Annotated in this window: 120 protein-coding genes, 1 tRNA gene and 3 other annotated features (2 of these 124 only partly in view); of the genes, 14 read left to right on the plus strand and 107 right to left on the minus strand. The window is 29.4% G+C overall.

The genetic code is table 11. The annotated features are described in order from the left end of the window. From dxs to dapF, 39 genes are all read right to left on the minus strand, one after another. Positions 1 to 1,112: the 5' portion of a 1-deoxy-D-xylulose-5-phosphate synthase gene (gene dxs, locus P8F83_RS09195; protein WP_326514368.1), read on the minus strand. 748 nt of this gene lie to the left of the window's left edge; the window shows 1,112 of its 1,860 coding nt (coding positions 1-1,112); its start codon is at positions 1,110 to 1,112; the stop codon falls past the left edge of the window. Positions 1,113 to 1,128: 16 nt separating this feature from the next. After that, complete coding sequence (locus tag P8F83_RS09200) at positions 1,129 to 1,998, minus strand: polyprenyl synthetase family protein (protein WP_326514369.1); 870 nt, start codon at positions 1,996 to 1,998, stop codon at positions 1,129 to 1,131. Between the two features lie 3 nt (positions 1,999 to 2,001). Beyond that, positions 2,002 to 2,214, minus strand: a complete 213-nt coding sequence (gene xseB / locus P8F83_RS09205; protein WP_073019719.1) for an exodeoxyribonuclease VII small subunit — start codon at positions 2,212 to 2,214, stop codon at positions 2,002 to 2,004. Positions 2,215 to 2,227: 13 nt separating this feature from the next. Then, positions 2,228 to 3,424 carry an exodeoxyribonuclease VII large subunit gene (gene xseA, locus P8F83_RS09210; protein ID WP_326514370.1) on the minus strand — a complete coding sequence of 399 codons (1,197 nt, stop codon included), beginning with the start codon at positions 3,422 to 3,424 and terminating at the stop codon, positions 2,228 to 2,230. After that, positions 3,425 to 4,261, minus strand: a complete 837-nt coding sequence (locus P8F83_RS09215; RefSeq protein WP_073019723.1) for a tetrahydrofolate dehydrogenase/cyclohydrolase catalytic domain-containing protein — start codon at positions 4,259 to 4,261, stop codon at positions 3,425 to 3,427. It abuts the gene before it with no gap. 18 nt (positions 4,262 to 4,279) lie between these two features. After that, the gene (gene nusB, locus P8F83_RS09220) at positions 4,280 to 4,687 is read right to left on the minus strand and encodes a transcription antitermination factor NusB (RefSeq protein ID WP_326514371.1); all 408 of its coding nucleotides are present in this window, start codon (positions 4,685 to 4,687) and stop codon (positions 4,280 to 4,282) included. A gap of 114 nt (positions 4,688 to 4,801) precedes the next feature. Continuing rightward, positions 4,802 to 5,179 (minus strand): Asp23/Gls24 family envelope stress response protein, encoded by a 378-nt coding sequence (locus tag P8F83_RS09225; RefSeq protein WP_021801451.1) that lies wholly within the window; start codon positions 5,177 to 5,179, stop codon positions 4,802 to 4,804. A 76-nt stretch (positions 5,180 to 5,255) separates the two neighbouring features. Continuing rightward, entirely contained in the window at positions 5,256 to 5,762 is a 507-nt protein-coding gene (locus P8F83_RS09230) for a SpoIIIAH-like family protein (RefSeq protein WP_315113017.1), read from the minus strand. A gap of 156 nt (positions 5,763 to 5,918) precedes the next feature. Then, the gene (gene spoIIIAG / locus P8F83_RS09235) at positions 5,919 to 6,497 is read right to left on the minus strand and encodes a stage III sporulation protein AG (protein ID WP_326514372.1); all 579 of its coding nucleotides are present in this window, start codon (positions 6,495 to 6,497) and stop codon (positions 5,919 to 5,921) included. An 11-nt stretch (positions 6,498 to 6,508) separates the two neighbouring features. Beyond that, on the minus strand, positions 6,509 to 7,075 hold the full coding sequence (gene spoIIIAF / locus P8F83_RS09240; RefSeq protein ID WP_326514373.1) for a stage III sporulation protein AF: 567 nt from the start codon (positions 7,073 to 7,075) through the stop codon (positions 6,509 to 6,511). 2 nt (positions 7,076 to 7,077) lie between these two features. Next, positions 7,078 to 8,241 (minus strand): stage III sporulation protein AE, encoded by a 1,164-nt coding sequence (spoIIIAE, locus tag P8F83_RS09245; RefSeq protein ID WP_420022610.1) that lies wholly within the window; start codon positions 8,239 to 8,241, stop codon positions 7,078 to 7,080. 9 nt (positions 8,242 to 8,250) lie between these two features. After that, positions 8,251 to 8,634: a stage III sporulation protein AD gene (gene spoIIIAD, locus P8F83_RS09250; protein ID WP_326514374.1), complete on the minus strand. Its 384-nt coding sequence runs from the start codon at positions 8,632 to 8,634 to the stop codon at positions 8,251 to 8,253. 9 nt (positions 8,635 to 8,643) lie between these two features. Then, positions 8,644 to 8,841, minus strand: a complete 198-nt coding sequence (gene spoIIIAC / locus P8F83_RS09255; RefSeq protein WP_021801445.1) for a stage III sporulation protein AC — start codon at positions 8,839 to 8,841, stop codon at positions 8,644 to 8,646. Between the two features lie 9 nt (positions 8,842 to 8,850). Beyond that, positions 8,851 to 9,369, minus strand: a complete 519-nt coding sequence (gene spoIIIAB / locus P8F83_RS09260; protein ID WP_326514375.1) for a stage III sporulation protein SpoIIIAB — start codon at positions 9,367 to 9,369, stop codon at positions 8,851 to 8,853. After that, on the minus strand, positions 9,366 to 10,271 hold the full coding sequence (gene spoIIIAA / locus P8F83_RS09265; protein WP_326514376.1) for a stage III sporulation protein AA: 906 nt from the start codon (positions 10,269 to 10,271) through the stop codon (positions 9,366 to 9,368). Before spoIIIAA ends, spoIIIAB begins: the two co-directional genes overlap by 4 nt. A gap of 137 nt (positions 10,272 to 10,408) precedes the next feature. Continuing rightward, the gene (locus P8F83_RS09270; protein ID WP_326514377.1) at positions 10,409 to 10,765 is read right to left on the minus strand and encodes a CD1247 N-terminal domain-containing protein; all 357 of its coding nucleotides are present in this window, start codon (positions 10,763 to 10,765) and stop codon (positions 10,409 to 10,411) included. Between the two features lie 56 nt (positions 10,766 to 10,821). After that, a complete protein-coding gene (gene efp, locus P8F83_RS09275) occupies positions 10,822 to 11,379 on the minus strand; it encodes an elongation factor P (protein WP_021801442.1) in 558 nt (185 codons plus the stop codon). Between the two features lie 157 nt (positions 11,380 to 11,536). Beyond that, a complete protein-coding gene (locus P8F83_RS09280; protein WP_326514378.1) occupies positions 11,537 to 11,926 on the minus strand; it encodes a hypothetical protein in 390 nt (129 codons plus the stop codon). Then, a complete protein-coding gene (locus P8F83_RS09285) occupies positions 11,919 to 12,326 on the minus strand; it encodes a hypothetical protein (protein ID WP_326514379.1) in 408 nt (135 codons plus the stop codon). The genes P8F83_RS09280 and P8F83_RS09285 overlap by 8 nt, the downstream gene beginning before the upstream one ends. Then, a complete protein-coding gene (locus tag P8F83_RS09290; protein WP_326514380.1) occupies positions 12,313 to 12,984 on the minus strand; it encodes a hypothetical protein in 672 nt (223 codons plus the stop codon). Before P8F83_RS09290 ends, P8F83_RS09285 begins: the two co-directional genes overlap by 14 nt. Positions 12,985 to 12,989: 5 nt before the next feature. Then, entirely contained in the window at positions 12,990 to 13,418 is a 429-nt protein-coding gene (locus tag P8F83_RS09295; RefSeq protein WP_034855897.1) for a hypothetical protein, read from the minus strand. Next, on the minus strand, positions 13,396 to 13,833 hold the full coding sequence (locus tag P8F83_RS09300; RefSeq protein WP_326514381.1) for a type II secretion system protein: 438 nt from the start codon (positions 13,831 to 13,833) through the stop codon (positions 13,396 to 13,398). Before P8F83_RS09300 ends, P8F83_RS09295 begins: the two co-directional genes overlap by 23 nt. Beyond that, positions 13,830 to 14,276, minus strand: coding sequence for a hypothetical protein (locus P8F83_RS09305; protein ID WP_326514382.1), 447 nt, complete (start codon positions 14,274 to 14,276; stop codon positions 13,830 to 13,832). The genes P8F83_RS09300 and P8F83_RS09305 overlap by 4 nt, the downstream gene beginning before the upstream one ends. Beyond that, positions 14,266 to 14,691: a type II secretion system protein gene (locus P8F83_RS09310; protein ID WP_326514383.1), complete on the minus strand. Its 426-nt coding sequence runs from the start codon at positions 14,689 to 14,691 to the stop codon at positions 14,266 to 14,268. The genes P8F83_RS09305 and P8F83_RS09310 overlap by 11 nt, the downstream gene beginning before the upstream one ends. Further along, positions 14,688 to 14,888: a type II secretion system F family protein gene (locus tag P8F83_RS23575; RefSeq protein WP_420022619.1), complete on the minus strand. Its 201-nt coding sequence runs from the start codon at positions 14,886 to 14,888 to the stop codon at positions 14,688 to 14,690. The genes P8F83_RS09310 and P8F83_RS23575 overlap by 4 nt, the downstream gene beginning before the upstream one ends. Before the next feature lie 127 nt (positions 14,889 to 15,015). Beyond that, the gene (locus tag P8F83_RS09315) at positions 15,016 to 15,210 is read right to left on the minus strand and encodes a hypothetical protein (RefSeq protein ID WP_326514384.1); all 195 of its coding nucleotides are present in this window, start codon (positions 15,208 to 15,210) and stop codon (positions 15,016 to 15,018) included. An 18-nt stretch (positions 15,211 to 15,228) separates the two neighbouring features. Next, the gene (locus P8F83_RS09320; protein WP_326514385.1) at positions 15,229 to 16,308 is read right to left on the minus strand and encodes a serine/threonine-protein kinase; all 1,080 of its coding nucleotides are present in this window, start codon (positions 16,306 to 16,308) and stop codon (positions 15,229 to 15,231) included. 9 nt (positions 16,309 to 16,317) lie between these two features. Then, the gene (locus P8F83_RS09325; RefSeq protein WP_326514386.1) at positions 16,318 to 16,791 is read right to left on the minus strand and encodes a hypothetical protein; all 474 of its coding nucleotides are present in this window, start codon (positions 16,789 to 16,791) and stop codon (positions 16,318 to 16,320) included. Positions 16,792 to 16,949: 158 nt separating this feature from the next. Continuing rightward, on the minus strand, positions 16,950 to 17,801 hold the full coding sequence (locus tag P8F83_RS09330; RefSeq protein ID WP_326514387.1) for a P63C domain-containing protein: 852 nt from the start codon (positions 17,799 to 17,801) through the stop codon (positions 16,950 to 16,952). A 53-nt stretch (positions 17,802 to 17,854) separates the two neighbouring features. Next, positions 17,855 to 18,907 (minus strand): ComEC/Rec2 family competence protein, encoded by a 1,053-nt coding sequence (locus tag P8F83_RS09335; protein WP_326514388.1) that lies wholly within the window; start codon positions 18,905 to 18,907, stop codon positions 17,855 to 17,857. Beyond that, entirely contained in the window at positions 18,900 to 19,073 is a 174-nt protein-coding gene (locus tag P8F83_RS09340) for a hypothetical protein (protein ID WP_326514389.1), read from the minus strand. The genes P8F83_RS09335 and P8F83_RS09340 overlap by 8 nt, the downstream gene beginning before the upstream one ends. Further along, the gene (locus P8F83_RS09345) at positions 19,060 to 19,944 is read right to left on the minus strand and encodes a hypothetical protein (RefSeq protein ID WP_326514390.1); all 885 of its coding nucleotides are present in this window, start codon (positions 19,942 to 19,944) and stop codon (positions 19,060 to 19,062) included. Before P8F83_RS09345 ends, P8F83_RS09340 begins: the two co-directional genes overlap by 14 nt. A gap of 70 nt (positions 19,945 to 20,014) precedes the next feature. After that, positions 20,015 to 20,389, minus strand: coding sequence for a DUF6262 family protein (locus tag P8F83_RS09350; protein WP_326514391.1), 375 nt, complete (start codon positions 20,387 to 20,389; stop codon positions 20,015 to 20,017). Between the two features lie 2 nt (positions 20,390 to 20,391). Continuing rightward, positions 20,392 to 22,368: a tyrosine-type recombinase/integrase gene (locus P8F83_RS09355; protein ID WP_326514392.1), complete on the minus strand. Its 1,977-nt coding sequence runs from the start codon at positions 22,366 to 22,368 to the stop codon at positions 20,392 to 20,394. Further along, positions 22,358 to 23,494, minus strand: a complete 1,137-nt coding sequence (locus P8F83_RS09360) for a tyrosine-type recombinase/integrase (protein WP_326514393.1) — start codon at positions 23,492 to 23,494, stop codon at positions 22,358 to 22,360. The genes P8F83_RS09355 and P8F83_RS09360 overlap by 11 nt, the downstream gene beginning before the upstream one ends. Before the next feature lie 159 nt (positions 23,495 to 23,653). Beyond that, a complete protein-coding gene (locus P8F83_RS09365) occupies positions 23,654 to 24,502 on the minus strand; it encodes a type II secretion system F family protein (protein WP_326514394.1) in 849 nt (282 codons plus the stop codon). Next, complete coding sequence (locus P8F83_RS09370; protein ID WP_326514395.1) at positions 24,492 to 25,898, minus strand: GspE/PulE family protein; 1,407 nt, start codon at positions 25,896 to 25,898, stop codon at positions 24,492 to 24,494. Before P8F83_RS09370 ends, P8F83_RS09365 begins: the two co-directional genes overlap by 11 nt. A gap of 73 nt (positions 25,899 to 25,971) precedes the next feature. After that, entirely contained in the window at positions 25,972 to 27,012 is a 1,041-nt protein-coding gene (locus P8F83_RS09375; RefSeq protein ID WP_326514396.1) for a hypothetical protein, read from the minus strand. Positions 27,013 to 27,021: 9 nt separating this feature from the next. Next, positions 27,022 to 27,840 carry a diaminopimelate epimerase gene (gene dapF / locus P8F83_RS09380; protein ID WP_326514397.1) on the minus strand — a complete coding sequence of 273 codons (819 nt, stop codon included), beginning with the start codon at positions 27,838 to 27,840 and terminating at the stop codon, positions 27,022 to 27,024. Between the two features lie 75 nt (positions 27,841 to 27,915). Here dapF and P8F83_RS09385 point away from each other — a divergent pair, with 75 nt between their 5' ends. Next, on the plus strand, positions 27,916 to 29,625 hold the full coding sequence (locus P8F83_RS09385; RefSeq protein WP_326514398.1) for an Rqc2 family fibronectin-binding protein: 1,710 nt from the start codon (positions 27,916 to 27,918) through the stop codon (positions 29,623 to 29,625). A 6-nt stretch (positions 29,626 to 29,631) separates the two neighbouring features. On the opposite strand, the gene P8F83_RS09390 is transcribed toward P8F83_RS09385, so the two are convergent. The 23 genes from P8F83_RS09390 to ychF form a co-directional block, all read right to left on the minus strand. Beyond that, complete coding sequence (locus P8F83_RS09390) at positions 29,632 to 29,982, minus strand: hypothetical protein (protein ID WP_326514399.1); 351 nt, start codon at positions 29,980 to 29,982, stop codon at positions 29,632 to 29,634. 537 nt (positions 29,983 to 30,519) lie between these two features. Then, positions 30,520 to 31,635 (minus strand): THUMP domain-containing class I SAM-dependent RNA methyltransferase, encoded by a 1,116-nt coding sequence (locus P8F83_RS09395; protein ID WP_326514400.1) that lies wholly within the window; start codon positions 31,633 to 31,635, stop codon positions 30,520 to 30,522. A 14-nt stretch (positions 31,636 to 31,649) separates the two neighbouring features. Beyond that, positions 31,650 to 32,186, minus strand: a complete 537-nt coding sequence (pyrR, locus tag P8F83_RS09400; protein ID WP_181600722.1) for a bifunctional pyr operon transcriptional regulator/uracil phosphoribosyltransferase PyrR — start codon at positions 32,184 to 32,186, stop codon at positions 31,650 to 31,652. A 12-nt stretch (positions 32,187 to 32,198) separates the two neighbouring features. Further along, positions 32,199 to 33,107: an RluA family pseudouridine synthase gene (locus tag P8F83_RS09405; protein ID WP_238906529.1), complete on the minus strand. Its 909-nt coding sequence runs from the start codon at positions 33,105 to 33,107 to the stop codon at positions 32,199 to 32,201. A gap of 33 nt (positions 33,108 to 33,140) precedes the next feature. Further along, a complete protein-coding gene (locus P8F83_RS09410) occupies positions 33,141 to 33,737 on the minus strand; it encodes a TraR/DksA C4-type zinc finger protein (RefSeq protein WP_326514401.1) in 597 nt (198 codons plus the stop codon). A gap of 132 nt (positions 33,738 to 33,869) precedes the next feature. Continuing rightward, a complete protein-coding gene (locus P8F83_RS09415; protein ID WP_073019779.1) occupies positions 33,870 to 34,460 on the minus strand; it encodes a DivIVA domain-containing protein in 591 nt (196 codons plus the stop codon). 16 nt (positions 34,461 to 34,476) lie between these two features. Beyond that, the gene (locus P8F83_RS09420) at positions 34,477 to 35,241 is read right to left on the minus strand and encodes a YlmH family RNA-binding protein (RefSeq protein WP_326514402.1); all 765 of its coding nucleotides are present in this window, start codon (positions 35,239 to 35,241) and stop codon (positions 34,477 to 34,479) included. 2 nt (positions 35,242 to 35,243) lie between these two features. Beyond that, positions 35,244 to 35,501, minus strand: coding sequence for a YggT family protein (locus tag P8F83_RS09425; RefSeq protein ID WP_315108135.1), 258 nt, complete (start codon positions 35,499 to 35,501; stop codon positions 35,244 to 35,246). Positions 35,502 to 35,523: 22 nt separating this feature from the next. Beyond that, a complete protein-coding gene (locus P8F83_RS09430; RefSeq protein ID WP_286907668.1) occupies positions 35,524 to 35,979 on the minus strand; it encodes a cell division protein SepF in 456 nt (151 codons plus the stop codon). Between the two features lie 18 nt (positions 35,980 to 35,997). Then, entirely contained in the window at positions 35,998 to 36,648 is a 651-nt protein-coding gene (locus P8F83_RS09435) for a YggS family pyridoxal phosphate-dependent enzyme (protein WP_326514403.1), read from the minus strand. 192 nt (positions 36,649 to 36,840) lie between these two features. Continuing rightward, the gene (locus tag P8F83_RS09440; protein ID WP_326514404.1) at positions 36,841 to 37,572 is read right to left on the minus strand and encodes a DUF881 domain-containing protein; all 732 of its coding nucleotides are present in this window, start codon (positions 37,570 to 37,572) and stop codon (positions 36,841 to 36,843) included. Positions 37,573 to 37,585: 13 nt separating this feature from the next. Beyond that, entirely contained in the window at positions 37,586 to 37,924 is a 339-nt protein-coding gene (locus tag P8F83_RS09445; protein ID WP_021801423.1) for a small basic family protein, read from the minus strand. Positions 37,925 to 37,937: 13 nt separating this feature from the next. After that, entirely contained in the window at positions 37,938 to 38,660 is a 723-nt protein-coding gene (locus tag P8F83_RS09450) for a DUF881 domain-containing protein (protein ID WP_326514405.1), read from the minus strand. Positions 38,661 to 38,670: 10 nt separating this feature from the next. Further along, positions 38,671 to 39,417: a cell division protein FtsQ/DivIB gene (locus P8F83_RS09455; RefSeq protein ID WP_326514406.1), complete on the minus strand. Its 747-nt coding sequence runs from the start codon at positions 39,415 to 39,417 to the stop codon at positions 38,671 to 38,673. A gap of 115 nt (positions 39,418 to 39,532) precedes the next feature. Next, a complete protein-coding gene (gene spoVE / locus P8F83_RS09460) occupies positions 39,533 to 40,657 on the minus strand; it encodes a stage V sporulation protein E (protein WP_326514407.1) in 1,125 nt (374 codons plus the stop codon). Positions 40,658 to 40,677: 20 nt separating this feature from the next. Beyond that, entirely contained in the window at positions 40,678 to 41,649 is a 972-nt protein-coding gene (gene mraY / locus P8F83_RS09465; RefSeq protein WP_326514408.1) for a phospho-N-acetylmuramoyl-pentapeptide-transferase, read from the minus strand. Between the two features lie 35 nt (positions 41,650 to 41,684). Continuing rightward, the gene (locus P8F83_RS09470) at positions 41,685 to 43,037 is read right to left on the minus strand and encodes a UDP-N-acetylmuramoyl-tripeptide--D-alanyl-D-alanine ligase (protein WP_326514409.1); all 1,353 of its coding nucleotides are present in this window, start codon (positions 43,035 to 43,037) and stop codon (positions 41,685 to 41,687) included. 10 nt (positions 43,038 to 43,047) lie between these two features. After that, on the minus strand, positions 43,048 to 44,505 hold the full coding sequence (locus tag P8F83_RS09475) for a UDP-N-acetylmuramoyl-L-alanyl-D-glutamate--2,6-diaminopimelate ligase (RefSeq protein WP_326514410.1): 1,458 nt from the start codon (positions 44,503 to 44,505) through the stop codon (positions 43,048 to 43,050). Between the two features lie 86 nt (positions 44,506 to 44,591). Then, on the minus strand, positions 44,592 to 46,745 hold the full coding sequence (locus P8F83_RS09480; protein ID WP_326514834.1) for a stage V sporulation protein D: 2,154 nt from the start codon (positions 46,743 to 46,745) through the stop codon (positions 44,592 to 44,594). A gap of 86 nt (positions 46,746 to 46,831) precedes the next feature. Further along, on the minus strand, positions 46,832 to 47,335 hold the full coding sequence (locus tag P8F83_RS09485) for a cell division protein FtsL (RefSeq protein WP_326514411.1): 504 nt from the start codon (positions 47,333 to 47,335) through the stop codon (positions 46,832 to 46,834). 18 nt (positions 47,336 to 47,353) lie between these two features. Continuing rightward, positions 47,354 to 48,286: a 16S rRNA (cytosine(1402)-N(4))-methyltransferase RsmH gene (rsmH, locus tag P8F83_RS09490; protein WP_326514412.1), complete on the minus strand. Its 933-nt coding sequence runs from the start codon at positions 48,284 to 48,286 to the stop codon at positions 47,354 to 47,356. A gap of 12 nt (positions 48,287 to 48,298) precedes the next feature. Then, positions 48,299 to 48,727, minus strand: coding sequence for a division/cell wall cluster transcriptional repressor MraZ (mraZ, locus tag P8F83_RS09495; RefSeq protein WP_021801413.1), 429 nt, complete (start codon positions 48,725 to 48,727; stop codon positions 48,299 to 48,301). A 277-nt stretch (positions 48,728 to 49,004) separates the two neighbouring features. After that, entirely contained in the window at positions 49,005 to 50,102 is a 1,098-nt protein-coding gene (gene ychF / locus P8F83_RS09500; RefSeq protein WP_326514413.1) for a redox-regulated ATPase YchF, read from the minus strand. 144 nt (positions 50,103 to 50,246) lie between these two features. Between ychF and pdaA the strand changes: the two genes are divergently transcribed. After that, positions 50,247 to 51,017, plus strand: coding sequence for a delta-lactam-biosynthetic de-N-acetylase (gene pdaA / locus P8F83_RS09505; RefSeq protein WP_326514414.1), 771 nt, complete (start codon positions 50,247 to 50,249; stop codon positions 51,015 to 51,017). 69 nt (positions 51,018 to 51,086) lie between these two features. Here pdaA and P8F83_RS09510 read toward each other — a convergent pair whose 3' ends face one another. From P8F83_RS09510 to P8F83_RS09550, 9 genes are all read right to left on the minus strand, one after another. Further along, positions 51,087 to 51,728 (minus strand): cyclodeaminase/cyclohydrolase family protein, encoded by a 642-nt coding sequence (locus P8F83_RS09510; RefSeq protein WP_326514415.1) that lies wholly within the window; start codon positions 51,726 to 51,728, stop codon positions 51,087 to 51,089. A 19-nt stretch (positions 51,729 to 51,747) separates the two neighbouring features. Further along, positions 51,748 to 52,995 (minus strand): O-antigen ligase family protein, encoded by a 1,248-nt coding sequence (locus P8F83_RS09515; protein WP_326514416.1) that lies wholly within the window; start codon positions 52,993 to 52,995, stop codon positions 51,748 to 51,750. Beyond that, complete coding sequence (locus P8F83_RS09520; protein WP_326514417.1) at positions 52,992 to 54,131, minus strand: glycosyltransferase; 1,140 nt, start codon at positions 54,129 to 54,131, stop codon at positions 52,992 to 52,994. The genes P8F83_RS09515 and P8F83_RS09520 overlap by 4 nt, the downstream gene beginning before the upstream one ends. A gap of 7 nt (positions 54,132 to 54,138) precedes the next feature. Then, positions 54,139 to 55,413 (minus strand): glycosyltransferase family protein, encoded by a 1,275-nt coding sequence (locus P8F83_RS09525; RefSeq protein ID WP_326514418.1) that lies wholly within the window; start codon positions 55,411 to 55,413, stop codon positions 54,139 to 54,141. Continuing rightward, a complete protein-coding gene (gene murJ, locus P8F83_RS09530) occupies positions 55,413 to 56,942 on the minus strand; it encodes a murein biosynthesis integral membrane protein MurJ (RefSeq protein ID WP_326514419.1) in 1,530 nt (509 codons plus the stop codon). Before murJ ends, P8F83_RS09525 begins: the two co-directional genes overlap by 1 nt. Then, positions 56,935 to 57,663, minus strand: a complete 729-nt coding sequence (locus P8F83_RS09535; protein ID WP_326514420.1) for a WecB/TagA/CpsF family glycosyltransferase — start codon at positions 57,661 to 57,663, stop codon at positions 56,935 to 56,937. Before P8F83_RS09535 ends, murJ begins: the two co-directional genes overlap by 8 nt. An 80-nt stretch (positions 57,664 to 57,743) precedes the next feature. Continuing rightward, positions 57,744 to 58,835, minus strand: a complete 1,092-nt coding sequence (locus P8F83_RS09540) for a tetratricopeptide repeat protein (protein ID WP_326514421.1) — start codon at positions 58,833 to 58,835, stop codon at positions 57,744 to 57,746. Positions 58,836 to 58,900: 65 nt separating this feature from the next. Beyond that, positions 58,901 to 60,631, minus strand: coding sequence for a phospho-sugar mutase (locus P8F83_RS09545; RefSeq protein ID WP_326514422.1), 1,731 nt, complete (start codon positions 60,629 to 60,631; stop codon positions 58,901 to 58,903). Between the two features lie 389 nt (positions 60,632 to 61,020). Beyond that, positions 61,021 to 61,629 (minus strand): 50S ribosomal protein L25, encoded by a 609-nt coding sequence (locus P8F83_RS09550; protein WP_326514423.1) that lies wholly within the window; start codon positions 61,627 to 61,629, stop codon positions 61,021 to 61,023. Between the two features lie 139 nt (positions 61,630 to 61,768). Between P8F83_RS09550 and P8F83_RS09555 the strand changes: the two genes are divergently transcribed. Beyond that, positions 61,769 to 63,241, plus strand: a complete 1,473-nt coding sequence (locus P8F83_RS09555; protein ID WP_326514424.1) for an aminotransferase class I/II-fold pyridoxal phosphate-dependent enzyme — start codon at positions 61,769 to 61,771, stop codon at positions 63,239 to 63,241. Between the two features lie 48 nt (positions 63,242 to 63,289). Here P8F83_RS09555 and P8F83_RS09560 read toward each other — a convergent pair whose 3' ends face one another. The 13 genes from P8F83_RS09560 to ytxC all read right to left on the minus strand — a co-directional run bounded on the left by P8F83_RS09560 (position 63,290) and on the right by ytxC (position 78,342). Next, a complete protein-coding gene (locus P8F83_RS09560; RefSeq protein ID WP_326514425.1) occupies positions 63,290 to 63,727 on the minus strand; it encodes a 2-thiouracil desulfurase family protein in 438 nt (145 codons plus the stop codon). Positions 63,728 to 63,885: 158 nt separating this feature from the next. Further along, positions 63,886 to 66,243: an endonuclease MutS2 gene (locus P8F83_RS09565; protein ID WP_326514426.1), complete on the minus strand. Its 2,358-nt coding sequence runs from the start codon at positions 66,241 to 66,243 to the stop codon at positions 63,886 to 63,888. An 11-nt stretch (positions 66,244 to 66,254) separates the two neighbouring features. Then, on the minus strand, positions 66,255 to 68,582 hold the full coding sequence (locus tag P8F83_RS09570) for a U32 family peptidase (RefSeq protein ID WP_326514427.1): 2,328 nt from the start codon (positions 68,580 to 68,582) through the stop codon (positions 66,255 to 66,257). Between the two features lie 140 nt (positions 68,583 to 68,722). Continuing rightward, positions 68,723 to 69,301 carry a cell division protein ZapA gene (locus P8F83_RS09575; RefSeq protein WP_073019831.1) on the minus strand — a complete coding sequence of 193 codons (579 nt, stop codon included), beginning with the start codon at positions 69,299 to 69,301 and terminating at the stop codon, positions 68,723 to 68,725. Between the two features lie 171 nt (positions 69,302 to 69,472). Further along, positions 69,473 to 71,851, minus strand: coding sequence for a phenylalanine--tRNA ligase subunit beta (gene pheT / locus P8F83_RS09580; protein ID WP_326514428.1), 2,379 nt, complete (start codon positions 71,849 to 71,851; stop codon positions 69,473 to 69,475). Positions 71,852 to 71,871: 20 nt separating this feature from the next. Continuing rightward, the gene (gene pheS, locus P8F83_RS09585) at positions 71,872 to 72,891 is read right to left on the minus strand and encodes a phenylalanine--tRNA ligase subunit alpha (RefSeq protein WP_073019833.1); all 1,020 of its coding nucleotides are present in this window, start codon (positions 72,889 to 72,891) and stop codon (positions 71,872 to 71,874) included. Positions 72,892 to 72,946: 55 nt separating this feature from the next. Beyond that, positions 72,947 to 73,153 (minus strand) — a binding site (T-box leader). A gap of 53 nt (positions 73,154 to 73,206) precedes the next feature. Then, complete coding sequence (locus tag P8F83_RS09590) at positions 73,207 to 74,007, minus strand: TrmH family RNA methyltransferase (RefSeq protein WP_326514429.1); 801 nt, start codon at positions 74,005 to 74,007, stop codon at positions 73,207 to 73,209. Positions 74,008 to 74,021: 14 nt separating this feature from the next. Next, positions 74,022 to 74,690 (minus strand): potassium channel family protein, encoded by a 669-nt coding sequence (locus P8F83_RS09595; protein ID WP_326514430.1) that lies wholly within the window; start codon positions 74,688 to 74,690, stop codon positions 74,022 to 74,024. 12 nt (positions 74,691 to 74,702) lie between these two features. Next, complete coding sequence (locus P8F83_RS09600; RefSeq protein WP_326514431.1) at positions 74,703 to 76,049, minus strand: TrkH family potassium uptake protein; 1,347 nt, start codon at positions 76,047 to 76,049, stop codon at positions 74,703 to 74,705. A gap of 95 nt (positions 76,050 to 76,144) precedes the next feature. Next, entirely contained in the window at positions 76,145 to 76,504 is a 360-nt protein-coding gene (gene rplT / locus P8F83_RS09605) for a 50S ribosomal protein L20 (protein WP_021801393.1), read from the minus strand. A gap of 27 nt (positions 76,505 to 76,531) precedes the next feature. After that, positions 76,532 to 76,729 carry a 50S ribosomal protein L35 gene (rpmI, locus tag P8F83_RS09610; RefSeq protein ID WP_073019840.1) on the minus strand — a complete coding sequence of 66 codons (198 nt, stop codon included), beginning with the start codon at positions 76,727 to 76,729 and terminating at the stop codon, positions 76,532 to 76,534. 20 nt (positions 76,730 to 76,749) lie between these two features. Continuing rightward, positions 76,750 to 77,271 (minus strand): translation initiation factor IF-3, encoded by a 522-nt coding sequence (gene infC / locus P8F83_RS09615; RefSeq protein ID WP_238906580.1) that lies wholly within the window; start codon positions 77,269 to 77,271, stop codon positions 76,750 to 76,752. 19 nt (positions 77,272 to 77,290) lie between these two features. Further along, positions 77,291 to 77,408, minus strand: a sequence feature (ribosomal protein L20 leader region). A gap of 46 nt (positions 77,409 to 77,454) precedes the next feature. Beyond that, on the minus strand, positions 77,455 to 78,342 hold the full coding sequence (ytxC, locus tag P8F83_RS09620; RefSeq protein WP_326514432.1) for a putative sporulation protein YtxC: 888 nt from the start codon (positions 78,340 to 78,342) through the stop codon (positions 77,455 to 77,457). A gap of 145 nt (positions 78,343 to 78,487) precedes the next feature. On the opposite strand from ytxC, the gene P8F83_RS09625 reads away from it, so the two are divergent. Next, positions 78,488 to 79,195, plus strand: coding sequence for a DUF6873 family GME fold protein (locus tag P8F83_RS09625; RefSeq protein ID WP_326514433.1), 708 nt, complete (start codon positions 78,488 to 78,490; stop codon positions 79,193 to 79,195). A 105-nt stretch (positions 79,196 to 79,300) separates the two neighbouring features. Here P8F83_RS09625 and P8F83_RS09630 read toward each other — a convergent pair whose 3' ends face one another. Beyond that, a complete protein-coding gene (locus tag P8F83_RS09630; RefSeq protein WP_326514434.1) occupies positions 79,301 to 79,582 on the minus strand; it encodes a hypothetical protein in 282 nt (93 codons plus the stop codon). 127 nt (positions 79,583 to 79,709) lie between these two features. Here P8F83_RS09630 and P8F83_RS09635 point away from each other — a divergent pair. Next, positions 79,710 to 79,783 (plus strand) — tRNA-Cys (locus tag P8F83_RS09635). 105 nt (positions 79,784 to 79,888) lie between these two features. Here the strand turns inward: P8F83_RS09635 and hslO are convergent. From hslO to P8F83_RS09650, 3 genes are all read right to left on the minus strand, one after another. After that, positions 79,889 to 80,767, minus strand: coding sequence for an Hsp33 family molecular chaperone HslO (gene hslO / locus P8F83_RS09640; RefSeq protein WP_326514435.1), 879 nt, complete (start codon positions 80,765 to 80,767; stop codon positions 79,889 to 79,891). A 10-nt stretch (positions 80,768 to 80,777) separates the two neighbouring features. Then, positions 80,778 to 81,515: a class I SAM-dependent DNA methyltransferase gene (locus P8F83_RS09645; protein WP_326514436.1), complete on the minus strand. Its 738-nt coding sequence runs from the start codon at positions 81,513 to 81,515 to the stop codon at positions 80,778 to 80,780. Positions 81,516 to 81,579: 64 nt separating this feature from the next. Further along, positions 81,580 to 81,831, minus strand: coding sequence for an alpha/beta-type small acid-soluble spore protein (locus P8F83_RS09650; protein ID WP_073019855.1), 252 nt, complete (start codon positions 81,829 to 81,831; stop codon positions 81,580 to 81,582). Positions 81,832 to 82,004: 173 nt separating this feature from the next. On the opposite strand from P8F83_RS09650, the gene P8F83_RS09655 reads away from it, so the two are divergent. Genes P8F83_RS09655 through dapB form a run of 3 tightly spaced genes read left to right on the plus strand, consistent with a single transcriptional unit; the run spans position 82,005 to position 84,668 of the window. Next, entirely contained in the window at positions 82,005 to 82,997 is a 993-nt protein-coding gene (locus tag P8F83_RS09655; protein ID WP_326514437.1) for an aspartate-semialdehyde dehydrogenase, read from the plus strand. 17 nt (positions 82,998 to 83,014) lie between these two features. Beyond that, entirely contained in the window at positions 83,015 to 83,896 is an 882-nt protein-coding gene (gene dapA, locus P8F83_RS09660; protein ID WP_326514438.1) for a 4-hydroxy-tetrahydrodipicolinate synthase, read from the plus strand. A 10-nt stretch (positions 83,897 to 83,906) separates the two neighbouring features. Then, a complete protein-coding gene (dapB, locus tag P8F83_RS09665) occupies positions 83,907 to 84,668 on the plus strand; it encodes a 4-hydroxy-tetrahydrodipicolinate reductase (protein ID WP_326514439.1) in 762 nt (253 codons plus the stop codon). 99 nt (positions 84,669 to 84,767) lie between these two features. Here dapB and P8F83_RS09670 read toward each other — a convergent pair whose 3' ends face one another. From P8F83_RS09670 to P8F83_RS09700, 7 genes are all read right to left on the minus strand, one after another. Further along, the gene (locus tag P8F83_RS09670) at positions 84,768 to 86,420 is read right to left on the minus strand and encodes a peptide ABC transporter substrate-binding protein (RefSeq protein WP_238906589.1); all 1,653 of its coding nucleotides are present in this window, start codon (positions 86,418 to 86,420) and stop codon (positions 84,768 to 84,770) included. Between the two features lie 56 nt (positions 86,421 to 86,476). After that, complete coding sequence (locus P8F83_RS09675; protein ID WP_238906590.1) at positions 86,477 to 87,451, minus strand: ABC transporter ATP-binding protein; 975 nt, start codon at positions 87,449 to 87,451, stop codon at positions 86,477 to 86,479. Positions 87,452 to 87,454: 3 nt separating this feature from the next. Beyond that, positions 87,455 to 88,462, minus strand: a complete 1,008-nt coding sequence (locus P8F83_RS09680; protein ID WP_238906591.1) for an ABC transporter ATP-binding protein — start codon at positions 88,460 to 88,462, stop codon at positions 87,455 to 87,457. 12 nt (positions 88,463 to 88,474) lie between these two features. Continuing rightward, positions 88,475 to 89,422 carry an ABC transporter permease gene (locus P8F83_RS09685; RefSeq protein ID WP_073019868.1) on the minus strand — a complete coding sequence of 316 codons (948 nt, stop codon included), beginning with the start codon at positions 89,420 to 89,422 and terminating at the stop codon, positions 88,475 to 88,477. Beyond that, positions 89,423 to 90,352, minus strand: a complete 930-nt coding sequence (locus P8F83_RS09690) for an ABC transporter permease (protein ID WP_073019869.1) — start codon at positions 90,350 to 90,352, stop codon at positions 89,423 to 89,425. It abuts the gene before it with no gap. Between the two features lie 521 nt (positions 90,353 to 90,873). Then, positions 90,874 to 92,013 (minus strand): pyridoxal phosphate-dependent aminotransferase, encoded by a 1,140-nt coding sequence (locus P8F83_RS09695; RefSeq protein ID WP_326514440.1) that lies wholly within the window; start codon positions 92,011 to 92,013, stop codon positions 90,874 to 90,876. Further along, entirely contained in the window at positions 92,013 to 92,549 is a 537-nt protein-coding gene (locus P8F83_RS09700) for a cob(I)yrinic acid a,c-diamide adenosyltransferase (protein WP_326514441.1), read from the minus strand. The genes P8F83_RS09695 and P8F83_RS09700 overlap by 1 nt, the downstream gene beginning before the upstream one ends. A gap of 138 nt (positions 92,550 to 92,687) precedes the next feature. Between P8F83_RS09700 and dapD the strand changes: the two genes are divergently transcribed. Further along, complete coding sequence (dapD, locus tag P8F83_RS09705; RefSeq protein WP_326514442.1) at positions 92,688 to 93,398, plus strand: 2,3,4,5-tetrahydropyridine-2,6-dicarboxylate N-acetyltransferase; 711 nt, start codon at positions 92,688 to 92,690, stop codon at positions 93,396 to 93,398. A 37-nt stretch (positions 93,399 to 93,435) separates the two neighbouring features. On the opposite strand, the gene P8F83_RS09710 is transcribed toward dapD, so the two are convergent. Further along, positions 93,436 to 94,107 carry a single-stranded DNA-binding protein gene (locus P8F83_RS09710; protein ID WP_315108207.1) on the minus strand — a complete coding sequence of 224 codons (672 nt, stop codon included), beginning with the start codon at positions 94,105 to 94,107 and terminating at the stop codon, positions 93,436 to 93,438. 120 nt (positions 94,108 to 94,227) lie between these two features. Further along, the gene (gene pdaB / locus P8F83_RS09715; RefSeq protein WP_420022620.1) at positions 94,228 to 94,935 is read right to left on the minus strand and encodes a polysaccharide deacetylase family sporulation protein PdaB; all 708 of its coding nucleotides are present in this window, start codon (positions 94,933 to 94,935) and stop codon (positions 94,228 to 94,230) included. Positions 94,936 to 95,111: 176 nt separating this feature from the next. Between pdaB and P8F83_RS09720 the strand changes: the two genes are divergently transcribed. Further along, the gene (locus P8F83_RS09720) at positions 95,112 to 95,636 is read left to right on the plus strand and encodes a DUF4364 family protein (RefSeq protein WP_315108208.1); all 525 of its coding nucleotides are present in this window, start codon (positions 95,112 to 95,114) and stop codon (positions 95,634 to 95,636) included. Here P8F83_RS09720 and P8F83_RS09725 read toward each other — a convergent pair. The 3 genes from P8F83_RS09725 to P8F83_RS09735 form a co-directional block, all read right to left on the minus strand. Then, a complete protein-coding gene (locus P8F83_RS09725) occupies positions 95,625 to 96,512 on the minus strand; it encodes a YncE family protein (protein ID WP_315108210.1) in 888 nt (295 codons plus the stop codon). The two genes, P8F83_RS09720 and P8F83_RS09725, sit on opposite strands and share 12 nt — an antisense overlap. 95 nt (positions 96,513 to 96,607) lie before the next feature. Continuing rightward, a complete protein-coding gene (locus P8F83_RS09730; protein ID WP_326514444.1) occupies positions 96,608 to 96,850 on the minus strand; it encodes a hypothetical protein in 243 nt (80 codons plus the stop codon). Between the two features lie 9 nt (positions 96,851 to 96,859). After that, positions 96,860 to 98,704, minus strand: a complete 1,845-nt coding sequence (locus P8F83_RS09735) for an LTA synthase family protein (protein ID WP_326514445.1) — start codon at positions 98,702 to 98,704, stop codon at positions 96,860 to 96,862. Positions 98,705 to 98,875: 171 nt separating this feature from the next. Between P8F83_RS09735 and P8F83_RS09740 the strand changes: the two genes are divergently transcribed. Then, positions 98,876 to 99,985, plus strand: a complete 1,110-nt coding sequence (locus P8F83_RS09740; RefSeq protein ID WP_326514446.1) for an AI-2E family transporter — start codon at positions 98,876 to 98,878, stop codon at positions 99,983 to 99,985. A 2-nt stretch (positions 99,986 to 99,987) separates the two neighbouring features. Here P8F83_RS09740 and P8F83_RS09745 read toward each other — a convergent pair whose 3' ends face one another. The 4 genes from P8F83_RS09745 to P8F83_RS09760 all read right to left on the minus strand — a co-directional run bounded on the left by P8F83_RS09745 (position 99,988) and on the right by P8F83_RS09760 (position 109,581). Then, entirely contained in the window at positions 99,988 to 101,292 is a 1,305-nt protein-coding gene (locus P8F83_RS09745) for a bifunctional folylpolyglutamate synthase/dihydrofolate synthase (protein ID WP_326514447.1), read from the minus strand. Positions 101,293 to 101,307: 15 nt separating this feature from the next. After that, positions 101,308 to 102,102 (minus strand): Cof-type HAD-IIB family hydrolase, encoded by a 795-nt coding sequence (locus P8F83_RS09750; protein ID WP_326514448.1) that lies wholly within the window; start codon positions 102,100 to 102,102, stop codon positions 101,308 to 101,310. Positions 102,103 to 102,226: 124 nt separating this feature from the next. After that, on the minus strand, positions 102,227 to 104,869 hold the full coding sequence (locus tag P8F83_RS09755) for a valine--tRNA ligase (RefSeq protein ID WP_326514449.1): 2,643 nt from the start codon (positions 104,867 to 104,869) through the stop codon (positions 102,227 to 102,229). Positions 104,870 to 105,030: 161 nt separating this feature from the next. Further along, positions 105,031 to 105,254: a binding site (T-box leader), on the minus strand. 67 nt (positions 105,255 to 105,321) lie between these two features. Continuing rightward, positions 105,322 to 109,581: an acyl-CoA dehydratase activase-related protein gene (locus P8F83_RS09760; RefSeq protein WP_326514450.1), complete on the minus strand. Its 4,260-nt coding sequence runs from the start codon at positions 109,579 to 109,581 to the stop codon at positions 105,322 to 105,324. 168 nt (positions 109,582 to 109,749) lie between these two features. On the opposite strand from P8F83_RS09760, the gene P8F83_RS09765 reads away from it, so the two are divergent. Continuing rightward, positions 109,750 to 110,097, plus strand: coding sequence for a tetratricopeptide repeat protein (locus P8F83_RS09765; RefSeq protein WP_326514451.1), 348 nt, complete (start codon positions 109,750 to 109,752; stop codon positions 110,095 to 110,097). Between the two features lie 26 nt (positions 110,098 to 110,123). On the opposite strand, the gene P8F83_RS09770 is transcribed toward P8F83_RS09765, so the two are convergent. Genes P8F83_RS09770 through P8F83_RS09780 form a run of 3 tightly spaced genes read right to left on the minus strand, consistent with a single transcriptional unit; the run spans position 110,124 to position 113,193 of the window. After that, complete coding sequence (locus tag P8F83_RS09770; protein WP_326514452.1) at positions 110,124 to 111,287, minus strand: transglutaminase-like domain-containing protein; 1,164 nt, start codon at positions 111,285 to 111,287, stop codon at positions 110,124 to 110,126. A 12-nt stretch (positions 111,288 to 111,299) separates the two neighbouring features. Then, the gene (recX, locus tag P8F83_RS09775; protein WP_326514453.1) at positions 111,300 to 111,938 is read right to left on the minus strand and encodes a recombination regulator RecX; all 639 of its coding nucleotides are present in this window, start codon (positions 111,936 to 111,938) and stop codon (positions 111,300 to 111,302) included. A gap of 16 nt (positions 111,939 to 111,954) precedes the next feature. Beyond that, the gene (locus P8F83_RS09780) at positions 111,955 to 113,193 is read right to left on the minus strand and encodes a M16 family metallopeptidase (RefSeq protein WP_326514454.1); all 1,239 of its coding nucleotides are present in this window, start codon (positions 113,191 to 113,193) and stop codon (positions 111,955 to 111,957) included. Positions 113,194 to 113,347: 154 nt separating this feature from the next. Between P8F83_RS09780 and P8F83_RS09785 the strand changes: the two genes are divergently transcribed. Both P8F83_RS09785 and P8F83_RS09790 read left to right on the plus strand, forming a co-directional pair. Then, positions 113,348 to 114,022, plus strand: a complete 675-nt coding sequence (locus P8F83_RS09785; protein ID WP_326514455.1) for a response regulator transcription factor — start codon at positions 113,348 to 113,350, stop codon at positions 114,020 to 114,022. After that, positions 114,015 to 115,343, plus strand: the 5' portion of a protein-coding gene (locus P8F83_RS09790) for a sensor histidine kinase (protein ID WP_326514456.1). It continues 153 nt past the right edge of the window; only the first 1,329 of its 1,482 coding nucleotides appear in the window; it begins with the start codon at positions 114,015 to 114,017; its stop codon lies off the right edge, out of view. The genes P8F83_RS09785 and P8F83_RS09790 overlap by 8 nt, the downstream gene beginning before the upstream one ends.

Here is a 115,343-nt window from a genome sequence, read left to right on the forward strand (position 1 = left end):
AATGTAACTGCATGTTGTTCAGCTATTCCAACATCAAAAAATCTTTTTGGAAATAATCTAGAGTATTCTTTTAATCCTGTACCATCAGGCATTGCTGCTGTTATTGCTACAATATCTTCTCTCTCTTCTGAAAGCCTTACCATAGCATTTGAAAACGCTTTAGAATATGTAATTTCCTTTGAACCCTTTATTTCCCCATTTATTGAATTAAAAGGAGAAACACCATGATATTTATTTGGATTTCTTTCGGCAAATTCATATCCTTTACCTTTTTTAGTTATTGTATGTATAATTACTGGAGTATTTAATTCTTTAGCCTTAGATATAACAGAATTTAATTCTTTCAAATCATGTCCATCTATAGGGCCTAGATACTTCCATCCCATATCTTCAAAAAGCATTGATGGTACAACCAATTGTTTTACACTATCTTTGATTTTACTTAAAGATACAGCTATATTTTTACCAATCTCAAAACTTTTAAGAGTATCATTTATCTCATTTTTTAATTTGTTATAACTTGGCTCCAAACGCAGCTTACTTAAATACGATGATAAGCCACCTACATTTTTATCTATACTCATGCCATTATCATTAATAATTACAATTATATCTGTTTTGTTATCTCCAGCATCATTTAATGCTTCTAATGCCATTCCACCAGTAAGAGCACCATCTCCAATTACTGCTACAACTTTATTCTTTTTACCTAAAACATCCCTAGCTCTTGCCATTCCTAACGCTGCTGAAATTGAAGTAGAAGAATGTCCTGTATCAAAAGAATCATATATACTTTCTCCTCTTTTAGGAAAACCACTAAGTCCATCAAAAGTTCTTAACTTATCAAATTTTTCTTTTCTACCAGTTAAAATTTTATGTACGTAAGATTGATGTCCTACATCCCAAATAAGCTTATCTTCTTCAAAATCAAAATTTTTAAATAAACTTAATGTAAGCTCAACTACACCTAGATTTGAGGCTAAATGTCCTCCTGTTTTTGACACCTTATCTATCAAAAATTCTCTTATTTCACTAGATAATACTTCTAACTGAGATTCATTTAATACTTTTACATCCTTAGGTTCATTTATTTCATCTAAAAATTTACCCATATTATCATCCTTCAAATTAATTTTCTCTATTTAAAAGTTCTAATGTTAGAGCTTTTAATGATTTTACATCTTTATTTAATGAATTTAGTATTTCCAAACATTCATCTGTAAGCTCTATACACTTCTTATTACAATATTCCAATCCATACATAGTAATAAAATTAGTTTTATTATTGTTTTCATCGCTTTTTACATTTTTCCCAAGTTTATTAGTGTTTCCTACTACATCAAGTATATCATCTTTGATTTGAAAGGCTAACCCTAAATTTTCTCCAAACCTTTTTAATTTGGATAATTCTTCATTTGAAGCTCCTCCGTATATGGCACCAGATAGGATTGAAGCTTTAATTAATTCCCCAGTTTTTTTACTGTGCATATATAATAATTCTTCTTCTTGTATTACTTTACCTTCGTTTATTATATCAACTATTTGGCCGCCTACCATTCCTTCAGCGCCTGATGCATTAGTTATTTCTTTAGTAGCTAATAATGCTTTTTCTCCGTTTTTTATAGAAAAGTCTATTAATATATTAAATGCTTCATTTAATAAAGAATCTCCTGCTAATATAGCTATTGCCTCACCAAAAACTTTGTGATTTGTAGGTTTACCTCTTCTTAAATCATCATTGTCCATGGCTGGAAGATCATCGTGTATTAACGAATAGGTATGTATCATCTCAAGAGCTAAGCTTAGAGGTAGAACTTTTTTGTAATCTTCCTCATATAAAGAATATGTTAAAAAACATAACGTAGGTCTAACTCTTTTTCCACCTATTCTTAAGCTATAATCTTGAGCTTCATATATTATTTTATTAAATCCCTCTTTACCTTTAAAATAATTATCTAATTCATGATTAAAATAATCTTTAATACTATCTATAACCATTTACTACTCCTTTATTTCTAATTCTCCTTCTTCACTTATAACCTTTATCTTTCCTTCTAATGTATCAAGGGTTTTATATAACTTATTTACAAGCTTGGTTCCCTCTTCATACATCTTCATGGAATCATCTATATTCAATTCATTGCTTTCTAACTTATCTACTATGTCTTTTAATTTTTCAAGCATATTTTCATATGTCTCATTTTTTTTAACCATAAACTCACCCTAACTAATCTAATGTATTTATTTTTCTTTTTTCAATACCATCTTTTAATATTATTTCATACACTCCATCTTTTAAATCTTCCTTAGATTTTATAGTGTTTCCTTGTGAATCTTTTATTACACTAAACCCTTTATCTAATATACTTATAGGATTATTTGCTTGGAGTAATTTATTGTACCTAAAAATAATTTCTTTTTCCATATCAATTTTTGTTTTTAGTGTTTTATTTAATCTCCACTTAAGCCCATCTATTGTATTATAAGAATTTATAATAATGTTCTGCGGAGAATTTATATGCAAAAATCTTTTGATGTTAGTAAGATTATTTTTTTCTTCGTCCAACTTTTTATTAATGCTTTTATTGAGCATACTTTTTATGTTAAATAACTCTTCTCTCAAGCTTTCCTTTGTAACTATAGCTATTTCAGTTGCTGAAGATGGAGTAGCAGCTCTAATGTCTGCTACAAAATCACATATTGTAAAGTCAACTTCATGTCCTACAGCTGATATTATAGGTATTTTTGACTTATAAATCTCCCTCGCTAAGGACTCATCGTTAAATGCCCAAAGTTCTTCAAGAGAACCGCCACCTCTTCCGATAATAATAGCATCTACATTTTTTGTTTTATTAAAATATTGTATTCCTGAAATTAAGGTCTTATAGGCTTCTGCTCCTTGAACTAAAGCTGGATAAATTATTATGTCTACATTATCATTTCTTCTCTTTGTAACATTTATTATATCTTTTATAGCTGCGCCTGTTGGAGAGGTAATTACACCTAATGTCCTTATAAATTTAGGAATTGCTTTTTTATGATCTTCTGAAAATAATCCTTCTTCATTTAATTTCTTTTTAAGGTTTTCAAATTGAATATGTAAGCTTCCAAGCCCACTTTCAGATATTTCCTTAATATAAAGCTGGTAGCTTCCATCTTTAACATAGTTTGATAATCTACACTTTACTATTATCTTTATTCCATCTGCCAGTTTAAAATCTACGCTCATAGCATCACTTTTAAACATAACACAGTTTATTTTTGAATTTTCGTCCTTTAAAGAAAAATATATATGTCCTGAACTATGATATTTTAAGTTTGAAATCTCCCCTTCTACAGAAAGATTGCTTAAAATAAAGTCATTATCAAATATTCTTTTTATGTAGCTATTAACCTCTGTTACTTTTAGAACCTTCATTTTCATTTATTTCAATGCCTCGCATGCATTTTTTATAAGAAGAGTAGTGGTAAGTGCGCCTACTCCTCCAGGAACTGGTGTTATATAATCACACACCTCAAATACATCTTCGAAGTCTACGTCACCGGTTATTTTACCATTTAATGAAGATGTTCCTACATCTATTATTATAGCACCTTTTTTTACATATTCTTTATTTATAAACTTAGGTTTTCCTATAGCTACAACTAATATATCTGCTTCTTTTGTTATACTCTTTATGTCCTTTGTTTTTGAGTGGCACATAGTTACTGTCATATTTTCATTTATAAGAAGTTGAAAGGCTGGCTTGCCAACTATATTACTTCTTCCAATAACTACAGCTTTTTTACCACTTAATTCTATATCTAAACTTTTTAATAAAGTTATTACACTATTAGGTGTACATGGTATAAAGGATTTTTCACCTTTATAGAACCTCCCCATAGACTCATCAGTCAAACAATCAACATCTTTATCTACACTTATACAAGAGGTTATGTATTTTTCATTTAAATGTTTTGGTAGTGGAAGTTGTATAATTATACCTTGAATATTTTCATCTGTATTTAGTTTATTTATCTTATTAACGATTTCTTCTTCAGTAATATTTTCCTCTAACAAAATCTTATTAAAATTAATTCCAAGTGAATTTGCAACTTTTTCTTGAGCATTTTGATAATAGATGGAACCACCATCATTCCCAACTAGAATAGATGCTATCCCAGGAGCTATTAGTCCTTTAGATTTTCTTTCTGATATAAACTCTATAATTTCATTTTTAACTTCTTGCGCGATCTTTTTTCCATCAATTATTTGCCCCATGTTACTTCCCCCTGAAAATTAGTTTTCTTCTTTATATATGTTGTCTAATATCCCATTTATAAATGCTACTGACTTTTCATCTGAATACTCTTTTGCAACATCTAGAGCTTCATTTATAGCAACTTTTTTAGGAACATCATCTATATATAACATTTCACTTATCGCAAGTCTTAATATTGAAAGATTTACTTTTGATATTCTAGATAACTTCCATCCTTTTAAAAACTCTTCAATCTTAGAATCTATGCTAGTTTTGTTTTCATTCACTGCATTTAATATTTTAATTATGTACTCTTTATCTAATACTGTTTTATCCTCTTCATAGTTCTCTAAAAAGTTTTCCAGTACAAGGCTAGGTTCATCCTTAGATATCTCCATACTGTAACATAACTCCATAGCCACTCTTCTTGATTTTTTTCTATTCATAAGTACCTCCACTATCTTCTATTCTTATTATTGTCTTGTTTATTTATATTAAACATATTATATTATTTTAACACAATGAAATACCCTCTGAAAGTCAGAGGGTAAAAATTTTAATTATTTTTCTTTAGAAACCTTTTCTTCCTTAGGAATTACTATGTTGTTGACATTTATATTGACACTAGAAACCTTAAGTCCAGTCATAACTTCAACAGTTTTTTTAACGTTTTCTTGTACTTGATTAACCACATCTGGAATTCTCACTCCATATGCTACAAGTATAGATATATCAATAACTGCATCATTACCATCAACATTTACTTTAACGCTTTTACCAGCACTTTTTTTCCCTATTGGAAATATAGTTGAGGTAACGCCCGAATTAAATTCATATACCCCACTTATTTCAGAAGCTGCTATACCAGCAATTACACTTACTACTTCATCAGATATTTTGATTATTCCAAGACTTTCATCTCTAACAAGTTCATCCATTTAAAATAACCTCCTGTTTGCTCTAAAGCACTTTATCATAGGCTAATTATATCAAAATATCTTTTTAAATTCAATGTTATTGCTTACTTTCTATTTTTACATCCTTTATCTTTGAAACATTCATTACTGTTTGTAGTATTTCGTTAGCTTGCTTTTGATTCAATTCTTCTTTACTTTTTACAACTACTGTAGCTTTTTTACCATCACCTTGAATTAAACAAAGAGCGTCTTCAAAGCCTTTTCCTTTTATCTCTAGTTCAATTTTCGATGCATAATTTTGACTCATAACTAATGTACTGTATTGTTTTGATGCATCTTCTTTTGCAGCAGCAGTAGAATTAGAATCATTCATTATTTTCTTTAGCGATTCCATAGTAGATGCGTCTACCTGATTTTGTTGATTTCTTTGATCATAGAAATAATCTGCATTAGCATCACTATTCTCATCATCTGTTAACTTTATTGTTGGATTTAAATCTCCAGGTGATTCTGGTAAAGAACCATTAACTCTTGCAGCCAAAACCCCCACACAAACTATTAATGCAAGTAGAGTAAAAATAATCCCAAATTGTTTTCTTGTCATTGTTAATTCCTCCCATCTATTTCTATTGAATTATATGCACAGCGATTTTAAGATATACGTTTCTTTTACTTAATTTTTTAGATATACGTTCATTTCACTGCTATTTTAATATATATGTTTATCTCACATAATTTTTTAGATATGCATTTCTTTACCTTATTTCATGGGGTATACATTTATCTTATCTGAGGATACATCATATAACCCAGAACATGCTTTAGTAATATCATATTTAATCTTCGATACCTCAGCACCTTCAGCTACTACTACTATACCTGTAACTTTTGGCTTTAATGTTTTTAATATTAATGGATCATCCCCACTAGCCATTACTACTTTACTAGCATTATTATTTTGGTTAGTTACCCTCTTTCCTGAATTACCATCCGTTTCTTCTGTTACACTAGCTTGTTCATTTGTATCTATTGCAGGAACCTTAGACTCACTACTCTCAAAGTACATCATTACTTGCACTTCCCCAACTCCCTTTATGCTCCTTAGTATTTTTCTTAATTCCTCTTTTTGTGCTTCTTCATAATTAGATATTTCATTTGTTTTAGCTACTGTTTCTGTTTCTTGCGTTATGTTTTTTGCTACAGTTTTTTGTCCATCTTTATTAAAAAAGCTTAGTACTACAAAGGCAAAAACAGCAATCAAAAGTATAGCTATAATATTCATTAACTTTGGATCTTTTAATGATTTAAGGATGTTATTTTTCAAATCATTTTTATCCATATTACCCCTCCTTATTTAGCTGAATATATGTTTATTTTACTTTTATCAATTTTTAGCTCACCACTTAAATATTCTTTAATTTCCTTACTATTTTTAACATTACTTTCTTCTTTTTTACTAGAAGAACCTATTTCTATTTTCTTTATAGGAGCAATTCCTCCATCGTAAACATATATATTTAAAAGTTTTATATTTATGTCAAATTTATTTAAATCTACTTCCCCTTGAACTTCACTTTCAAAATTCATATTTTCAAATTTGGTTTTCAATGATGAATTTATGTTGTTTTGAAGATTTTCTAATATTTTCTTTTTCGTTGTTACATTAGCTTCAACAGTTTTTGACTCATTACTTGTTTCTTCTAATTGTTTTTCATACTTACTAAAAGTATCAACGAAAGTATTGTCTGATTTGCTAACTAAGTTTATTAATGGTGTTATGATAACAACTATAAGCATTAACCCAAGGACAAATTTAACATACTTTTTAAAGGAGTTATTAACTATTAACATTTCTACTGCTGTCATAAAAACTAAAGTTACAGCTATTTTTATAACCCAATCTTTTACTAATTCCATAGCTATCCTCCTAAAATAAACTTACCTGTAGATGCCATCACCGATACCATAATAAAAAACATAAGTGAAATAGATAATATGCATGAAATAATCATAACTACATAATCTCCAGCAGCTGCTATACAATTGGTTATTCTACTATCACAAACTGGCTCTACTAATGCAGATGATAACTTGTACATAAATGAAATCAGAACTAATTTTAAAATTGGTATTAATATGGTAAGAAATACTATAAGTAGCCCTAAAGATGATATAGAATTTTTTAATAAAACTGCATAACCTGCTACTGATGCAATAGCATCTGAAAATGCCTTACCAACAATGGGTATAAAATTATCTACCGCAAATTTAGCTGTCTTTAATGTCACCGCATCTATAGCATTGGATGTTATTCCTCTTATTGTAAGTAACCCTATTAAAGTTGTTACTAATATTCCCTGAACCCACAAAGTAACTTGCTTAAACAATTTACATATATTGTTTATCTTATGCTCATTTGAAATATTATTAACAAAATTAAGTACAAAACTCATTAGAATCATAGGAATTATAAAATCTACATATATCCTAGGAACTATTGTCACAGCTCCCATAAGTATTGGATCCATAGTTGCTGCTTGAGTTATTCCTCCTACAGACCCAATCAAAAACACCAGAACTGGCAGTAATGCCATCATAAAATCTGTTAACCCATTAATTGTATTTTTAGCTAAATCTATTGATACTAAAAAACTTTTAGACAATAGTATTATTAAAATGGCATAACAAGCATAAAAAGCTATATCACTATGTGAACCTCCAAATGCGTCCTGCAGATTTTTTAAAAGTGAACAGATTATAGCCATAACAACTACTGAAATTAATAGCTTTAATACCGTCTTACTTTCTTTTAAAATTACTGAAAAAGTTATCTTAACTAAATCTGAAGTTGATACTCCTCCATCTCCTTTCGATATATAATTTTTAATATAATCACTTATATTTAATTCATTTACTAACTCATTATCATCTTTCATTTTTGTTATATAATCATACAATTGTTGAACATTATTACTCTGTTCTAAAGAATCAGAGCTATTTGTTACTTCGCTTGCAAAAGTGAACTGTGTTAATGATATACTTAATATAAAAAAGATTAGTAAAAATCTTATCATTTTTTTCATATAATACCTCTACATTATTTTTAATATTGCATCTAGTACCCCCATTAATATAGGCATAGCTATGACCAATATTAGTATTTTAGCTGCCAATTCTATTCTACTTGCTATTCCTTGAGCTCCTGCCTCTTTACATATTTCTGTAGCAAATGTAGCTATATATGTTATCCCAACTATTTTTAGTACTAAAGTAATATAAAAACTATCTATATCCGCTTTTGATGACATGTCCTTTAAAAATGTAATTACTTCACCTATTGGCCTTAATAAAAACAAAAGAAGTAATACTCCACTTACAAGGGATATTTGGGTTGCTACACTAGGCTTTTCTTCTTTAAAATACATAAAAAGAAACAAAGAAACTAAAGAAAAAGCTATAATTTTAATTATGTCCATAATTCCTCCCTAAAACATAAACATGGTTTTAATGGAATCAAATAACTTAGATATTAGATTAATTATCATCAGCAATATGATTACAACTCCCGCTATATTTGTTAATGTTGAAATATCTTCTTTACCTGATGATTTTAGTACCTTTTCTATTATTATTATTAAAATACCTGCTGCCGCTATTTTAAATAGCATGTTAATGTCTAACATAATACCCTCCTAAATTAAAAATATTATAACTACAGCACCTAAACATGCCCCTAGATATCTGTACATTTTACAATTTTTCTCTTTTAATTCTCTAGCTTCCTCTATATGATTTTTTAAATTGCTTAAAGTTAAGCTAAATATCTGTTCCTGCCCATATGTCCCAGACTCCCCTAATGACTTTGAGAAATCAATTATTAAATCTAGATCTTCATTTTTTAAATAGAGCTTATCTTTATACTTGTTTATACTGTCTTTAAATGCTCCATATACATCATCAGTAAAATTATTAGTTAATAGCTCAGATATATGCTTAAAAAATTCTTTCCATATCCCCTCAACCTTTTCTGTTAGAAATTCAAATACTTCTGGCAGAGGAGTATAGACGTATAATATTTGATTTTGCATTAACACTAATGATTTTTCCAAAGTTCTTAAATGTGTATATCTCTTTATGAAGCTTTCACCTAAGCTGAATCCTAAATATGTTGAGCATATAAATATTCCTAGAAAAAGAATTCCTTTAATCACGCTCTTCCCTCCCCCAATTCTTTTATCTGTTCAATGGTTCCAGGTCCCTTATTATTACTAAGTACTACAACTCTTTTTATAACCCTATTTATCAAGAGATCTTTGAATATCTCTCTGTTATATAAATCCTTTATTCCATATCCATGTATAGATGTTATAATATTAACTCCTGAACTAAATGCCTTTATAAGTGCATCTACATCCTTACTTGTACCTATTTCATCACAGATTATGACTTCTGGGGACATACTCCTTATTGCCATAAACATTCCTTCACTTTTTATACAATTGTCAAATACATCTGTTCTAATTCCTAAATCCATTTGCGGTATACCCTTAAAACATGCCCCAATTTCACTTCGTTCATCTATAACAGATATTTTTTTACCTTTAAATCCTCTAGAACTTATTCCATTTGATAAAGTCCTAGTTATGTCTCTTAAAAGGGTAGTCTTCCCACACTTAGGTGGAGAAATTATTATAGTATTAATAACATTATTTTTACTTGTTATATATGGAATAACTGAATCTGCTGCTCCCAATATTTCTTTAGTAACTCTGATATTTAAAGATGAAATATTTCTTATGGTTTTTACTTTTTCTTTTTCTATAACCCATTCACCTGTTAATCCAATTCTATGTCCACCCTTTATAGTTATAAAACCTTGCCTTATGTCTTCTTCAAAAGCATACATAGAATATTTAGATACTCTCTGTGTGATTGTTTTTAAATCTTCGTATCTACAGATATAATCAATAACTTTTTCTCCTACATTGGTTTCAAGTATTAGAGGTAATCCAACCTTAATTCTAAGTTCCTGCAAAATATTCATATCAATTTGCCTTATTTTATTTAATATAGTCTCTGGTAATATCTCTATTATTGAATTATATCTATCCATAACATCACCTCCACTTACAATAAATTCTATTTATGTTTTTCCAAAAATATAACTACATAAATAAAATATGTAAAATAAAATTGCATAAAAAAAAGAATGCCACTCCTATTTAAATATAGTCATGTGACATTCTTTTTTTATTCTATGCTTTCTCCACAAAATGGACAAGGAATTATTTCGTTATTCACTAAAGCACTTTTTTCTATAAATATTGGCTTATTACAATTACTACAAGTTACTTCTTCAAAACCTTCATCAAAACCTTCTAGATCCTCTAAACTTACTTCTTCAAATAAATCATCTTGAATTTCAGATAAATCACTATTTAAAAACTCTACGTTCTCTTGTAAAGTTTCTATATTTACTTCAATTTCTTCTAATCTATTATTAAACCCTTTTAATATATTAGAAAATGAATCTAAGATTTTTTTATCAGTTTCAGGAATAGCCTTAAGTAGTAATTCTAAATTTTCAAGTTCATCTCTAAAATTCATAATTACACTTCCTCACTTATAATAAAAGGGCTAAGTCTTATGACTTAGCGCTAATATTATACTCTTTCCATGTAGTCCCCAGTTCTAGTGTCAACTCTTATAACATCACCTTCATTAACAAACATAGGTACATTTACTACAGCTCCAGTTTCTACAGTTGCTGGTTTTAATGCATTTGTACTTGTATTACCTTTTACTCCTGGCTCAGTTTGAGTTACTAATAATTCAACAAAGTTAGGTGCTTCAACAGAGAAAGCCTCTCCCTTATAGAATTTAATAATTGCAAACATATTTTCTTTCAAGTACTTTATTGCTTCTTCAACTTTTTCAAAGTTAAGTGGAATTTGCTCAAAAGTTTCTTGATCCATGAAGTAATATAATTCTCCATCAGAGTACAAATATTGCATTTCTTTTCTTTCTATAACAGCTTCTTGGAATTTTTCAGTTGGGTTAAATGTTCTGTCTACAACTCCGCCTGCAATTACATTTCTCAATTTTGTTCTAACAAATGCAGCTCCTTTACCTGGTTTAACATGTAAAAAGTCTAAAACAGTAAACACTTGTCCATCAAATTCAAAAGTAGCGCCTTTTCTTAAATCACTAGCTGATATCATTAAGTTTCCCTCCAAAATGTATTAATTCATTATATATTATAACCCCTTATAAATAAATCATACTAATTAAATTACCTAGATAAGGGTTATTTATTATATTTAAACAACAATGATATTTTATCAAAACTCTTGTTTGAATGCAATTCTTTTAAGCAATTTATTCATTTTTATGAAGATTTCTGTATTCTACATAAGAATTAAATACTATTACTCCATTCCACTTCCAATTCTCTTGATATTTTTCTATTGATATATTCTCCACTCCATTAATAAATTTGTTTGAGTTTATCTCTTTTATTAATTCTTCAAGCTCTTTCTTTTCTCCTGTTAATGTGGTGGATACTTTAATAATATCTTCTTTAAACTCTTCTTTTTCTATAATTAGATTATCTATTTTATCTAAAGACTCTTTGACATTCTCATAACTTATAGGAATATTGACTTTATTAGGTATATCTTTAGGGGGCGCTTTATAATTAATAGCCATTATATTTCCTATAGAAAAGATTATTAAAAAAGTAAGTTTAACCAGAACTTTTTTATTCATTTAACACACCCTTTATTTCATCAAAATCTTCCCCGTGATTTACAGATTCAATTTTTATCTTCTTATTTTTATATAATTCCTGAAACATCTTATCATTAATATCTAGTTTTGAAGTTTTTATAATAAAATTGTAATTATTAATCTTAATTTCGCTATTTAGTTCACTAGCTTTATCCATCAATATTTTTATTTTATCAAGTGGTATTAATTCACCTTTTACATTAGTAGTTATGTTTTCTTCTTTATTAAAAACTTGAGTTTTAATATTAGAAACTGCTACGGGAATGAGTAATAAATTTATAAGCAGTAATAATTTTATAATTTTCTTAACCCTAAATTCACTTTTTACTTTCTCCTTATCCTCATAATCTAAAGGTATGAAATTTTTAAACTTCCTCACTTCTAACTTCCACCTCTTCCATAGCTAAAACTTTATCTAAATAACCTTTTTCAAGATTACCGAATTTAAATTCTATTTTATCTTCTTTTTCTTTTAACATTTTTGTCTTTGATAACTTTATATAATTATTAAGCTCTCTAAACTCATTTAGATTAATATTTTTACTATAAACCAACTCATCTTCATCTATAGCTAATAAAAACAATCTCCCAAAATCCGAGTGTATAATTATTTTTTTATTATTCTTTTCCTTAGGTGCATAGGGTTTAAATAATATATTTTTCTTTGGTGAATATTTCTTTAAAAGCATAAACTCATATGGTTTTATAGCAATTATCCGTCCACTCTCCATTAACTTATCTAAAACCATAGGTTTATCAATGGAGTATAATATTAAGTCATTGGATTTTTTGTTTTTAATATAATGAAACAATTTATCTTTTGGGTTATAAAAATTTTCATCTATTACCTTTTCAATAGTTTCATTTTTATTTAACATTACTTTAATTACTTCCATTCTTGTATTAATTAAAATAACCTTGAGTTTACCCTTTAATTCCTTTTTGTATTTGTCAAACTCAGTCAAATTAAACTTCCTTTTTTGATTAGAAAAAGTAATGTAATTGTCATCTATAATGATTTCTTTTGAACCTATCATAGTCCTTACACTCCTTCATAATATTTACTTAAGCTTATTATTATCTTTTCATCTTCAAATCGATAATTTAGCCTATTTTTTATTGTTCCTTCTTTTATTTTTCTCTCTATGTATATACAATCTTGGCTATTATCATAATAAATTCTACTTGTACCTAATGTTTCTACTATCCTATTGTTTATAAGATAGTTCTTTAATTCTTCAGTATTGGTTATATTGGTTTTATCTATCTTTTTTATATAATTATTAACTAAAGTTAATTCACTCTCTTCAAAAACCTCTGTAGAATTATATTTATATGGATAGATGTAGCTTTTAGCAGAATTAATTGTCATTATTTTATATATTAAGGTTATAATTATCGATATTGCCACTAAATACACGGGAACTATTAATAAAACATTACCTTTTTTAGATTTTAAAAACTTCTTCATAGATATTTTCCTCAATACTAATTTTTATATAGACTAATTTTTGTTTTTTAACAACTTCAAAATCACTTATCCCTATTATTATCTTATTTACAGTTAGTAGCCTATTGCCCTCATAATAACATACCGCTAAATCTGATCCATTATATAAAGTTATTTTTGATGTTTTATTTCCATTTTCATTTATTGCTATGGTTTTGTTATTTTCAACATCTATATTTTTAAGCTGTCCTTTGTTTAATCTACTTGAAATAGATATTATTCCATTAGTGACCATGTCTTCTTCTATTGATCTTTTAATATAATCTTTTCGAAATTTTACTAGGTTAAAGATTACTCCTATCATCAATGTAATTAATACAGTTCCTATGGAAATATACACAATAACCTCAATTAATGTAAAACCTTTTTTCTTCATAGCTCCAAGTTCTCCGATATATAAACTAACTCTTTTAATCCTAAGTCATTAGAGTTTTCCCCTTTTAATGTAATTTCTAAAGAAATTACATCTGAATCATTATGTGCATCCACTTGTACAAACTTTTTCTCATTTATTAAATTATTATCCAAAAGATCTTTAATATTATTTTCCTTCATTTTATCTAAAATCAAGTTTTCTTCATTTATATAAAAAATACTACTTTCCCCTATTTTGTCTTTCATTTCATTGTATTTAGAGTTATATCTAAGTTCTCCTACTACGCTCTTAAAAATCACTGTATTTTTTCTTACATCATTTCTAAGTTTATACATCTTATTAGCTTTAATCATGGCTTCAAAGGATATTACTATAACTATTGCTATTATTGCTATTACTACAGGTATTTCAATTAATACATTTCCTTTCTTTTTACTTAACATTTAATGTTTCACTTCCTACTGTGATGGATATTCCCGCTACATTTTCACCTTCATACTTTAGATATATTGTAGTTGAAATATCTATTTCACCTTTACTATTTATTTTAAAAGTTTTCTTTGAATTACTTGTGTAATATTCATAACCTTTAGGCAACTCGTAAGTTCTACTAAAGCCGCTAGCATAAATATAGATTTTTTTCTTATCTATAACTCCATTTAGGTAAGTTTCATTATATTTACTATAAAGCTTACCATAACAAAGTATATCCTCAGTTAAATATACTACAGTCTGTGCTTCTTGCTCTTTAGATATTTTCATCATAGGTTTAATTATAGTCATAGTAGTTGCTGCAAAAACACTCAAAATAGCCAAAGCACATATTATCTCAATTAATGTAAAACCTTTTTTTCTCATATTTTTATCCCTTGATATAAAGGCATAAGAAATGTCAGCACTATTCCTACAATAAGAAAACTAATTATCACTATAAAGGTTGGTTGTATTGCTCCTGATATTTTTTTAGTTTTTTGCACTAAATTTTCCTCTGATTTTATCATTGCTCTATTTATGTTCTCACTAAGTTTTCCTATCTCTTCCCCAATACAATGTATATAGTGTCTAACTCACATAAACTCATTATTTATGCCATTATCAACATAGACTACATATAATTATTGTAGTATTTTAACCCATAATAAAAAGACGTTAAATCATAACGTCTTTTTATTATACTTATTACTATCTTACAAACTTACATTCATCAATAACCTTAATTCTTTGGTATCCATTTCCTAATTCTTCAACAGTAGAGTTGTTTCTTATATCTACAACTTTAGCCTGTATCATTCTTTCGTGGTATGACATATTACGAAATGGATTCGCTAAGTCTTGTCTTGACAAACTTTTCTTTGAAGAAGCAATCTTCTTTTTCAAGTCATCCACCGTCCTTTACTATTTAAGTTCTTTTATAAAATCTTCTATCTTTTTGAATACTCTATCGTTTTCTATACTAGTAATATTCCATTTTGTAACTCTATTTGTAACATTATCGCTAAGTCTTATCTTTTTTCCAATAACCTTACTACTATTATTACCTAAATCAACTACTTCTATAACATTCTTGTGTGTCTTGGCACTGTTAACTATAGACCATTCCATCGAATGTTTGTTTGTATCTTCATTATAATACCAATCTAAATTTTTATCAATAGTTGATATTTCATTAATCATATCTAGTATAGTATCATATCTCTCATCCACATTTACAGACATGGCTTTATTTATTATTCTTTTTAACTTTAAAGGAATATGCGGTAAATAGTGTTTTCTATTAGGAAACTTTCCTTTTTCAATAGATTCTTGAAGTTTTCCTTTAGTTAGCCAATAATTGAATTGTTCTTCATATTCCATATTCCCATTGCACATTCTGTACATAGTTATCCCAGCTTGATATATATCTGCTTTACTTGTGTAATCTGAATATTTGAAACCTTCTGGCGGTTGATGCGGAGTATATATTTTATTAGGTCTTATAAACCCATATAAATCAGTATATTTAGCAAGTCCAAAATCTGTTACAACGGCTTTATTATTATTATCGATTAATATGTTTGTGGGTTTAATATCAAAATGTATTAATGATTTAGTATGAATATAATGTATACCTAATAAAAATTCAAGTGAATATTTTATTATTTCTCTTACTGATAAATATCTTTTGTTTATCAGACTATTTAGTGAACCATTTTTACAAAGGGGCATAGAAAAATATATCGAATCTTCATCTTCACTTGCATATTGAATTTCCATAACATGAGGATGTTTACATTCATACATTATTCTTGATTCAGTATAAAAATTACTTTCATCTATACTTTCATAGTCTTCTACAATTGATTTCTTCTCAATTTTTTTAACCACTAAATTTGCCTTTAATTGTGGGTCAAAAGCTTCAAAAACCTTTGAATTCAAACCTTCACTACCAATTTCTTTTCCCAAATCAAAATTTAAAGTTGTTCTACAAAGTCCCATAATATCACCCTAGATAGACATACATGCAACCGCAAATATGATGCTTTCCCTTTCTTCTTTACTATACTTGCTCCATTCATATATTTCACAAAAATTTTCTCCATTAATGTAATTAGTTATTTGTAGTACATCTTCATCTAAAATTGAAGCCACTGTTGATTTTATACCAGTAAAGTATTTTTCAATACAACTATTAGATATTAATTCCTGTATAACACCCTCAATGTGAATCCTCTCAACGTCTGGTTTTACTAAATTTTCTATTGTTCTAATTCCGGCCTTTTTTATATTATACTCAAGTATTATTGAATATAAGCAGTTTCTTATAAAACTCAATCTATCAGGTATGTCTAGAGATTTAGGAACAACTATTTTAGAGGTTGTAACTATATCAAAAGTATCCTCATCATCGTTATCATTAATAATTGTATAATACACATAACTTGGAGTTGTTCTAATTCCTATAACAAAATTATTTTCCATGCAAAAATCCCCCTGTCTTACAAATACTTGTCCTATTGTACCACATATTGTAATATAATAAAAGTATTTGTAAAAATTAAAGAATTAGTGTATGTATCTAATATATACAAACAGAAAGAGAGTAGTTTCCTACTCCCAAATATGCACCTTTATTTATTTTATATATCTATTTCCGTATTAAATTTACTACTGGCCAAAAGTTTTAGTTCTTTCATATCCTCGCACAACTTGGCCATACCAATGATTTGCCAAATATGCTGCGTTAATTCCTTAAGTCCATATTCATCATTTAGCCATTGAAAGTATTTTTTATGACTATTATATTTAGGGGGTTTATTTTCTCTTAAGTATTTAGCTATATCTTCATCTAATAAATTGTAAATAAGTTGATTAACATATTTACCCCAATACTTAGGTCTTTTCTTTAAACTTCCTTTCCAGTTGGTAAGTCGTCCAAACTCATACCACAACTCATCTGGAAATGTTTTTTCCCATTCTTTTGCCTTGTCATCGCCAACCAAGAAATATTTCATTTTCAGCTGTAATTCCTTTGAATTTCTTTCAGCCTGATATCCTGTAGCTTCATCTATTAATGCAATAATACCTATTTTAGCAGTGGCCAAAACGAATTTATTTGCATTCTTAACCATTTCCTGTTGAGCTTCTGATAATTTTTCATTGTTTAAGTTTGCTGTAATAAAAGCACTACATACATCCATAAAATCTTCTGAACTATATCCCTTTTCCATTTTCCCATCAAACTCAAATTCCAAAACTCCTTGAGGAGTTCTATCATGGTTCTTATCAGTTAACGGTTTTAATCTATCAGGTAGATATTTAACTATATTTGATGATGCTAGATAATTACCAAACTTCCCATGTTCTTTATCTCTTAAGGCTTTTGTTAAGTTAGACAATCTAAATACCCTTTGTCCATTATCAAGCACATAACAAGGTAAGTCATTGAATATTTCTAACACTCCTGATTTTATGACTTTTGGTGTTTTCATTAGTTTATTTATCCTTTCATTTTATCTTAAAGAATTATTAGATTTACTAAATCTTATATGCTCCTTGATACTCTAGTTGCATTACCAGCTATGTATGGAGTATATTCACTATTTATAACATCAATTTTTATTTTTAAAATACCATATTCATTTTCATCAAGAGATTTTATATGTACATTTTTATATTTTTCATAATTATTGTTATTATTTGATAATACCTTCGAATCTATAATTGTACTGGTTGTTGAAAACACTTCTTTGGTAATGTCAATATAACTCAATAATAATTCACTTTCTGGAAGCTTGTTTGAATACATTGTGGTGCAGGCAATATCTGCTTGTCCCATACCATTTAATTTTTCAATAAGTATTGAAGATGTTGATGAGGTATGATGAGGTATTTTTACAAAATTTAAGTACTTAGGAAAATTTTTAAATGATTTTATACTCATATTAGGCACATCTCCACCTAAAAAAATATTAACTCCATTAATTGATATAAGTAATGATGTAGAAAATTTATTCCAATCTATATTATCTTCACTCTGCATAAGAGAAATATTATCATACGGTCCAAAAAAATCTATAGTCATTTGTTGAATATCTTCACTTTTGCCAATATTAAGAATTTGCAATTGACTTTCTCCACTTAAAGTTTGTAATCTTCCTCTATTTTGCACATGTTTTCCGTAATTCATCTCTTTTATACATTCAATAACTTTTTGTGTTTCAGAAGATAAATTCTTGTTCATATAAAATACATTAGGCATAGCAATTAACGTTTCTTCATTACAATAATTTTTTATAATGTCATCCATTCCTTTAGTATGGTCATCGTGGGGATGTGTCCAACATAATAAATCCAATTTTTTATTTTTTTCATTTTTTTCAGCTAAAATACTTTTAAGTATTTCAGTTGTTATATTAACATCTTTCTTACAATAACTATCAATTACCCCTACATAATATAATCTATCGTTCGGTTTTAAACTATCTACAGTTATTATTATGCTTTCTCCTTGTTCCATATATCCAATTATATATATTGTTAAATATAGATTCTCAATATTTTCGTCAGGGTAATTTATCGTTTTATCATCACTCATTTATTTTAATATTTTCAACTCTTTTTAGAGATTTTTTCTTATTATCTATCTTATGTGTAACAAAATTTGTTTCTAAATCAACCGAACTAAAATTATATTTTGATTTACGTTCTTTTACTATATTGTTAGTATCAATATTGGTTTTCTCAAAACTATATTTCTTCATTCTTATTCAATCCTCCAATTATTTTTTTTGATTCTCCCTCAATCATATCTCTTAAAAATGATGAACTAGTGTTTAATTTAAATATTTCAAAAAGTCCCGAATTTATATTCTTTATTTTTGATTCAATATCATCAAAGTATTCTTTATTTTCTTGTTCAAAAACTTCTAAAATAATAGTTCCTTGAATATCTAGAGTAATTTCATAGCATTGTTTTTCTTTAACAGAGCCATCTTTTTTTAAAAACTTTGTTTTTCCTTTTTGTATCTTTCTAGTAACAACATAAAGTATTTCATTCCATCTAAAAAGTTCTGAGGATTTACTAAATAATAAATTTACATTTTTATTTTTATCGATTCTATTTATTTCAAGTGGAGAATTATTGAACACTCTAGTTTCAAAACACTCTAATATATTATTTGTATTATTTACAATAACTCCATTATTCTTTTTCAATGTTACTTTTTCAAATATAACAAAGTTATTTAATTTTCGAATTGTTTTTATTAATTCTGAAAATATTTCTATATTGCTTGTTAACTTATGAGCAGCTTCATAGTCTAAATAAATATATGTGAAACTTCTTGTAACAACAATTCTAGAAGTATTCTTGTTTTTAACAAATCTAACAACTGGTTCATTAAGCGACTCATTATATGCTTCTAATTCCCCCATAACCACAACATCTTTTGGTGAAAGAACATCTTTTTCAGCTACAAACCCTTTTTGCGTTAATAATGTGTTAAAATCTTCTATGAATGCATCAAAGGACAAGAGTCCTTTATATGTTATTTTTAATACTACATAATTTAATATATTAGATTTAATCTTATAATCTTCAAAATGTGCCTTATTATTGTTTTCTAATTTCAAATTATTCACTCCAATCTTCTTTAACAATATTATAAATGTTTTTTCAATAGTTATCTATAAAAAGACTATTTTAAATTTTCTCGTACAATTTTCCTCTAAGAACTTCCAATTGTTCTTTCAATTTTTTATTTTCATTTTCAAGTTCTTTTATCTTTTTATCTTTGGCCATAATAATAATATCTTTGGCCTTGGAAGTTTTATCATATTTAGCTCTTTGGTTCATATCTCTACTAACTTGCTTCTGTCTAAAAGCTTCAATTCTATTTTTTATTTCACTATTATTATATAAAAAAGTTTTAGACACTCCACTAGTTTGAGAAACGCTATTAAAGTTTATTTTATCTCCATTAAGGGAGAGTTCCCTAATGGCTTTATCTACTTTCTCTAATGTTAATTTTGTTTTTTCTTCTGCATATTTCTTTAATCCTTTAGTGTTTCCAGCCATTATTAAAATCCCTCCCTTGATTCACCATTCTTATGTACTAGTTTATGTTCTTTTACCTTATTTAATGTTTCTTCTAGTATATTTAGATATTGTCTATTTTTCTCAGCCCATAATTCTCGGCCACATCTTTCACTAATATCAATCTGTTTTCTAACACTCTCTATTTCTTCTTCATATTCAGGTATATTTTCAATTGTTGTACAGAAACTTGCACAAGTTAAGCAATGATTCATTTGTTGCTTACAAGGTAGCTTAGACGGTTTAAAACATACTCCAAAAGGTACTTTAACGGCATCTAAATTCTTTTTAACATATTCATATCTAACAAGATTCTCACCACTCTCTGAACCTAAATCTATTGCTTCAAATTCATTAGTTTCAATATTTACCTTAAACAACTCTAAATCTTCTGTTGCCTTCCATTTTTCATAAAGAGTATTTTCACTAACATTTGCATAATGAGCAGTCATTTGAAGGCTCTGATGTCCTAAAATTTGCTGAATTATACTTATGTTCATACCTTGTTCTACGTATTCTTTAGCTCTTGTATGTCTTAATGCATGTGGTTTAAAATGATATAATTCACCAGTAACATCTCTAATATCTTTTGCTTTAATAAGCTTATCAACAGTATAAACAAATCCAGATTTATGAATTGGATTTCCTTTATTCCTTCCGCTATAGCAATTAAACAAATATTTATTCTGATTATTATCCTCATTACTCTGTTCTTTAGCTTCCTTCATACATTGTTGAACCATTTCAGCAACTTGGTCTCTTATCGGTATCTTAAGCTCTGCTATGCCCGTCTTGGTTATCTCACCACAAAGATAATAGTTGTATTTTTGTTCTTTGCTGTTCCATATCTGTTCTATACAATTATCATATCTAAGATTCAATATATCGGTTCCACGCCATCCAGTTTCACGAAGTAAAATATAAACTGGTATCCATTGCGGGTTATCCAATTCCATAATGTTGCTATCCAACTGTTTTAATATTGGTTCTGGAATAAACTTGACTCCTTTAAACGCATTTTGCCTATAATTTCTTTTAGGGATATCGTCTTTAAATATTAGTAATCCCACTTCTTTTTTAGGTGCTTTATCATATTGAGCAATTCGGATATACTCTAAAAATGTTCTTATATTTGTTATATAAAGAGTAGTACCATGTCTATTTCTACCTTTTCTATCATTCATTAATTGAACAAGATATTTCTCTATGTCATTTCTACTTAAATTTTCAATGAAACCATCTTTATACTTTCTTGAGTAAAATGACTCAAAGAAATATCTTAAATGTATTAATATATCCGAACATGTTCCAAAAGACTTTTTCGTTATAATTGTTCTAAAATATCTTTTTACAGTCTCTCTATAATATTCTGATATTCCCATAAAATTTAATCTAGTAGTCTTTGCATTTTGTGTTGCCCTTATTGTTACTCCCTTAATATTTTTGGCATACCATATGTCTTTTTCTGTTTCTTCTCTATCATCATAAAAAGCTATGATAAACTTTATAACTAATAATAGACTAAAAACATTTAAACTTTTATCTTGTTTCTTTTGTACTTTAATCCCAACTTGTATTAAATAGAATTTCCATTTCTTATAAACTTCATCGTAAGAAACATTATTAAAACTATTTACATTAAAGTAATATTGATTGAGAAAATCACTAAAATGTTTAAATACAGCCCCTAAACAAGTTATAGTTCTATTACTCATCTTTTTATTTTTAAAATTATATAAAATATAATATTTCAATTCATTCTTTAAGAAAATATTATGGAAATTTATAAAATTAATATGTCTTGTATTATGAACAGTCTCCCCCATGAATTTTTCTTCTGTTACATCCCATATGTCATTATTTAACCAATAACTATCATCTTGTTTTAAATAATTAACTATTTCCTCATATTTATTTAACTGGCCATTCATTAACTTATATATATTATTACTAATCTTCATTGTCATTCTCCTTAGCTGTAATATTTAAATCTAAATTTGTCTTAGTCTTATTAAATTCTATCGCTATGTCCTCATCACTTGGATGTATATATGTATTTAAAGTAGTATATATATTTTTATGGCCAGCTCTTATTCTTAATAATTCAGGTTTCCATCCTGCCATCCTAAGAACAGTTAAAGAACTATGTCTAAACATATGAGGGGTTACGTATATTCCAGACTTTCTTTCAAGCATTCTAAATAAATTATCAACATCAGTATAATTCATTGCCTTATTTCTGTTTTGGCCACTAATTTTAATAAAAATATGGTTAGTTTCTACTTCATCATTATGATATTCAGCTATATACTTCATAAATAAGTCGGCCAAATTTTGAGATATATCTATTCTTCTAGGACTTGATACTGTTTTTATCTCTGCATTATTTTCAAGTTGGCCTCGGTCTTTAAGGTCTATAATCATATCACTTATATCAAAATCTTCAATCCATAATGACAAGGCTTCACCTATGCGGATACCAGTTTCATACAGCAGTAATAATAAAAACTTGTCCCTTAAATTATTGCAATTAATAATAAGCATCTGCACTTCTTTTTTAGTTAATGTTTTTGGCCGACTCTTAGGCACCTTTAATTTTAGGATATTACTTGTGGCCAGACTTTTTTCATAAGCTATTCCATATAAAAAACCTTTAAAATTTCCATTTGGAATGGATACTATCTTTTTTAATCTTTCAGAAATCTTATTACTATATTCTTCATGTCTTAAAAGATAATCATAAAATGATAACACCGTGTTTACAATTGCATTAATTGTTTTAGGACTTCTTGCCATATCTACATGATGAGTTGGTATCACCTTTAAGCTTTTATAGGGATTTTGAAGCCAATTCACAAACAATGATAGGTCATCTATATTAATCTTTTTAAAATCTATCTTACGTTCTTCTAAATACTCAAAATACAATTTCAAATGTTGACAATACATTCTTAAAGTGTTTCTTGAGTATTTAGTGTTATCTTTAAATCTTATGAATTTTAGTACTGGTTCTATGGGTAGTCCATAGCTATCAGCAACATAATATCTCTCTTTATTCTCATCGGTTCTTACTTTTACTACTTCCATTATATACTTCTACTTTCTATATTTACTATTATTTGATTCATTATTATATAGATTACTATAACTACTATAATTAATCAAACTATATATTTAGTAAACATAGTTATTTAAATACATATAAAAATAACATAGACTACTATAAGCACTATGTTATTCATCACACTATATTATGCTAATTACTGCTAAAGTATATTCTGAAAATATTTTTTCTTGTTTTAGTGTAAACTTTAAAGACTTTCCTTTAAGTAACCCATCATTTATTTCTTTTATATGATTTTTAATTAATGGATTTTTAATTTCTTTTGAAAACTTACTAAAAGCCCTTTGTAGATTTATTCCACTCTCAAAAATCATATTGAGCATCATAAGCATAATATACTCTTTATATTGAAAAACAATCTTCAATTTTAGTATGTTTCTAATTGCTAATTCCTTAAAAAAATAAACCACCACAACATAGGGTATAACTATCCCATATATAGCTGTATATAGATAGAAAATAAGAGTATTTTTATCTGCAAATTCTCTAAGATTAAATAGTTTTCCAAGAAGCCATGATGGAACGATTTCCATTGATGCATACATTTCACTGAAACTAGGGACTAACATTATAAATAAAAACACAACCATAATTACAAGCAATAAAAATAATATAATAGGATATGCTAATGAACTTATTATTTGCTTCTTAAATGAATAAAGCTTCTTATAATAATTTGATAATTGTATTAAAACTTTACTTAAGCTTCCTGTTTCCTCTGCTATTGCTACTAATTCATTGCATAACTTTGGCATTGAATCCTCACTCTTAAAGGCTTCTGATATGCTGTGTCCACTTTTTATATTCTCTTTCATCCTATTTATTATTAATTTATTTCTATTACCCTCTATTCCATCTTCAAGTATGTCCATGGCTGTTAATATATTTATGCCACTATCTATCATTTCTGAAATATTAATTAAAATATAACTTAAATTTTCATAGTTTATTTCTTTTCTATTAATCTTCATAAATATCACCATCTACAAATTCTCTAAAGCCGTCAAAATCAATTACTCCTTGTTCCAAATACTCTAGACATTTATTCAAATGTCCTGAATCACTTGAAAAATCATAACTTCCTGATAAATATTTTCTTATCTTTTCTCTGTTTTCACTATTCATTAAAAGTAAATCATAAACCAAAACTCTGCCTGAATACCCTGTATTATTGCAATATTTACATCCATTTTTCTTAAAGTATCTACTATTTTTAAGTTTATATTTTTTTATTAAATCTTCTTCTACATAAAATTCTTCTTTGCATTTATCGCACAATCTTTTTATTAGTCTTTGGGATATTACTCCAATTATAGAATCTACTATTAAATACTCTTCAACTTTCATCTCTTTTAATCTTTTAAATACTTCGTAAGAACTTTTAGTATGAATTGTTGAATACACTTTATGACCTGTAATAGCCGCTCTAACAGCAATTTTAGCTGTTTCTTCATCACGTATCTCTCCAACCATAATAATGTCTGGGTCTTGTCTTAAAATGCTCCTTAAGCCAGAATGAAAGGTAATATCGCCACTATCATTTCTACTTACATTAACTTGATTTATTCCATTAATAAGAACCTCTACAGGATCCTCTATTGTCATAATGTTTAAATCCTTACTATTTTCCTTTTTCAAAATAGAATAAAGCGTCGTAGATTTTCCAGACCCAGTGGGCCCATTTATTAAAATCATGCCGCTATTCATAGAAATTAATTTATTTATATATTCTAAGTCCCCTTTATCGAAACTCAAAGATTCAAGATTTTTATCATCTTCATTGTTGTACATTATTCTTATAACTATCTTTTCCCCATAATAAGTAGGCAAGGATGATATCCTTAAATCTAAAAAATTTTCGTTATAATTATATACCATCTTTCCATCTTGAGCCTTCAGCTTGTCAGCTATGTCCATATTACCTTTAACTTTAATTCTTGAAACTACTGCCTCATATTCTTCACGAGTAATCTTATAACAAAGTATAAGAGACCCATTTAATCGAAACCTAATATTAACCTCTTTCTCAAATGGTTCAAAATGTATATCTGAAGCGTTTTTATCAATAGCATCACTTATTATATTTTCTTCTATGTATTTGTTTCTGTCATGAATTTTAACACCAAAGCCATCATATATGAGCTTGGTTATATTTTCTTTATCAATTTTTACTGGAACAATGGCTTCAGAAAGATTTTGCTCTAAATACCTTATATATTCTTTTTTTATTTCCTCCATACCAACATAAATCTTCCCCTTGAATCTCCCTAGGGGTAAAATCTTATACTTCTGACATATTTCAAAGGGTACTTTATTAAGAAGGGTTATGTCTATTAAATTAAGCGAAATAGATTCAATATTTTTCATAAGATTCACCTCTTAACTATAATACTTGACTATTTTTCACAAAATAAACATAAAAAAAGAAACAAACTTAAATTTAGTTTGTTTCTATAAAGAAATACTTCCCTACTTTTTTAGAAATGATTTTTGTACCCTTATCTACTGTACTATAAACATAAACATCTTCATCTTCTTTAATATTTTCATATCCTATAAACAATATATTCCCATCTTTATCTTTAATCATCCCTCTATCAGGATCTATTTGCCTAGGAAAATCATATATTACTCTTTTTAGTTTACCATCTATAATACTATATATAGAGACACCACTACTTTCTTCTTCCCCTAATATATATATACTTCCTGCTTCTTCAGCTACGGAACTAATATACTTAAATTTATCTGTAATTTTGACTAAGCTTTTATCTTTGAGTGAAAATCTATTTACTTCTTTTTTTCCATTTAAAGAATTGAGCATAAAGTAAATATATTCATCAGTCAATTGAATATATTCTATTATTCCTTTCTTAAGCTCATACAATAAAGTTTCTTCATCTGAGGATATATTATAAGAATATATCCCATTTTTATTTTCCTTATCATTAATTCCATAATAAATAATAGTATTATTATCTTTCCAAAAGTAGTTTTCACCTGATATTAAAGTGTTTATTTCCAAGGGAATATCTTTTTCATTAGAGCTATCAAATATAGAAAACTCAACTTCCTCAGCTTCATTATATTTCTTATACAAAACCTTATTCCCTTTTGGAGACTGTTTAGCACTAGATAAATCGGTGAAATCTTTTAATATATATTCTTTATTATTTATCCCTAAAACCAACTTTTTTTCTTCAGAAATCTCTGAAGCTTTTAAATATGAGTTAGTTTCTTTTCTATAGGATAAAACATATCCGTCTTCATTTTTTGAAAGAACTTCATTTTTATAAATATCGCTAATTAAAGATATCTTTCCATTCCTATCATAAATTACACTTACTTTATTAATTCCTTCATAGTTTTTAAAGGTTATTTCATTCTCAGGTTTATTGTTTTCAACTTGTGTATTTTTACATGAAACAAAAAGAAGGCATGAGGTTATTATAAAAACACATATCAACCTAGCATTCTTCATTTTGTTAGTTTATATATATACCTCTCCATTACAAATAACTTCCGCATTTCCAATCATATATACCCCTTCCGTTTCAATTAATACTTCTAAAACCCCACCTGGAACATGTACCTTAACCTGTTTATTTGTATATCCTTTATCAAAAGCCGCAACGGCCGCAGCACAATTTCCAGTACCACAAGCTAAAGTTGCCCCTGCTCCTCTTTCCCAAGTTCTCACTTTTATATTATCCCTATCAAGTACCTCACAAAAATTAACATTTGTTCCTTCAGGAAAAATTTCATGTTTTTCAATTCCTCTACCTTCCGTTATATCTGTTTCTTCTTCTTCAAATATAACAGTATGTGGAACCCCTAATAACATAGATGTAATATTATATTCTTTATTATTTGCATGTAGTTCAAAATCTTTTAATTTTTCATTTATTTTTACTGGTATTTTATTTGGTTCATAACTAGCTTTACCCATAAAAACCTTTATTTCAGAGATTTCATTTCCAATAAGCTTTATATCCACATCCTTAAATCCATCTCCAGTCATTATTTTCATGTTGCTCTTTTTAACAATTCCTAAATCATATATGTACTTTATGAAGCATCTTAAGCCATTACCACACATAGCTGCATATGAGCCATCAGAATTAATTATAATCATTTCTGAATCAGCTTCCTTGTTATTCCTAACTAAAAGTATTCCATCTGCTCCAATACCAAAATGTCTATGACATACCTTCTTAGCTAGCTCACTTTCTTTCCCTAAAAACGTCTCATTTCTATCATCAATTACAATAAAATCATTTCCATTTCCATGCATCTTATAAAACTTCATTTCTTTACCTCCACCTTGATACAATTATTTTAAACGTGTATACTAAATTTATATGTTTTTTGAAAGGAGACTACAATGGCATTAGATGGTGTTTTTCTACACAATTATATAAATTACTTAAGACCAATTTTATTGAATGCAAAAATAGATAAAATAAATCAACCTGAAAAAGATGAGATAATTTTTACCTTAAGAACTGGAGGAAAAAATAGAAAACTATTAATTTCTTCCTCAAGTAATTATCCTCGTATTCATTTTACTAAAGAATCTAAGGTAAATCCACTAAAAGCCCCAATGTTTTGTATGGTTTTAAGAAAATATTTAACAAATGGTAAAATAAGAGAAATTACTCAATATGAAAATGATCGTATTTTAACCATGCTTATTGAGTCTACAGATGAGCTGGGATTTGATTCAGTTTATAAACTAATAATAGAAATAATGGGTAGACATAGTAATATAACTTTAGTAAGAGATAGAGATAATAAGATTATGGAATCTATTAAACACATAACCTCAGAAATCAATTCCTATAGAGTGCTTTTTCCTGGAATAAGCTACGTTTATCCACCTGAAAGCAATAAACTTAATCCTCTATCATTTACTTATGATGAATTTAATAGTTTCCTAGCCACAAAAGATATAAAGTTTAACTCTAGCTTTTTTAGTAAGACTTTTACTGGTGTTGGTAAAGTTTTAAGTGAAGAACTTTATTCTAATAGTTTAAATAAGAATATGGAGGACGTTTATAATTACTCTCAAAAGTTTTTTAGTGATATTTTAAATCACACTTCCTATACTCTATATAATGAAAATGGTGAATTAAAAGACTTTTATTGCTTAAATTTAAATATTTATAAGGATTTAGATAAGGAAATTTATGAAGATCCATCAGAACTTCTTGAAAATTTCTACAAACAAAAAGATAAACAAGATAGATTAAAAGGTAAAGCTAGCGATATACAAAAGATAATAAATACTAATATAGATAGATGTAATAAGAAGTCTAAAATACTTAATGCTACTATAGAAGATTGCTCTACTAAACAAGATTTTAAAATTAAAGCAGATATTTTAAGTTCCTATATTTATAATATAAAAAAAGGTGATAAAAAAGTCAGCCTATTAAATTTTTATAGTGAATCTGACGATGAATATATAGATATTGAACTTGATGAAAATAAAACTCCATCAGAAAATATTCAATACTATTATAAAAAATATAATAAGTTAAAAAAATCAGAGCAATCTGCTTTTGAACAATTGGAGAAAAATGAAGAAGAGTTTAATTACTTAACCTCTGTTTTGTCTAACTTAAACAATTCAGAAAGCTATGACGATATTGAAGAAATAAAAAATGAATTAATAGAAACAGGTTATATTCGTTTTAAGAAAAGTTCAAAAAAGGATAAAAATAAGGTTTCTAAACCTTTGCATTTTATCTCTAGTGACGGATTCCATATTTATGTTGGAAAAAACAATATTCAAAACGACTATTTAACCTTAAAATTTGCAAATAAAGAAGATATATGGTTTCACACAAAAAATATTCCTGGCTCACATGTAATTATTAAAGGTAGTAACCCTTCTGAAGTTACAATTAAGGAAGCCGCTAATTTAGCTGCATTTTATAGTAAAGGAAAGTTATCTTCTAATATTCCGGTTGACTATACACCTGTTAGGTACATAAAAAAACCTAACGGCTCAAAGCCTGGAATGGTTATATATTCTCAAAATAAAACCATTTATATAAGTCCTTCTGAGCCTAGAATTAATAAAATTTAAGTATTTTTAACTACATCCCTGTAAAAGTGGTTTTTTAAGATATTCAAGAAAAGAAGAATTCAAGAATTCTTCTTTTCTTGCTTTCTTGCTTTCTTGCTTTCTTGCTTTCTTGCTTTCTTGCTTTCTTGCTTTCTTGCTTTCTTGCTTTCTTGCTTTCTTGCTTTCTTGCTTTCTTGCTTTCTTGCTTTCTTGCTTTCTTGCTTTCTTGCTTTCTTGCTTTCTTGCTTTCTTGCTTTCTTGCTTTCTTGCTTTCTTGCTTTCTTGCTTTCTTGCTTTCTTGCTTTCTTGCTTTCTTGCTTTCTTGCTTTCTTGGGGCAGTCTATTTTTTCTGTGACTTATTGTCAATTTTTTTATCAAAAAGTTTACTTTCTTCTTAAAGTTTAAAAGGATTAGACTGGCGCTGAGAATCACGCCTACCGAATAGAAGTGCACTACTTCTCTGTAGAGACTTCTTTTTAAGTCTCGTTAGATTCCTTCTAAGTACGACACAACAACATAATGACATTTTGACATTTTGACATTTTGACATTTTGACATTTTGACATTTTGACATTTTGACATAGGGTAGTCTACTTTTCTTCCTACTCATTATTCATCTTTTATAAAAAAATATTTTTAAACTTCTAAAAGGATTAGATTGAAGCTGAGGAGAGCTTCTACCGATTAGCGGTGCAAGTCTCATTAGATTCATTTTTACCAATATGGATTAGACTGACGCTAAGTTAGGAAAAAGAAGGAATTGAATGGAGCTGAGAAGCGCTCCTACAGAATATAAGTGCGCATCTACCGAATAGAGGTACACTACTTCTCTGTAGTGACTTCTCCTAAGTCTCATTAGATTGCTTTTATGGAAATAGAAAAGTCATTACAAAATAACTTGTAATGACTTCTTAATTAGTTCCTATGATATTGATATAAATAACACTTTATTCTTCCATTGTAAAGTTTTCTATTTTTATTGGCTTTATCTCCAAATTCTCTTTGGAAGTCCTCATATGATGTAAGTACTTCAACCTCTAATGATGGTATCTTTTTCTTTAGCTCTCCTAGCTTTTTGTAGAGAACCTTTATCTCCTCTAATTCACCAATTCTTTCCCCATAAGGAGGATTAGTTATTATAAATGAATAGTCCCGATTTAAAGAAAATTCTTTAAAGTCTTGTCTATGGAAATCTATATTTTCTAAAACTCCAGCTAGTTTTGCATTTTCTCTTGCAGTAGCAAGAAGTCTTCCGTCTATATCATATCCTAATAACTTAATATCTTTATTCTTTATAGATTTTTTAGCTCCATCTCTTACTTGAGTCCAAAGTTCTTTTGGTATATTAGGCCAAGTTTCACTTACAAACTCTCTCTTTATTCCTGGTGCTATATCTCTTGCAATCATTGCTGCTTCTATTAATATTGTACCTGACCCGCAGAAAGGGTCAATCAAGGTTTCCATGCCACTCCATCTAGACAGTAAAACCATAGATGCCGCTAAAGTTTCTTTTAAAGGTGCTTCTCCAGCTCTTTCTCTATAACCTCTCTTATGTAATCCAACTCCAGATGTATCAATAGTTAATGTAGCTACATCCTTAAGGAGAGATATTTCTATTTTATAAACTGGTCCATCTTCACTAAAAACTTCTCTGTTGTATTTTTGCTCCATAGCTTTAATAACAGCTCTTTTAACAATTGATTGACAATCAGGAACAGAAAATAAAGTGGATTTTACAGACTTACCTATAACATGCATCTTACCGTCTTCAGGTATAAAGTCTCCCCACTCAATATTTTTTGTTCCTTGAAATAACTCTTCAAAAGTAGTTGCAGTAAATTCACCCATTTTAATCAAAACTCTTTCAGCAGTTCTCAAATGAATGTTAGCTATTGCAATATCTAATTCATCTCCTTGAAAATGAACTTTCCCATTTTCTAGTTTTAAGTCTTCATATCCTAAAGTTTTTAGCTCTTTAGCTGTTACAGATTCCAGTCCAAAGGCAGTAGTAGCTATTAAATCATAAAACATTATTTAATTCCTTCCTATTTTTCAAATATTTTAACTGACTCTTCATCGTCTATTTCATTTATTCTAACGGCAACTATTTCTGATTTAGAGGTAGGTATGTTTTTTCCTACATAGTCAGCTCTTATGGGTAATTCCTTGTGTCCTCTATCTATTAATACAGCTAATTGTATTGAACTTGGTCTTTCATAATCCATAATAGCGTCTATTGCTGCTCTAGCAGTTCTACAGGTAAATAAAACATCATCTACTATTATTACAGTTTTACCCTTAATTCTAATACCTATGTCATTACTAGCAACTGAAGGCATTTCACTATTCTCAATTAAATCATCTCTATATAAAGTTATATCTACCATTCCAACAGGAACAGTGACTCCTTCTATCTTTTTTATTTGCTCCGAAATTCTTTGTGCTAGAGGATACCCCCTTCTTTTAATTCCTACTAAAACTACATCCTCTACACCTTTATTTTTCTCTATAATCTCGTGAGAAATTCTAACCAAACTTCTTCTAATAGCATTTTCATCTAGTAGTTCAGCTTTTAGCTTCATATCCATCTCTCCCTAACCTCTTAACTTTTCTATTATATTTTTAAAATAGCTTGGCAACTCAGTAGAAAACTCTAGGAATTCTTTTGTGGTTGGATGAACAAATCCTAAAGTTTTAGCATGTAGCATCTGCCCCATTAATTTAAACTTCGATTTTTTATAACCATAAACGGGATCCCCTACTAACGGATGTCCTATGTGGGCCATATGAACTCTAATTTGGTGGGTTCTCCCAGTTTCTAAATTACATTTAACAAGAGTAGTATAATCATAATTTTCTAAAACTTCATAATGAGTTATAGCCTCTCTACCTTCTTTAACTATAGCCATTTTTATTCTATCTTTTGGGTCTCTTCCTAACTTTTCATTTATAGTTCCAATATCATTTTTTACTCTTCCTTCAACTAAAGCATAATATTCTCTTTTCATAGAATGATCTTTTAGTTGAGCAGCTAAAAAATTATGGCTATTATCATTTTTTGCAACTACCAATATCCCTGAGGTATCTTTATCTATCCTATGAACTATCCCTGGTCTAATGACTCCATTAATACCTGATAAATCTTTACAATGATAAAGTAATGCATTTACTAATGTTCCTGTATAATTACCTGGTGCTGGATGCACTACCATCCCTTGAGGTTTATTTACTACAATAACATCATGATCTTCGTAAACTATATCTAATTTTATATCCTCTGCTTTAACCTCAAGCTCAAGAGGTTCAGGTAAGTTTACTTCTATAATATCATTAAGCTTTAATTTGTAATTACTTTTTATTAACTTATCATTCACTTTTATATTATCATTATCTATTAATCCTTGAATAAAACTTCTAGACTTATTTTCGATAACTTCTGATAGATATTTGTCTATTCTTTTATTAACTTCTTCAGAAGTTATCTTAAATATTAACTCTTCCATTAAAATACTACTCCTCATACTAAAACAATAATCTTAGTCAGGTAGTCCTGCCTTATATTGTTCATTACTTATCTTTTCTATAGGTTCAACATACATCATATCATCATCACTGGAATATTCCAAGTCTTCTATCCTATTAAATTTCTCCACAGCTTGATAACTATCCTTTTCATCAAAACCTGTGTAATCTTTACTTAAATGCTCATAATAAAATGGTGTTCCAATAACCTGTTCTTCTACAGGCCTTTTTTCTTGATTCCCTATAGAGCTTATTAACTTCTGACAATCTATACAATATTCTGCATAAGGTATAAACTCTAATCTTTCTTCTGAAATTTCTTCACCACAGGATTTACAGGTTCCATAACTTCCTTTCTCTAAAGATTTTAAGGAGTTTTCAACCTGTTCTAACAAAACCTCTTCTTTTCTTTTTAGAGCCATACCTCTTTCCATATCATACACATCGCCTGCTGCATCTGCTGGATGGTTATCATAATGTGATATTTCTGAAGCCATTTCTATATTAATACTTCCAAAGTCATTTTTCTCTAGATTATCTATTATTAATTTAATTTTATCTTTTTCCTTTAATAATTTTTCTTTATATATATTGAACTTATTTTTATCCATCTAATCAACACCTCTCCGATAGTTTATAATATACTATTACTATTGTTTTCAAAATTAGATGTTTTTATAACATTCAATATTACTATTAAAATTAAAAGAAGCAAAATCTATTAGATTTTGCCTTTTTATCACTTATTTATTAGCAAAGAAACTTTTTATTTGATCTAAATCATTACTTATTTCTTCTTCGTCTTCATCATTAAGATTTAAATCTACTGCTACTTCTTTTTCTTCAATATCTTCTAATGGATTTGTTATATTATAATTTTTAATAAAATCCTTTTCCAAATCATCAAAAGTTTCTAATTGAGTATTCATGAAGTTCCTAAATTTCGCTCTAAACTTAATGAACTCTTGTTTTATTCTATCAAACTCATCGTTTATTTGAACTACATCTGCATGAGCTTTATCTAATATCTTTTGAGCAGTATCATTAGCATTTTTAACTAACATATCAGCTTCTTTTTTTGCTGAACTTCTAGCTTGCTCAGCTGCATTTTGAGCTAATAGTAAAGTATTTTGAATAGTATTTTCTATTTTTCCATAATGTTCAATTTTCTCTGAAAGTGCAGATACTTTTTCTTTTAATAAGGCATTGTCTTTGTAAAGTTCCTCATAATTATCTACAATTTCATCTAAAAACTCATCAACTTCTTCTGGATTATATCCTCTTAATCCTTTTTTAAACTCCTTATTGCTAATATCCATTGGAGTAATTTTCATCTGTATCACCTCTACATTATGTATATTTTTTTACTTTTATTTTCAACTTATCACTTTTCGTTTTCCCAGTAATTTCTGAAATAATAAATTTACCTTTTCCTCTAATAGTAATAGTACTATTTAACTTTACTTCATAACTCTTATCTATATTATTAGAATAGTTAACTAAAATCTTTCCCGAATTAATTAGTTTTACTGCTTCACTTCTTGAAACATTAGCTAAAGATGCTACAACAGAATCTATTCTTAATGAAGCTATATTTATATTGCTTTCTGTAAACTTAACACTAGGTAGCTCTTCGTTACTCTCAACTATTTTTACATCACAGGGATTTTTCCCAATAAATTCTAAGTTATCAATCAAAAAATCAGTCAATTCTTCTGAAATAGCTACAAAACATTTATCATTGTCTAGAATTAAGTCTCCTAATTTGTCACGTTTTATTCCTAATGATAATATTCCACCTAAATAATCCTTATGTTCCAAGGATCTAAATCTTGATTTGTTGGTTATCTCTAATATTTTCATAGGGAAAGGAGCCTCATATATATTATTAAAAGCAATCATTTTTCTTTCGCAGTCCTCAAAACCCCCGTTTAGTTCTACACTAATATCTTTAGATATTCTTTCAGTAAAATACATCCATATATTAGGAGTCAAAAAACTTTGTGAGAACATAGGAATATTATATTCCTTGGAAAGACTGTATTTCTCTAATAATCCTATAGCTAATATGAGTTCTTCCCCTTCAAATATTCTAGTTAGTTCCTTTTTATCCATTATTAAAATATTAATCTTAATAATTTTTCTATTATATTAAGTGCTATTAAAGCTAAAAAAGGTGACAAATCAACAGGAATATTTAAATTTAATTTACTTTGCAATTTTTCAAAGGGCTCTAGTATTGGTTTTGTAAAATTTTTAACTATATAATGATATTTTACAGGTGAACCCATAGATTCCATTAAAGAAAGTATCACATCTGCAAATACTGCAAATTGAATAACTTTTATAAATAGTGAGAGTGTAGTATATATCATATATTATTTGCCCTCCTGAGCTTTACTTACTCCAGTTAAACATCCCTTTTGAAGAAAGTTCGCTTTTTAATTCATTTGTTACTTCAACATTTGATGGTGATAAAATATATACACCTCTTTCTATCTCTTGTAGTTCCCCTGCTAAAGCAAAACATGCTCCAGATACAAAATCTAATAATCTTTGTGCTATTCTTGTTTCAAGTGCAGATGTATTAATAACCACAATCTTTCTTGATTTTAATGCTTCACAAATCTCAGTAGCATCATCATATACTGTTGGCTTTTTTATAGTGACCTTTGCAGAAGAAGCAGTATGAATATTTACTACTTTATTATTCTTTTTATTTGACAATACAGGCTCAACTTCATCCATTGCTACTTCTGAAAATTCTTCACTATCTTCAAATTCTTCAAATTCATCTTCATATTCTCCAAAACCAAATAATTCTTTTACTTTATCAACCATTTTAGCTGCCATATCAATTCCTCCTAAATTTTATCTTTTCCCAAAAATGCCTTGCCCAACTCTAATCATATTGCTTCCTTCTTCTAAGGCAGTTATATAATCACTACTCATTCCCATGGACAAGTGCTTCATTGTTATATTTTTGAACTTCTGTTCTTTTAATTTATCCCATATGTTTTTAGTAGACTTAAAATACTTTCTGTTTTCTTGCTCATCTCCTTTAGGTATAATAACCATTAATCCTAAAGCTTTAACATATTTACATTTTTCTATTTCATTTACTAAAGCATCTAGTTCTTCCTCAAAGATACCTGCTTTAGTTTCTTCTTTCCCTATGTTTATTTGAATTAATACATTTGCTATTTTATCATTACTTCCATAGATTTTCTCTATTTGTTGTAATAACTTAATAGAATCTAGAGAATGAATAAGAAAAACCTTATCTACTATATACTTAACTTTATTTGTCTGTAGATGACCTATAAGATGCCATTTTACATCTTTATGAAAGTTATCGTACTTTTCTAAAAGTTCTTGAACTTTATTTTCTCCAAAATCACATATTCCATAGCTATAGGCTTCTTCTAGAGCTTCTAAAGGTTTAGTTTTAGATACAGCTATAAGAGTTATGTCATCTTCTAAAGTTTCTTTAATTTTTTGTATATTTTCCTTTATGCTCAAAACTTCATCTCCTATTTCTATATATTCTCCAAAATATATATATTTCCTTCAAATTCATATAATTAATTATAATACAAAACATAGCTATTTGGAAGAGTATGACTTTATTTTCTATTATTTTTGAAGCAATTTAATAATCTCATTAAAATAAACCTCCCCAACAAAAAAAAGTTTTTTTGGGGAGGTTTATTCTTAATTTGTGTATTGTTCCATAAATTCTGGTTTTGTTGTATTTATTTTAGCCCTCATTATAATCTCTTTTACTTCCTTAACTTTAACATCTACACCTCTTGCTTTTAAGCCGGTTATATGTGAATTATCACTCGCAAGAAAATCTTGAAGAACTTTTGGTTCTCCTATTACTTCAACCTCAAAAGGTTGCGGGATCTGTATATCGCCATAAATCCTAAGAAATGGACCGTCACATATCAATCCTGAAAATGGATATATTCGATATCCATTTATAGATATTGCTTCTGCACCAATAGCTCTTAAATCATTAACTACATTTATCATATCATTATCATGAAGTAAATAAAACCACATCTGCTTTGGATCTGTTATACCTAAGCTTTCATAATCACCATCTCTTATAGTAATTTTAATCCCTGGTCCTTTAGTATCTTCAAAGCCATCTATCATTTTATATAAACTAAGTTGAGATTTTAAGTCTTCAATTATTTTTTCATTTTTTTGTTCAGAGTATGTATAATCGTTAAGTTTATTTATAATTTCATCATTGTTAGTATCTAAAGCATTTATCTCTTGTCTTAATTTAGTACGTTCATCTACTGCCTTACTATATTCATTTGCTGTTAGTTGAATATTAGAAGACGTAGATGATAAATTTATATTTAGTGCTATTAAAACACCTATTATTATGGAGGCTATAAAAACAAAAATACTTGCTTCATTATATTTCATCCTTAAACCTCCATTAACGAGATTTCGCTTTTTCTAATAATAATCTTCTTACAATAGCAAAATTATCAAAAATTCTGCCTCCAAAAACAATAACAGCCGCTATATATATTGGTATTCCAAGTTTATCCCCTAAATAAGCTAAGGCTGCTGCTAATGCCGCATTACCAAAAAATCCAGAAATAAATACATCAGCTTGAAAATTTTTAGATAAAGACGCTCTAACAGCTCCAAAAACCGAATCCAAACATGCTAAAATAGCCACTGACATATATGGTGAAAATTTATCAGGAATATTTATATTCGTTGTCAATCCTATAATAACTCCAATTAAAAGTCCTATAAATGCTATCATTTAATCACTTCCTTTACTTAACAGGTTTTATATAATTAGAATTTAATCCTTTTACACTTTTCTTTATTACAATCTCATCTGATGGTTCTATTTCTTTTTTATAACTTCCTAAGTTTTGAAAATTCAAAGTATTAGCAAACTTTAACGCAGCATCAAGTGAATTTTTATCACCTATAGCTTTAATTATAATTTCTTTACTTGGATCTACTCTTCCTTCACTTCCTATGTTTACTACGCTACCAGAATTTTTTATACCTGTTTGAGGTGTTAGTCTATAATCATTAATAGATACAGCCTCCGCCCTTGCAAACCATAAACTATTAACAAGATGTATTAATTCTAACTCATCTATTAATGTAGCACTTTCTTTATTAGATGAAAATATATCACTTTTAGGTGTTATACGCAAAATAATCCCTTGCCCTTTTACATCTACTGTACCTGTAATCATTCTTGTGGTATCCAACTCTTTTTTAATGTCCATGTCAACAGCTCCAGATTTTGCAGCATCATCTTCTAGCTTCTTTAGTTGAGCCTGAAGATCTTCATTTTGCTTTTTCACTTCATCTCTTTCTGCCTTTAAACTTTCTACTTCTTTTAATATATCTGTAGCTGCATAAGTATTTTGTTGTTTATTTTCTTCTCTAGCGCTTATTAATTTAAATTGATAGGATAAGAAAAATCCTAAAAGTGCACATACTATTGCAACTGCTATCTGAGAATAAAGTCTTTTCATGCTATACCTCCTATTCCTCTTTTATAACGGGATTACCTTCAACACTAACATCAATGTAACCTTTTTTTATATCAACTTTATCACTTTTCAATATATTGATGGCATTATTTAACTTTCTAGTCAAGTCAAAGTTTCCACCTATTTTTATAAGAACCTCATTGCTATACAAACTTATATTTGATAGGTTACTAATATCTAACTTACTAAACTTAATACTAGAAGTATTTGAATTAATAAGAGCACCAAAATCTTTAACTATTTCTAATATCTTTTCATCTTCTGTTATTTTTTCACCAATTTCTTTATCTTGTATAGTTATACCTTCTAATTTAACTAAATTATCTTCACCAAGCTTTTTATCAAGAACTTTTCCACTTTCATCAAGTTCATAATAATTACCATTTTGTTCAACCGTAAATATTTTTTTATTTTCTTTTACTTCAACAGTTAAATTATTGGGAAGGGCTTTAGTTACTTTTACATCTTTTATATATGGATCATTTTTTAATATAGATTCTATGTAACTTCTTTTTACGTAAAAAATATTCCGTCCCTTTATCCCTTGAAGCTTATTTTCTATATCGTCTTTTAAAGCAACTTCATTATCATTACTGACTATTTTAACATTATTTATGTTAAATATTGGTGCCTTAATTAAGAACAGTATTAATAGCCCTATTAATACCATTAATAAAGCTATAGTTTTTTTTATCTTTTTTTTTCTTTTTTTCTCCTCTATATATTTTAATGCCTCCACTTAAGCTCTCCTTACAAAAAATCTTATATTTATAATAACACTTTAACCCATTTTTTTCATTACAATTTTATTAATTTTAAATTATTTCCAAAAAAAAAACTTTGCTTACGCAAAGTTAAAAGACCTCTGATTTTTCAGTTTGTCTAGATATATTTAAAAGTATCCCCATGGCCGTCATATTTATAACTAAGGCACTACCTCCATAACTTATAAAAGGAAGTGGTACTCCTGTAACTGGCATAGAACCTGTTACAACTGCGATGTTTATTATTGCTTGAACTGCTATTACAGATGTTATACCAACTGCTAATAACGTTCCATAGGTATCCTTAGCCTTTATAGCTATTGTTATACCTCTCCATATAAGTACTCCAAATAAAGCTATTATAAAAAGGCACCCTATAAGTCCTAATTCCTCTCCAATAATAGAAAATATAAAGTCATTATGTGGTTCAGGCATATATAAGGTTTTTTGTCTTGATTGACCTAATCCAAGTCCAGTTATTCCCCCAGAACCTAATGCTAAAAATGATTGAATAAGCTGATAACCATCCCCAGCGGGGTCTTGCCACGGATTTAAAAAATTTAATAGTCTACGTCTTCTATAATCTTCTGAGAATATAAAAAACACAGCCCCAGCAAATAAAACTGGTAATATAACGGCAAAGTCTTTCAATCTAGCTCCTGAAACAAATAAAACTATTAATGTAACTATCATTATTACAGATGCTATCGATAGATTTTTCTGCAATAATACCATTCCTGCAAAAAAACCAGAAAATCCTAAATAAGGCATAATACCATACATTAATCCTTTTACTCTTTCACCTTTTTGCTCTAAGCTTAAAGCTAAAAACAATACCACGGCATACTTAGCAACTTCCGACGGTTGCAGACTTAATGGACCAACTGCTATCCATCTTTGTGCACCATTTTTTGCTGGAAAGAAAAATACTGCTATAAGTAATATCACTGTAACCACTAATACAATTGGAGTAAGTTTCTTTAGCTTATGGTAATCAAATGCCATCATAAAAATCATAACGGCTATTCCTACAGCTGCAAACACTATCTGTCTCTTCAGAAAATACATAGAATCATGAGAGTCTGTTCTATACATACCATAATATGTTGAAGCAGAATATACCATTACTACTCCAATAGCTAATATAAAAAATACTACATAAAATAAAGGATAATCTATTTGACCCATTTTAAGTTTAGAGTTAAATTTCTTCATTCATTAACCTCCATAAATTATTAGAGAGAGAGAAATCCTATAAAGCATACTATAACTGTTATAATTGAAAAAATCGTCACTATCTTAGTTTCGCTCCACCCCATATGTTCAAAGTGGTGATGAATCGGAGCCATTTTAAACACTCTTTTTCCAGTTAACTTAAAAGATGAAACTTGAATTATAACTGACAAGGTTTCTATTACATATATAGCTCCAATTATTACAACTATAAATGGAATCTTTAATAAAAGAGCTACCGTCGCAACCGCTCCCCCTAATGCTAAAGAACCCGTATCTCCCATAAATACTCTAGCTGGAAAAGCATTAAATCTCAAAAATCCAAGTAGTGACCCTGCTAAAACTATAGAAAATATAGTTAAAGTATAATTTCCTAAATTGAAACTTACTATTGATAAAAATGTCATAACTAAAATAGTAATTGAAGTAGCTAATCCATCTAATCCATCTGTTAGATTAACTGCATTAGTAGTAGCTGCAAAATAGAAAATAATAAAAGGTATATATAAAATTCCTAAGTCCCATTGAGTATTTATAAAAGGTATATTTATCTTAGTACCAAGTTCGACGTAACTGTAATAAGATAATACACCTGAAACAATTAAAAGCAGGATCATTTTTTGATATGCTCTTAATCCTAAATTATTTCTTTTAACTATTTTAATTATATCATCCAAAAATCCTATAAACCCAAAAGCTATGAAAGCAAATAACGCAACAAAGGCCTCATCTTTTATATCTCTAATCATTATAAATGTGACAATTGTAGTTGAAGTAATAAAGATAAGTCCACCTATAGTTGGTGTTCCAGCTTTCTTTAAATGACTTTGAGGTCCGTCCTGTCTTATATTTTGTCCAAATTTCAAATTATACAACCCTTTTATAATAGGTGAACCTATTATCGTTGCAACTAAAAAAGATAAAATTAATGATATTAACATGTCTGTACTTATAAAATCCATAATCTTATTCATGTCCCCCTACCCCCGGGACACCTCCTTTGTAAATATTATTTAATGGCATCCACTATTTCTTCGAATTTCATACTTCTTGAAGCTTTAACTAAAATACTATTCCCTATACTAACATTAGCTTTTAAATACTCTATTAACTCTAGTTTCGTATTAAACACTTTAGTATCCTCTCCAAAACCTTCTTTATAAGCTTTAGAGAAGTCTCCAGTTACTAGTAGTTCATCAACCTTTATCTTTTTAGCATATTCACCAATTTCTTTATGAGCTAAATAAGATTCGTCTCCAAGCTCTAACATGGTTCCTAATACAGCTATCCTTTTATCACATTTTATATTATTTTGAACCTCTAAAGCAGATTTCATTGATTGAGGAGATGCGTTATAACAATCGTTAATAATTACATAACCCTCTTTATTTCTAATAATCTCAAGTCTCATAGGTGTTCTTGCTAAGTTTTTTAATCCCTCACTTATATCATCATAACTTACACCAAACTCAACACCGCATCCTATTGCTAATAAGGAATTTAACACACTATGCTCTCCAGGTGCATCAATATTAAATTTATGTTTTTCATCATCTTTATTAAGTATAAACTCTATAGATTCTTCCATTAGCTTTACTTCTGTAGCTTTTAAATTAGCTTTTTCATTTAATCCACAAGATACAATTTTATAGTCTTTATCTTTAATAGAAGTTAAAAATGAATCTTCCCCATTTATTATCAAAGTATTTTCCTTAGTAAAATAATCAGTTATTTCCATCTTAGCTTTAAGTATACCTTCTTGAGATCCTAAATTCTCTATATGAGATATTCCTATGTTTGTTATTACGGCAATATCTGGTCTTGCAACCTTAGCTAGGTTATGTATTTCTCCAAAATTATTCATACCCATTTCTAAAACCGCTACTTCATAAGATTCATCTAGAGAAAATATCATAAGAGGAACGCCAATTTCATTATTAAAATTTCCTTTTGTCTTAAAAACCTTAAATCTTTTAGATAATGCTGCGCCAATTAAATCTTTTGTAGAAGTTTTTCCTGTAGAACCTGTTACCCCAATTATCTTTATAGATAATTTACTTCTATAATACTCTGCTAAGTTTAATAGAGCTTCTTTTCCGCTCTTTACCTTTATGAGTGAACAATCACTATTCTCTGGAATTTCAATCTTTTCATCTACTATACAAAGCTTAGCTCCACCTGTTATAGCATTAGGAGCATATTTATTGCCATTAAAATTCTCGCCATTTAGTGCAATAAATATACTATTAGGAGAAATTTCCCTACTATCAGTTGAGATTTTATCAAATTCAGTAATATTTCCTTTAACTATAAGTGTTCCATCAACAGCCTTAACTATCTCTTCCAAAGTTAATTTTTCCATAGTTTACTCCTTAAATTTTAGCTAATATTTCTTTTATTATCTTTCTTTCATCAAAATCTATAGTTTTCTCTTTTAAAACTTGATAGGTTTCATGTCCTTTTCCTGCTAATATAAGCACATCACCGTCTTTAGCCATCTTCATTCCTTTTTCAATAGCTGCATGTCTATTCTCTTCAACTTCATAATTGTTCTTTTTAAGTTCTTTAACTATATCATTAATTATTAGTAAAGGATCTTCTGTTCTTGGATTATCAGATGTTATTATACTGTAGTCAGCAAGTTCAACAGCTATTTGTCCCATTTCTCCACGTTTTTGCTTATCTCTATCTCCACCGCATCCAAAAATACAAATCAATTTATTGTTTGTAAATTTCCTTGCGGTTTTTAATATATTCTCTAAACCATCTGGTGTGTGTGCAAAATCTATTATTATTTCATAATCATTAGGGTACTTCCCAACAACTCTTTCGCATCTTCCAGCTACTACAGTTTCCTTTAATGCATTTATGATGTTTTCCCAAGTTATATCTAATATCCTTGCTGATGCTATGGCTCCTAAAGCATTATAAATATTATAATCACCTGGTATCTGCAGTACCATATCTTTAGAGTCCTCTTTATATCTTACATTAAAGTTAGATATAATTCCATTTACAGATATATTACGTGCATCAAAATCTCCAGAATTATTTATAGAATATGTTATTATATTTCCTTCTGAACCTTCAGAAATAAGATCTCTTTTAACTCTTTGTCCATATTCATCATCCATATTTACTATTTTGAATTTAGAATTCTGGAATAGCTTATATTTAGCTTTATAATAATTTTCAAAAGTCAAATGAAAATCTAAATGATCCCTTGTTAAATTAGTAAATATGCCTATATAAAATTCTACTCCAAAAACTCTGTTAAGATCTAAAGAATGTGAAGATACCTCCATAATACAATATTCAACTTCTTCATCCACCATTTCTTTAAATAACTTTTGTAATTCAAATGACTCAGGAGTTGTTCTCTCTGTTTTTATAACCTTGTTTCCTATATAGTTAGCTATAGTTCCTACAAGTCCTGTTTTATGTCCTGCTTTATCTAATATTGATTTTAACATAAATGCAGTTGTTGTTTTACCATTAGTTCCTGTAACACCAATTATCTTCATCTTAGATGAAGGATTATCATAATAGTTAGAACTAATTACGGCTAAAGCCTTTCTACTATCTTCAACTAATATTTCAGTAATTCCATGATTAATATCTAATTTTTTCTCTGCGATTATAACTGTTGCTCCATTATCAATAGCTGATTTTGCAAACTCATGCCCATCAACCTTAAATCCCTTTATACAGACAAATAAGTCTCCTTGTGTAACTTTTCTATTATCATATCTAATTTCTTTTACATTAGTTTTTAAATCACCATTGATTAATTTATAGTCTAATCCTTTTAATAAATCTTCCAGTAACATAAATACACTCCTTAAAATACTATGCTAGTATTCTTTCCATAATAACCTTATTTTAAACAAAAGATGAGCATGTGGTAAACCACATGCTAAAATCCTCCATCTTGAGTATCATTAGATAATTTTAATTTTACAGTAGTTCCTTTTGAAATAACATCCCCAGGTTCAATACTTTGTTCACTAATTAATCCAAAACCTTCATATTCATACTTTAATCCTAATGAAGTGAATAATTTAGTTGACTGCTCCTTGCTATATCCCTTAACATTAGGCATTATTATATCTTTATTATACTCTTGGCTTGAACCTGTATAAATATTTAATTTACTTCCTTCTTTAACTGAATACCCTGGTATAGGAGATACTTTTGTTACATACTCTCCACTTCCATTTATCTCACAATCTAGTTTTAAGTCTTTTAGCATCTTCTTAGCATCCTGAAGCTTAAGCCCTCTTATTTCAGGAATTACAACTTCTTTAACTAAGCTAGCAGCACCTATATTATCTGCATTACTTTCTAAATAGTTGAATATATCACTAAATAATGTATGTGCAACTGGAGCTGCAATCATACCTGCATAATAATCAGTTCCACCAGGTTCATCAATCGAAACCATAACAGTTATTTCAGGATCATCAATAGGAGCCATTCCAACAAATGTTGATATATAACCTTGATAGGTTCCTGTTGCTGGATTAACTTTTTGAGCTGTACCAGTTTTTCCTCCTATATGATATCCTTCTACAAAAGCTTTTTTTGCAGATCCTTCAGTTACAACTCTTTCAAGATAAGATCTTAAAATTTTTGTTTTTTCTGTAGTAGCTACCGTTCTAGTAGTAGGTTCAAATTTTTCATCTATTATTTCGGTTCCATTTTCATCTTTATGTGATACTTGTTTCATAACGTGAGGTTGTATCCAAGTTCCACCATTAGCCACTGCATTAAATGCTGCCATGTATTGTATAGGGTTAACAGTATTGGTTTGACCAAAGGCTATTGTAGCAAGGTCAACTTCTGAAATGTTATTTACAGACTTTACTATTCCTTTAGCTTCTCCTGGTAAGTCTACTCCACTTACCTTTCCAAATCCAAAGTCTGCAATATGTTTAGTTAAACTTTCTTTTCCTATTCTTTTTCCTAATTCAATAAATCCAACGTTGCAGGAATTTTTTATAATGTCAGCAAAGGTTTCAGTCCCATGACCTGAAGTTCTCCAGCATTTTATAGTTCTTCCGCCAACAACAGTAGATCCATTACATACATACGTTTCTCCTACATCTCCTACGCCGTCCTCTAAAGCTGATTGTGCAGTAAATACTTTAAATATAGATCCAGGTTCAAAAGAGTCCGATACACTCCTATTTCTCCACATCTTTTGTAATTTTTCACTTGAATTATTTCCTTCAAAACTTTCTGCACCATCATAGGGCTTGTTAGGATTAAAGTCTGGTTTATTTGCCATTGCTAATACTTCACCATTTTTAGGATTCATTACAATTACACTTACAGCTTTAGCCTTATTATCACTTAGAGCTTCTTCAGCAGCTTTTTCCGCAAAAAATTGTATACTTTCATCTACCGTTAATGTTACATCTTTTCCATCTACAGGCGGCGTAAACTTTGAAACAGTATATGGTAATTCTTCACTTCTACTATCAAGCTCTGCTATTCTCATTCCAGGTACCCCTGAAAGTTGTTTATTGTATTGAAGCTCAACTCCTCCAAGTCCCTGACCATCAGAATTTGTTACCCCAAGTACTTGTGCTAAGAAGTTATCATTTCTATAATATCTTTTAGTATCTGGTGATACTATAACCCCACTTATACCTAATGCTTTTACCTTATCTGCTTCAGCTTTTTCAATTCTTCTAATTAAGGTAGCTGATCCTGCTGGATTTCCAGATGGCAGCGTTGTTTCTAATTTTTTAATTACATCTGTTGTTTCCATTCCTACTGCTGCTGCTATGTCTTTACCAATAGTTTCATTTGTTTTTTCTTTTTGGCTTAAGTATTTTTTTATAGTATTTAAATCAAAGTCCACTCTATATACATTAGCTGATACTGCAAGTTCTGTTCCATTTCTATCTAGTATTTTTCCTCTTCTTGCATCAATTTTAACTTCACTTGTCCATTGTTCAATTGCTCTTGCTGAATACTCTTGTCTTTTTCCTATCATTATATAAGATAACCTTAAGGATAAAACAAAGAAGAATATACACAATCCTGTTAGTACAAGTCTCATTCTTTTTTTACTTGTAGCGTTATCTCTATAGTTTTTTTTCACAACTAAACCCCCATATTATTACTGATACAAAAACTAAGATGCACCTACCAAAGTGCATCCTTTATGTTTTCAAATAGGCCGTTTTTCATATCTTTATTTAAGTTATTTTCATTTAAAGAAAAATTGTTTTCAGATAAGTCTATCTTTATAACATTTTCTTTTTTGGGTGTTGTCATTCCTAACCCGTTTTCTGCATTGTTTTTAATTCTAGATAAAGATGAAGCCTTTAATATCTCAACATTTAACGCCTCATTTTCTGCTACTACTGAATTTATTTTGTTATCTAGATCAGCTATGGAGTTTTGTATTTTATAAACGTGCGAATCTCTCATTATAGTTGCAAATCCAAGTACAAAAACTATGGTAATTACTTGCCCAACTCCGCTTCTGATTTTCTTCCTTTTCTCATTTATTCTTATGTTTCTTTGTTTTTTGGCTTTCTTTAGCTGCTCATATTTTTCCCAATCAAATTCCGTCTGTTTTCTCTTTGGACTTAATGCTGTATTACCTTTTATATAATCATATTCCTCTAATTTCAATTTATTCACATCCCCATTCTTTTATACCTAAATTTTCTCTAAAACTCTCAACTTAGCACTTCTACTTCTAGGATTAACTTCTATTTCCTCATCTGTTGGTGCTATAGCCTTTCTAGATAAAACTTTTACAGTTGGCTTTTTCCCACACGCACATATTGGAAACTCTTTTGGACATTTACAAGGATTCTCTAAGTCTCTAAACTTATTTTTAACAATCCTGTCCTCTAAGGAATGAAATGTTATAATTGCTAATCTTCCATTGCTATTTAATTTTTTCACACTATCATCTATTGCTTTATCCAATATTTCAAGTTCACCATTAACTTCTATCCTTATAGCCTGAAAAGTTCTTTTAGCTGGGTGAGGACCATCTCTCCTAGCTTTTGCTGGTATAGCAGCTTTAATAATATCTACTAATTCTAATGTTGTCTCTATAGGTTTTTCATTTCGCCTTTTCACTATAATTGAAGCAATTCTTTTACTAAACCTCTCCTCTCCATAGTCTTTAATGATTCTATATAAGTCCTCTTCTGAGTAATCATTGATTACATCGTAGGCGCTAAACTCCTTATCTCTATTCATTCTCATATCAAGAGGAGCATCTTGCATATAGCTAAATCCTCTTTCACCAACATCTAGCTGATACGATGAAACTCCTAAATCCATAAGTATTCCATCAACTTTTTCAATGTTAAGTTCTTCTAAAATATCATAAATATTATGAAAATTGTTATGCACATATATAACATTGTTGTAGTCTTTTAACTTCTCCTTTGCTGCACTTAATGCATCTGTATCTTGGTCAATTCCTATTAGTCTTCCATCATTATTTAATTTACTTACTATATGTGATGAATGACCTGCGCCACCCATTGTACAATCTACATAATAACCTTGCTTTTTAATATTTAATGCCTCTATACATTCCTCAAGCAATACTGAGACATGTTTAAATTCCATTAATACCACTCCTTAAATGCCTAAATCGCTCATTTTTTCTGCCAAACTGTCGTAATCTATATTCTCATCGTTATATTCATTCCACTTGTCTTTGCTCCAGATCTCTACTCTAGTAAGTACTCCAATACTTACTATTTCCTTTTCTATCTTCGCATATTCTAAAAGATTTTGTGGTATTAACCCTCTTCCTTGCTTATCTAACTCTATCTCAGTGGCTCCAGAAAAGAAAAATCTAACAAATGCTCTAGCATCTTTATTAGTAAGTGGCAATGACTTTAATTTCTCTTCAAGTATTTTCCATTCATTTAAAGGGTATGCATATAGGCAACCATCAAGCCCTTTAGTTAAGATGAATTTATTTCCTAATTCTTCTCTTAACTTAGAGGGAATAATCATTCTATTTTTGGCATCTAGTCCATGATTATACTCTCCTATAAACATTTCACACCTCAAAAACTACTTTCTATTTATTCTACACCACTTTTCACCACTTTTAACCACTTGATATATATATTCTATAGTAAATTAGAAAAACCTTCAATATTTTAGAAGGTTTTTTTAATATTTTTTTAAATTAGTCAAAGTTATTATTATACAAATTAGTATACTTCTTTAATAATTCTATAAATATGTATTATTCATTTACTGAATTTCCCAATAAAAAAAAGATTGCTATACCAATATATTGGTATAGCAATCTTTTTTATTCAGAGATATCTTATACGTTAAATCTAAAATTAACTACATCTCCATCTTTCATTACATATTCTTTTCCTTCTAATCTATATACACCTTTTTCTTTTGCAGCGGCTTCTGATCCTAATTCTGCTAAGGCATCAAAGGACACTATTTCAGCTCTTATAAAACCTCTTTCTATATCTGAGTGAATTTTTCCAGCTGCTTGTGGAGCTTTAGTCCCATTTACAATCGTCCAAGCTCTTACTTCTTGAACTCCAGCAGTTAAGTAACTCATTAACCCTAAAAGTTTGTAGCTAGTTCTAATTAGTTTATCTAAGCCAGACTCAGTAAGTCCATACTCTTCTAACATTTCTGCCTTTTCTTCTTCCTCTAAACCAGATAGTTCTTCTTCTAATCTAGCAGCTACAATAACTGTTTCAGAGTTTTCACTTTTAGCATGTTCTTGGACTTTTTTAACCAAGTCATTTTCAAGATTTCCACTCATCATATCATCTTCAGATATATTACATACATATAACACAGGTTTTGAAGTTATTAAAAATAAAGATTTTACAATTTCATCCTCTTCTTCTGTAACTTCTAGAGTTCTCACTGGTTTATTATCTTCTAAGTGAGCTTTAATTCTTTCCATTAAAGAGTATTCTGCTTTAGCAGTTTTATCTCCAGATCTAGCTAATTTTACGTTTTTTTCCATTCTTCTCTCTAAAACTTCTAAATCAGAGAATATTAATTCTAGATTGATTGTTTCTATATCTCTTATTGGGTCAACCGATCCTTCAACATGAACAACATTTTCATCATCGAAACATCTAACTACATGACAGATAGCTGCAACTTCTCTTATATGAGATAAGAATTTGTTTCCTAATCCTTCTCCTTTTGAAGCTCCTTTAACTAAACCAGCTATATCATAAAATTCTACTGAAGTATAAACCTTCTTTTTTGAATTATATATCTTCTCTAATACATCTAATCTTTTATCAGGAACAGCAACAACACCAACATTCGGTTCTATTGTACAGAATGGATAATTAGCTGATTCTGCTCCAGCTTTAGTAATAGCATTGAAAAGAGTACTCTTTCCAACATTAGGTAATCCAACAATTCCAAGTTTCATTTATGTACATTCCCTTCTTTCATTTGTCATCCTTTAAAATTATACTTTATTAAGTTTTTTATTTCAATAAAAGAAAACCAATATTGGAATAAAGTACTCTACTAAATATTTTAGAAATACAAAAACTATTTTTGAGGTGATAAAATGAAAAATATAAGTAAATTTTTAAGTTTAATTTTTATTAGTTTAAATATTTTTGCATTTAATACAAATGCAGAAGATTTTGATAGCAAAGAATATGATTGGTACTTTCACTCAGATGTTAAAGGTCAAACGCCCTCTTCACCAAAAGAAACTTCTAAGTTTAATTCTAAATATTCTACCTATTATTTAGGTAATACACAAGAAAAAGTTATATATCTTACTTTTGACCAAGGATATGAAAATGGCAATACCCTTAAAATTCTAGATATATTAAAGGAAGAAGAAGTTCCTGCTGCATTTTTTGTTGTTCGACCTTATTTAAAAGATTACCCTGATATAGTTAAAAGAATGGTTGAAGAAGGTCATGTAGTAGGCAATCATAGTTCTCATCATCCTTCAATGGCATCAATAAGAGATGAAAAAAAGTTTGAAAAGGAGTTTAAAGATGTGGAAGAACTTTTTTCTGAGATAACAGGAAAAGAGATGCCTAAATACTTTAGACCACCTATGGGAAAATATTCTGAACTTTCTTTAGCTAGAACTGAGAAACTAGGTTACAAAACAATCTTTTGGAGTTTTGCTTATAAAGATTGGATTCAAGAAAAACAACCTAATGAAGATTTTGCAATAAAAAAGATAACCGAAGGTTTTCATCCTGGTGAAATAATGCTACTTCATTCAGTGTCTAAAACAAATACTGAAGTCCTAAAAACTATTATTAAAGAAGCTAAAAATCAAGGATATACCTTTAAATCTTTAGACGAATTATAAATATTAAACAAATTAGGTCTTTAGATATTAATAAATCTAAAGACCTAATTTTTATAATTAATTCAGTTTTTACCCTTCAACAATACTATAAACCTTACCTACAAACATTTCTTTTTTCTCATTTGACTCTTTAAGTATATTATCTATTTCATTATTAACTGAAAATTTAAATTCCTCATTAGTTAAATAAGCTAAATTAATCTTAACATTCATAATTGCACTTTCAATTGTAGAATGAGTAAGAATTGCTGAAACTCCAGCATCAGAAATAGCTCCCTTATTTCCATACTTAACTCCAATTTCAATTTCCTTGTATAATTCTAAGGCTTTTCTCGCTAAATTTAGAGGAGCTTCTAGAGCCTTTATAGTATTTATCTCTATTTCTTTATTTCTAAATCCTATTTCTTCCTCAGTACCTTTAGGAAGTTTATATGAATTCATTAAACCTTCAAAAGCACTTTTATCTTCTTCCATTGCTTTAAAAAAATCATTTTTTAAGTTTTTAGTTCTTTCTATAGAAACCAAAACCAAGCTTTTCTCTTCATCTGTTAAATTGTTAAAAGCTTTTTTGTTAACAGTTAAACTATAAACCATGTTATTTAATCCTGAGGCTAAAGCTCCAACTAAAGCAGCTACACTTCCACCTCCTGGCGTTGGTTTTTCTGACGATAAATCTTCGATAAATGTTTCTAAATCTAAATTTTTAAACATATATTCACCTCTATAAATATTATTTTTTCTCAACTAATCTCACTGCATAACCCATATATGTCCAAAAAATAAGTGAGATAAAGCTAATTATAAAAACTAAGTTACTTTCAAAAAAATTCACCCCAATAATTCCAAAACATAATGTTGACAATATAGTAGTCTTCAACTTATAACATCCATTCAATTTGTCAATTTTATTGGCAATATAAAAAAGCAATGAAAATAAAAATAATATAAATATAATAAGCGTGGGAATTCCATATACTACAGCCACTTGTATAAAAATATTATGAACTCCTCCAGCTTCTATTCCTGGTAAACCATAAACCCACTTTGACTGCACTTCCGGTAACAATTTAGTTAAATTAGAAACTAAATTAGAATTTCCTACTCCAAAGACAGGATTTCGTTTTATTGATTCAATTGCCGTTATCCATAATTGCGCTCTTCCACTTAGCCATTTATCCCAAGATACATCTATCTTAACTATTGATTCTACTGATCCAATCAATAAAAGAATAATAAAACCTACTCTAATTAAAATATTTTTTCCATATATAAAAATTAACATAGGCAAAAGCATAATTAATAAAATATAACCACTTCTTCCCTCAGAATAAAAAAGAGCTAACCCATTAAAAATCATAGCTACTAAAACTACTCCTTTTAATAATTTACTTTTAAACTCTATTATTAAATAAATTCCAACAACAATGGCTATTCCTGCTGCTAGCCCTAAAGAGTTTTCATGAAAATATAATCCAGTATTATTACCATTTTGGATATCAAATCCGAAGTTTTGACCATTGATCACTATATTAATTTTTTTTAAAATTATAATCAGAGATCCTATTGACAATAATGATGAAAAAATAAAATATACTAAAGAAATAATTTTAACTTCTTTTATAAGTTCTTTCTTACTTTTTAAATCATCTACATAGAACATCCCAAAAAATAGAATTAGATTTATAATTATAATCTTAATATTTTCACCATTTCTATATCTTGAAAAAACTAATAAAACAGAACTTACTATAAATATACAAAGAAACATATTATGAAGAGTAATTTTTTCACTTAATAATCTTACAAAATTATTTATAACTAAAATAACACCCCATACTATTAATAGTTTACTTATTAAATTTAATTTAGGTATATTGGAAAAAATAGTTATAGTGCAAATACTTACAATTAAATAAGCTAACTTAAAATAAAATCCATCCGTAATATAATTAAATCCCCTTTTTAATAAATCAATCATAGTAATTCTTTATAAACTCCTTTTATTTTATTTATAATCACATCTCCAGAGTATTTAGAAATAGCCTCTTCTCTAATCTTATATGGGTCGAATTTCAACTCATTATTTTTCATATAGACTAGTGCTTTAGCTAATTTATCTATATTTTTTTTATCAATAATAACCCCATTTGTATCAGTTATTATGTATTCTGCTCCACCATTTTTAGTTCCTATAATTGGTTTTCCACTAGCTATAGCTTCAATATAAACAACTCCAAATGTTTCAAATTCTGATGGCAAAACAAAACAATTGCATCTATTCATTTCTATAGCTACTTCTTTTCTTGTTAGGGCACCTAAAAAAATAGTTTGTTTATCTATGCCAAATTGTGTTGAAAGCTCTTCAAGTTGTTTTTTTAAACTTCCATCTCCACCTATTATTAATTGAATATTTTTATTTCCTTTAAAGCTTTTTGCAAAGGCTTCTATAAGTGTTTCTATTCCCTTTCCAGATTCCAAATATGCGCATGTAAAAAAAGTAAACTCATCATAAGATTCGTCTTTTCTAATGTCAAATAAAGATAAGTCAACAAGATTGTGTATAACTCTGATTTCATTATTTGTATATCTTTCAAGTTCCTTTTTTAATCCATTTCCTACAGCTATCAACCTTGTACAATTATTATAAACTTCAAATATATATTTCTTATATGACTCACGCACATACTTACTATTTTCTAATGACGTGTGCTCAGTTACAACTAATGGAATATCATATTTTTGGCTTAAGTAATACCCAGCTATCCCGCCCCAAAAACATGAATGGGCATGTATAATATCTACCTTACCTCTCTCTTTTTCTATTTTTTTATATAATTTATCCATTCTTCTATTGAAACTTTTAAACATCAATGGATTTTTGGGTAAGTAATTAAAATCTTTATATCTATAGGTTTCTAAATCCGATTCTGAATTTACAGATATACCTCTTTTATCTTTTATTTTTCCTAGATAAGTAATAGGCCATATTTCATTATATGCTACGGTCACTTTAACTCCCGATTTCTGTAGTTCTTTAAATTGCTCTAAAAAAAAGCTTCCATGAACTTTTTTTCTTTCTGAAGAATACCACGACGGAATAAGCATTACATGCATAAAATCACTATCCTCTCAATATGTCATTTAATCTCAAAGCCACTTTATCCCACTCATAATTTTCATCTGCTTTTGGATATATTCCCTTTTCAACCTTGTCAATTAATTTTAATATACTAGCTTTAATATCTTCTGAATTATTATCACAACTATAACATTTATAATGATTCTGAACTAATTTCTTTATAGGGTCATTTGGATCTCCATATATGTTTAATATCCAAGAATCAGTTCCAAAATAATCATATATCTTTCCTGGTATCTGTTTTGATTTTTTATTTCCAAATAACAGTAATATCTCTCCATTAATCATATAATTTAATGCCTCATCAAAAGCAATTCTTGGAGAAATTGTAATAGCTTCTTCATTTGAAAGCTTATATCTTATTTCATCATTATCTATATTTCCAAAAAACAGTATATTTAATTTATTATAAAGATACTTATCTTCAAGCTTAATTTTTTTAATTGCCTCAATAAATGGATTAACATCTCTCAATTTTGAAAATATCTCTCCAGCATATATAATATTAACTTTATCTTCTTTAATAAGATTAGGCTTTTCTCTATCTTTAATTTTGTCATATATCTGCTTATCATATCCTCTATTTAAAATAAACGTATTATCAATTGGTATATTATAACTATTCACATAATCATTTCTATTTTCATCAGTAACAAATATTAATTTATCGCTATTCGTCACTACAAGATTCTCTAATTTTTTTTCAATTAGTTTTCTTATTACTATATTTTTTTCCCGAGTAGAATCCTTTGTCCAAGGATCACTCCAATAAGTAATCCATTTTAAGTCTTTAAACTTTCTTTTTATAAGGTATGCACATATATGGGATGACGGTGGCTCATGCATAGAAAATATGACATCAAATTTTTCTTTACTCACTAGTTTTTTCCCACATTTAGAAGCTTTAAAAGCCCAGTATAAATACATATCAGGTATTGCCAAAGAATTTTTTATCATTCTAGCTAATGACCTTTTTTTAGAACTTCCTTCTAATTTGATATCAGAGTTCACAGTTTTTTTCTTTGGCATAATTTTATTAAATAATTTTCCACCATCTATAGCATGTAATTTTATTGAACTATTCATCATTGAAAAAAGTTTACTGTCATAATATATAGAGTCTTTAGGGAAATCTACCGTTAATAGATGAATTTCATTTCCTTTAATGTTGTCTAGCTTGTTTAAATACTGTAATGTTTCTATGGCTGCTGAATTATTTATTAACGGAGAATAACAAGCAATAAAAAGTATTTTCATTATTTCCTCCCAATCTTCTTTCTAATAATTGAATTCAATTCTTTAATTTCATCTATTTTTAATAGCATGCACATAATATAATATATAAAAGCACCTGCAACTATTACCATAAGCATAGTCAGTTTTCCCATATCACCACTGTTATTTAAGTTTAATATAGTTAATGCACACCCCATTACTAAAGATGAAAGAAAAACTTTAGCTAATTTAATCATAGTACTTTTAACTTTGAAATCTTTGATTATTTTTTTCAGGGTTAATATTAACATACAGCTTGTAACCATCATTGCACTAGATGTTGCAATAGCTATACCTACCACACCAAAGAACTTTGATAAGGTTACGCTTAAAATTATATTTATAACAACTCCTATAATTCCATTTATTGTAGTTTCTTTTGTTTTTCCCATAGAAAAAAGAGTTGAGTTTAATATATCTCTAAGTGCAGTAAAGAAAATACCTATAGCATATCCTATCAACGCCATTTTAGTTAGGCTAACCGCCTCAATTCCAAAAGCTCCTCTCATATATACTATCTTAATTATTTCTTCATTTAATACTAAGGCACCTACTGTTATTGGAATTAAAAAAATAGCACTATATGTTATTGATTTAAGTATGTACTCTATAAAGCCTTTATTGTCCCCAGAATTTTTTTTATTGGCCATTAATGGATATGTTACAGTTATTATTGATGAGGTTATTATTGTATTTATAAGTACTATTAACTTTTGTGCATAATCTAATGCCGATATACTACCTTCGCCTAATGTTGCAGCAACTTTCTTATCTACAACCATATTTAACGAATTAGCTCCAGCTCCAATTATTACTGGCGCAATTAGTAACAAGGCCTTCCTTATACGCTCATCTTTCATATCAATACTGATCTTATATATATACCCATGTTTTATTAGTGATGGTACTTGAACTAAAACTCTAAAAAAGTTTCCTACAACATTTGCTATAGTTAACCCTTCAATCGTGTAATTTTTGAAAACTAATAAATATGCTATCATTGGAGCATTAAAAAATAATCCTAATATTGAAGGAATTATAAAATCCTCATTTACTTGTAAAAGCGATGTAAAACAAGCGTTAAATGATAAAAACAACAAATTAATTATAGTTATTCTGGTTAACTTAATAGCTAATTCAAGTGCTTCGTTATCAAATCCATTTGCAATAAAGGATACTATCTCTCTTGTAAAGATTAATGATAGAATAAATATAATTATTGATATAATAGAAAGCATAGTTATAAACTTATTAGCATAAGCATACATATCTTTTTTACCTTTTTTAGCAAGTTCCTCGCTTAATATAGGTAAAAATGAAGTTGATATTGCTAACCCAATAACCATGAATATAGTTTCAGGAATAGTAACCGCCACATTGTAGGCATCTGTATACATGCTTGCACCAAAATTATTACCTATTAATAAATCTCTTATTAATCCAAGACACCTGCTTAAAAGAGATACAATCATTACAACTGCAGTTGACTTTATTAAATTACTTTTACTCATGATTTCCCCTTTTGATTTTATTCTTTAAAACCAACAACAAAAACTTAGGAATAGCCCCTAATCTTTTTATTCTCCAAGGTTCCTTACTAACTCTGTAAAGCCACTCAAGGCCTAAACTTATCATCCACTTAGGTGCTCTATTTACATTACCCGCAAAAACATCAAAGCTGCCTCCAACTCCCATGAAGATTTTACAAGGAAGCTCATCCATGTATTTAGATATAAATTCTTCTTGTCTAGGAGATCCCATTGCTATAAAAATAGCGTAGGGATTTTTTGATTTGATATCTTCAGCAATTGAGTCAGAATCTTCTTTTTTGAAATAACCATTTTTCATTCCAACTATGTTTAGCTGTGGGTATTTTATCAAAAGATTTTCACTACATTTAAGTAGCACCTCTTCCTTTGCACCTAAAAGATAAATTCCTTTTCCTTCTCTTTCAGCTTTTTTTATAATTTCACCCATAACTTCTATTCCTGGAATTTTTTCTTTAACTGGTGTTCCTTGTATTTTTGAAGCTAAAACCGTTCCAACTCCATCAGGTATTATAACCGAGCTATCCTTTCTAAAATTATCTCCCAATGTTTTATTATTTAATCCGTTAAATAATACTTCAGGATTCCCTGATATTATGTTGACTTTAGGATAGCTGTTTAACAACTCAATTAATTCTGTTTTCGTATTTTTGTAGATTTTAAAACCTAATATATTTATAAACATACTCTCCATCCTTAACTTTTATATTTAAATATTACCATAAAAGATTAGCTATAAAAAGGAAAGTAATCTACTTGTAACCTTTAATTAAATCTTTTCATGTATTCTTTTATTTCTTTTACAATCTCGTCATCTTTGTTTATTTTTTCTGCAATTTCTAAATGTAATCTTGCTTGCTTTAAATCTCCTGAATTTAAATAACACATTATTAAATTAGTACAGATCTCTATATCCCTAGTTGCTTCAAATGCTTTTCTAAAATACTTTATAGCATTTTCAAAGTCTTCTAAAGAAGCATAGTTTATACCCATTTCGTTTATTGTTTCAACTATTGAGCTATCAATTGCTATACTTTCATTTAAGTAATAAATTGCTTTTTCATAATTTTCAAGTTTTCTGTAACACAAAGCTACGTAATAAAATAAAGATGGATTATCACCAAATCTATCGAGCAAAGGAATTAACTTTTTTAAAGCCTCTTTAGGATTTCCTTCTATTAGTTTCTTTCCATTTTCATAGTCTAACGTGTCTTCAAGTTCAGCTTTTAAACTTAGGATGTATTCTTCTGGCTCTCCCCCAGAATTTAAATATTCATTTATATAAACGTAGGCTTTTTCATTATTTCCTTCATCATTATAAATCAAAGCTTCATAGATACTTTCTTTATGAGAGTTCGGATTTAGATATTTATATCTATCTATATCTTCTTTAAATACTTCTGTAAAACCTTTATCTTGTTCCCTTATTGTTTCACCAATAAGAAATAACCTTTCCCATACCTCTTCCTCATTAGTTACATTAGTTAGTCCTCTTAATAGTATATATGCTTCATCAAAAAGATTTTCTTTTATCTTTTTTGCTACGGCACTTTTTATACAAGGTATTGAATCCTTAATATTTTTTAATAAAGTTATATAATCTTCATTAAATTTCAGCTTATCATCTGCTCCTAAGGCAAAACTCATTCCTTCAATAAAATCATATATAGGAAGATTTTTTATCTTTATTTCATTTTCTATATTTGAAGCTAAATATGTAGTGTTTATAGGCACAAATAAATCTTTATTTTTAAGTTCTAAATTTGATATATTAAGGGTTTTAAGGAAACCTTCTTTATTTAATTCTAAAAATAATAGTTTAGATAGTTTTTCTTTAAATAAATTTCTATAATCCAAAGTATTTTCTCCTTTTCCATATAAGAATTAAAAGCTATCATCACCGAAGGATGATAGCTTTTTTATTAATTTAAGTTTTTTTCAATTAATCCTCTAACAGCTTCTTTAAAGCTATTTAAGTTTTCTTCTGAATTTTCTATAGAATTACCTTTTACAGCAATATATAGTTTCATTTTAGGTTCTGTTCCTGAAGGTCTTACTACAAACCACGAATCATCCTCAAATATAAATTTTAATACATTTGATTTAGGTAAATCAAGAGTTACTTCAGAATTAAAGTGCATATTTTTTTGAGTACTTAATTTATAGTCTTCCTTTAACGAAAGTTTAATTCCGTTTAACTCAGTAAACTCAGTACTTCTAAGATTCTCGATACACTTAGCTATCTTTTCTTGACCTTCTTTACCAGTTAGTTCAAAAGATTCAAGAGCTTCTTTATAGTAACCATACTTTTCATATAAAGCTAAAAGTCCATCATAAAGACTCATTCCATTTTCTTTGTAGTAAAGAGTCATTTCAGCTATAAGCATTGCAGCTACAACTGCATCCTTATCTCTTGCATGGTCTCCTATTAAATATCCATAACTTTCTTCAAATCCAAATAGATATTTATGACTGTTATCTTTCTCAAAAGCAGTCATTTTTTCTCCAATATACTTAAATCCAGTTAAAGTATCCATAATCTCAACATCATAAGCCTTAGCTATATCATTAGCTGACTCAGTTGTTACTATAGTTTTTATAACTACTCCATTGTCTGGAATTTCATTTCTTTCGCTTAAAGAACTTAATATATAATGTGTTAAAAGCATTCCTGTTTGATTACCTGTTAAAACTTTATAATCTCCAGTTTTATCTTTTACCACTACCCCTATTCTATCACAATCAGGGTCAGTTCCAAAAATTATATCTGGTTCTGATTTTGCAGCCATCTCTAAAGCTAATTTAAATACCTTTGGATCTTCTGGGTTAGGATATGGAGCTGTTGGGAAGTTTCCATCTGGAAGTTCTTGCTCCTTAACTACATTTACATTTTCATATCCAAGTTCAGCTAATACTCTTCTTACTGGAATATTTCCTGATCCATGTATAGGAGTGTATATTATATTTAAATCCTTTGCTTTTTCACTAACTAATTCTTTTCTTATAGTAGCTTTCTTAATTGCATCTATATATGCTTTATCAACATCTTCTCCAATGAATACTAATAATCCTTTTTCTAAAGCTTCTTCTTCGCTTATAGTTTTTATTTCTTCAAAACCTTTTATATCCTTTACGTATCCTATTATCTTGTTTGCATCTCCATCGGTTACTTGTCCACCGTCTGGACCATATACTTTATATCCGTTATATTGCTTTGGATTATGGGATGCAGTTACTACTATACCACCTGAACAGTTTAAATGTCTAACTGCAAATGATAATACTGGTGTTGGCTCTAACACTTTAAACAAATATACTTTTATACCGTTTCCACATAAAGTTAAAGCTGCCGATTTAGCAAATTCTACTGACATATTTCTTGAGTCATAAGCTATTGCTACTGATCTATTATCATCAAAGTTTTCTAATAAATAATTTGCGAATCCTTGAGTAGCTTTTCCAACAGTGTATATGTTCATTCTGTTGTCTCCGTAACCTATTACTCCTCTTAATCCACCTGTACCAAATTCAAGATCTCTATAAAATCTATCTTCTATTTCCTTTTCATCATTAAGTTGTTTAAGTTCATTCTTGACTTCTTCTGATATAACTTTGGATTGTAACCATTCCTCATATCTAATTTTGTAATCCACAAAAATCCCTCCTTAAATGTGCAAATCCATTATACACGAATTTACAGTATATGAAAACACTTTTATGTAAGTTATATGGTAACAAAAAGGTAAAATGCTAATGAATCCTATGTTAATCATTAGCATTTTACTACTATAATCCTCCAATCCTCTATTAAGGTTCCCCATAACAGTGGCATTACCTAGACTCATACCCCTCAGTTCAACTAAAACTTACTTGATACTTTAGGCTCAGTTCATTTTACAATAAATGAATTTAATGAAGCTGGGACCGCTTCTACAGAACAGAGGTTAGAAGGAATCTAATGAAGTTGGGAACGCTTCTACAGAACAGAGGTTAGAAGGAATCTAATGAAGCTGGGAACGCTTCTACAGAACAGAGGTGCAGATTAATTTTTCCTTTTATCTTCTTTTTCTTCTTTTATCTGCTCTTCATTAATAGCCATATCCATAGATACGGTATTTCTTTCATAACTTATAGCTGCTACAACTGTATTTAAATCGTCTATTATTGAAATTTCTTCTCCAACCTCAACATCACTTAACCTAAATACTGAACCAACTGAACCATTAGTTATATCAATATTTATTGATTTTGGTAAATTGTCTGGAGTACATTCAACCCTAACTGCATTTTTTTCTTTTTGAAGTACAGCACCTGCTTTTCCTACAGATTCTTCACCTGTAAAGTTTAATGGAACATATGAAGTTATCTTCTTATCTCCACTTATCTTCTCTAAATCAATGTGTACTAACTTTCTTGTTAATGGATCACGTTGTATTTCCTTTATAAGTGCTTTATGATTTTCACCTTCTAAATTGATATTTACAAATCCATGTCCTCCATTTTGCAAAATTTCCTCATTTAACTCTAATTCAGAAATTTCAAAGAGCATATTTTCAATACCTTTACCGTAAATTACCCCTGGTACTTTACCATTTTTTCTGCTTTTTCTCCCACTATGTCCAATACTTTTAATTCTTTTATTACATTCCATATTTATCCCTCCTCCTCTGTATTATTGACAAGAATAAAATATTTATTCTTTTTAAAATTTTTTTATTGAAATGAGGGTTTTGGTAAAATATAATAGTAGTGTTTTTAAATTATTAGGTAAACGAAAGAGGTGTCCATACATGTATAAATTAAATCAAAATGAAACACCCTTATTTGACGCATTGATGGAATATGTCAATAATGAAACAATTCCCTTTCATGTACCAGGTCATAAAAAAGGTAATGGCATTGAAAATGACTTTAAAAAATTTATAGGAGATAACCCATTTAAAATAGATGTAACTGTTTTTAAAATGGTTGATTCCCTACACCATCCAACAGGACCAATAAAGAAAGCACAAGAGTTAGTTGCTGATGCTTATGATGCTGATGCTTCCTTTTTCTCTATTCATGGAACATCTGGCGCTATTCAAGCTATGATTCTTTCTGTTGTTGGCGATGGGGACAAAATACTTATTCCTCGTAATGTTCATAAATCTGTTACGTCAGGAATCATATTAAGTGGAGCTGTTCCAATATTCATGACTCCTGAACTTGATAAACAGTTAGGAGTTGCTCATGGTGTTACACCTGAGGTTGTAGCAGAGTCTCTACGCAAAAATCCTGATGCTAAAGCAGTATTAATCATAAATCCAACTTATTATGGAGTTGCTACTGACATAAAAAAAATAGCTGACATTGTTCATAGCTATGATATACCTTTGATAGTTGATGAAGCTCATGGGCCTCATTTAGGATTTAATGATTCTCTTCCTTTATCATCATTAAAGGCTGGTGCAGATATATGTGCACAAAGTACTCACAAGATAATAGGTTCATTAACTCAAGGATCACTTTTACATGTTAAAAGTAAACTTATAAATCCAAAAAGGGTTCAACAAGTTTTAAACTTACTTCATACAACTTCACCATCATACATACTTATGGCAAGTCTTGATTGTGCAAGAAAACAAATAGCTTTAGAAGGAAAAGAACTTCTTGCAAAAACTGTTGAGCGTTGCAAAAAAGTAAGAGATGAAATAAATAAAATCCCTGGACTTTATTGTTTTGGAGAAGAAATACTTGGAAAACCTGGTGCTTTTTCCTTTGACCCAACTAAGATTACTGTAAATTGTAGAGAATTAGGTTTAACAGGTTATGAATTAGATACTATATTAGCTACAAGATATCATATACAGGTAGAACTATCAGACCTTTATAATGTTCTTGCTGTAGGATCTTTTGGCGATACTGAAGAAGCTTTAAATAGTTTAGTAGCTGCTTTAAAAGAAATTTCTAAAGAGCATTCAGAAAAAAGTAACATAAAACCAGATTTTTTAGATATTCCTGATATCCCAGAGATGAAAGTAAATCCTAGAGCTGCATTTAACTCTAAAAAGGAAACTTTACTTCTTGAAGATGCTGTAGGAAGAATAAGTGCAGAATTTTTAATGGCATATCCACCTGGAATACCTGTTTTATGTCCAGGAGAAATCATAACTTTAGAAGTTGTTCACTATGTAAAAGATCTTAAGAGAGCTGGACTTTATGTTCAAGGAACTGAAGATCCTAATGTAGAACACATTAATGTACTAAGAGAAATAAGAGTTTAAAAAACTTGATGGGCCTATCAAATTAACTTGATAGGCCCATCATTTATTTTAAATATATTCTTTTATTGCTTCACGAAAGTTTTCTTCATTAAAAACCTTTATTCCATGTTTATCAAGGATATCACCAGTTAGTCCATTACCTTTTTTCCTTATGCCACTAAATGTACCATCATAAACTTCTCCAAATCCACAGGAAGGAGAATTCTTTTTCAATATAGCTGCCTTACAATTCATAAGTTTTGCTATCTTCATGGTTTCATGGGCCCCTTTTGTAAACTGTTCTGTGACATCATTCCCTTCATTGTCTATCACTAAATCCCCTCTTATTTCAGCTGGATTTCTTGGCGTTTGTAGACCTCCTAACTGTTCTGGACATACTAACACAACTTTTCCAGACTCAATTAGTTTTTTAAGTTCTTCTTTATAGGTATTTTTACCATCATATCTGCAATTAACTCCCGCTAAACAAGCACTAACTAAAATCATACACTTTACTCCTGTAGAAACTCTTCTTTTCAAGAGTTTCATTAAAATCATTTTTAACCTTACTCCTGTAGAAACCCTTTTTTCAAGGGTTTCATTAAATTTTTTATAAATGAATGATTAGATTGACGCTGAGAAACGCGTCTACCGCAACAAGGTGCTTACTTCAGTTGAACTACTGTTACTCCTGTTCCACCTTCACCATACTCACCTAGTCTATAACTTTTTACATGAGGATGTCTCTTTAACATGTCGTTTATAGCTTTTCTTAATACCCCAGTACCTTTTCCATGTATTAAGGATACTTCTCCTAAGCCTGCCATATAAGCTTCATCTAAATACTTATCTGCATTATAACAAGCCTCTTCTGCATCTAACCCTCTTAAGTCCACAGATGAACTAACTGACTTTAAGTTTAGATTAACTTGTTTAGATGACTTTTTCTTTTCTTCTTTTATTCCTTCTGCTATAACTAAGTCTTTAAGTTTAACATTTATCTTCATAATACCAGCTTCAACCTTAACTTCACCTTTGTTGTCTGGCATTGATATTATTACAACTTTTTGATTTAAAGAAGGTAAAAAAGCTTCCATTCCTAGTTTAACTTCAGCTATCTCTTTTCCTTTTTTCTTCTTTTCTTTGTTCAAGTCAGCTTCAGCCTTATCTAAGTTGTTTCTAAGTTTGCTTCTTTCTTCTTCAAGCCTTCTTCTGTTTGTAGAAGATACACCATCTCTTTCAAGCTCTCTCATAGTTTTTAAAATTTCATCAGCTTCTTCTTTAGCATCTCTTAAAAGCTGTTTAGCTTCTCTTCTCGCTTCTGAGTAAGCATTTTCTCTCATCTTTTCTAAAGATTCTAACTTGTTGTTATACTTTTCTTTAAGTTTTTCAGCATCTATTTTTAAAACTTCTGCTCTTCTAGCATCTTCTTCTGCCTTTATACTCTTTTCTTGCAGACTTTGTATAAGATCTTCAAACTGAAGTGATTCAGAAGATATACTCTCTTTTGCATCTTTAATTACACTATCACTTAATCCTAGTCTTCTAGATATCTCAAAAGCGTTTGACTTACCTGGAATTCCTATTAGAAGTCTGTAAGTTGGTCTTAGAGTTTCAACATCAAACTCAACTGATGCATTTTCTACATTTATAGTTCTAAGCGCATATCCTTTAAGTTCACTGTAGTGAGTTGTAGCAACTATCTTACAGTTTCTTTTTCTCAAACTCTCAAGTATTGATACAGCTAAAGCAGCACCTTCAGTTGGATCTGTTCCTGCTCCAAGTTCGTCAAAAAGTACTAAGGAGTTCTCATTTGCATCTTCCATAATCTCAACTATATTTTTCATATGAGATGAGAAAGTTGACAAACTCTGCTCTATACTTTGTTCATCTCCTATATCTGCAAATATATTTTCATAATAACTTATAGATGAATTATCTCTAGCAGGTATTAATAATCCACTCATACCCATAAGATGTAAAAGTCCTATAGTTTTTAATGTTACAGTTTTTCCACCTGTGTTTGGACCAGTTATTATTAAGGATGTAAACTCTTTACCTAGGTATGATGTTGATGGTACAACTATCTTGCAACTTATTAACGGATGTCTTCCTTCTATGATGTGAAATGAACCATCAGTATTTACTATAGGTGCAACACCGTTTATGGAACTTCCATATTTAGCTTTAGCAAATATAAAATCTAATTCAATTAATATATCTAGATTTCTCTTTACTTCATCTTTATTGTTATAGACTCCCTTAGATAAAGCAGCTAATATTCTTTCTATTTCTGCCTTTTCCTTTAGCATAAGTTCTTTAATTTCATTATTTAGATTAACTAAACTCATAGGTTCAATAAATAATGTTGCACCTGATGAACTCTGATCATGAACAAGACCAGGTACTTGCCCTTTATGTTCAGATTTTACAGGAATAACATATCTATCCCCTCTTACACTATATAAGTTATCTTGAAGGAACTTAGAGTTATCTCTTATTATTCCTCCTATTCTTTCTCTAACGGAAGAGTTTTTTTCTTTTAAAGATCTTCTGATATTACTTAAAGTGCTACTGGCTCTATCTGATATCTCATCTTCACCAACTATAGCAATTTCTATGCTTTCTTCTAGTTTTCTTAGAGGAGTGATTCCTTCACATATTTCTTCAATAATCTTATGATCTTCTTCCTCTTCTTTTCTCTTTATATAATCAAGAAACTTTCTTGAAGATCTTAACATATTCCCTATTCTAAGCAATTGAAGAGCATTTAAAGTACCTCCCTTTAACGCTCTAGATACACCATCTCTAACATCATAAAACCCTTCAAAAGGAGGATTTCCCTTAGTCATAAGTAAATTTAATGCTTCTCTTGTTTCTTGTATATGTTCTTTAATTTCATAAACATTATCATAAGGCTTTAACTCTTCTATTAATTCTTTAGCACCAGCTGTTATTGCATATTCTTTTACAAGTTCTTTTATTTTATGAAATTCTAATATCTTTATAGATCGTTCTTTCATTAATTTCTCCTTTATTCTACTCCTCTTCTATAATGACCTTTGGTATATTCTTTACTTTTTAAAGGAGTCTTATCTTTTAAATAATTTAATATTTCCTTAACTTCTTCTTCCCCTTCATCAATGAAATCAAATCTAAAACTTGAAACACCTTTTTCCTTAAGTTCTTCCATTTCATCAATTAAATTAATAGGGGAGGAATTATATATATAGGCCCTACAGAATTTATCTGTTAACACTCTAAAGTCCTTATTCATTCTATCAACAAGCATAAATTCATCATTTACACATGGGGCAGAACATTCTTTACTCGAACATTTTCCTCCAACTGTGCTTCCTACTGGACAATATTCTGATATCATAGATTCTGTTTTACCATAAACACACATACCTAGATTTTTTTCTTTAGATAGTATATTCATGATTTCTTTTCTATTTAATTCTTGGCTTAAATATGGATATACATTATTTTCTTTAAAGAATTTCACCACTGAAGAATTAAATATGTTGCTCTTATAATCACTTATTATTAATATTCTGTTTTGAAATCTCTTTATTATTCCTAAATTAGATGTAATTATCCCTTTAAATCTATGTAGATTTTCCTCAATCTCTTTAACTAAAACATTATATTCCTGTTTTATTATATTAGGTACCTTTAAATATAAGTTAGGCCCATCAAGACCATCTAAGTCCTTAAGTCTTATCCCTGAGATGTTTTTGTTGTAAATACTGATGCCTATATCGTGGGCCTTTTCATCAATTAGGGCCTTTAGTTGGGCCTTAGTGTTAGCTATGAAAAGTAAATTAGGCCCATCAACATCTAAAACCTCTTGTTTTTCATGTTTATCTGATATCTTGATATCTTTTTTATATCTAAGCTTCACATTTTCTTCAATCTTTTCTATAAGCAATCTTCTAACATTATTTAATGATGATACTGGCAAAAAGCCTTCTTCATAGGATTTAAACTCTACTTTAGTTATCTTAAAGGCAGTTTCTCCTGATTTCATTAAGGATTCTTGAATTCTTTCTTTAGATAAAGGTTTGTTTTTAGCTATTTCAACATTTTCTCCATAGACCTCAAAGTTTTCTCCCATATACCTAGTTCTTAATATGATAGGCCCATGTAAGTTGAATTCAACATCACAAGATATATCAACCTTTCTATCATAAATGCTGTTGTAGGTTGATTGTAAACTCTTAAGCAATAAGTTATCAGAGGTTTTATAAAGAATATCACCTTTTTTATATTGATTTGGGATTAACTTTACTTTGTCTCCTTTACTTGCTTTCTCAACTTCTTTTCCATCAAGTAATATCTTAGCAACAGTAAACCCACCTTCACCTATTCTTATCCCATCCTTAAGAGAAATATCATCATCTAATAAGACAAGTGAATTCTCAACAACTTTACCTACAAAAACTCCTGTATTTTTAGGATATTTATAAGCCATCATATCTTTACCTTCATTTTTGTAAAGATATGCTTTTGAAAAACCTTCCCTATTAAAAAGCTTCATTAATTGCTTTTCACCATTTTTATTTTTGTTACCATCAATGGCTTTTCTATACTCAGACACAACTCCTGCAACATACTCTGCCCTCTTCATTCTTCCTTCTATTTTTAATGAAGAAGTCCCAGTTTTTAATATCTCTTTAACATCATCAACTGTGCATATGTCCTTAGGGCTTAATAAATATCCTTTAAACTCTTTTCCACCATTTATTGATTTTAGGGTATAAGGAAGTCTACAACTTTGAGCACATCTTCCTCTATTGCCACTTCTTCCTCCAATCATGGAACTCATGAGACACATGCCTGAATAACACACGCATAAGGCTCCATGAACAAATATCTCAGTTTCTATGCCCATATCTTTAGATATATACTCAATTTCATCTAATGATAGTTCTCTTGATAACACTATTCTCTTAAAACCTTTTTCAGTTAAGAATAGTGCCCCTTCTGGATTATGTACTGTCATTTGAGTTGATCCATGTATCTCTAAATCAGGAATTAGCCTTTTTAAGTTTCTATAGGCTCCTAAATCCTGAAGTATAACACCATCAATCCCCATTTTATATAGGTCCTTCGTATATTCTAAGAGAGAATTCATTTCCTCTTCTTTTATTAGAGTATTTATTGTAACATATATCTTCACACCATATAGATGAGCATAGTCTACTGCCTTCTCCATATTCTCTTTATCAAAATTCGATGCATATGCCCTTGCAGAGAATTTATCTCCCCCAAGATATACAGCATCGGCTCCGTTATTTATGGCAGCATATAAACTTTCCATACTTCCTGCTGGAGCTAATAGTTCTATTTTATTCATTCTTCATCTCTCCTGTGGTTTTTCTGATGTTTAAACTATCATATTTGTATACTTTAAGCGTTGCACTTCTTGTGAGTACATGTTCAATACATATTAGCCTAACCCATGCGACAAAAAAGGAGTATCCTAAACTCCTTAATTTATCTATGTTTTTTAGTATTTAATAATATATTTTGCCCACTTTTTTCTCTTGCAAGCTTAAAATTAATATCCATATATTTTTTTTCTAAATCAAGTACTTTATATTTATAATTATTCAATTGAAAATTAACTTCCTTATTTCTACTCATCAATGTTTTGTTTTGTTCTTTTGTCTTTTTGTATTGCTCTTCCATTATGTCTAACTGACTTTTATAATCTTCTACTTCTTTAATTAAATCTTCAGAATTTGTGTTTTCTATTTCCTTTAATTTCTCATTTAAAGTTTCTATTTCTTTAACCTTAATATTAAACTCTTCTTCTAATTTCTTGTAGTTCTCTTTTAGACCTTTACACTCTTTCTCTAATTTTTCACATTGTAAGTCACTTTTAAAAAGTTCATCAGCTACATTTATTCCAGCTAGCACAGTTGCCGCCGAATAACTAAGTTTTGGATTTTTTTCACACAGTTCTTGTATTTTACTATCTATATATTCTGCAATACCTTTTAAATATTCTTCATTTTCTCTACCCTTTAAATTATACTCTATACCATTAACTTTAACTACAACCGAACTCATATTTCACCTCTAGCTTATTTGTCTTTACTTAATTTTAACACAAACATTTCTTCCTGTGAATAAAGTAGAACTAGGTTCGTAACCTTTTTTACACCACAGTTTTCTATTAATTGACTTCAATGTTTATAAAAAAAGACCAAACTACATCAATAGTTTAGTCTTTTTTCGATATTATCTAAGTTGAGCTCCAAGTTTGTACTCTAAGCTTCTTAAAATCTTATCATGAACCTTGTTAACTTCTTTATCAGTTAAAGTTTTATTTTCATCTCTATATGCAATTGCATAAGCTATGCTCTTTTTACCTTCTGGTGTTTGCTTACCTTTGTATACATCAAATAAACTTACCTTTTCAACTAAACTTCCGCCAGCTTTTACTATAGTGCTTTCAATATCTCCAACTAAAACTTCATCATCAACTAAAATTGCTATATCTCTAGTCACTGCTGGGAACTTTGGTAATGGTTTATACGCTTTTATTGTATTTGAAGCTTCATATAAAACATCTAAGTTAAGTTCAGCTAAATATCCTAAAGTATCAATTCCATAGTTATCTAAAAGGTCAGGATGTATTTCTCCAAATACTCCAGCTTTTTGTTTTCCAACCATTAAAGCAGCTGTTTTACCAGGATGATAACAAACATTATCTTTTTCTCTTTCTAAAGATATCTTAGTTATTCCTAAAGCATCTAAGATGTTTTCAACTACACCCTTAAGATCTAAATAGTCACAATCACCATACATACCTATAGTTAGTATGTTGTTCTCTTTTGGAAGTGCATTTTCATCTTCATTAGGTAAATAAGTTCTTCCTATTTCAAATAATCTTACATAGTCATTGTTTCTAGTGTAGTTTCTCTTTAAAGATTCCATCATTGATGGTACAGTAGTTGTTCTCATAATACTGTAGTCTTCACCTAGTGGATTCTTTATCTTAACTGCATTTCTAAGCACACTATCCTTAGGTAAGTTAATCTCATCAAATACCTTTGGAGATACAAAAGAATAACTTATTGATTGATTCACTCCTGAAGATAATAATGTTTCAATAAGAAGATCATCTAATCTTTCTTTTCTGTACTTTGGTTCTCTATCTGTAGTACTTGTGCTTATAGTTGTTGGTACCTTGTTGTATCCATATATTCTTGCTATTTCTTCTGCTATATCTTCTTTAATATGAACATCTATTCTAAAAGTTGGTACTGTAATTACAAGGTCATCTCCACTTACAGTAGTTTTTAGTTCAAGTCTGTCTAAGTAAGTCTTCATATCTTCTGCAGGTATACAGGTACCTAAAAACTTGTTAACCCAAGTTACAGAAACTTTCATTTCATGACTTTCTTTCTTCTCTGGATAAACATCTAAAGTTCCTTCCATAACATCTCCACATCCAAGTTCTTGTACTAATGTACAAGCTCTATCTGCTGCAAGTAATGTTAGGTTTGGATCTATGTCTTTTTCAAATCTTGAAGATGCTTCTGTCCTTAAGTTAAGTTTTTTAGAGTTAACTCTTATATTCGTTCCATCAAAGTTTGCAAACTCGAATATAACTTCAGTAGTATCTTCTTTTATTTCTGAGTCTAACCCACCCATGATTCCAGCAAGTGCTACTGTAGTTTCTCCATCTTTAATACAAAGCATAGAGTTATCAAGGTTTCTTTCTATCTCATCAAGAGTTGTGAACTTTTCACCCTCTTTTGCTCTTTCTATAACAATATGACCACTTGATATCTGTCTTTTATCAAAAGCATGCATTGGTTGACCAAGCTCAAGCATCACGAAGTTTGTTATATCAACTATGTTATTTATAGGCCTAACACCTGCATCTAAAAGTCTTTCTTGCATCCAAGCTGGTGATTGTGCTATCTTAACATTTTTAACTCCTCTTGCTAAATATCTCTTACATAAAGAGTCATTAATAGTTACTTTTAGTTCATCTTCAATATTCTTGTTACTAGTTGAAGTATAAGATAAATTAGGCATAGAAAAATCTCTACCTAAAGTTGCAGAAGTTTCTCTAGCTATACCTATAACACTTAAACAATCAGGTCTATTTGAAGTTATTTCAAAGTCTATAGTTTCTTTGTTTAACCCTAGAACTTCTTTTATATCTTTTCCAAGTGGTGTAGCTGGATCTAATATCATAAGTCCATGAACTTCTTTATCTCCTGCTATTCCCAGTTCTTCCTCAGAGCACATCATTCCATTAGAAACAACTCCTCTAAGTTTACCTTTTTTTATCTTTAAATCGTTAGGAAGTATTGCTCCATGAAGTGCAACTGGAACAACATCTCCTTCCTTCATATTTTTAGCTCCTGTAACTATTTGAACTTCTTCTCCTTGTGCTACATCAAGTTGGCATATAACTAACTTTTCTGCATCTGGATGTGGTTCTATCTTAACTAGTTTTCCTGTAACTACATTTTTAATTTCATCACCTGAAACTATAACTTCCTCAACTTTTGAACCTGATAAAGTTAATCTATCTCCAAGTTCTTTTCCATCTATATCAATATTTATATAATCCTTTAGCCAATAAACTGGTACTTTCATTAAAACTACTCCTTTCTAAATTAGAATTGATTTAAAAATCTCATATCACTTTCATATAGAAGCCTTATATCATCTATTCCATACTTAAGCATAACCATTCTATCTACACCAAATCCAAAAGCAAATCCGCTGTAAACCTCTGGGTCTATTCCACAATTCCTTAAAACATCTGGATGAACCATACCACAACCAAGTAATTCTATCCAACCAGAACCCTTACATACTCTGCATCCTTCTCCTTGACAAACAAAGCAAGTTGCATCCATTTCAGCTGATGGTTCAGTAAATGGGAAGTGATGAGGTCTAAACTTAGTTTGAACCTTATCTCCAAACATCTTCTTTGCAAATAATTCTAAAGTTCCCTTAAGGTCTGCAAAAGTAATCCCCTTATCTATAACTAAGCCTTCCATTTGATAGAAGATTGGTGAGTGAGTAGCATCAACTGCATCACTTCTATAAACTTTACCAGGTGATATCATCTTAATTGGAGGAGTTTGTTTCTCCATTACTCTTATTTGAACTGGTGAAGTTTGAGTTCTAAGCACTAAAGAATCATTAATGTAGAAAGTATCTTGTTCACTTCTAGCTGGATGATTTTTAGGTATATTTAAAGCCTCAAAGTTATAATAATCAAGTTCAACTTCTGGACCATCTTCTATAGTGAATCCCATAGATATAAAAATTTCCTTCATAGATTCTAAAGTTAAATCTAACGGATGTCTTTTTCCTATTACTGCTTTCTTTCCAGGCATTGTTATATCTATAACTTCACTTTCAAGTTTTGCATTTTTTTCTTTTTCTTTAATTACAGTTAAGATCTCATCTATCTTAGCTTCAATCTCAGCTCTAACCTCATTTGCAAGTTTTCCTATAAGAGGTCTTTCTTCAGCTGATAATCCTCCCATACCTCTTAATATTCCAGTTAACTCTCCTTTTTTACCTAGATATTTTACTCTAAGTGTTTCCATCTCTTGAGAAACATTAATGTTCTTAAGTTCAGATAATGCTGCTTCCTTTATTTCAATTAGCTTATCTTTCATAATTAAAATCTCCTTTCTTTATCTTTAAAAATAAATAAAAAATCCCCGTCCCAAATAAAGGGACGGGGTATCCGTGGTACCACCCTAATTAGCCTAAGCTCACTTAATTCAAATAACGGTTTCCCGCTAACAGCTACTAAAATTTCACCATTAGGACTCCTGAGGGAACTTCAAAATGAACTCTTATAAGAAGGCTCTCAGTCTATGACCTTCTCTCCCTTAAAAAGATTTTCAAATCTACTTTCTCATTCACAGTCTTTCCATATAAAGTTACATTTAGAATTATAACCATTATTTTAATAAAATACAATACTTTTAGCTTATTTTATTATTTATAAGGCTTTTTTGTCTAACTCTCTCATAAATCATAATTCCAGCTGCTGTAGAAACATTTAAAGATTCTGCATTTCCTGGCATAGGTATCTTAACCTTTATATCTGATAATGAGTATATGTAATCACTTAGTCCATTACCTTCATTACCTACACAAATAACTAGATTATTAGTTAAATCTTCTTCAAAGAAGTTATTTTCTCCTTCTAAAGATGCAGCTAAAACAGAGTATCCTTTTTCTTTAAGTTCTTTAATAAACTCAAGTTCATTATCTTCAATAATAGGTATATGAAATATGGATCCCATGGTAGCTCTTAAGGTCTTACTATTATATGGATCCACTGTCCCTTTTGTTAATATAACTCCAGACGCTCCAGCAGCATGTGAAGTTCTTATTATTGTACCAAGATTTCCTGGATCTTGAACCATATCACATAAAATATAAAAGTTATCAATATTATTTACATTTTTTATATTATTAATACTAACAATTGCTACTACTCCTTGAGGAGTTTCTGTATCACTTAATTCTGATAACAGATTTTCACTTATTCCATACACTTTGGTATCAACTAACTTTTCTTCATTTATATATTCATATAATTTGTTCATTTCTTTTTCAATTATAAATATGGATTCTACCTTACAGCCTCCATAAAATGCTTCTGATAAAAATCTAAAACCTTCAACTAAAAAACTTCCTCTAGCTTTTCTTTCTTTTTTAGCTTTTAATTTTTTAGCATCTTTAAATACAGCATTGTCTTTGCTTTCTATTTTAATCAAATATTAGCACCTCATTATTTAATTTTTGATATTAATCTTTCTAGTCTTGATAACTCCTCTGAAGAACCCATAGCTACAATTATATCATTTTCTTTAATAACATCCTCAGCTGTAAGTGAAATTTTAATCTTACTATTATGCTTAATAGCCATAACATTAAGTCCATATTTACTTCTTAAATTCAACTCTTTCAAAGTATGATTAAACCACTCTCTAGGAGCTTCAATTTCAATTATGCTGTACTCTGGAGATAATTCAATATAATCTAAAATATTAGATGACGCTAAATTATGCGCAACTCTAGTACCCATGTCTTTCTCCGGCTGAATAACCCTATCTGCACCTATTTTATATAAAACCTTGGCATGTAAGTCACTGTCTCCCTTACAAACTATAAACTTTATACCTAATTCCTTAAGCACAAGGGTTATCATCACGCTAGCTTGAATATTTGATCCTATTGTAACTACAGCTACATCAAAATTATTAATTCCAATAGTTTTAAGTGCACTTTCATCAGTAGCATCTAGTTGAATTGCATGCGTAACATGATCTGATATCTCCTGTACTATATCTTCATCAATATCTATAGCCAAAACATCATGTCCCATTGTAAATAATGTTTTTGCTACTGCACTGCCGAATCTTCCAAGTCCTATTACCAAAAACTGCTTATTACTCATTATAATACACCTCTACCCGATTAAAATTTTATCCTCTGGATACTTTATAGCACGTTTTGCTTTACCGCTTGCTAAAGCTAATGCTACCGTCATAGGTCCTACCCTACCTATATACATGATGATAATTATAACTATTTTACCCATCCATGACAAGCTTGGTGTCAGCCCCATAGTAAGACCTACAGTTCCAAAAGCAGAGGTAACTTCATATAATATGTAATCAAAGGCTGCTGAAGGTTCTGTTATTGATAAAATCATAGTTCCTGCAACTACAATAGTAAATCCAATAAAGAAAACTGCAAAAGCTTTATAAACTAAATCTTTAGAAAATCTTTTTCCAAATACTTCTGTATCTTCTCTTCCTCTTATGATACATATGAAAGTTAAAACCAACACACCAAAAGTAGTTGTTTTTATACCTCCAGCTGTAGATCCTGGTGATCCCCCAATAAACATTAATATTATCGTCAAAAACTCCCCAGCAGCACTCATATCAGAAGTTGATACGGAATTAAATCCAGCTGTTCTAGGTGATACAGCTGCAAACCAAGAATTCAATATCTTATCTCCAAGTGAAAAATCCTTAATAGTTCCAGGATTATTAAATTCAAATATAAACATTAATATTGTTCCACTTATTAACAAAGATAATGTAACTAATACAACCATTTTTGAATGTGTTGAAAATTTCTTTAGAGATCTAATATTATATATTTCAGACCATACAGTAAAACCAAGACCTCCTATTATTATTAAAAAACTAATGGTCATAATAATAACAGGATTGCTTGTATATTCTGTAAGAGACTTAAAATCTCCTATTATATCAATCCCAGCATTACAAAAGGCTGACACAGAATGAAACAATCCAAAATAAGCCCCTTTTTTTAGTCCATACTCAGGTATAAATTGAGTTGAGAGTATAATTGCTCCTATTAGTTGTATTAAAAATGTAAAACTAAAAATATATTTTATTAATTTAACCATTCCTTGAAAATTAACGGTATTCATTGCTTCTTGCATCAAAAGTCTTTCTTTTAATGTTATCTTTTTTCCTATTAATATAGCTGCAAAAGTTGCAAAAGACATAAACCCTAGACCACCAATTTCAATTAAAATCATTATTACAGTTTTTCCAAAATAGCTCCAATGAGTTCCAGTATCCACCGTCACTAATCCAGTTACACATACAGATGTTGTTGCAGTAAATATTGAATCTATAATACTTGTCTTGTTTCCACTTGCTGAACTTATTGGAAGTGATAAAATCATACCTCCAATAAATATAACTGTAAAAAAACCTAATACAAGAACCTGAACAGCATTCAATTTAATCTTGCTCGTTAATTTATAATACATTTTAAGCACCTCAAATAATATTATTTCCAAAACCAAAAAGTTAATTCTAAAAAACCTACATAACAAAAAAATGCGACCTAAGTCACATTCTTTTGTTATGCATTTATTTGACTTTTAGCAACTTCTACTAATTCAGTAAATGCTTTAGGATCATTAATTGCGATTTCTGATAACATTTTTCTATTTATATCAATACCAGCTAACTTTATTCCGTTCATGAATTTTGAATAAGAAAGACCATTTATTCTTGTAGCAGCATTTATTCTTGCTATCCAAAGTCTTCTAAAATCTCTCTTCTTTAATCTTCTACCAACGTAAGCATTTCTTAATGCTCTTATAACTGTTTCATTAGCTGTTCTAAATAATCTACTTTTTCCACCATAATAACCTTTTGCAAGTTTTAAGACTTTCTTATGATTCTTACGAGCATTGACAGCTCTTTTAACTCTTGCCATGTTCTTAACCTCCTACGATCTACTCTATTATAGATATGGTAATAATTTCTTCATTGCTTTTTCTTGTGTTGTTGACACATATGCAGCTTTTCTTAAGTTTCTTTTTCTCTTTGAACTTTTCTTAGTTAAGATATGGCTTTTAAAAGCTTTAGCTCTCTTAAGTTTTCCAGTTCCAGTCTTTCTAAATCTCTTTGCTGCACCTCTATGAGTTTTCATTTTTGGCATGATAAAATCCTCCTCTCAAGTTAAGCTTTTTTAGGCGCTAAAATCATTATCATATTACGCCCTTCTAACTTTGCTGCTTTTTCTATCACACATAAGTCTTCTAATCTTGAATAAAAATTATCTAAAATCTTTCTTCCTACATGTGAATATTCTGCTTCTCTTCCTCTGAATCTAACGGTAATTTTTACTTTGTCCCCTTCTTCCAAGAACTTACGTGCGTTATTAGATTTTATTAAAACGTCGTGTTCTTCGATTTTAGGACTAACTCTTATCTCTTTTAAATTAATAACTTTTTGCTTCTTTTTTGCTTCTTTGTCTTTTTTAGATTGTTCGTAAATGTACTTGCCATAATCCATGATTTTGCACACAGGAGGTTTTGCTCCTGGAGATATCATAACTAAATCCAATTCCTTTTCTTCTGCAATCCTTAGAGCTTCTTTAGTAGCTATTACGCCAAGTTGTTCACCATCATCTGCAATAACTCTAATTTCTCTATCTCTTATTTCTTCATTAACAGCAAAATTTTTATTAATATTATTCACCTCCGATAATACATCCCTAAACACAATAAAAGGACGACTTGATAGCCGTCCTTTTTATCCAAACAAAAATATTTACGGGATAAATAACCTAACTAGCAATGCTGTAAGGTGAGAAACGGCTGTTTCTTCTTTACTTAACAAATTATATTATGATATTTTTGTTTTGTCAAGGTTTTTTATTGTTTATATTTTTATTTTACTTGAAACACATACAGAGCATTTATCACAATAAGATACTCGTTCTCCAAATACATTTACTATTGTATCAATAAATTCTTTGTTTGAACAATTTTCTTGTTTATGAATTATGATTCTTTTAGGAGAGTTTGTAATGAGCCCACTGATAATTACGTCTTCCATATTAACTTTACTTCCAACTTTCAAATCTCCTATTTCTTTTAAAAAGTCATAATATATATCATTCCCATACGCATCTCTAATCTTGTATGAACCTTCTCCTTCTATTACTAAGTTTATTTCTTCTATTTTACTTTCTTGTATATCCACAAAATATTTTAAAAGTTTTATAAACTCTTTATACTCTTTTTCAACTAAATACTTCTCAACTATTTTATCTATAACACTCTCAATATCTTGTGCTATTTCTTTCATTCTAAAAGTTATAAATCCATTAATATTGATGTTATTATTTTCTTCCATACAAGCTCTAATTTTCTCAACTACATTATTGATTCTATTACAGCAATATATAGAATTTTCATCCCTTATCATCTCTTCACCTTTTAGGGTTTTCATTATTCTATCTTCTACTTCAAGTATTTCGTCATGTTTTAAAAAGAAAAAAGTATCTGTTAAATATTCAAATAAAGCCTTACTTTTATAGGTATCTACCACTAATTTATAAAGTATATTACTCATATATAAATGAACAATGCTTTTTATCTTATCATTATTTTCTTCATCGCAAAACACTTTTATAAAATGTGTATTTCCCTCTAGACTCTCAGAAACACCTATTTTAATATTTTTTTCTTTAAAAAGGGCTCTAACTTCTTGTATATCTTGAATAAAATTCATTTCACCATCATATGCTAAAGAAAGAACAAGCATGAATTTCACTCCCTTCTTACATATAGTATGTATAAATTTTTGTAGCATATACAGTAAATAAATTTTCATTTATCGACAATACTGTTGCATATTTACTTCAAAAATATTATTCTTTAATTGACTACCAAATAAGGAAGTGAGTATTATGAAGCTAGCTTTTGTCGACTATAGAATCTCTGTAGAAGAACATAAAAATTTATCTAAATATGTTGATAAAATTATACTGGTGCCTAAACATACCAATTTATATCCTGCCATAAATGGACATCCAGATATACAACTAACCTTAATTAATGAACAAGATATTTCATTAATTGTAAGCAAAGACATAGATAAAAGTTTTATAGATGAAATCAATAACTTGGATGTTTCTTTTGAATATTCAACAAACTCTCTTAAATCTAACTATCCTTTTAATATCCATTTAAACTGTTTGTTTATGAAAAACTTTTTTATCCATACTTTAGATAACTCTGATAAAAAACTTCTAGACTTAGCCAAAAATAAAATAAATATTAATGTTAATCAAGGTTATACAAAATGTTCTACAGTTATAGTTAACGAAAGAGCTCTTATTACATCTGATAAAGGGATATATAACAAACTATCATCTTATGACCTTGACATACTTCTCATAAATCCAGGAAATATAGAACTTCCAGGATTGGATTACGGTTTTATAGGCGGTTGTACTGGACTAATTGAAGAAAATAAATTAGCTTTCTATGGCAATTTAGATTTTCACCCTCAAGGTAATGAAATCAAGAAGTTTTTAACAAAACATCAAGTTGAACCAGTATATTTATATAATGGACCATTAGTAGATAGAGGATCAATTTTCACTTTATACTAATTTCTATAATATAGTACGTATAAAGAACATTTTTGTTGAATATAATTTTATGTTATAAAATAAAAGTTGGGATAAGTTTCCTTTCCCAACTTTTATTATTTATATTTACTTTTTACTTATGTTATTTACTGAACTAAATAGATCGTGAATAAAATTAGAACCTCTGCTTATCAGTATTCCAGTTAACAATATACCTATTACTTTAAACTTAACTGGAATTCCTATGGTTGTCATGATATCTAAATCAGTACTCCATACAATGATTATACAGACAACCAAAGCTCCTATTCTATCTTTAGATATCTTCCCTTCTTGCCAAAACATCTTAAGTGTCTCCCAAATAGCCTCTCCTATTATAGATAAAATCAATATTTTTGCTAACTCCAACTCGCATCCTTCTTCTTGATTATTTTGTAATTTATATTAATATTTTTTTAAGTTTATTCTATTTTTTTATAGTTTTTGTTGACAATGTAATTTGAAGTGCATATAATAGCTTTGTAGTTGTTTTTATGGCGCCATAGCCAAGCGGTAAGGCAGAGGTCTGCAAAACCTTTATCTCCGGTTCAAATCCGGATGGTGCCTCCAATTAGAATCCTATGCTAGGAATTTTAGCATAGGATTTTTTATTCTTCATAAATAATTAAAGCCAGAAGAAAACAATGCTTGTATTGTTTTCTTCTGGCTTTTTGATTATATTCTCTTTAATAGTTCCCCAACCTCTTCATTAGTAAACTTATATGAAGTATTACAGAAGTGACATATAATTTCTTCTTCTTTTCCTTCTTCATATATTTCAGTTAAATCTTTTCTACCTATACTTATTAAAGCTTTTTCCATACGCTCTCTAGAACAATTACAATTGTACTTAGGATGTAGTGTTTCGTGAATAACTAAGTCCATATCTTCAAATATATATTTGATTATATCTTCTATAGTTTTTCCTTGAGTCATCATTGTAGTTACAGAAGGTGTTTCTTCTAATCTATACATAAGTATATCTGCTAAAAACTCATCTGCTCCTGGCATCATCTGAATTATAAATCCTCCAGCAGCTTTTATACTATAATCCACATCTACAAGAACTCCTAAGGCAACTGCTGATGGAGTTTGCTCTGAAACTGTAAAGTAATATGATAAGTCTTCTGCAATCTCTCCTGTAGCTATAGGAACTTGTCCTATATAAGGATCTTTAAGTCCTAAATCTTTTATAACTGTCAAATTTCCATTAGTTCCTATGGCTCCACCTACATCTAATTTTCCATTAGCTTTTAAAAGTGGATTAACAAAAGGATTTCCAATAAATCCTTTAACACTGCCATCGTTATATGCAGTAACAGTAACGCCTTTAGCTTCTCCACCGCCTTTTATTTGAATTGTCAATACTTCTTTATCTGACTTTAACATAGTTCCCATAAGGGCTCCAGCACTAAGCATTCTTCCTAAGGCCGATGCTGCTGTAGGAGTACACTCATGTAATCTTGAACCTTCACTAACAAGCTTTGTAGTTTCTCCAGCAATTATTCTTATCATGCCACCTTTAGCGGTAGCTCTTATAATTCTATCTTCCATGTTAATCCTCCTATTTTCTAACAATATAAACTATTCTTTCACTTTTTTCACTTACAGGCTCATCACTATATCCATCATGTTTCTCCATGATCTCAAAACCTGAATCTCTAAGTATACTCTCTAGTTCCTTCTCATCATAAGCTCTTTCTGTATGATGTTCCTCAAACCTTCTATATAGTTCCCCCTCTTTTACAAAAAAGGTTAAATACATATCAACAATATCATCTTCTAGAGAGTTTTCCCAAGTATAAAATATCTCTTCAGTATTATAAGAGTATATGTTATCTCCTAATATCGTCTTAATTTTATAAGATGAATTAATATCAAAGATAAATACTCCTCCATTATCTAAGTGATTGTATACTCCTGTAAAATAACTTATTAACTCATTTTTTTCTAATATATAGTTAGTCGAATCCAATACGCAAGTAATTAAATTAAACTTCCTATTTAGATTTAACTCAGTCATATCTTGGCATAAAATTTTAAACTTAATTTTTTCTTTCCTCATCTTATCACTAGCTTCAATAAGCATATCTTCAGATAAGTCTACCAAAAAGGTATCTTTAAAATACCTAGCTAAATGAACTGATATATTACCTGTACCACAAGCTAAATCCAAATACAATAAATTATCACTAGAATATTGTTTATATTTATTAATTATGTAGTTTGATATTTCTTTATAATTTATATCATCATATATGAGTTTATCATATAGATAAGACAAATCTTTATAACATTCCATAATATAGTTCCCCCACAGTAAATCTTACTAAAATATATTATAGATTTAAGTTGAATAAGTCAACCTATTTTCTACCTAATATTTCATCATTACTTGGGATTTTAAGAGTTTTTTTACGTTTTGTCATAATTCCACCTATTCTTCCTGTCTCCTCTGCTGTAAGTCCTCCCCATCCAAATTCATCTACCTTATCTTTTAAACCTAGTTCTTCTGCAATTTCATATTTTAGTTTTTCTCTCAATTTTTCTACATCAGTTAATTCTTTATTGTTTTTAATCTTTGACTTTATTATTTTTTTCAAAGGTGTTTTACTCATAATTAACCCCCTATAAAAAGTATTTCACTTTATATTTTTTCTTTATGAGACAAAAATTATTCATATCATTGCTATTATTTATTCAAAAACCTTGATATTTAATATACTTTTCTCTATATTAGGATTATAATGATTAGTAAAGTCATTTTATTTATTTTTAGGAGGGGATTATTTTGTATAACGTGGCAATAGTTGGGGCTACTGGAAACGTAGGCAGAAAGTTTTTAGAAATTCTTCAAGAGAGGAACTTTCCAGTGAAAGAACTTTACTTGTTTGCTTCTGAAAGAAGTGAGGGTAAAGCATTAAAATTTAAAGGACAAGATATCCTTGTAGAAGCTACAAGAGAAGAAAATATTAAAGGCAAAAAAATAGACTTCGCTCTATTTTCAGCTGGTGGAGACACTTCATTAGAGTTTGCTCCAATTTTCTCTAAATACGGAGCTGTAGTAATTGATAATTCAAGTGCATGGAGAATGAATCCTGAGGTGCCACTAGTAGTACCTGAGGTAAATCCAGAAGATATAGATTGGAACAAAGGAATAATAGCAAATCCTAACTGTTCAACAATTCAAGCAGTTGTGGCTTTAAAGCCTCTTTACGATAAATATGGAATAAAAAGAATTATTTATTCAACCTATCAAGCAGTTTCTGGTGCAGGAATACAAGGAATTAAGGATTTAGAAGATGGATTAAAAGGTGAATCTCCAAAGAAATTCCCTTATCCTATAGCAGGTAATGTACTTCCTCATATAGATGTATTCACAGATAATGGATACACTAAAGAGGAAATTAAGATGATTGAAGAAACTAAAAAAATAATGCATAATCAAGATTTAAAAATCACTGCAACCACAGTAAGAGTTCCTGTTTTAAATTCTCATTCAGAAAGTATAAACGTTGAACTTGAAAATGAATTTGAAATAGAAGATATATTTTCTTTATTAAGCAACTCAACAGGAATAACTGTATATGATAATATTAGAGAGTTACAATATCCTACGGCTTTAGAAATCAGTGGCAAAGATGATGTTTATGTTGGAAGAATAAGACGAGATTTCTCCATAGACAACGGATTAAACTTATGGGTAGTTGCTGATAATATAAGAAAAGGAGCTGCTTTAAACGCTATTCAAATAGCAGAATTAATTATATCAAAAGAAAAATAAAATCGGAGGTTTAATTTATGTCTATTTTTACAGGTGCAGGCGTTGCTCTTGTTACTCCATTTAATGAATCAGGGGTAAATTTTCATAAGTTAAGAGAACTAATAGAATGGCAGATTTCTGAAGGAACAGATGCCATAATAATATGTGGAACTACTGGGGAAGCATCAACTATGAGCGAAAGTGAAAAAAAAGATGCTATAAAATTCACAGTAGATACTGTAAATGGGCGTATACCAGTTATAGCTGGTACAGGTACCAACAGCACAAAAACTTCTATACACATTAGTAAATGGGCTGAATCAATTGGAGTAGATGGTCTTCTTATAATTAATCCTTATTATAACAAAACTTCTCTAAAAGGACTCTATCATCATTTTAAAGCTATAAATGATGAGGTATCCATTCCAATAGTTGTTTACAATGTTCCATCAAGAACAGGTATGAACATTACTCCAAAATCTTTAGAAGCACTAAGTGAACTTGACAATATCAAGGCAGTTAAGGAAGCATCTGGTGATATAAGCCAAATTGCTCTAATTGCCTCAAAGCTAAAAGACAAAATCGATATTTACTCAGGAAATGATGATCAAATTGTTCCTATATTATCTCTAGGGGGGAAAGGTGTCATTTCCGTAGCATCAAATATTATCCCTAAAGTAATTCACGACATTTGTACCAACTATTTTGACGGTAATGTTAATGCTTCAATGAACCTTCAACTTGAATATTTAGAATTAATTAATACTCTTTTTATTGAAACAAATCCTATTCCAGTAAAAACAGCTTTAAATTTAATGAATATGAATGTTGGAGATTTAAGACTTCCTCTTTATGAAATGGAAGACATCAATAAAAACACACTTATAAATGTATTATTAAAATACAAACTAATGAAATAGGAGGAAGATTATGATTAAAGTTTTATTACATGGTTGTTCAGGTAGAATGGGTAAAGTTATATCTTCTACCGCTCTAAACTTTAATACTTTAAAGATTGTTGCTGGAATTGATAGGTTCAAATCTAATGAACTAGATTATCCTGTATTCACCTCTTTAGAGGAATGTACTGAAGATTATGATGTACTATTAGATTTCTCTTCTGCAGCTGCTTTAAAAAGTTTATTAGACTTTTCTAAAAAAACAAAAAAACCTATTGTAATATGTTCTACAGGTTTTACTCAAGAAGATTTGAATTTAATAGATGAAACATCAAATTTAATTCCTCTTTTCCGCTCAGGTAATATGAGTGTGGGTATAAACCTTATTAATAATCTATTAAGAAAAATAACTCCATTTTTATATAATAACTATGACATAGAAATAGTTGAAAAACATCATAATCAGAAATTAGACTCGCCATCTGGTACGGCTGTTCTTTTAGCAGATACTATAAAAGAATCAATCAGTGAAGAAACTAAGTTTGTTCATGGAAGAGAAGGAATTGCTAAAAGAGAGCATAAAGAAATCGGGATACATGCTGTTAGAGGTGGCGGAATTGTTGGTGATCATGAAGTTATTTTTGCTGGCGCTGGAGAAGTTATTGAACTAACTCACAAAGCCATCTCAAGAGAAGTTTTTGCAGTAGGTGCATTAAAAGCTTGTGAATATATGGGTAATATTTCTGAAGCAGGCTTATATGATATGGATGATGTTTTAAATCTTAAGTTCTAATCAAAACAAGACTAGTAGTTAAAACTATTAGTCTTGTTTTTTACTAAAGCATAAAAAAAAGCTGTCGCAATAATTTGCGACAGCTATTTTTAATTAATCTTAGTGAGCTTCAACAAATGCAGTTTGGAAGTAAACAAATCCTAATGGAGAAATGTGTACGTCTTTTACATAAGGTTTTAGACCCTTAGTTTGAGTGTAGTAGTATAATGGTATGATTGGCATATCTTCCATTAATTGAGCTTCTGCATCTTGCATGTACTCTACTCTCTTAGCAGCATCAGTTTCAGTTTTAGCTTTTCCGATTAATTCATCGTATTTAGCATTGCTGTAAGCAGCATCATTTTGTCCTGAACCTGTAACCCACATATCTAAGAATGTCATTGGGTCAACATAGTCACCTAACCAACCATGTCTAGCAATTGAGTAATTCTTTTGTTTTCTTGTAGTTTGGAATACAGCCCATTCTTGAGCTTTTATTTCTACATTGATTCCAAGATTAGTTTTCCACATATCTTGAACAGCTTGAGCAACTTGCTCATGACCAGCACCTGAGTTGTATAGAACTTCAATTGTTGGAAGTCCTTTTCCATCAGCATATCCAGCTTCAGCTAATAATTTCTTAGCTTCTGCCATATCGCCTTCTGGTTTGAAGTATTGAGTTTTAGCGAAGTCTTTTCCACCTGCAACATTTATTCCAGTTGGTACAAATGAGAATGCTGGCTCTTGACCGCCTTTAAGTATTGATACTAGGTCTTTTCTGTTTATAGCAAGGTTTAATGCTTTTCTAACTTTAGCATCAGATAATGCTTTTGCAGCATCAGCATTAATGTTTTTAGCGTTTGGTCCTACATTTATAACATAGAAGTAAGTTCCAAGATTTGGGAAAGTCTTAACTATGCCTTCTGATTTTCCAGCTTCGATTTCAACTGAAGGTACGCTATCAGTCATATCTAAATCTCCAGCTTTTAATGATGCATAAGCTGAGTTTTGATCTTCAACTAGTGTATATTTGATTGTGTCTAACTTAACGTCAGCTTTACCATAATAGTTGTCATTTTTAACAAAAGTTATAGAATCTTTTGGTAAAAACTCTTTCATTTTGAAAGCACCATTTGAGATATAAGTTTCTGGTTTGTTAGCCCAATCAGCATCTTTTTCTACAACATCTTTCTTAACTGGGAAATATGTTGGGAATGCAGCTAATGATAAGAAATATGGAGTTGGGTTTTCTAATGTAACTACAAGTGTAGATTCATCTGTAGCTTTAACTCCTACATCATCTTTCTTAGCTCCACCATTAGTGTTGTAAGACTCACCGTTTTTAAGATAATACATTTGGTAAGCATATTCAGCAGCTGTAGCTGGATCTAATGCTCTTTTCCAAGCGTATTCAAAATCACCAGCAGTAACTTGTGATCCATCAGACCATTTTGCATCTTTTCTTAACTTAAATGTATAAGTTAAGCCATCAGCGCTCATTTCATAGCTTTCAGCTACTCCAGCAACTGGTTGATCATTGTTATCTAGTTTCATTAATCCTTCGAAAGCATTAACTAAAACTATAGCCCCATCCACTGCAGAGTTTAATGCAGGATCAAGTGTCTTAGGGTTTGCACCTAAGTTATATCTTACGATTTGTTCAGCAGCTGCAGTTGAACCTGAGTCTTTTTTACCACAACCAGCAAGAACAGATAAGCTTAGTGCTACTGTTAAAGCTGTAGCAAAAATTCTTTTAAGCTTAGTATTTTTCATGTTTTTTCCCCCTCTAAATTTTATTTATGATAATTGCTTTGCAATTATTCGCTTAATTAATATAGATGACATGCCACATAATGTTCATTTCCTACATCCTTTAATTCAGGATCTATTTCTGCACATTTTGGCATAGCATACCTACATCTAGTTCTAAATCTACATCCAGATGGTGGATCTATTGGTGAAGGAAGGTCTCCTTCTAATACTATCCTTTGCATTGCTTTAGCAGCATCTGGATCTGGAATAGGTATAGCAGAAAGTAAAGCTTTAGTGTATGGATGTAGTGGTTCTGCATACAATTTGTTACTTTCAGCTTTCTCAACTAATCTTCCTAAATACATAACCCCTATATGAGTTGATATGTGTTTAACCATAGAAAGATCATGAGCTATAAATAAATATGTTATTCCTAACTCTTCTTGTAACTCTTCAAGCATATTAACAACCTGCGCTTGAATAGAAACATCAAGAGCAGATATAGGTTCATCACAAACTATAAAGCTAGGTTCAACAGCTAGAGCTCTAGCTATTCCTATTCTTTGTCTTTGACCACCTGAGAACTCATGTGGGTATCTATTAATATGGTCCCCATTCAATCCAACTTTATTCAATAAATCTCTAACTCTATCTATTCTTTCATTACCTTTTAGTAAGTTATGAATATCTAAGGCTTCCCCAACTATATCCCCGACAGTCATTCTTGGATTTAATGATGCATAAGGATCTTGGAAAATCATTTGCATTTTTTTTCTATATGGTAACATTTCTGAATCTGAAAGGTTTGTAATATCTTTCCCTTCAAATATTATATTACCTGATGTTGGTTTATATAACTTTAGAACAGTTCTTCCAGTAGTAGTTTTACCACATCCTGATTCTCCAACTAGTCCTAATGTTTCGCCTTCTTTTATATTAAAGCTTACTCTATCAACAGCTTTTACATAGCTCTTTTTTGAAAACATCCCTTTATTTACAGGGAAGTATTTAGTTAGTTCATTAACTTCTATAATTGTTTTCTTTTCTTTCATTTGTTACTCCCCCTTCTTAATAGGTGCTTCAACTTTAGGTGCATCAGGATGATTTAACCAACAAGCTGCGCTATGTCCCTCACCAATTTTAAGTAGTGGTGGTTGTTTTTCTATACATAACTTCATTGCATATTCACATCTTGCTGCAAAAGGACATCCAACTGGTGGGTTAAGTAAATCTGGTGGTTGACCTTCTATAGGTTTAAGTTTTTCTCTAATAATTTCCTTTGGATTTGGAACACTTCCTAAAAGACCCCAAGTATATGGATGTCTTGCTCTATAGAATATGTCTCTAACATCTCCAGATTCAACTATTATTCCACCATACATTACATTAATTCTATCACATACATCTGCAACTACTCCTAAATCATGAGTGATTAATATAATTGCAGTTCCTAATTCATTTTTAAGTTTTTTCATAAGCTCAAGTATTTGTGCTTGAATTGTTACATCCAAAGCAGTAGTTGGCTCATCAGCTATTAAGAACTTAGGATCACAGATTAAAGCCATCGCTATCATAACTCTTTGTCTCATACCACCAGAGAATTCATGAGGATATTGCTTCATTCTTTGTTCTGGGGAAGGTATTCCAACTAAATTTAGCATATCAACAGCTAACTTCTCAGCTTCTTTTTTTGATATTTTTCTATGTTTAATTAATGGTTCAGTTAATTGTTGACCTACAGTGAAAACTGGATTCAAACTTGTCATCGGGTCTTGGAATATCATCCCTATGTCATTTCCTCTAATTTTCTCCATTTCTTTCTCTGGCATATCTTTAATGTTTTTACCATCAAAGTTAACTTCTCCGCCAACAACTTTACCATTCTCTTGTAACAATTTCATTATACTCATCATGGTAACACTTTTACCTGAACCAGATTCTCCAACTATTCCTAAAGCTTCTCCTTTTGCTAAGGAAAAAGAAACTCCTCTAACAGCCTTTACTTCTCCTACATGAGTGAAGAAAGAGGTTCTCAAATCTTTAACGTCTAATATCTTTTCCATATCTAATTCCTCCTACTTTCTCTTCTTAGGATCCAATGCATCACTTAGTCCATCACCAAAAAGATTAAACGCTAAGATTATTAAGCATATAATCAAGGATGGGAAAAACAACTGATACGGATAAGTGTATATTGCTGTTTGACCATCATTTGCTAATGTTCCTAAAGATGCTCTTGGCGCTGCAACCCCTAAACCTATAAAGCTTAGGAATGCTTCAGTAAATATAGCTTGAGGTATTAATAATGTAAGTGTAACCATTATAGAACCCATAGCATTTGGAACTAGATGTCTAAATATAATTCTTTTTCCTGATGCACCAAGAGTTTTTGCTGCAAGAACGAACTCTTGACTCTTAAGTTGAAGAATTTCACCTCTTACTATTCTAGCCATATTAAGCCAATAAGTTATTGATATAGCAAGGATTATACTTCCAAGTCCACTTCCCGCTTGCCCTGGCTTTGACATAACAGTCATAAGTAAAATTACATATATAGTAGTAGGTATAGCATATAATATATCTACTATTCTCATCATTATATTATCTACCCTACCGCCAACGTATCCAGATATTCCTCCATAAATTACTCCTATAAATAGGTTAATTACAGCCGCAACTAATCCTATAATAAGAGAATATCTTGCACCATACATAGTTCTTACAAATAAGTCTCTTCCTAATGCATCTGTACCAAACCAGTGTTCTGCAGAAGGGCTTAAATTAGTTGTTTGTAAGTTATTCTTATCGTAAGTATATTGAGAAACCATAGGTACAATAATAGCCATCAAAGTTATAAATATAACCACTAATAGAGATATAAGTGCAACTTTATTGTTTTTTAATCTTCTCCATGCATCTTGCCAATAAGTAACTGTTGGTCTAGGTATTTGTTTTAATTGTTTTTCATCACCATTTAATGGTTGAAACATGTCTTTTGAAAATTCCACTTGTTCTACCTCCATCTAAGCTTCTGTGTTATCTAGTTTAATTCTTGGATCAATTACAACGTAAATCAAATCTACTAATAAGTTCGCAACAACAAGAAAAACGCAATAGAATACCGTAGCTCCTAATAAAACTGTATAGTCTCTATTAGTAACTGATTGCACGAACTCTCTTCCTAATCCCGGAATAGCAAACATTTTTTCTACAACAAATGATCCTGTTAAAATTGAAGCTATCAATGGACCTAAATATGTAACTACTGGTATTAAAGAATTTTTTAAAGCATGTTTAAAAATAACAGTAGTTTGACTTAAACCTTTTGCTTTTGCTGTTCTTATATAATCTGATTTCATAACATCTATAAGTCTGTTTCTTGATAATCTAGTAATAAATGCTGTTGATGAACCTGATAAAGCAATTACAGGCATTATATAGTTTTTCCAACTTGAAAAACCAGTAGCTGGAAGCAATCTCCATTTAACTGCAAAGAAGTATATCAGTACAGCAGCCACAACAAAGCTAGGTATAGTAACTCCCAACGTTGCCACGAACATCGATAATGAATCAGGCCACTTATCTTGATATAAAGCAGCAACAATTCCTAAAAGAATACCTAATACTAAAGATACAAGAATTGCAATTGCACCAACTTTTGCTGAAGCTGGGAATGAATATCCGATTAACCAGTTAACAGTTCTTCCTTTGTAAGTGTTTAATGAAACACCTAAATCACCCTTAACTAGATTTCCTATGTAGGTTTTATATTGTTCACCAAGTGGCTTGTCCAAACCATACTTAACCTCAAGATTTTTCTTTGTTTCAGCTGTCATTTTCTCTCCATCAAATGGACCACCAGGCATAAATCTCATTAAAAAGAAAACTGCCGTAGCAACTATGAATATTGTTACAATACTAGAAACTAGCCTTTTGAGCACATATTTTAACATGGACTCTTCTCCTCCTTTAATCTTTCGCCAAATACATACAAAATTTATTAATTATAATTATATTACACAAAACCAAAATGTCAATATAATATATTAATATTAATTTATAAATATTAATATATTATCAAATTAATAAATGGTTTTTTAACTATTTAATATGTATTTCAAAGGCACTTGTAATCGTTGCATTAATTATATATGCATGCTTTCCAAACACTTTATCTTATTTTTACTTTCACATTTTCCAAGGGGTAATTTCACCCCATTTGATGATAATTTAATAATAATCAATATAAAATTGCTAAGTTTTAATATTTATATGAAAATATTAAACTTTTGATGACAAAATATGATTTATTAACAACTTTTTATAATTATATATCTAGTATTCCTCATAATTCTATATAAAATACCCATAATAATCATTATTTAATTATCATAACTCTGCAATTACCTTTGTGATTTCTTAAACTAAGTATCCGCTTTCACATATTAAACAAAAAAAATCTTAAAGCAAAGCTTTAAGATTTTAATTCCAAAATAAAATCTTCTATTATATCCAAAGCTTTAGATAAATCTTCTTTTGAATAGCAATAGCTAATCCTAAAATATTTATCGCCACCTTTGCCGAAAGCATTTCCAGGAACACACGCAACCTTTCTTTCAAAAAGTAACCTTCTACAAAACTCTTGTGAAGATATGTTTAAGCTTTCAATAGATGGAAATATGTAAAAAGCTCCCTTTGGAAGAATAACATCTATATTCATGTCAACAAATCTATTATACACAAAATCTCTTCTATCAACAAATGTTTTTTTCATAATTTCTAAATTTTTTAACGCTTCTCTAAAACCATTAAAAACTCCCCATTGAATTATGGAGGGTGCACAAGATACATTGTACTGATGAACCTTCATAATCTCTTTCATGAAATTATTAGTTGTACATATATACCCAAGTCTTAATCCTGTCATTGAAAACATCTTTGAGAATCCACTTACATAAATAATATTTTCTTTAATATCGTCTATCTGTGCTATAGAATAATATTCATCATAACTTAATGATCCATATATCTCATCAGTAACAACCACTATGTTGTATTTTCTTATTATATCAGCTAATCTATCTCTATCTTCTTTAGATAATAATGCTCCAGTAGGATTAGATGGATATGAAAGCACCATGAGCTTTATATCATGTTTTATTATTTTATCTTCAATATCAGAAAAATCTAACGTAAAGTCCTTATTAAGGTTATAATTTATAACCTCACCGTCTATTACTGTTACTATACTTTCATAAGCAGGATAGCCTATTGATGGAACTAATACCTTATCCCCCTTATCAACAACAGCAGATAGAGCTGAATATAGCCCTTCGCTTCCTCCAATAGTTATACATACTTCATCACTATTATAATTTATTCCTAAAGTCTCTAGATACCTTGTTATTTCTTCTCTTAAAGGTAATATTCCTGCATTAGATGTATATTCTGTTTTATCTTCCTTTATGGCTTGTATAACTCCATTTTTTATACTTTCTGGAGTCTTAAAATCAGGTTGTCCTAATGTCAAAGATATAGCATCTGGTACTTCATTTACTAAATTAAAAAACTTTCTTATACCTGATATCTCTATTTTATTTACATTTCTATTCATTAATACTCTATCCCCCTTCTTGCATTTACCCCTTTTGAAAAATAATGTTTAACTTCTTTCATCTCTGTTATTAAATCTGCATAACCTGCAATGTTTTCTGATACATTTCTTCCCGTTAATATTACTTCAACATGATTTTGTTTTGATTTAATAAGTTCTAATACATCATCTTCACTTAAAAAATTATTTTTAAGTACTCCCATAACTTCATCTAGGATTAATACATCACATAAATCATTAGCTAATACTTCTTTTGCATAATTATACTCCTCAATTACCTCTTTTTTCAACTCTTCAATCTCTTCAGCTTTAAGAGTCCATACAAAACCTCTCTTCTTTTCCAATCTTACAAGCTTGAAATTGTCTCCAAGATTTTTTAATACATTTAACTCTCCAGTTTCATTGCTTTTAAGAAATTGAATCATAACTATCCTTAGTCCGTTACCATAAGCTCTAATCCCTTGCCCTATAGCTGCAGTGGTTTTTCCTTTTCCATCACCTGTATATACTTGTATCATTCCTTTATCTAATTTCATATTATTTCTCCTTTATTCTTTAATATTTTAATAAAATCAAATTAAATCCACTTTACCCCTTTAAAGTATGGCTTTTTTTGTTTATAATTATTTATTATACCATGCAAAACATGGTAATATTATTGAAAGGGTGATAAAATGAGCTATAATTTTACAGATCCATACGAAATAGCTAGATTCATAAAGGAATCTAAGAAGTCTACTCCTGTTAAGGTTTATGTTAATGGAGACCTTAATGGTTGCGATATGGGAAGCATTGAATGGTATGGCACTGGTGAATTCTTTATACTTTTTGGAGAAAGTGATGAGATAACCAAGCTTATTTTAGACAACAAACATAAGATTAAACATTTTAGAGTTGAAAATGATAGAAGAAATTCTGCTATTCCTATGTTAAATCTTTTAGATGTAGATGCTAGAATTGAGCCAGGTGCAATAATAAGAGATAAGGTTACAATAGCTAAAAATGCTGTAATTATGATGGGTGCCATAATTAATATCGGAGCTGAAATAGGCGAAGGTACTATGGTAGACATGAATGCAGTTGTTGGTGCTAGAGGACAACTTGGTAAAAGAGTACATCTAGGAGCTGGCGCAGTTGTTGCAGGAGTTTTAGAACCACCTTCAAAAGAGCCATGTGTAATTGAGGATGATGTATTAATAGGTGCTAATGCTGTAATTCTTGAAGGAATTAAAATCGGTAAAGGTTCAGTTGTAGCTGCTGGTTCAGTAGTTGTTGATGATGTTCCTTCTGGTGTTGTTGTGGCAGGTACTCCAGCAAAAATAATAAAATATGTTGATGATAAAACAAAAAATAAGACTCAATTACTTGATGATCTTAGAAAATAATCTACATAAAAAAAAGGCTAGAAAATCTAGCCTTTTTTTACGCACCAAAAGATGCATCTTTATTTTCTTCTTGTGAGTCATAGGATTCTTCTTTATCAACTTTCTCCATTTTTGATATAGAAACCTCATATGCAACTTTTCTAACAATTTCATTTTCAGATATCTTTTTCTGATATTCTCTGCTTTGAAGTCTTCCCCATATTCTTATGTTATCTCCTACCTCTAAGCTTTGGCAGAATCTTGAATTTCTTCCCCAGGCTATAGTTGGTATATAGTCTGATTTATTATATGCTCTATTAACAGCTAAAAGCACATCCGCAATTTCTCTACCAAAAGGAGTTGTCCTATAAACTGGTTCCTTACATACATAACCATCTAAAAATATTTCATTAGGGTTTTTGCTTTTTTCTTCACAAGGAACTATGTTTCTTGCAAATACAGTTAATATCAATCTATTAGATCCATCTACAAATTTATTATAACTTCTTAGCTGTCCCTCAACCAATATATCTGCTCCTAGGTTTAGCTCTAGGTCTGTTAATAATCTTTCAGAAACTGTTATACTTAAAATATCTACTGAATCAGAAAGTCTTTGAACTTCTAGGTCAAAGCTGTAAAAACCCTCCCCATACATTTCATGAGAAAAATCTAGATTTGAAGCAACCCTGCCTTCTAAACAAATCTTATTATTTAACATTAAATTGTCCATCTTTACCCCTCTCTCCATTAGTTTTTAATATATTTCATCAATAGCCAATAATAGGAAGAAATTATATATATCAATTATAATACAATAGTTTTCAATTTTTCAATAAACAATTGTTAAATTTTATAAATTATTTTTTTGTATACCTTCTCCATTAATGAAATAATCTTTCTCATACAAAATTTCTTCAATTTTCTTAAATTCATATCCCTGATTTTTTAGATTTTTTATTATTTTATCTAAATTTGCCGGTGTATATTTGCCATTATTATGAAATAGAACTATTGAGCCATTTTTTACATTGTTAATTACTCTACTATATTCATATTCTTGTCCAGTTTCTTTCCAATCAAGTGAATCAACATCCCATTGAACTACTTTGTAGCCCATTTCATCAGCAACCTTCAATGTTTCATCATTATAAGATCCTGAGGGACATCTAAACATCTTCTTATTTTCTATACCATACTTCTTAAATATCTCTTCTGTCTTGTTTATTTCAGACTTCATTCTCTCTTTAGTTATCTTTTGAAAATCAGGATGCTCATAACTGTGATTTTCTATTTCGTGTCCTCCTTCTTTAATTGCAAGAAGTTTATCCGACTTATCCTCAGGATATATAACCCACTTCCCCATAACAAAAAATGTAGCTTTAACATCATTTTTCTTTAATACACTTAATATCTCCTCTAGGTAATCTCTTTCAGCCCAATTTACATCAAAAGTAAGTGCAACCCATTTCTCCTCCCTATCAACCCTATAAATAGGCATACTATTTACATTTGCTGAAGCTGAGTTACTGTCTCTAGCAATTAATATACTGATTAACATCAAGGATAAAAGTATAGTTACTAATAATGTACTTTTTATAATTAATCTTTTCAAATACTCACCACCTATTTATGGATTTTATAAATTATATTACATTTCTTAACCAATCATTACTTACTTCTCCCAATATTTTGTGTTATAATTGAATAAAATCACAATATATCGGAGGGACTAATATGCAGGAAAATTCTTTGGAATTAGCTGAAAACAAGCTTATCCTATTATATATAGTAAAAAATATTAAATATCCAGTAACTAAAACTCAATTAACAGATTTAGTTTTAGAAACAAGCTTTATAAATTATTTTACTCTCCAGCAATATATTGATGATTTAGACACATCTGGTTTTATAGAATATCAATATATAAATGAAAAACATTATATCCAGTTAACTGATAAAGGGGATAATGTTTTAACCTTTTTTGGAGACAGGATTTCTAAATCAAAAATAGCAATTTTAGATAGTTATATAGTTGAAAAAAGGGAGTCAATAAAAAAGGAGCTAACCATTCATAGTGATTACACACCTGATGATAATAACTCCTTTATAGTAACTCTAAAAGCATTAGAAAATAACTCCTTATTAATTGATCTAAAACTAAGCGTAGGTTCAAAAAAACAGGCCATTGACTTATGCTCTAAATGGAAAGAAAATTCTTCTGAAATTTATACTAAAATAATTAATTCATTAATACAATAGATTATAATAAACCATAGCATTAGGTTCATTTCCTAAAGTTATGGTTTTTTCTAATTTCTTTGTAATACAATCAACAACTATTAGTTTATTTTTGAAATTGTCTGCTATATATAATTTATCTCCATTTAAAAGTATACCTCTTGGCATTCCTCCTAAGCTAATCTTCTCTAATTTTTCAAGCTTTAAATCCACTATACTAACGCTTCCTTCTTCAAAATTAGAAACATATATCTTATCTTCACTTGTAAAAAAATCTACTGGTCCATATCCCACTTTATATTTGTATCTTATACTCTCATTTTCTATATCGTACTTAGTTATACTTCCTGGAACATGCATACCTAAACAACTTTCACAGACAACTATACCTTTTGAATCATCCGTAATTCTACACTTTGTTGGAAATTCGCCAACTGAGATGTCTTTTATCTTTATATCCTTATTGCAATCTACTATACTTATTTTATTAGATTGCATGTTTACTATAGCAGCCATGCCACACTTATTTATATCTATACTGTGAGGATATAAATCTAAAGCTATTTCTTTTATTATTTTCTCTTCATTTAAGTCATAAATAACTAGGCTATTACTTTCTCCGCATACAACATATATTTTGTTTAAATACACTTTTACATCACTAGGATGAGCACCTACATAAATATTCTTTTGTTCTTTCTTATCTCTTATCGAAACAAAAGAAATGGAATTACTGTAGCTATTAGCCGTTACTATAAATTCACTCCATAGACATATTCCATGAGGACCTGAAGGGCATTCTCCTAAAGTAATCGGGCAGGTTCCCACTTTATAATCATTTATGTCTATAAAGGAAAGTGAATTAGATGCAATGTTACAAACACATATACCTTCCAACTTTACACCTCCTATTTATAACCTTTAATATAATATATGAAACGATTATAAAAATGGATAAAAAAATCCTCCTAAAAAGGAGGATAAATTGATAATTATAATAATAACTTAGAAAAATAGTTTTGTATTACTGAAGCCAATAAATTAAATGCTAAAATAAGAGCTCCAGATGATGTAATATTAACAAATAGTTTTCTGTTAACATTAATATTTGCTTTTATAGCTTGTACGCTTTTATTTACGAAAAATAAAGCAATCAACCATGGAATAATGTCTTCTCTTGATAATATGGGAAATATTAATGGAACTATTGATAAAATATATAGTTTTTTGTTCATATCATTCACCTAATCCTTATAGTAATTAGCTCTTATAAGCATATCACTTAAATCTATGGCTTTGAGCATCTCTTCCTTTTCTTTCTCGTCACCTATAAATTCTCTTGTTGATAACACTACGAAATCCTTTTTAGTATTAAGAAGGTTTCTTCCAATAGTTTTATCTGACTCCTTATCTAAGTTAACGCCAAACAGATATGCTACTGTTGGAAGTGTATCTACTTGTCCACCATTTACATGTAGTATTTTCTTCTCAATATCTTTATTATATATTATTAAAGGAACTTTTCTGTTATTGTCCCTCATCCAATCTTCTAATCCTGATGTGGCTTTAACCTCATCATCATAAAATTTATGAACACCTTCATGATCACCATATACTACAACTACCGTATCTTTTAATATTCCTTTTTTGTCTAAATCCTCAATGAACTTACCAAAATATTTGTCTGTATAATTAATACTTTGTAGGTATCCTCCTATTCTAGTATTATTTAAATTGTCTGGAAGCTTTAATTCCTTATCTTTCTCTGGTAAAACTGTAAACGGAGAATGACTTGTTAAAGTAACTGTGTAAGCTAAAAAAGGTGATTTTAAACTTCCAAGTTTATCTCCAAACTGCTTAAGATAACTTTGATCACTTATTCCAAGGTTTATTATCTCATCAACATTGTAATTCGTAGAGTCTATTGTTTTTTCGTATCCAATGGACTTAAGTGCAGGCATCCAATTCCAATATGAACCTTTATCAGGATGAGAAGCTATTGTTTCATATCCTAATCCTTTAAACACATTAGGTAGTGAGTATTTATATTCATTACTAGGATATCTAAAAAATGTTGCACCCTCTCTTACAGGAAAAACAGAAGTATTAGTTATTAATTCTCCATCAGAACTTGTACCATTATAAGTTTGTTCGTAAAAATTATCAAAGTACAAAGAATTATTAAGAAGTTTATTTAAATTAGGAGTTACTTCTTGTCCATTTACTTTTTGACCTATTACAAAATTCTCAAGAGACTCCCATTGAACTACTAATACATTTTTTCCTTTCATCGCTCCATAATATTCATTGTCTTCTAGGTTTTCTTTTTTGTTTTGAAACCAGTTAGCTGCATTTTCTTTTTCTTCATCATTAAGTGCATAAGGTTTTGATTCTTTATAATAATTATAAGAGTCAAATATGTGATATCCAATTGGAGTTAAGTTAGACATAGTCTGATTAGGACTCCAACTCTTTGCGAAAATCATTTGATTTGTAAATCCTTTATCATACTTATCTATTTTTATATGTGCATAAGTTAAATATACAATTGATAGTATAAATAAAGCTAAAAAACTATATGTATTTCTTTTAAACTTACTTTTTTTATCCTTAATTTTAAGTAGTATCATCACGGGGATATCTATTATAAATAGAATATCGACAGCTCGTACCATAGAAATTATAGATGACCCCAAATTATCTAAATTACTTGTCATCTTCATCATATGTAATGTTAGAAAAGAAGCATTGCTTCTAAAGTACCACAAGTCCCCTATTACAAGAACTGTAAATAATATATTTAAGAACAGAAAACAAATATATTGCCCCGTACCTCTAAATAAAAATCCAAAAGATAAAAACAATGCTATAAAACTAAAATACACTAAAATAGGTGGATAGGAATAAAAAATTCTCATAACATTAATCCCATTTGCTTTATCATCTGAGATCAATATTATAAAGATAATTGATTTTACTAATACAGATATGAAAGATAATTTAAAATATCTATTTTCTTTTATATCCATCATCATTTCACTAGATAATTGACTTAAGCTCTTCTTTTGCTTTATATTTACATTTAACATTTCATCAGTCCCTCTTACCGTTAGTATTCAGTTAATTATAGCACCATTTCCCCCTATTATTAATACAAATTTTCTTATATTATTCTTATTTTAATCTTAATACTTATTAATTTGACTAAATGTAGTTTATATGATAAATATTTAAGTATGATAGTCAAGGAGGACAGCTTATTGAAGATTTTTAAAAAATTCCATTTTAATTTAATACCCATTATTTTGATATCGATTTTAATGCTTAAACTTATTTTTACTTGGGAGAGTTCACTTATTCCTTTTGGTAGCAAAATACTGTCTATGCTTTCACCTTTTTTTTGGGCTCTTGGATTAGCTTATTTTTTAAATCCATTAATGAAATTGATAGAAAGACGTTTTAATATTAGGAGAGTGCCTTCTCTTATAATTACATATATAATTGTAATTGGTGTAATAGCTTTAGGTGTAGTTATAATATTTCCTACAGTATTTAATAGTTTAGGAGACTTGTTTAGAAACCTTCCTGAATATGCAGAAAATACTGAGGTTTGGCTTACAGATAAGATAAATGAATTTAATAAAGATTATTATTTAAATCCTTTAATTGTAGATAGATTGGAAGAGACCTTAACTAAAAGTTTAAATGAAATTAATGTATTTATTAGTAGTTTACTTTCTTCTCTTTTTAGTTCAACAATTAAGTTTACTACTTCTTTTTTAAAATTTATTTTTGGGTTCATAATATCTATATATATACTTAAAGATAAAGAAAAACTACTTAATATAAGTAAAAAAATCATATGTCGCTTATTCCCTGAACCTAAACAAGATGAAATACTTGAATTCCTTGGTGAAGCTAACTCAGTTTTTTCTGAATTTATCATAGGTAAATCAATAGATTCATTTATCATAGGTGTTTTATGTTATATTGGTTTAATTTTAATACATGCACCTTTTGCTTTACTTATATCGATTATAGTTGGTGTAACTAATATGATTCCTTACTTTGGACCATTTATAGGAATGATTCCGGCTTTTATTTTAACTTTTTTAGCGGACCCTATGAAAGCTTTTATAGTTTTACTTTTCATATTTTTACTGCAACAATTTGATGGTTTTTATTTAGGACCTAAAATACTTAGCGAAAAAGTTGGTTTATCACCTCTTTTAGTAATTTTAGCAATTACAATAGGCGGTGGGTTATTTGGAGTTTTAGGAATGTTTTTAAGTGTACCTATCATGGCATTGATTAAAACTTATTCCTTGCATATTATTAATAATACCTCTCATAAAGAGAAAGAGCAGTAAAATTACTGCTCTTTTCTTATTATCTTTCTCATATCTCCAATCATGTACAAAGACCCACTTACAACAAGAATATCCTTATTATTTAGTTTATCATACGCATATTTATAAGCTTCTTCATAGTTTTCTAAAGCAATAGTCTTTATTCCAAAACCTTCTATCTTATCTTTTAAATCTAAAGCAAGTTCAGCTCTATCAGAATGAGGGGTTACAGCCACTACTTCTGTAGCTTCGAGACAGATTTCTTCAATCATCTCATCTACTTGCTTATCTGCCAAAATTCCTAATATTAATATCATTTTTTCATACTCAAAATATTTGTGTATATTTTGCTTAAGGGCTTTTATACCATCTATGTTATGAGCTCCATCTATTATAACAAATGGATTCCTCTTAAGAATCTCCATTCTTCCAATCCATTTTACCTTCTTTATTCCTCTTAAGACATGCTCATCTGAAACATTAACATTAAAGTTATCTCTTAATACTTCTATTGTAGTTATAGCTGTATTACAATTAAATATTTGATGTTCACCAAGTAGAGGAAGTTCATATATCTTCTTTTTACCGCCTTCAACTCTTTCAAATATTTGATAACTTTCATGTTCCCCATGAACAAAATCTAATAACTTTACTTGTTCTTTTTTTGTGTAAATTATATTAGAGTTTTTTGTTTTTGCAATATCCTCTATAACCTCTGTAACTAGATCCACTTGAGGATATAAAACTAAAGGAGTTTTTTCTTTTATTATCCCAGCTTTTTCTTTTGCTATATCTCTTATATCATTTCCTAAGATGTTCACATGATCATGACTTATAGAAGTAATTACTGATACTAAAGGGTTAATCACATTAGTTGAATCTAATCTCCCTCCAAGTCCTACTTCAATTACACCAAAATCAATCTTCTTATCACTAAAGTGTTTAAACATCACACAGGTTATGATTTCAAACTCTGTAGGTGCATGAAATCCTTCTTCAATTACTTTTGGTATTATCTCTTTGACTTCCATTACAACTTTAACTAAATCTTCTTTAGATATATTTTCTCTATTAATTTGAATTCTTTCCTCAAACTCTTCTAAAAAAGGGGAAGTATACATACCAACTTTATATCCTGCTTCAATTAAAATACTCGTAATCATTGATGTAGTTGAACCTTTTCCATTAGTTCCTGCAACATGAATTAATTTTAACTGTTTATGGGGATTTCCAAGAAGCTCTAATATACGTTCCGTTCTTTCCAGCCCAAAATTCATTCCGAATTTACCTAAATCATGTATATACTTCATACATTCTTTATAATCCATTTTTTCCTCCAAAGTTTAAGCTTCCTTTAATACTTTTTCTTTTATAACTCTCATTACTCCATCTTCATCATTAGTTTTAGCTAAAAATCTACTATGCTTTTTTACTCCTTCTGGTGCATTCATCATTGCATAACTGTGATATGCCTCTTGAAGCATTTCAACATCATTAAAATAATCTCCAAATACCATAGTTTCTTGTTTGTCTATATTAAGAAGTTTTTGAATAACCTTTAAAGAATTCCCTTTGTTAGTATCTTTATTCACCAAATCAAGCCAATCTTTACCTGAAACAGTTACCTTGTATTTTTCTCCCCATAATGGGCTCATCACTTTGTTAGAATTCTCAGCAGATCCAATACTGTCGTATAGGCTTACTTTAATTACTTCATCATCTACTTCAGTAACATCATCTACAACTTGATGTTTATGATAATATTTTCTTATTTCCTTCATAAAATATTCTTCAGTATTTTCAATATAAGCACCTTTTTTACCACAAGCAACTACATCAACACCTTTTATAGTTCTTGCTACTTCTACTATTTTCTTTATATCTTCTTTCATCATGATAGATGAATATAGTTCTTTATTTTTGTATACAACATAAGCTCCATTTTCAGCTAAAAATACCATATCATCTTTTATATTACTAAAGGTGTTTTTAAGCGTATAATATTGTCTTCCACTAGCAGCAACTAAAACTACTCCCTTATTTATAAGCTTATCTGCAACTTTATCAAAATCATCTGGTAAATTTCCTTTTGAGTTTAAAAGTGTACCATCCATATCACTTGCAATTAGTTTTATCATATTATATTTAAACCTCCATAAATTACTTCTTATATTACAACTTTTAATGCATTTAACTTGTCCCCATTATTCTATCACATATAATTAAATGATGGAATGATTTAATCATCCCATCATTTACATACTATTCTAATGCTTTTATTCTTGCTATAACTGATTCAAGCATTTCTTTATATTTTTCACCTTTAGCTTTTTCAGCTTCAACTACATCAGCAGGAGCTTTAGCTGTAAATCTTTCATTTGAAAGTTTTTTATCAACTCTATCTATTTCTCCTTCAAGTTTAGCTTTTTCTTTGTTTAATCTATCTAGTTCCTTTTCTCTGTCAACTAGGTCAAGAAGTGGCATAAATAACTCCCCAACTTCAACAACTACAGAAACTGCATTTTCAGGAACTAAAGTTTTCTCTTCTATAAACTCAACTTCTGATGCAGAAGCTAACTTCTCCATATAAGAAATTCCATTTAAGAAGGCATCTTTAGCTTCTTTATTTATATATGCAATTACTTTAGCTTTTCTTGATGGTGGTACATTCATTTCTGCTCTAACATTTCTAAGAGATTTAATTGAATCTATTATATATCCCATTTCTTTTTCAGCTTTAGTATCATGTAACTCTTCTTCATACTCTGGCCAAGTTGAGATAGTTATAGATTCAAACTCGTCACAAAGATGAGTATATATCTCTTCAGTTATAAATGGCATAACTGGATGTAATAACTTAAGTCCAGTTGATAAAACTTTGTAGATTACATTATATGCAATTCCTTTAGCTTTTTCATCTTCTCCATAGAATACAGGTTTAACAAGTTCTATATACCAGTCGCAAAGTTCATTCCACATAAAGTCATAAACTTTTTGGAAAGCTATTGCAAGTTCAAACTTATCTAAGTTCTCGGTTGTTTCTTTAACTAAAGTAGTACATCTTGATAATATCCACTTATCAGCTAGTGAGTAGTCTTTTTCATCTTTGTACTTGTTCATTAACTCTTTGTCTAAGTTCATCATTAAGAATCTTGAAGCATTCCAGATCTTGTTTGCAAAGTTTCTAGCAGCCTCAACTCTCTCTTGATAGTATCTTATATCATTTCCTGGAGCATTTCCTGTAGCTAACATGAATCTTAAAGCATCTGCACCATACGTATCTATTACATCAAGAGGATCTACACCATTCCCTAAGGACTTACTCATCTTTTTACCTTCTGAATCTCTCATTATACCATGTATAAGTACATGTTCAAAAGGAGTTTCTCCCATGTTGTGAAGTCCAGAGAAGATCATTCTAGCAACCCAGAAGAAGATTATATCATATCCAGTAACTAAAACTGAGTTAGGATAGAAGTAGTTTAAGTCATCTGTCTTATCTGGCCAACCTAAAGTTGAGAACGGCCAAAGTGCAGATGAGAACCAAGTGTCAAGTACATCATCTTCTTGTCTTATCTTAGTTGATGAACACTTAGTACAGCTTTCAGGTGCATCTTCCTTTACCATCATTTCTCCACAATCTTCACAGTAGAATACAGGTATTCTATGTCCCCACCAAAGTTGTCTTGATATACACCAGTCTTGAATGTTTTCCATCCAGTTGAAGTAAGTCTTTTCAAATCTTTCTGGTATAAACTTAGTTTTCTTTTCTTTAACTACATCTACCGCAGGTTTTGCTAAAGATTCCATCTTAACATACCATTGTTTTGATATTATAGGTTCTATTACAACTCCACATCTATCATGAGTCCCTACATTGTGAACATGCGGTTTTATCTTAACTAGAAGTCCTTCTGAGTCTAAGTCTTTAACTATAGCTTTTCTTGCTTCATATCTATCAAGTCCAACATACTTTCCACCTAAAGAGTTTATAACTCCTCTATCATCCATAACTCTGATTTCTTTAAGAGAGTGTCTTTTACCAACTTCATAGTCATTTGGATCATGTGCTGGAGTTATCTTAACTGCACCTGTACCAAACTCTATATCAACATAGTCGTCAGCAACTACAGGTATTTCTCTATTAACTAGTGGAAGTATTAAAGTTTTACCTATTAAGTGCTTAAATCTCTCATCATTTGGATTTACAGCAACAGCAGTATCTCCTAAAAGAGTTTCTGGTCTAGTTGTTGCTATTTCTAAAAACTCATCTGAGTCTTTAACTGGATACTTAATGTGCCAGAAGCTGCCTTCTTGTTCTTTATATTCAATCTCTGCATCAGATAAAGCAGTTTCACACTTAGGACACCAGTTAGTTATTCTATTTCCTTGGTAGATAAGTCCTTCATTGTACAACTTAACAAATACATGTCTAACTGCTTTGTTTAAGTTCTCATCCATAGTGAAAGCTTCTCTAGTAAAGTCTGCTGAAACTCCCATCTTTTTAAGTTGAGTTCTTATTCTTTCTCTGTACTCATCTGACCATTCCCAAACTTTCTCTAAGAATCCTTCTCTTCCAAGTTCCTTCTTAACTAAACCTTGTTTCAGAAGTTCATTCTCAACTTTAACTTCAGTTGCTATACTTGCATGGTCTTCCCCAGGAACCCATAAAGTACAAAAACCTTGCATTCTTTTATATCTTATTAAAATATCTTGAAGTGTATTATCTAAAGCATGCCCAAGATGAAGTTTACCAGTTATATTTGGTGGTGGCATTACTATAGTATAAGGCTTTTTGCTTTTATCAACCTCTGGCGTAAAGTATTTTTTCTCTTCCCATGTTTTATATATCTTTTCTTCAAATTCTTTTGGATTATAGGTTGTTGAAATATTATTTTCACTCATTTTTTCTTCCTCCTCTTAATTTAGGATATTTCTTTTAAGCTAAAATTTAGCTATACTTAAGTATTTTCTTTGCTTTCATCCTTGGAAACTTATATTTATCAAATTTATCGCCCAGGAAATATATGGAATAATGCACAAATAAAAAAAGAGCCTTCATCCTATAAAAGGACGAAGACTCGCGGTACCACCTTTATTTCTACAATCATAAAAGATTATAGACTCTCATTACTTTAACGACATAGCTGCCGACTTTACCTACTTAAACTTTCAGCAAAGCTGCTCAAAAGCTACCTTCAAAACATCCGATATAGAAAATCTCACAGCCTAAGGATTTTCTTCTCTTAATATCATTACTGTTTTTACTCCTCTTTTTCATTGCATTTGTATATCCATATGAAATTATACGATATATTCATATATTATAGTATTAAATGTAAAATTGTCAAGAAATATTATACTTCTTTTTCAAGCCACAATACTTTTTTAGGTGCTTCCTTTTGTTCTAGGTTCTTAAAGGCGACTGACATCATAAGTTTAATTCTATTTAATTGATTAACTTCTGATGCACCTGGATCATAATCTACTGCAACTATGTTAGAAAGAGGATATTTATGCTTTAATGCCTTAATCATACCTTTTCCTGTAACATGGTTAGGCAGGCAAGCAAAAGGCTGCATACAAATTATGTTGTTAACTCCACTTTCTATAAGTTCTATCATCTCTGCTGTTAAAAACCATCCTTCTCCTGTTTGGTTACCTAGAGAAAGTATTTGAGATGCCATATCTCCTAATTCTTTTATATGCTTAGGTGCATGGAATCTGTTACTTTCGTCTAAAGCCTTCTTCATTTCTTTTCTATATAACTCCATAAACCATATAGCAAGCATTGAAATATTTCTGCTCTTTTTGCTTGCAGATAAGAATTTATATTTAAAGTCTGCATCATAAGCTGAGTAGAAGAAGAAGTCTAGAAGATCAGGCATAACTGCTTCTCCACCTTCATTTTCAATAACACTTACTGCATCATTGTTTGCAGTTGGATGGAACTTAACTAAAATCTCACCAACTAGTCCAACTTTAGGTTTCTTTATATCTAAAAGTTCTAGTTCATCAAACTCTTTAATAATATTTCTTATATTCTTTTTATAAGCATTAAAACTTCCACTTCTAACATTTTCTTTAGCTATATTTCTCCACTTATCATAAAGTTCATTTGCACTTCCAACCTCTTTTTCATAAGGTCTTACTTTATATAAAACTCTCATAAATAAATCACCATAAACTAATGACATTAATGCTTTATGAAGGAGTTTTGGTGTTATCTTAAATCCTGACTGTTTCTCAAGTCCAACAGCATTTAAAGATATAACTGGTATATTTTCAAAACCAGCTTCAATTAAAGCTTTTTTAAGGAATCCTATATAGTTTGTTGCTCTACATCCTCCACCTGTTTGAGAAATGATAACTGATGTATTATCTAAATCATACTCACCCGATTTTAAGGCATGTATTAGTTGTCCTATTACTATTATTGAAGGATAACAAGCGTCATTATTAACATATTTTAATCCCTCTTCTACAGCCATCTTATCAGTTGATGGTAAAACTACTAAGTTGTAGCCAGAAGAATTAAAAGCTTCCTGAACCAAATCAAAGTGAATCGGAGACATTTGTGGTGACAATATTGTATGAGTTTTTCTCATTTCCTTAGTAAACTCTTTAGACTTATACTCAATCTTCTGTTTTATAGGAACATAGTTATTTCTAACTCTTTCTTCCATTGCAGCTATTAAGCTTCTGATTCTTATTCTTATAGCACCTAAATTATTTCCTTCATCTATCTTTAAAACAGTATATATCTTCCCAGATGCACTTAATATCTCTTGAACCTGGTCAGTTGTAACTGCATCTAATCCACATCCAAAGGAGTTTAATTGAACTAACTCTAGGTTGTCTTTTTTGGATACATATGTGGCTGCCCTATATAATCTTGAATGGTATGTCCATTGATCAACTATCTTAAGTGGTCTTTGGACCTCTGATAAATGAGCAACTGAATCTTCTGTTAAAACAGCCATTCCAAAGGATGCTATTATATTAGGTATTCCGTGGTTTATTTCAGGGTCTACATGATATGGTCTTCCGCTAAGTACTATACCCTTTTTACCTGTTTCTTCAAGATACTTTATTACTTCTTCCCCTTTGTTTCTTATATCTAAAACGTAGTTTTCTTTTTCTCTCCACGCTAAGTCTAGTGCCTTTATACATTCTTCTTTACTAACACCAAGTTCTTTAAACTCATGGATAAGTCTAACTAATAACTTATCTTTATCATGAAGTGCAAAGAAAGGATTCATAAACTTAACATCTTGCTCCTTAATAACATCCATATTAGCTCTTATAGCTTCTGGATATGAAGTTACTATAGGACAATTGTAGTGATTTCCCGCTGTAGGATCTTCTTTTACTTCATATGGAATACAAGGATAGAAAATTGTTTTTACACCTCTATTTATTAAAGCCATAATATGACCATGAACAAGCTTAGCTGGATAACAAGCTGATTCAGATGGTATTGTTTCTATTCCCATTTCATATATAGCTTTTGAACTTCTAGGAGATAACTCAACTCTAAATCCTAATTCTGTTAAGAAAGTAAACCAAAATGGATAGTTTTCATATTGATTTAAGACTCTAGGTATTCCTATTATTCCTCTTTTAGCTTCTTCTTTCTTTAGTGGTATATATTTAAAAGTTCTTCTATATTTATAGTCATACAAATTAGGAACTTCTTCACTAGATACTCTACCTATAATAGGTCTTTCACATCTATTTCCTGATATAAAGGTTTCTCCATTTGAGAATTTATTTTTAGTTAACAAGCAGTTGTTTCCACAAAGTCCACACCTCTCAAGACTTGTATCAAAAGTAAAGCTTTCTAGTTCCTCTAAAGGTACTAAAGTAGACTCATAACCTTGTGTATATCTTTCTTTTGAGATTAATGCAGCTCCAAAAGCTCCCATAAGACCAGCAATATCAGGTCTTATTACTTCTCTTTCTGAGACAAGTTCAAAACTTCTAAGTACTGCATCATTATAGAAAGTTCCACCTTGAACTATTATCTTCTGTCCCATTTCCTCTTTTTTTCTTATTTTAATAACTTTAAATAAAGCATTTTTTATAACCGAATAAGAAAGTCCTGCCGATATATCACCTACTGTTGCACCTTCTTTTTGGGATTGCTTAACTCTTGAATTCATAAATACTGTACATCTTGAACCTAAGTCTACAGGACTTGATGAGTATAAAGCTTCCTTAGCAAAATCTTTAACTTCCATATTCAAAGAATTAGCAAAGGTCTCTATAAATGATCCACATCCCGAAGAACAAGCTTCATTTAATAATATACTGTCTATAACTCCATTTTTTATTCTTAGACATTTCATGTCTTGTCCACCAATATCTAATATAAAATCAACTCCTGGTAAAAAGTTATCAGCAGCTTTATAGTGAGCTATAGTTTCTATTTCTCCAATATCTATATGAAGGGCAGCTTTAATTAAACTCTCACCATATCCAGTTATAGTAGAATTAACTATCTTAGTTTCTTTTGGCATCTTACTGTATATTTCTTTTAATATACCTACTACAGTTAATAAAGGACTTCCTTCATTTGATCCATAATAAGAATAAAGTAGTTCTCCTGATTCACCTATTAATGCAGCTTTAGTTGTTGTAGATCCTGCATCAATACCTAAATAGGTATTTCCTTTATATAAACTTAAATCCCCTCTTTTTGCTTTATTGTCCTCATGTCTATTTCTAAATTCTATTAATTCCTCATCATCCTTAAATAAAGGTCTTAAAGTTTCTATTTCTTTATCTTGGAACTTTGATAATTCTTTCACTTTATCAACTATATTTTTAAACAAAATGCTATTTTCACCTTTTGAAGCTAAAGCTGCTCCTAAAGCCACAAATAATTGTGGGTTTTCTGGGAATATGACATCTTCTTCTTTTAACTCTAAGGTTTCTATAAACCTTTGTCTTAATTCTGATAGGAAATAAAGTGGGCCTCCTAAGAAAGCAACCTTTCCTCTAATTGGTTTTCCACAAGCTAATCCACTTATAGTTTGAGTTACAACTGCTTGAAGTACAGAAGCTGCTATATCTTCTTTTTTAGCACCTTCATTTATAAGAGGTTGTACATCAGTTTTCGCAAAAACTCCACATCTAGATGCAATAGGGTATATAGTTCCATAACTTTTAGCTAAATCATTTAAGCCTGTAGCATCTGTTTTTAGTAGTGAGGCCATCTGATCTATAAATGCACCAGTACCACCTGCACAAGTTCCATTCATTCTTTGCTCTACTCCACCTTTGAAGTAAGTTATCTTAGCATCTTCTCCACCTAGTTCTATAGCTACATCTGTTTCCGGTACCATTTCCTCTATAGTTTTAGTACATGCTATAACTTCTTGTATAAAAGTAACATCTAGCCACTTTGAAACTGAAAGTCCACCAGAACCTGTAACGTTAATTGTTATCTCAATATTTCCGAACTGTTTATAGGCTTCTCTAATAAGGCCAATAATTGTGCTCTTTATGTCAGAGAAGTGTCTCTTATATCTGCTATATACTATTTTATTTGCTGCATTTAAAATTACTAGTTTTACTGTAGTAGACCCTACATCCAACCCTAAATTATACATTTAATCGCTTCCTTTCAATAAAAATAAAAGCCTAATACTTATTATATTATTAAATAAATCCAATTTAAAGTATAGCTATTTAATTGTTAACAATGTTATGTTTTTGAATAATATTGTTATTTTTGTTAATAATGTCAATATGTAAATAATTTATATTATGGAGGATTTATGAGTTATTTTCAAGAGGGTAATAAACTATATAATAGTAAGAACTATCTAGAAGCATTAGATTATTACGAAAAAGCCATAAAACTAAAAGAAAACTTAGCCTGCTCATATTATAATGCAGGGGTATGTTTGATAAAAACTAAAGATTATTTAAATGCAATTACTTATATAAAAAAAGCTATAGATTTATCAGAAGATAGTAAATATTATTTTAATCTGGCTTATTCATATGCCATGCTTAATAATACTAGGAAAGCTTTGTTATACTTTAATAGAGCTTGGTCACTAAATAGCAAGGATGAAGATTGTGAAAAAGCAATAAATCTTCTCCTAAAAAAGGTTACATAGGGATTTCTTAATTTTTAAGAAATCCCTTACCATTCACCTATTACTTTTTCTTTTTTGTGATCTTCAAAAAAGTCCTTTGAATCAAAATAGTTTCCACCTTTATAAAAAGTAGGATCTACATTTATCCATCTATCTTCCTCTTTTAAGTATACTTCATTCCATGCATGTGCAACCCAAGTCTTTCCATCAAAACCTTGCCCTATTACTACTCTAACCTTTAATGAACTAGCTCTTGCCATTGCAGTAAATAGACATGCATAATCAAAACATATACCTCTTCTATCCTTAAATGTCACAATTGCACCTGATTTGTTTCTGAAATTATCATTTAAAATCTCGGTTGCCTTATCATAATCATATTCAACATTCGATCCAACCCATGCATAAATAGCCTTAGCTTTCTCTTTATCCGAGGATCTTTTTCTTGTAATCTCATATGCCATATTATCAATTTCACTATTTGATTTTATTCCCTCTTCTAAAGTAATTCCATTGTAATATACAATCTCATTTACAATCTTATTACTCTCAACACTACCATTTGAGTTTCCTATTTGTTCTTTAACAATCTTAACCTTAATAGAATCTCCGATTAAATTAGGCAAAGCTCTTGCAAAATTCGATGTTGATATTGGGTTGAATATCTTGCTATAAAAATATTTATAACTTTTCGAATTATTTACAAGAGTTGATAAGTTATCATTAGGAACAAATGACACAACTCCATGAATTATCATTCCAAACAATAAAGCCATTATTATTCCCTGAGGAATTCTAAATATAGCTCCTATAAATCCCTTTAATAAATTCCCTCCATTATCCCACACATTTTCAACTTTAGTCAATAAAGGCTTAAATATAAGTAGATTTAATATAAAAAATGGAATGAAACATATCCCATATATTATTATAATACTTATTAACAAGAAAATGTAATAAGAAATTTGCGGATATTTTTCAGTAAAATTACTTAAATTTATAGATATGCTTTGGATAAAGTCAATATCAAAGAAATAACTTCTATTTAAAAAGTTAATTGTTATTATAAATGAGGTAACAAAACATATACTTTCCTCAATACCTCTAATTATCTTCATAAGATCATTTGCTCTAAATCCTCTTATTACTCCAAATATTATAGGCAACAAAAAACATGCTAAAAATAAAAAGTCTATACCATAATCTTTCATAACTCACCCTCATTAATCATTAAAATCAAGTTCTACGATTTTTTTAGTTACTTTCTTACAAGTATCATAGTCATATCCTTTTGTCATTAAAAATCTTATAAGTTTGTTTGATAATTTATACTTATCACTTTCACCTTTTGAAATAACAGCATATTTTTTGTACGCTAATTTTTCAGCTACTTCCAGTTCTGAATCTTTATCAACCATATCAAGATTATTTTTTATAAACTCTTCATCTACTCCCTTTCTAATAAGAGAGTACTTTATTTTGTTTTTTCCAGAAAGTTTAATTTTATCTTTAATATACATTTGAGCATATTTCTCGTCATTTATAAAATTATACTCCTTAAGAAACTCAATAGCTTTTTGAATAGAAATTTCACTAAATTCTTTAGTTAACAACTTCTCTCTTACCTCTTTTTCAGTTTTATAGGATCTTTCCATCATCTTTAAAGCAGCACTTTTACATTTTAAGTACTCTTCTTGCTCTATAACTTCCCTAAGTTCTTCAACATTAACGACCTTGCCCTTAGTAAGATTATAATTATACACAAGTTCCCCAAAACAAGCAAATGCAAACTCATCATCTATAAAAACATTAACTCTATCTTTGTTTCGTTTCCCAACCTCTATCTTAGTGATTTTATTCAAATAACTTCAACCTTTCTTAACTTCTTAAAACATGCACCGTAGGCTCCCTCAATATATATTCCGCTGCCTTATATATATCTTCTGGTTTTAAAGAATCTAAATTGTGCATGTCTTTAATAAACTCAAACATGCTTTCACCTTCTAGTATTTGATGTAATACGTAGTTTCCTAAATCAGTAGAGTCCTCAAGTGTTGATACCACAGCTGTTTTATGAACCTTTTTCATCAAATCAAAGGTTGATTCATCAAAAACTATATCTTTAGATTTAATTTTTTCTATACATTCATTTATAACATTAATTGCTTCCTCAACATTTTCTTCAACAAGGGAAGTAAATATATGAAGAGTTTTAACATTATTGCTTAAATCTAAATGAGTGTATACATCATAGGCAAAACCTCTTTTTTCTCTTAACTCTCTAAATAATATTGAATTAGAACTTTCACCTAATTTGTGATTTAAAATCTTAATAGGTAATTCTAATTCTTTTGGAACATCGTTAAAAGAAAATAAATAAGTTATTGTAGCTTGTTCTATATCATTTTTATGACTTTCAAACACTCCAGCAATATTCTTTTCCAAATTAAAGTCCTTATCCCCTATTATCTTGTTGCTCCACTTATCAAAATACATTTTAACAAGTTCTATAGCTTTATCATGATCATAACTTGATACAAAGGTCAAAACTGTATTTTTAGGCATATAATACTTATTATAATATTCTACCAAATTTTTCCTCGAAAAAGAAGCAATACTTTTTTCTGTTCCCATAATATCATATTTTAATGGACTTTCATTAAATGCAAAAGTACTAGTTCTTCTAAAACTCAAATCTTCTACATCATCTTTACTTGTCCTTATTTCAGATAATATAACATCTCTTTCTTTTTTCATTTCTTTTATATCAAATGAGGGGTTCACTATCATATCACTTAGAATATCAACAGCGTTTTCAATTTCTTCTTCTAGGCAAGTTATTGAATAAACTGTAGATGTGTAATCTGTATAAGCATTATATTCTCCACCTAAGGCTTCTAGGTCATCATTTAGCTTTTCGTTGTTTCTTGTTTTAGTTCCTTTAAACATCATGTGTTCTATAAAATGAGATATTCCCTTCTCATTTTCTTTTTCATATAGAGCCCCTATCTTAATTCCTAGATTTAAAGATGCTAATTGTGTTTCTCTCTTTATTGTTATTACTTTAAATCCATTATCTAAAACATCCTCTTTAGCATCAAAGTTAAGTCTTACCATTAAAACACTCCTTATAGTTAATTACTTTTAATATACTCTCCACTTATTATATAATATAATCTAAACTAAAACCATTTTATTTAAAAATTCAGATTATCTATATTTTTTATGTATAATAATTATTATATAATTAGACTAGAAAGGAGTTAGACCTATGAAAACTTTATTAATTGTTGAAGATGAACTTAGAATCAGATCTCTTTTAAGAGACTACTTAACTATTGAAAATTATACTATCATAGAAGCTTCAAATGGAAATGAGGGTTTACACCTATTTAAACAAAACAAAGTAGATTTAATAATTTTAGATATCATGATGCCAGGACTAAACGGTTTAACATTAACTCAAGAAATCAGGAAAGCCTCATCTGTTCCTATAATTTTATTAACTGCTAAAAGCCAAGAAGAGGATAAATTACTGGGTTATGAATTAGGTGCAGATGACTATGTAACAAAACCTTTTTCACCAAAAGTTCTGGTTGCAAAAATTAAAGCGCTTTTAAAAAGAACTTCAAAAGAAACTAATTTAACCGTAATAGAACTTGGGAAACTTTCTTTAAATAAAGACTCTATGGATATAAGTGTAGAAGATACGCCTATTAACTTAACTCCTAAAGAGTTTGAACTTCTCGTTTTTTTAACTGACAATATAAACATTGTTTTATCAAGAGACACTATATTAGATGGGGTATGGGGTTTTGACTATTATGGAGATTCAAGAGTAGTTGATACTACAATTAAAAGACTTAGAGAAAAGTTAACTACGGCTTCTGAATATATAGTTACTGTTAGAGGAAGCGGCTACAAGTTTGAGGTAAAAGATGCGTAGTAAAATAGGAAAAAAGATTTTTTTTATTACCTTTATAGCATTAATAATATTAGTTTCTCTTATATTAATATTTCAAAAACATTTTTTTGAAAAGTTTTATATAAATGAAAAAAATAAGGCCTTGATTAAAGCCGTAAATGAATATAGGAACACCTACTCTTTTACTAAAGATAGCAAAGAAATAATTTCTGCATCTATGTTTCAATTTGAAAAGGAACATAATACAAGTATATCAATTGCCTATCCAAATGGTACCCTTCTATATACAGTGCCAACTAATAGAAGCGATTCTGAGGATTTATTTAAGCAAATTTATAATAAAATGTATTTGCCTAATTCTCAGTTTATTTCCTCAGGTAAAATTTTTATAACTACCTCTTACAACGCATATGTTGATGCAACAATTTCAATAGTCATATGTGCTATGGATGGAGGATCTATTTTAATGGTAGTATCTTCTGTAGAGCCAATAAGAGAAGCTACTAGCGTTTTAAATAGATTTTTACCATATTTTATAGTTGGAACCCTTATGGTAGCTTTATTTTATTCTATGATTTTATCTAAATACATAGGAGATCCTCTTATAAAACTAAATAAAATAGCTAAAAAAATGAGTAACATGGATTTTTCTGAAAGATATACTCCTTTAGAAGATGATGAAATAAATAATCTTGGAACAACTTTAAACTTTTTATCAGAAAATCTAGAATCTGCTTTAACGGAACTTAAAAGTAAAAATGATATTCTACAAGAAGAAGTTGAACATGAAAGAAAAGTAGAAGAAATGAGAAAAGGCTTTATTGCAGATGTATCTCATGAATTAAAAACTCCTATAGGTATAATAGAAGGTTATGCAGAAGGAATTAGAGATGGCATAGTTCAGGGAGAAGCTAAAAATGATTATTTAAATATCATAATAGATGAGGCTCATAAAATGAATAAACTTGTTATGGATATGCTTGAACTATCAAAACTTCAATCAGGTAATGTTAAACCTAACATAGAAACTTTTAATATAATTAGAATGATTCAAGGTTCACTTAGAAAGTATAATGTATTAATTAGAGAAAAATCCCTAGAAGTCGTTTTTAATCCTGAATTTGAGTATTTGTATGTTGAAGGTGATACTTTTCAAATAGAACAAGTACTAAGTAATTTCATGACAAATGCTATTAAATACACACCTTCTAGTGAAAAGATAGTTATATCTATAGAGAAACTTGAAAGTAAAGTCCTAATATCTATTGAAAATCTTGGTGTCCAAATATCTAAAGATGAACTCGATAATATCTGGAACAAGTTCTATAAAATAGATAAGTCT

Origin of the sequence: Clostridium intestinale, from assembly GCF_035905475.1 — a bacterium.
Taxonomy (GTDB): Bacteria; Bacillota; Clostridia; order Clostridiales; family Clostridiaceae; genus Clostridium_T; species Clostridium_T intestinale.

What these genes read in the sequence shown, in the direction of transcription:
- P8F83_RS09695 (WP_326514440.1), bottom strand. Translation starts at nt 92,013, where the DNA reads ATGAATAGAAATGTAAATAAAATAGAGATATCAGGTATAAGAAAGTTT.
- P8F83_RS09780 (WP_326514454.1), bottom strand. Translation starts at nt 113,193, where the DNA reads ATGGTAAGACTTAACTTTGATGCTAAAGAGGATGTTTTAGATAATGGA.
- spoVE (WP_326514407.1), bottom strand. Translation starts at nt 40,657, where the DNA reads ATGAAGAAATTTAACTCTAAACTTAAAATGGGTCAAATAGATTATCCT.
- spoIIIAG (WP_326514372.1), bottom strand. Translation starts at nt 6,497, where the DNA reads ATGGATAAAAATGATTTGAAAAATAACATCCTTAAATCATTAAAAGAT.
- P8F83_RS09290 (WP_326514380.1), bottom strand. Translation starts at nt 12,984, where the DNA reads ATGATAGGTTCAAAAGAAATCATTATAGATGACAATTACATTACTTTT.
- P8F83_RS09445 (WP_021801423.1), bottom strand. Translation starts at nt 37,924, where the DNA reads ATGATAGCATTTATAGGACTTTTAATTGGAGTTATTATAGGATTGACA.
- P8F83_RS09760 (WP_326514450.1), bottom strand. Translation starts at nt 109,581, where the DNA reads ATGTATAATTTAGGGTTGGATGTAGGGTCTACTACAGTAAAACTAGTA.
- P8F83_RS09475 (WP_326514410.1), bottom strand. Translation starts at nt 44,505, where the DNA reads ATGTTACTGGAAGATTTATTAAAAGGATTAGACTATAAATTAATCAAT.
- P8F83_RS09350 (WP_326514391.1), bottom strand. Translation starts at nt 20,389, where the DNA reads ATGGCTGGAAACACTAAAGGATTAAAGAAATATGCAGAAGAAAAAACA.
- P8F83_RS09440 (WP_326514404.1), bottom strand. Translation starts at nt 37,572, where the DNA reads ATGAAATATAATGAAGCAAGTATTTTTGTTTTTATAGCCTCCATAATA.
- P8F83_RS09430 (WP_286907668.1), bottom strand. Translation starts at nt 35,979, where the DNA reads ATGGCAGCTAAAATGGTTGATAAAGTAAAAGAATTATTTGGTTTTGGA.
- P8F83_RS09395 (WP_326514400.1), bottom strand. Translation starts at nt 31,635, where the DNA reads ATGTTTTATGATTTAATAGCTACTACTGCCTTTGGACTGGAATCTGTA.
- P8F83_RS09520 (WP_326514417.1), bottom strand. Translation starts at nt 54,131, where the DNA reads ATGCATGTAATGCTTATTCCGTCGTGGTATTCTTCAGAAAGAAAAAAA.
- P8F83_RS09200 (WP_326514369.1), bottom strand. Translation starts at nt 1,998, where the DNA reads ATGGTTATAGATAGTATTAAAGATTATTTTAATCATGAATTAGATAAT.
- P8F83_RS09365 (WP_326514394.1), bottom strand. Translation starts at nt 24,502, where the DNA reads ATGAAGATTAATAGAAAAGAAATAAACTATGAAAATTTAAGTTATATT.
- P8F83_RS09755 (WP_326514449.1), bottom strand. Translation starts at nt 104,869, where the DNA reads ATGAGTGAAAATAATATTTCAACAACCTATAATCCAAAAGAATTTGAA.
- P8F83_RS09270 (WP_326514377.1), bottom strand. Translation starts at nt 10,765, where the DNA reads ATGAATTTTAGAGATGAACTTGAAAATTTAGAATTACTACTTAAGGCT.
- P8F83_RS09280 (WP_326514378.1), bottom strand. Translation starts at nt 11,926, where the DNA reads ATGAATAAAAAAGTTCTGGTTAAACTTACTTTTTTAATAATCTTTTCT.
- P8F83_RS09680 (WP_238906591.1), bottom strand. Translation starts at nt 88,462, where the DNA reads ATGGAAAAGATATTAGACGTTAAAGATTTGAGAACCTCTTTCTTCACT.
- P8F83_RS09355 (WP_326514392.1), bottom strand. Translation starts at nt 22,368, where the DNA reads ATGAAGATTAGTAATAATATATATAAGTTAATGAATGGCCAGTTAAAT.
- P8F83_RS09450 (WP_326514405.1), bottom strand. Translation starts at nt 38,660, where the DNA reads ATGAAAAGACTTTATTCTCAGATAGCAGTTGCAATAGTATGTGCACTT.
- P8F83_RS09745 (WP_326514447.1), bottom strand. Translation starts at nt 101,292, where the DNA reads ATGGATTATAAAGAATGTATGAAGTATATACATGATTTAGGTAAATTC.
- P8F83_RS09510 (WP_326514415.1), bottom strand. Translation starts at nt 51,728, where the DNA reads ATGTTTAAAAATTTAGATTTAGAAACATTTATCGAAGATTTATCGTCA.
- P8F83_RS09405 (WP_238906529.1), bottom strand. Translation starts at nt 33,107, where the DNA reads ATGGAAGAGTTAATATTTAAGATAACTTCTGAAGAAGTTAATAAAAGA.
- P8F83_RS09385 (WP_326514398.1), top strand. Translation starts at nt 27,916, where the DNA reads ATGGCATTAGATGGTGTTTTTCTACACAATTATATAAATTACTTAAGA.
- P8F83_RS09370 (WP_326514395.1), bottom strand. Translation starts at nt 25,898, where the DNA reads ATGAAAAATATTGAATCTATTTCGCTTAATTTAATAGACATAACCCTT.
- P8F83_RS09320 (WP_326514385.1), bottom strand. Translation starts at nt 16,308, where the DNA reads ATGGGACTTTGTAGAACAACTTTAAATTTTGATTTGGGAAAAGAAATT.
- xseA (WP_326514370.1), bottom strand. Translation starts at nt 3,424, where the DNA reads ATGAAAATGAAGGTTCTAAAAGTAACAGAGGTTAATAGCTACATAAAA.
- dapB (WP_326514439.1), top strand. Translation starts at nt 83,907, where the DNA reads ATGATTAAAGTTTTATTACATGGTTGTTCAGGTAGAATGGGTAAAGTT.
- P8F83_RS09535 (WP_326514420.1), bottom strand. Translation starts at nt 57,663, where the DNA reads ATGTTTATAAATATATTAGGTTTTAAAATCTACAAAAATACGAAAACA.
- P8F83_RS09360 (WP_326514393.1), bottom strand. Translation starts at nt 23,494, where the DNA reads ATGGAAGTAGTAAAAGTAAGAACCGATGAGAATAAAGAGAGATATTAT.
- ytxC (WP_326514432.1), bottom strand. Translation starts at nt 78,342, where the DNA reads ATGCTTGTTCTTTCTTTAGCATATGATGGTGAAATGAATTTTATTCAA.
- P8F83_RS09325 (WP_326514386.1), bottom strand. Translation starts at nt 16,791, where the DNA reads ATGGAAAATAATTTTGTTATAGGAATTAGAACAACTCCAAGTTATGTG.
- rplT (WP_021801393.1), bottom strand. Translation starts at nt 76,504, where the DNA reads ATGGCAAGAGTTAAAAGAGCTGTCAATGCTCGTAAGAATCATAAGAAA.
- spoIIIAC (WP_021801445.1), bottom strand. Translation starts at nt 8,841, where the DNA reads ATGTTAGACATTAACATGCTATTTAAAATAGCGGCAGCAGGTATTTTA.
- P8F83_RS09375 (WP_326514396.1), bottom strand. Translation starts at nt 27,012, where the DNA reads ATGAAGAATGCTAGGTTGATATGTGTTTTTATAATAACCTCATGCCTT.
- P8F83_RS09230 (WP_315113017.1), bottom strand. Translation starts at nt 5,762, where the DNA reads ATGACAAGAAAACAATTTGGGATTATTTTTACTCTACTTGCATTAATA.
- P8F83_RS09765 (WP_326514451.1), top strand. Translation starts at nt 109,750, where the DNA reads ATGAGTTATTTTCAAGAGGGTAATAAACTATATAATAGTAAGAACTAT.
- P8F83_RS09215 (WP_073019723.1), bottom strand. Translation starts at nt 4,261, where the DNA reads ATGGGGCAAATAATTGATGGAAAAAAGATCGCGCAAGAAGTTAAAAAT.
- P8F83_RS09785 (WP_326514455.1), top strand. Translation starts at nt 113,348, where the DNA reads ATGAAAACTTTATTAATTGTTGAAGATGAACTTAGAATCAGATCTCTT.
- spoIIIAD (WP_326514374.1), bottom strand. Translation starts at nt 8,634, where the DNA reads ATGGACATAATTAAAATTATAGCTTTTTCTTTAGTTTCTTTGTTTCTT.
- P8F83_RS09340 (WP_326514389.1), bottom strand. Translation starts at nt 19,073, where the DNA reads ATGAAGAAATATAGTTTTGAGAAAACCAATATTGATACTAACAATATA.
- P8F83_RS09420 (WP_326514402.1), bottom strand. Translation starts at nt 35,241, where the DNA reads ATGGATAAAAAGGAACTAACTAGAATATTTGAAGGGGAAGAACTCATA.
- P8F83_RS09685 (WP_073019868.1), bottom strand. Translation starts at nt 89,422, where the DNA reads ATGGAGGTAGAACAAGTGGAATTTTCAAAAGACATGTTTCAACCATTA.
- P8F83_RS09555 (WP_326514424.1), top strand. Translation starts at nt 61,769, where the DNA reads ATGTATAAATTAAATCAAAATGAAACACCCTTATTTGACGCATTGATG.
- P8F83_RS09770 (WP_326514452.1), bottom strand. Translation starts at nt 111,287, where the DNA reads ATGAAAGATTATGGTATAGACTTTTTATTTTTAGCATGTTTTTTGTTG.
- P8F83_RS09410 (WP_326514401.1), bottom strand. Translation starts at nt 33,737, where the DNA reads ATGGATAAAAATAAGTTCAATATATATAAAGAAAAATTATTAAAGGAA.
- P8F83_RS09300 (WP_326514381.1), bottom strand. Translation starts at nt 13,833, where the DNA reads ATGAAGAAAAAAGGTTTTACATTAATTGAGGTTATTGTGTATATTTCC.
- xseB (WP_073019719.1), bottom strand. Translation starts at nt 2,214, where the DNA reads ATGGTTAAAAAAAATGAGACATATGAAAATATGCTTGAAAAATTAAAA.
- efp (WP_021801442.1), bottom strand. Translation starts at nt 11,379, where the DNA reads ATGATATCAGCTAGTGATTTAAGAAAAGGCGCTACTTTTGAATTTGAT.
- nusB (WP_326514371.1), bottom strand. Translation starts at nt 4,687, where the DNA reads ATGAATAGAAAAAAATCAAGAAGAGTGGCTATGGAGTTATGTTACAGT.
- pheS (WP_073019833.1), bottom strand. Translation starts at nt 72,891, where the DNA reads ATGAAAGATAAGCTAATTGAAATAAAGGAAGCAGCATTATCTGAACTT.
- P8F83_RS09305 (WP_326514382.1), bottom strand. Translation starts at nt 14,276, where the DNA reads ATGTTAAGTAAAAAGAAAGGAAATGTATTAATTGAAATACCTGTAGTA.
- P8F83_RS09570 (WP_326514427.1), bottom strand. Translation starts at nt 68,582, where the DNA reads ATGAATAAAATAGAACTATTAGCTCCAGCAGGAAGTATGGAAAGTTTA.
- P8F83_RS09225 (WP_021801451.1), bottom strand. Translation starts at nt 5,179, where the DNA reads ATGGATGAACTTGTTAGAGATGAAAGTCTTGGAATAATCAAAATATCT.
- pyrR (WP_181600722.1), bottom strand. Translation starts at nt 32,186, where the DNA reads ATGAAGCTAAAAGCTGAACTACTAGATGAAAATGCTATTAGAAGAAGT.
- hslO (WP_326514435.1), bottom strand. Translation starts at nt 80,767, where the DNA reads ATGGAAGATAGAATTATAAGAGCTACCGCTAAAGGTGGCATGATAAGA.
- P8F83_RS09335 (WP_326514388.1), bottom strand. Translation starts at nt 18,907, where the DNA reads ATGAGTGATGATAAAACGATAAATTACCCTGACGAAAATATTGAGAAT.
- spoIIIAF (WP_326514373.1), bottom strand. Translation starts at nt 7,075, where the DNA reads ATGGAATTAGTAAAAGATTGGGTTATAAAAATAGCTGTAACTTTAGTT.
- spoIIIAE (WP_420022610.1), bottom strand. Translation starts at nt 8,241, where the DNA reads ATGAAAAAAATGATAAGATTTTTACTAATCTTTTTTATATTAAGTATA.
- rsmH (WP_326514412.1), bottom strand. Translation starts at nt 48,286, where the DNA reads ATGGAATTTAAACATGTCTCAGTATTGCTTGAGGAATGTATAGAGGCA.
- P8F83_RS09575 (WP_073019831.1), bottom strand. Translation starts at nt 69,301, where the DNA reads ATGAGTTCGGTTGTAGTTAAAGTTAATGGTATAGAGTATAATTTAAAG.
- P8F83_RS09515 (WP_326514416.1), bottom strand. Translation starts at nt 52,995, where the DNA reads ATGATTGATTTATTAAAAAGGGGATTTAATTATATTACGGATGGATTT.
- mraY (WP_326514408.1), bottom strand. Translation starts at nt 41,649, where the DNA reads ATGAATAAGATTATGGATTTTATAAGTACAGACATGTTAATATCATTA.
- P8F83_RS09550 (WP_326514423.1), bottom strand. Translation starts at nt 61,629, where the DNA reads ATGGAATGTAATAAAAGAATTAAAAGTATTGGACATAGTGGGAGAAAA.
- P8F83_RS09720 (WP_315108208.1), top strand. Translation starts at nt 95,112, where the DNA reads ATGCAGGAAAATTCTTTGGAATTAGCTGAAAACAAGCTTATCCTATTA.
- P8F83_RS09690 (WP_073019869.1), bottom strand. Translation starts at nt 90,352, where the DNA reads ATGTTAAAATATGTGCTCAAAAGGCTAGTTTCTAGTATTGTAACAATA.
- rpmI (WP_073019840.1), bottom strand. Translation starts at nt 76,729, where the DNA reads ATGCCAAAAATGAAAACTCATAGAGGTGCAGCAAAGAGATTTAGAAAG.
- P8F83_RS09480 (WP_326514834.1), bottom strand. Translation starts at nt 46,745, where the DNA reads ATGAGACTTGTACTAACAGGATTGTGTATATTCTTCTTTGTTTTATCC.
- dapA (WP_326514438.1), top strand. Translation starts at nt 83,015, where the DNA reads ATGTCTATTTTTACAGGTGCAGGCGTTGCTCTTGTTACTCCATTTAAT.
- ychF (WP_326514413.1), bottom strand. Translation starts at nt 50,102, where the DNA reads ATGAAACTTGGAATTGTTGGATTACCTAATGTTGGAAAGAGTACTCTT.
- P8F83_RS09750 (WP_326514448.1), bottom strand. Translation starts at nt 102,102, where the DNA reads ATGATAAAACTAATTGCAAGTGATATGGATGGTACACTTTTAAACTCA.
- P8F83_RS09645 (WP_326514436.1), bottom strand. Translation starts at nt 81,515, where the DNA reads ATGGAATGTTATAAAGATTTGTCTTATCTATATGATAAACTCATATAT.
- dapF (WP_326514397.1), bottom strand. Translation starts at nt 27,840, where the DNA reads ATGAAGTTTTATAAGATGCATGGAAATGGAAATGATTTTATTGTAATT.
- mraZ (WP_021801413.1), bottom strand. Translation starts at nt 48,727, where the DNA reads ATGTTTATAGGAGAGTATAATCATGGACTAGATGCCAAAAATAGAATG.
- pdaA (WP_326514414.1), top strand. Translation starts at nt 50,247, where the DNA reads ATGAAAAATATAAGTAAATTTTTAAGTTTAATTTTTATTAGTTTAAAT.
- P8F83_RS09710 (WP_315108207.1), bottom strand. Translation starts at nt 94,107, where the DNA reads ATGGACAATTTAATGTTAAATAATAAGATTTGTTTAGAAGGCAGGGTT.
- P8F83_RS09310 (WP_326514383.1), bottom strand. Translation starts at nt 14,691, where the DNA reads ATGAGAAAAAAAGGTTTTACATTAATTGAGATAATATGTGCTTTGGCT.
- P8F83_RS09650 (WP_073019855.1), bottom strand. Translation starts at nt 81,831, where the DNA reads ATGAGTAAAACACCTTTGAAAAAAATAATAAAGTCAAAGATTAAAAAC.
- P8F83_RS09330 (WP_326514387.1), bottom strand. Translation starts at nt 17,801, where the DNA reads ATGAAAACACCAAAAGTCATAAAATCAGGAGTGTTAGAAATATTCAAT.
- P8F83_RS09625 (WP_326514433.1), top strand. Translation starts at nt 78,488, where the DNA reads ATGAAGCTAGCTTTTGTCGACTATAGAATCTCTGTAGAAGAACATAAA.
- P8F83_RS09670 (WP_238906589.1), bottom strand. Translation starts at nt 86,420, where the DNA reads ATGAAAAATACTAAGCTTAAAAGAATTTTTGCTACAGCTTTAACAGTA.
- P8F83_RS09560 (WP_326514425.1), bottom strand. Translation starts at nt 63,727, where the DNA reads ATGATTTTAGTTAGTGCTTGTTTAGCGGGAGTTAATTGCAGATATGAT.
- dapD (WP_326514442.1), top strand. Translation starts at nt 92,688, where the DNA reads ATGAGCTATAATTTTACAGATCCATACGAAATAGCTAGATTCATAAAG.
- P8F83_RS09730 (WP_326514444.1), bottom strand. Translation starts at nt 96,850, where the DNA reads ATGAACAAAAAACTATATATTTTATCAATAGTTCCATTAATATTTCCC.
- P8F83_RS09470 (WP_326514409.1), bottom strand. Translation starts at nt 43,037, where the DNA reads ATGGAAAAATTAACTTTGGAAGAGATAGTTAAGGCTGTTGATGGAACA.
- spoIIIAA (WP_326514376.1), bottom strand. Translation starts at nt 10,271, where the DNA reads ATGGATAGATATAATTCAATAATAGAGATATTACCAGAGACTATATTA.
- P8F83_RS09525 (WP_326514418.1), bottom strand. Translation starts at nt 55,413, where the DNA reads ATGAAAATACTTTTTATTGCTTGTTATTCTCCGTTAATAAATAATTCA.
- P8F83_RS09600 (WP_326514431.1), bottom strand. Translation starts at nt 76,049, where the DNA reads ATGTATTATAAATTAACGAGCAAGATTAAATTGAATGCTGTTCAGGTT.
- P8F83_RS09565 (WP_326514426.1), bottom strand. Translation starts at nt 66,243, where the DNA reads ATGAAAGAACGATCTATAAAGATATTAGAATTTCATAAAATAAAAGAA.
- P8F83_RS09295 (WP_034855897.1), bottom strand. Translation starts at nt 13,418, where the DNA reads ATGAAGAAGTTTTTAAAATCTAAAAAAGGTAATGTTTTATTAATAGTT.
- pheT (WP_326514428.1), bottom strand. Translation starts at nt 71,851, where the DNA reads ATGAAAGTACCAGTTTATTGGCTAAAGGATTATATAAATATTGATATA.
- P8F83_RS09675 (WP_238906590.1), bottom strand. Translation starts at nt 87,451, where the DNA reads ATGAAAGAAAAGAAAACAATTATAGAAGTTAATGAACTAACTAAATAC.
- murJ (WP_326514419.1), bottom strand. Translation starts at nt 56,942, where the DNA reads ATGAGTAAAAGTAATTTAATAAAGTCAACTGCAGTTGTAATGATTGTA.
- P8F83_RS09735 (WP_326514445.1), bottom strand. Translation starts at nt 98,704, where the DNA reads ATGTTAAATGTAAATATAAAGCAAAAGAAGAGCTTAAGTCAATTATCT.
- pdaB (WP_420022620.1), bottom strand. Translation starts at nt 94,935, where the DNA reads ATGTTAATCAGTATATTAATTGCTAGAGACAGTAACTCAGCTTCAGCA.
- P8F83_RS09700 (WP_326514441.1), bottom strand. Translation starts at nt 92,549, where the DNA reads ATGAAATTAGATAAAGGAATGATACAAGTATATACAGGTGATGGAAAA.
- P8F83_RS09425 (WP_315108135.1), bottom strand. Translation starts at nt 35,501, where the DNA reads ATGATATATACTACACTCTCACTATTTATAAAAGTTATTCAATTTGCA.
- P8F83_RS09595 (WP_326514430.1), bottom strand. Translation starts at nt 74,690, where the DNA reads ATGAGTAATAAGCAGTTTTTGGTAATAGGACTTGGAAGATTCGGCAGT.
- P8F83_RS09415 (WP_073019779.1), bottom strand. Translation starts at nt 34,460, where the DNA reads ATGAAAATTACTCCAATGGATATTAGCAATAAGGAGTTTAAAAAAGGA.